At 37.5% G+C, this 115343-nt stretch carries 110 protein-coding genes, 1 other RNA gene, 1 pseudogene and 1 riboswitch (2 of these 113 only partly in view); of the genes and pseudogenes, 55 read left to right on the top strand and 57 right to left on the bottom strand.

Going from position 1 to position 115343, the window contains the following annotated elements; translation table 11 throughout:
- The 4 genes in view from AC52J8_RS07965 to AC52J8_RS07950 are tightly spaced (at most 10 nt apart) and all read left to right on the top strand, a layout consistent with a single transcriptional unit that may run on beyond the window.
- On the top strand, positions 1–1083 hold the 3' portion of the coding sequence (locus AC52J8_RS07965; RefSeq protein ID WP_086399465.1) for a cytochrome ubiquinol oxidase subunit I. The gene continues 504 nt to the left of window position 1, outside the view; 1083 of the gene's 1587 nt are visible here — the last part of the coding sequence; its start codon lies beyond the left edge, outside the window; its stop codon occupies positions 1081–1083.
- Positions 1080–2225 (top strand): cytochrome d ubiquinol oxidase subunit II, encoded by a 1146-nt coding sequence (gene cydB, locus AC52J8_RS07960; protein WP_075383910.1) that lies wholly within the window; start codon positions 1080–1082, stop codon positions 2223–2225. The genes AC52J8_RS07965 and cydB overlap by 4 nt, the downstream gene beginning before the upstream one ends.
- A 10-nt stretch (positions 2226–2235) precedes the next feature.
- Complete coding sequence (cydX, locus tag AC52J8_RS07955) at positions 2236–2337, top strand: cytochrome bd-I oxidase subunit CydX (RefSeq protein ID WP_002120988.1); 102 nt, start codon at positions 2236–2238, stop codon at positions 2335–2337.
- Positions 2338–2637 carry a cyd operon YbgE family protein gene (locus AC52J8_RS07950; protein WP_086399466.1) on the top strand — a complete coding sequence of 100 codons (300 nt, stop codon included), beginning with the start codon at positions 2338–2340 and terminating at the stop codon, positions 2635–2637. It abuts the gene before it with no gap.
- A gap of 64 nt (positions 2638–2701) precedes the next feature.
- Here AC52J8_RS07950 and AC52J8_RS07945 read toward each other — a convergent pair whose 3' ends face one another.
- From AC52J8_RS07945 to AC52J8_RS07925, 5 genes are all read right to left on the bottom strand, one after another.
- Positions 2702–3373, bottom strand: coding sequence for a YccT family protein (locus AC52J8_RS07945; RefSeq protein WP_086399467.1), 672 nt, complete (start codon positions 3371–3373; stop codon positions 2702–2704).
- 220 nt (positions 3374–3593) lie between these two features.
- A complete protein-coding gene (locus AC52J8_RS07940) occupies positions 3594–4190 on the bottom strand; it encodes a nitroreductase family protein (RefSeq protein ID WP_002121011.1) in 597 nt (198 codons plus the stop codon).
- A gap of 188 nt (positions 4191–4378) precedes the next feature.
- Positions 4379–5491: a signal recognition particle-docking protein FtsY gene (gene ftsY / locus AC52J8_RS07935; protein WP_002121114.1), complete on the bottom strand. Its 1113-nt coding sequence runs from the start codon at positions 5489–5491 to the stop codon at positions 4379–4381.
- 120 nt (positions 5492–5611) lie between these two features.
- Positions 5612–5938: a hypothetical protein gene (locus AC52J8_RS07930; protein WP_086399468.1), complete on the bottom strand. Its 327-nt coding sequence runs from the start codon at positions 5936–5938 to the stop codon at positions 5612–5614.
- 99 nt (positions 5939–6037) lie between these two features.
- A complete protein-coding gene (locus tag AC52J8_RS07925) occupies positions 6038–6397 on the bottom strand; it encodes a hypothetical protein (RefSeq protein ID WP_002120892.1) in 360 nt (119 codons plus the stop codon).
- A gap of 216 nt (positions 6398–6613) precedes the next feature.
- Between AC52J8_RS07925 and AC52J8_RS07920 the strand changes: the two genes are divergently transcribed.
- From AC52J8_RS07920 to AC52J8_RS07910, 3 genes are all read left to right on the top strand, one after another.
- Entirely contained in the window at positions 6614–6847 is a 234-nt protein-coding gene (locus AC52J8_RS07920) for an SEL1-like repeat protein (protein WP_002121063.1), read from the top strand.
- Positions 6848–7046: 199 nt separating this feature from the next.
- Positions 7047–7421, top strand: coding sequence for a DUF2750 domain-containing protein (locus AC52J8_RS07915; protein WP_005802084.1), 375 nt, complete (start codon positions 7047–7049; stop codon positions 7419–7421).
- 144 nt (positions 7422–7565) lie between these two features.
- The gene (locus AC52J8_RS07910) at positions 7566–7997 is read left to right on the top strand and encodes a CBS domain-containing protein (protein WP_032036362.1); all 432 of its coding nucleotides are present in this window, start codon (positions 7566–7568) and stop codon (positions 7995–7997) included.
- A 56-nt stretch (positions 7998–8053) separates the two neighbouring features.
- On the opposite strand, the gene AC52J8_RS07905 is transcribed toward AC52J8_RS07910, so the two are convergent.
- Positions 8054–9262, bottom strand: a complete 1209-nt coding sequence (locus AC52J8_RS07905; protein ID WP_032036363.1) for an aspartate aminotransferase family protein — start codon at positions 9260–9262, stop codon at positions 8054–8056.
- Positions 9263–9489: 227 nt separating this feature from the next.
- Between AC52J8_RS07905 and grxD the strand changes: the two genes are divergently transcribed.
- A complete protein-coding gene (gene grxD / locus AC52J8_RS07900) occupies positions 9490–9831 on the top strand; it encodes a Grx4 family monothiol glutaredoxin (RefSeq protein WP_002120913.1) in 342 nt (113 codons plus the stop codon).
- A 47-nt stretch (positions 9832–9878) separates the two neighbouring features.
- On the opposite strand, the gene AC52J8_RS07895 is transcribed toward grxD, so the two are convergent.
- Positions 9879–10202, bottom strand: a complete 324-nt coding sequence (locus AC52J8_RS07895; RefSeq protein ID WP_002121003.1) for a hypothetical protein — start codon at positions 10200–10202, stop codon at positions 9879–9881.
- Positions 10203–10445: 243 nt separating this feature from the next.
- On the opposite strand from AC52J8_RS07895, the gene AC52J8_RS07890 reads away from it, so the two are divergent.
- A complete protein-coding gene (locus AC52J8_RS07890; protein ID WP_002120927.1) occupies positions 10446–11345 on the top strand; it encodes a LysR family transcriptional regulator in 900 nt (299 codons plus the stop codon).
- A gap of 45 nt (positions 11346–11390) precedes the next feature.
- Here the strand turns inward: AC52J8_RS07890 and map are convergent, their stop codons facing one another.
- Positions 11391–12185: a type I methionyl aminopeptidase gene (gene map / locus AC52J8_RS07885; protein WP_086399469.1), complete on the bottom strand. Its 795-nt coding sequence runs from the start codon at positions 12183–12185 to the stop codon at positions 11391–11393.
- Between the two features lie 353 nt (positions 12186–12538).
- On the opposite strand from map, the gene brnQ reads away from it, so the two are divergent.
- The 3 genes from brnQ to AC52J8_RS07870 all read left to right on the top strand — a co-directional run bounded on the left by brnQ (position 12539) and on the right by AC52J8_RS07870 (position 14963).
- Positions 12539–13840, top strand: coding sequence for a branched-chain amino acid transport system II carrier protein (gene brnQ, locus AC52J8_RS07880; protein ID WP_005073945.1), 1302 nt, complete (start codon positions 12539–12541; stop codon positions 13838–13840).
- A gap of 189 nt (positions 13841–14029) precedes the next feature.
- Positions 14030–14449 (top strand): GlcG/HbpS family heme-binding protein, encoded by a 420-nt coding sequence (locus AC52J8_RS07875; RefSeq protein WP_005073943.1) that lies wholly within the window; start codon positions 14030–14032, stop codon positions 14447–14449.
- A 259-nt stretch (positions 14450–14708) separates the two neighbouring features.
- A complete protein-coding gene (locus AC52J8_RS07870; RefSeq protein WP_005073940.1) occupies positions 14709–14963 on the top strand; it encodes a hypothetical protein in 255 nt (84 codons plus the stop codon).
- Positions 14964–14988: 25 nt separating this feature from the next.
- Here AC52J8_RS07870 and AC52J8_RS07865 read toward each other — a convergent pair whose 3' ends face one another.
- On the bottom strand, positions 14989–15444 hold the full coding sequence (locus AC52J8_RS07865; protein ID WP_019767691.1) for a hypothetical protein: 456 nt from the start codon (positions 15442–15444) through the stop codon (positions 14989–14991).
- Between the two features lie 141 nt (positions 15445–15585).
- Here AC52J8_RS07865 and AC52J8_RS07860 point away from each other — a divergent pair, with 141 nt between their 5' ends.
- The 8 genes from AC52J8_RS07860 to AC52J8_RS07825 all read left to right on the top strand — a co-directional run bounded on the left by AC52J8_RS07860 (position 15586) and on the right by AC52J8_RS07825 (position 27209).
- Positions 15586–16446 carry an alpha/beta hydrolase family protein gene (locus AC52J8_RS07860; protein WP_025464285.1) on the top strand — a complete coding sequence of 287 codons (861 nt, stop codon included), beginning with the start codon at positions 15586–15588 and terminating at the stop codon, positions 16444–16446.
- 316 nt (positions 16447–16762) lie between these two features.
- Entirely contained in the window at positions 16763–19615 is a 2853-nt protein-coding gene (gene ptsP, locus AC52J8_RS07855) for a phosphoenolpyruvate--protein phosphotransferase (protein WP_496538907.1), read from the top strand.
- A 15-nt stretch (positions 19616–19630) separates the two neighbouring features.
- A complete protein-coding gene (gene pfkB, locus AC52J8_RS07850; protein ID WP_086399471.1) occupies positions 19631–20578 on the top strand; it encodes a 1-phosphofructokinase in 948 nt (315 codons plus the stop codon).
- Positions 20565–22283: a fructose-specific PTS transporter subunit EIIC gene (locus tag AC52J8_RS07845; RefSeq protein ID WP_086399472.1), complete on the top strand. Its 1719-nt coding sequence runs from the start codon at positions 20565–20567 to the stop codon at positions 22281–22283. The genes pfkB and AC52J8_RS07845 overlap by 14 nt, the downstream gene beginning before the upstream one ends.
- 790 nt (positions 22284–23073) lie before the next feature.
- Positions 23074–23538, top strand: a complete 465-nt coding sequence (locus AC52J8_RS07840) for a MarR family winged helix-turn-helix transcriptional regulator (protein WP_002121027.1) — start codon at positions 23074–23076, stop codon at positions 23536–23538.
- A gap of 194 nt (positions 23539–23732) precedes the next feature.
- On the top strand, positions 23733–23948 hold the full coding sequence (locus AC52J8_RS07835) for a hypothetical protein (RefSeq protein WP_002120955.1): 216 nt from the start codon (positions 23733–23735) through the stop codon (positions 23946–23948).
- Between the two features lie 579 nt (positions 23949–24527).
- Entirely contained in the window at positions 24528–26618 is a 2091-nt protein-coding gene (locus tag AC52J8_RS07830; protein ID WP_496538906.1) for a putative bifunctional diguanylate cyclase/phosphodiesterase, read from the top strand.
- Between the two features lie 147 nt (positions 26619–26765).
- Entirely contained in the window at positions 26766–27209 is a 444-nt protein-coding gene (locus AC52J8_RS07825) for a universal stress protein (protein ID WP_002120966.1), read from the top strand.
- A 54-nt stretch (positions 27210–27263) separates the two neighbouring features.
- Here the strand turns inward: AC52J8_RS07825 and AC52J8_RS07820 are convergent, their stop codons facing one another.
- Positions 27264–28700 (bottom strand): glucose/sorbosone family PQQ-dependent dehydrogenase, encoded by a 1437-nt coding sequence (locus tag AC52J8_RS07820; protein WP_086399474.1) that lies wholly within the window; start codon positions 28698–28700, stop codon positions 27264–27266.
- A 394-nt stretch (positions 28701–29094) separates the two neighbouring features.
- Between AC52J8_RS07820 and AC52J8_RS07815 the strand changes: the two genes are divergently transcribed.
- Positions 29095–29727: an SOS response-associated peptidase family protein gene (locus tag AC52J8_RS07815; RefSeq protein ID WP_140157907.1), complete on the top strand. Its 633-nt coding sequence runs from the start codon at positions 29095–29097 to the stop codon at positions 29725–29727.
- 223 nt (positions 29728–29950) lie between these two features.
- Positions 29951–31405, top strand: a complete 1455-nt coding sequence (locus tag AC52J8_RS07810; RefSeq protein ID WP_086399475.1) for a SulP family inorganic anion transporter — start codon at positions 29951–29953, stop codon at positions 31403–31405.
- Positions 31406–31446: 41 nt separating this feature from the next.
- On the opposite strand, the gene AC52J8_RS07805 is transcribed toward AC52J8_RS07810, so the two are convergent.
- From AC52J8_RS07805 to kynU, 5 genes are all read right to left on the bottom strand, one after another.
- The gene (locus AC52J8_RS07805) at positions 31447–32628 is read right to left on the bottom strand and encodes a S8 family peptidase (protein WP_086399476.1); all 1182 of its coding nucleotides are present in this window, start codon (positions 32626–32628) and stop codon (positions 31447–31449) included.
- A 560-nt stretch (positions 32629–33188) separates the two neighbouring features.
- The gene (locus AC52J8_RS07800; RefSeq protein ID WP_086399477.1) at positions 33189–33470 is read right to left on the bottom strand and encodes a ubiquitination-like system serine protease family protein; all 282 of its coding nucleotides are present in this window, start codon (positions 33468–33470) and stop codon (positions 33189–33191) included.
- Positions 33471–34076: 606 nt separating this feature from the next.
- Positions 34077–34823, bottom strand: a complete 747-nt coding sequence (locus tag AC52J8_RS07795; RefSeq protein WP_086399478.1) for an alpha/beta hydrolase — start codon at positions 34821–34823, stop codon at positions 34077–34079.
- A gap of 7 nt (positions 34824–34830) precedes the next feature.
- On the bottom strand, positions 34831–36237 hold the full coding sequence (locus tag AC52J8_RS07790) for an amino acid permease (protein ID WP_086399479.1): 1407 nt from the start codon (positions 36235–36237) through the stop codon (positions 34831–34833).
- A gap of 40 nt (positions 36238–36277) precedes the next feature.
- Positions 36278–37528, bottom strand: a complete 1251-nt coding sequence (gene kynU / locus AC52J8_RS07785; RefSeq protein WP_005068928.1) for a kynureninase — start codon at positions 37526–37528, stop codon at positions 36278–36280.
- A 147-nt stretch (positions 37529–37675) separates the two neighbouring features.
- Here kynU and gigD point away from each other — a divergent pair, with 147 nt between their 5' ends.
- On the top strand, positions 37676–38125 hold the full coding sequence (gene gigD, locus AC52J8_RS07780; protein ID WP_057068296.1) for an Lrp/AsnC family transcriptional regulator GigD: 450 nt from the start codon (positions 37676–37678) through the stop codon (positions 38123–38125).
- 29 nt (positions 38126–38154) lie between these two features.
- The gene (locus AC52J8_RS07775; protein WP_086399480.1) at positions 38155–38691 is read left to right on the top strand and encodes a GNAT family N-acetyltransferase; all 537 of its coding nucleotides are present in this window, start codon (positions 38155–38157) and stop codon (positions 38689–38691) included.
- Between the two features lie 37 nt (positions 38692–38728).
- Here AC52J8_RS07775 and AC52J8_RS07770 read toward each other — a convergent pair whose 3' ends face one another.
- On the bottom strand, positions 38729–39022 hold the full coding sequence (locus tag AC52J8_RS07770) for a hypothetical protein (RefSeq protein ID WP_005073911.1): 294 nt from the start codon (positions 39020–39022) through the stop codon (positions 38729–38731).
- Positions 39023–39446: 424 nt separating this feature from the next.
- Here AC52J8_RS07770 and AC52J8_RS07765 point away from each other — a divergent pair, with 424 nt between their 5' ends.
- The 4 genes from AC52J8_RS07765 to AC52J8_RS07750 all read left to right on the top strand — a co-directional run bounded on the left by AC52J8_RS07765 (position 39447) and on the right by AC52J8_RS07750 (position 42279).
- Entirely contained in the window at positions 39447–40133 is a 687-nt protein-coding gene (locus tag AC52J8_RS07765) for an HAD-IA family hydrolase (RefSeq protein WP_197738992.1), read from the top strand.
- The gene (locus AC52J8_RS07760) at positions 40117–40545 is read left to right on the top strand and encodes an RNA-binding S4 domain-containing protein (RefSeq protein ID WP_057068301.1); all 429 of its coding nucleotides are present in this window, start codon (positions 40117–40119) and stop codon (positions 40543–40545) included. The genes AC52J8_RS07765 and AC52J8_RS07760 overlap by 17 nt, the downstream gene beginning before the upstream one ends.
- Positions 40546–40690: 145 nt before the next feature.
- A complete protein-coding gene (recA, locus tag AC52J8_RS07755; RefSeq protein ID WP_002115680.1) occupies positions 40691–41737 on the top strand; it encodes a recombinase RecA in 1047 nt (348 codons plus the stop codon).
- A 59-nt stretch (positions 41738–41796) separates the two neighbouring features.
- Positions 41797–42279: a regulatory protein RecX gene (locus tag AC52J8_RS07750; RefSeq protein ID WP_005068912.1), complete on the top strand. Its 483-nt coding sequence runs from the start codon at positions 41797–41799 to the stop codon at positions 42277–42279.
- A 13-nt stretch (positions 42280–42292) separates the two neighbouring features.
- Here the strand turns inward: AC52J8_RS07750 and ffs are convergent.
- An RNA gene (gene ffs, locus AC52J8_RS07745) (signal recognition particle sRNA small type) lies at positions 42293–42389 on the bottom strand.
- Between the two features lie 314 nt (positions 42390–42703).
- Between ffs and AC52J8_RS07740 the strand changes: the two genes are divergently transcribed.
- The gene (locus AC52J8_RS07740) at positions 42704–43582 is read left to right on the top strand and encodes a YbgF trimerization domain-containing protein (RefSeq protein ID WP_496538905.1); all 879 of its coding nucleotides are present in this window, start codon (positions 42704–42706) and stop codon (positions 43580–43582) included.
- A 57-nt stretch (positions 43583–43639) separates the two neighbouring features.
- On the opposite strand, the gene lpxA is transcribed toward AC52J8_RS07740, so the two are convergent.
- The 12 genes from lpxA to rimO all read right to left on the bottom strand — a co-directional run bounded on the left by lpxA (position 43640) and on the right by rimO (position 55978).
- Positions 43640–44428: an acyl-ACP--UDP-N-acetylglucosamine O-acyltransferase gene (lpxA, locus tag AC52J8_RS07735; protein ID WP_017385998.1), complete on the bottom strand. Its 789-nt coding sequence runs from the start codon at positions 44426–44428 to the stop codon at positions 43640–43642.
- Positions 44425–44910 (bottom strand): 3-hydroxyacyl-ACP dehydratase FabZ, encoded by a 486-nt coding sequence (gene fabZ / locus AC52J8_RS07730; protein WP_002115603.1) that lies wholly within the window; start codon positions 44908–44910, stop codon positions 44425–44427. The genes lpxA and fabZ overlap by 4 nt, the downstream gene beginning before the upstream one ends.
- Before the next feature lie 6 nt (positions 44911–44916).
- The gene (lpxD, locus tag AC52J8_RS07725; RefSeq protein WP_086399482.1) at positions 44917–45987 is read right to left on the bottom strand and encodes a UDP-3-O-(3-hydroxymyristoyl)glucosamine N-acyltransferase; all 1071 of its coding nucleotides are present in this window, start codon (positions 45985–45987) and stop codon (positions 44917–44919) included.
- Between the two features lie 4 nt (positions 45988–45991).
- A complete protein-coding gene (locus AC52J8_RS07720) occupies positions 45992–46492 on the bottom strand; it encodes an OmpH/Skp family outer membrane protein (protein WP_016145644.1) in 501 nt (166 codons plus the stop codon).
- Between the two features lie 40 nt (positions 46493–46532).
- Positions 46533–49043: an outer membrane protein assembly factor BamA gene (bamA, locus tag AC52J8_RS07715; protein WP_197738991.1), complete on the bottom strand. Its 2511-nt coding sequence runs from the start codon at positions 49041–49043 to the stop codon at positions 46533–46535.
- A gap of 36 nt (positions 49044–49079) precedes the next feature.
- Positions 49080–50435 carry an RIP metalloprotease RseP gene (gene rseP, locus AC52J8_RS07710; RefSeq protein ID WP_086399484.1) on the bottom strand — a complete coding sequence of 452 codons (1356 nt, stop codon included), beginning with the start codon at positions 50433–50435 and terminating at the stop codon, positions 49080–49082.
- 1 nt (position 50436) lies between these two features.
- The gene (gene ispC / locus AC52J8_RS07705; protein ID WP_086399485.1) at positions 50437–51633 is read right to left on the bottom strand and encodes a 1-deoxy-D-xylulose-5-phosphate reductoisomerase; all 1197 of its coding nucleotides are present in this window, start codon (positions 51631–51633) and stop codon (positions 50437–50439) included.
- A complete protein-coding gene (locus AC52J8_RS07700) occupies positions 51634–52458 on the bottom strand; it encodes a phosphatidate cytidylyltransferase (protein ID WP_086399486.1) in 825 nt (274 codons plus the stop codon).
- A complete protein-coding gene (uppS, locus tag AC52J8_RS07695) occupies positions 52458–53210 on the bottom strand; it encodes a polyprenyl diphosphate synthase (protein WP_002115643.1) in 753 nt (250 codons plus the stop codon). The genes AC52J8_RS07700 and uppS overlap by 1 nt, the downstream gene beginning before the upstream one ends.
- Before the next feature lie 5 nt (positions 53211–53215).
- Complete coding sequence (gene frr, locus AC52J8_RS07690; RefSeq protein WP_002115638.1) at positions 53216–53770, bottom strand: ribosome recycling factor; 555 nt, start codon at positions 53768–53770, stop codon at positions 53216–53218.
- Between the two features lie 84 nt (positions 53771–53854).
- Complete coding sequence (pyrH, locus tag AC52J8_RS07685) at positions 53855–54583, bottom strand: UMP kinase (protein ID WP_000852257.1); 729 nt, start codon at positions 54581–54583, stop codon at positions 53855–53857.
- 51 nt (positions 54584–54634) lie between these two features.
- On the bottom strand, positions 54635–55978 hold the full coding sequence (rimO, locus tag AC52J8_RS07680) for a 30S ribosomal protein S12 methylthiotransferase RimO (protein ID WP_002115588.1): 1344 nt from the start codon (positions 55976–55978) through the stop codon (positions 54635–54637).
- A 342-nt stretch (positions 55979–56320) separates the two neighbouring features.
- Here rimO and glnL point away from each other — a divergent pair, with 342 nt between their 5' ends.
- From glnL to AC52J8_RS07655, 5 genes are all read left to right on the top strand, one after another.
- Entirely contained in the window at positions 56321–57430 is a 1110-nt protein-coding gene (gene glnL, locus AC52J8_RS07675) for a nitrogen regulation protein NR(II) (RefSeq protein ID WP_086399487.1), read from the top strand.
- Entirely contained in the window at positions 57417–58910 is a 1494-nt protein-coding gene (gene glnG / locus AC52J8_RS07670; protein ID WP_002115702.1) for a nitrogen regulation protein NR(I), read from the top strand. Before glnL ends, glnG begins: the two co-directional genes overlap by 14 nt.
- 265 nt (positions 58911–59175) lie before the next feature.
- Positions 59176–59829, top strand: a complete 654-nt coding sequence (locus AC52J8_RS07665) for a TetR/AcrR family transcriptional regulator (protein ID WP_197739003.1) — start codon at positions 59176–59178, stop codon at positions 59827–59829.
- Positions 59830–59941: 112 nt separating this feature from the next.
- Positions 59942–60859: an ornithine carbamoyltransferase gene (argF, locus tag AC52J8_RS07660; RefSeq protein WP_086399488.1), complete on the top strand. Its 918-nt coding sequence runs from the start codon at positions 59942–59944 to the stop codon at positions 60857–60859.
- 193 nt (positions 60860–61052) lie between these two features.
- Positions 61053–61577, top strand: coding sequence for a protein tyrosine phosphatase family protein (locus tag AC52J8_RS07655; RefSeq protein ID WP_086399489.1), 525 nt, complete (start codon positions 61053–61055; stop codon positions 61575–61577).
- Here the strand turns inward: AC52J8_RS07655 and ispF are convergent.
- Complete coding sequence (ispF, locus tag AC52J8_RS07650) at positions 61565–62056, bottom strand: 2-C-methyl-D-erythritol 2,4-cyclodiphosphate synthase (protein ID WP_002115651.1); 492 nt, start codon at positions 62054–62056, stop codon at positions 61565–61567. The genes AC52J8_RS07655 and ispF overlap by 13 nt on opposite strands.
- 100 nt (positions 62057–62156) lie before the next feature.
- Here ispF and AC52J8_RS07645 point away from each other — a divergent pair, with 100 nt between their 5' ends.
- Complete coding sequence (locus AC52J8_RS07645; protein ID WP_198912090.1) at positions 62157–62801, top strand: A1S_1983 family putative colistin resistance protein; 645 nt, start codon at positions 62157–62159, stop codon at positions 62799–62801.
- 44 nt (positions 62802–62845) lie between these two features.
- On the opposite strand, the gene AC52J8_RS07640 is transcribed toward AC52J8_RS07645, so the two are convergent.
- The 3 genes from AC52J8_RS07640 to AC52J8_RS07630 all read right to left on the bottom strand — a co-directional run bounded on the left by AC52J8_RS07640 (position 62846) and on the right by AC52J8_RS07630 (position 65682).
- Complete coding sequence (locus AC52J8_RS07640; RefSeq protein ID WP_086399490.1) at positions 62846–64090, bottom strand: D-amino acid dehydrogenase; 1245 nt, start codon at positions 64088–64090, stop codon at positions 62846–62848.
- Positions 64091–64266: 176 nt separating this feature from the next.
- Positions 64267–64355, bottom strand: a riboswitch (glycine riboswitch).
- 150 nt (positions 64356–64505) lie between these two features.
- On the bottom strand, positions 64506–64997 hold the full coding sequence (locus AC52J8_RS07635; protein ID WP_002115670.1) for a hypothetical protein: 492 nt from the start codon (positions 64995–64997) through the stop codon (positions 64506–64508).
- A gap of 241 nt (positions 64998–65238) precedes the next feature.
- Positions 65239–65682 carry a BLUF domain-containing protein gene (locus AC52J8_RS07630; RefSeq protein WP_032036535.1) on the bottom strand — a complete coding sequence of 148 codons (444 nt, stop codon included), beginning with the start codon at positions 65680–65682 and terminating at the stop codon, positions 65239–65241.
- A gap of 231 nt (positions 65683–65913) precedes the next feature.
- Between AC52J8_RS07630 and AC52J8_RS07625 the strand changes: the two genes are divergently transcribed.
- Entirely contained in the window at positions 65914–66177 is a 264-nt protein-coding gene (locus AC52J8_RS07625; RefSeq protein ID WP_032052537.1) for a hypothetical protein, read from the top strand.
- Here AC52J8_RS07625 and AC52J8_RS07620 read toward each other — a convergent pair.
- Complete coding sequence (locus AC52J8_RS07620; protein WP_086399491.1) at positions 66172–66873, bottom strand: alpha/beta fold hydrolase; 702 nt, start codon at positions 66871–66873, stop codon at positions 66172–66174. The two genes, AC52J8_RS07625 and AC52J8_RS07620, sit on opposite strands and share 6 nt — an antisense overlap.
- A gap of 175 nt (positions 66874–67048) precedes the next feature.
- Between AC52J8_RS07620 and AC52J8_RS07615 the strand changes: the two genes are divergently transcribed.
- Positions 67049–67342 (top strand): hypothetical protein, encoded by a 294-nt coding sequence (locus AC52J8_RS07615; RefSeq protein WP_208753282.1) that lies wholly within the window; start codon positions 67049–67051, stop codon positions 67340–67342.
- Positions 67343–67502: 160 nt separating this feature from the next.
- On the opposite strand, the gene AC52J8_RS07610 is transcribed toward AC52J8_RS07615, so the two are convergent.
- The 3 genes from AC52J8_RS07610 to galE form a co-directional block, all read right to left on the bottom strand.
- Positions 67503–67949 carry a DUF6097 family protein gene (locus AC52J8_RS07610; RefSeq protein ID WP_075383891.1) on the bottom strand — a complete coding sequence of 149 codons (447 nt, stop codon included), beginning with the start codon at positions 67947–67949 and terminating at the stop codon, positions 67503–67505.
- A gap of 357 nt (positions 67950–68306) precedes the next feature.
- Positions 68307–69701: a class II fumarate hydratase gene (gene fumC / locus AC52J8_RS07605; RefSeq protein WP_086399492.1), complete on the bottom strand. Its 1395-nt coding sequence runs from the start codon at positions 69699–69701 to the stop codon at positions 68307–68309.
- Positions 69702–69812: 111 nt separating this feature from the next.
- Positions 69813–70820 carry a UDP-glucose 4-epimerase GalE gene (gene galE, locus AC52J8_RS07600; RefSeq protein ID WP_014207002.1) on the bottom strand — a complete coding sequence of 336 codons (1008 nt, stop codon included), beginning with the start codon at positions 70818–70820 and terminating at the stop codon, positions 69813–69815.
- A 65-nt stretch (positions 70821–70885) separates the two neighbouring features.
- On the opposite strand from galE, the gene tusD reads away from it, so the two are divergent.
- Genes tusD through AC52J8_RS07580 form a run of 4 tightly spaced genes read left to right on the top strand, consistent with a single transcriptional unit; the run spans position 70886 to position 72281 of the window.
- Entirely contained in the window at positions 70886–71254 is a 369-nt protein-coding gene (gene tusD, locus AC52J8_RS07595) for a sulfurtransferase complex subunit TusD (RefSeq protein ID WP_002115623.1), read from the top strand.
- 44 nt (positions 71255–71298) lie between these two features.
- Positions 71299–71649 carry a hypothetical protein gene (locus tag AC52J8_RS07590; protein ID WP_086399493.1) on the top strand — a complete coding sequence of 117 codons (351 nt, stop codon included), beginning with the start codon at positions 71299–71301 and terminating at the stop codon, positions 71647–71649.
- A gap of 17 nt (positions 71650–71666) precedes the next feature.
- Positions 71667–71951 carry a hypothetical protein gene (locus AC52J8_RS07585; RefSeq protein WP_005068868.1) on the top strand — a complete coding sequence of 95 codons (285 nt, stop codon included), beginning with the start codon at positions 71667–71669 and terminating at the stop codon, positions 71949–71951.
- An 18-nt stretch (positions 71952–71969) separates the two neighbouring features.
- The gene (locus AC52J8_RS07580) at positions 71970–72281 is read left to right on the top strand and encodes a TusE/DsrC/DsvC family sulfur relay protein (protein WP_002115694.1); all 312 of its coding nucleotides are present in this window, start codon (positions 71970–71972) and stop codon (positions 72279–72281) included.
- 2 nt (positions 72282–72283) lie between these two features.
- On the opposite strand, the gene AC52J8_RS07575 is transcribed toward AC52J8_RS07580, so the two are convergent.
- Entirely contained in the window at positions 72284–73147 is an 864-nt protein-coding gene (locus AC52J8_RS07575; protein ID WP_197738990.1) for a DMT family transporter, read from the bottom strand.
- Between the two features lie 123 nt (positions 73148–73270).
- On the opposite strand from AC52J8_RS07575, the gene AC52J8_RS07570 reads away from it, so the two are divergent.
- Positions 73271–74662: an aminotransferase-like domain-containing protein gene (locus tag AC52J8_RS07570; RefSeq protein ID WP_086399495.1), complete on the top strand. Its 1392-nt coding sequence runs from the start codon at positions 73271–73273 to the stop codon at positions 74660–74662.
- Positions 74663–74678: 16 nt separating this feature from the next.
- Here the strand turns inward: AC52J8_RS07570 and AC52J8_RS07565 are convergent, their stop codons facing one another.
- From AC52J8_RS07565 to AC52J8_RS07510, 12 genes are all read right to left on the bottom strand, one after another.
- Positions 74679–75161: a winged helix-turn-helix transcriptional regulator gene (locus AC52J8_RS07565; protein ID WP_078224175.1), complete on the bottom strand. Its 483-nt coding sequence runs from the start codon at positions 75159–75161 to the stop codon at positions 74679–74681.
- A gap of 218 nt (positions 75162–75379) precedes the next feature.
- Entirely contained in the window at positions 75380–76615 is a 1236-nt protein-coding gene (locus tag AC52J8_RS07560) for a molybdopterin molybdotransferase MoeA (RefSeq protein ID WP_086399496.1), read from the bottom strand.
- Positions 76615–77538 (bottom strand): bifunctional molybdenum cofactor biosynthesis protein MoaC/MoaB, encoded by a 924-nt coding sequence (gene moaCB / locus AC52J8_RS07555; RefSeq protein WP_000799987.1) that lies wholly within the window; start codon positions 77536–77538, stop codon positions 76615–76617. Before moaCB ends, AC52J8_RS07560 begins: the two co-directional genes overlap by 1 nt.
- A gap of 23 nt (positions 77539–77561) precedes the next feature.
- The gene (locus AC52J8_RS07550) at positions 77562–78047 is read right to left on the bottom strand and encodes a molybdenum cofactor biosynthesis protein MoaE (RefSeq protein ID WP_086399497.1); all 486 of its coding nucleotides are present in this window, start codon (positions 78045–78047) and stop codon (positions 77562–77564) included.
- Between the two features lie 3 nt (positions 78048–78050).
- On the bottom strand, positions 78051–78305 hold the full coding sequence (locus AC52J8_RS07545) for a MoaD/ThiS family protein (RefSeq protein ID WP_086399498.1): 255 nt from the start codon (positions 78303–78305) through the stop codon (positions 78051–78053).
- On the bottom strand, positions 78306–79346 hold the full coding sequence (gene moaA / locus AC52J8_RS07540) for a GTP 3',8-cyclase MoaA (RefSeq protein ID WP_086399499.1): 1041 nt from the start codon (positions 79344–79346) through the stop codon (positions 78306–78308). It abuts the gene before it with no gap.
- 229 nt (positions 79347–79575) lie between these two features.
- On the bottom strand, positions 79576–81849 hold the full coding sequence (locus AC52J8_RS07535; protein ID WP_086399500.1) for a molybdopterin-dependent oxidoreductase: 2274 nt from the start codon (positions 81847–81849) through the stop codon (positions 79576–79578).
- A gap of 148 nt (positions 81850–81997) precedes the next feature.
- The gene (mobA, locus tag AC52J8_RS07530; protein ID WP_017385978.1) at positions 81998–82627 is read right to left on the bottom strand and encodes a molybdenum cofactor guanylyltransferase; all 630 of its coding nucleotides are present in this window, start codon (positions 82625–82627) and stop codon (positions 81998–82000) included.
- Positions 82624–85404, bottom strand: coding sequence for a nitrate reductase (locus tag AC52J8_RS07525; RefSeq protein WP_086399501.1), 2781 nt, complete (start codon positions 85402–85404; stop codon positions 82624–82626). Before AC52J8_RS07525 ends, mobA begins: the two co-directional genes overlap by 4 nt.
- An 18-nt stretch (positions 85405–85422) precedes the next feature.
- The gene (nirD, locus tag AC52J8_RS07520; RefSeq protein ID WP_032062800.1) at positions 85423–87045 is read right to left on the bottom strand and encodes a nitrite reductase small subunit NirD; all 1623 of its coding nucleotides are present in this window, start codon (positions 87043–87045) and stop codon (positions 85423–85425) included.
- Between the two features lie 12 nt (positions 87046–87057).
- Positions 87058–89604: a nitrite reductase large subunit NirB gene (gene nirB, locus AC52J8_RS07515; RefSeq protein ID WP_086399502.1), complete on the bottom strand. Its 2547-nt coding sequence runs from the start codon at positions 89602–89604 to the stop codon at positions 87058–87060.
- Between the two features lie 11 nt (positions 89605–89615).
- A complete protein-coding gene (locus AC52J8_RS07510) occupies positions 89616–89957 on the bottom strand; it encodes a hypothetical protein (RefSeq protein WP_068563115.1) in 342 nt (113 codons plus the stop codon).
- A gap of 384 nt (positions 89958–90341) precedes the next feature.
- Between AC52J8_RS07510 and AC52J8_RS07505 the strand changes: the two genes are divergently transcribed.
- Together AC52J8_RS07505 and AC52J8_RS07500 are read left to right on the top strand one after the other, a co-directional pair.
- Complete coding sequence (locus tag AC52J8_RS07505; RefSeq protein ID WP_002115726.1) at positions 90342–90932, top strand: ANTAR domain-containing response regulator; 591 nt, start codon at positions 90342–90344, stop codon at positions 90930–90932.
- Positions 90933–91955, top strand: coding sequence for an ABC transporter substrate-binding protein (locus AC52J8_RS07500; protein ID WP_086399503.1), 1023 nt, complete (start codon positions 90933–90935; stop codon positions 91953–91955).
- 5 nt (positions 91956–91960) lie between these two features.
- Here the strand turns inward: AC52J8_RS07500 and AC52J8_RS07495 are convergent.
- Positions 91961–92076 (bottom strand): annotated as a pseudogene (locus AC52J8_RS07495) (hypothetical protein).
- A gap of 507 nt (positions 92077–92583) precedes the next feature.
- On the opposite strand from AC52J8_RS07495, the gene sbnA reads away from it, so the two are divergent.
- The 11 genes from sbnA to accC all read left to right on the top strand — a co-directional run bounded on the left by sbnA (position 92584) and on the right by accC (position 108330).
- On the top strand, positions 92584–93588 hold the full coding sequence (gene sbnA, locus AC52J8_RS07490; RefSeq protein ID WP_086399504.1) for a 2,3-diaminopropionate biosynthesis protein SbnA: 1005 nt from the start codon (positions 92584–92586) through the stop codon (positions 93586–93588).
- Positions 93589–93609: 21 nt separating this feature from the next.
- Positions 93610–94623 (top strand): 2,3-diaminopropionate biosynthesis protein SbnB, encoded by a 1014-nt coding sequence (sbnB, locus tag AC52J8_RS07485; protein WP_086399505.1) that lies wholly within the window; start codon positions 93610–93612, stop codon positions 94621–94623.
- 71 nt (positions 94624–94694) lie between these two features.
- On the top strand, positions 94695–96335 hold the full coding sequence (locus AC52J8_RS07480; RefSeq protein WP_496538914.1) for an IucA/IucC family protein: 1641 nt from the start codon (positions 94695–94697) through the stop codon (positions 96333–96335).
- A gap of 3 nt (positions 96336–96338) precedes the next feature.
- A complete protein-coding gene (locus tag AC52J8_RS07475; protein ID WP_347749087.1) occupies positions 96339–97544 on the top strand; it encodes an MFS transporter in 1206 nt (401 codons plus the stop codon).
- Positions 97541–101068: an IucA/IucC family protein gene (locus AC52J8_RS07470; RefSeq protein WP_086399507.1), complete on the top strand. Its 3528-nt coding sequence runs from the start codon at positions 97541–97543 to the stop codon at positions 101066–101068. The genes AC52J8_RS07475 and AC52J8_RS07470 overlap by 4 nt, the downstream gene beginning before the upstream one ends.
- Positions 101061–101834, top strand: a complete 774-nt coding sequence (locus AC52J8_RS07465; RefSeq protein ID WP_086399508.1) for an HpcH/HpaI aldolase family protein — start codon at positions 101061–101063, stop codon at positions 101832–101834. The genes AC52J8_RS07470 and AC52J8_RS07465 overlap by 8 nt, the downstream gene beginning before the upstream one ends.
- Before the next feature lie 153 nt (positions 101835–101987).
- Positions 101988–104225 (top strand): TonB-dependent receptor, encoded by a 2238-nt coding sequence (locus tag AC52J8_RS07460; protein WP_086399509.1) that lies wholly within the window; start codon positions 101988–101990, stop codon positions 104223–104225.
- 266 nt (positions 104226–104491) lie between these two features.
- Entirely contained in the window at positions 104492–105817 is a 1326-nt protein-coding gene (locus AC52J8_RS07455) for a Y-family DNA polymerase (protein WP_086399510.1), read from the top strand.
- Positions 105818–106052: 235 nt separating this feature from the next.
- A complete protein-coding gene (gene aroQ, locus AC52J8_RS07450; RefSeq protein ID WP_017385967.1) occupies positions 106053–106508 on the top strand; it encodes a type II 3-dehydroquinate dehydratase in 456 nt (151 codons plus the stop codon).
- Between the two features lie 17 nt (positions 106509–106525).
- A complete protein-coding gene (accB, locus tag AC52J8_RS07445) occupies positions 106526–106945 on the top strand; it encodes an acetyl-CoA carboxylase biotin carboxyl carrier protein (RefSeq protein WP_000354611.1) in 420 nt (139 codons plus the stop codon).
- A gap of 17 nt (positions 106946–106962) precedes the next feature.
- Positions 106963–108330, top strand: a complete 1368-nt coding sequence (gene accC / locus AC52J8_RS07440; protein WP_002115704.1) for an acetyl-CoA carboxylase biotin carboxylase subunit — start codon at positions 106963–106965, stop codon at positions 108328–108330.
- Between the two features lie 46 nt (positions 108331–108376).
- Here accC and AC52J8_RS07435 read toward each other — a convergent pair whose 3' ends face one another.
- The 6 genes from AC52J8_RS07435 to AC52J8_RS07410 form a co-directional block, all read right to left on the bottom strand.
- Entirely contained in the window at positions 108377–108880 is a 504-nt protein-coding gene (locus tag AC52J8_RS07435) for a hypothetical protein (protein WP_002115710.1), read from the bottom strand.
- A gap of 159 nt (positions 108881–109039) precedes the next feature.
- Positions 109040–110203: an MFS transporter gene (locus AC52J8_RS07430; protein ID WP_197738989.1), complete on the bottom strand. Its 1164-nt coding sequence runs from the start codon at positions 110201–110203 to the stop codon at positions 109040–109042.
- 546 nt (positions 110204–110749) lie between these two features.
- Positions 110750–111778, bottom strand: a complete 1029-nt coding sequence (locus AC52J8_RS07425) for a Csu type fimbrial protein (protein WP_086399511.1) — start codon at positions 111776–111778, stop codon at positions 110750–110752.
- Positions 111769–114177: a fimbria/pilus outer membrane usher protein gene (locus tag AC52J8_RS07420; RefSeq protein ID WP_086399565.1), complete on the bottom strand. Its 2409-nt coding sequence runs from the start codon at positions 114175–114177 to the stop codon at positions 111769–111771. Before AC52J8_RS07420 ends, AC52J8_RS07425 begins: the two co-directional genes overlap by 10 nt.
- Before the next feature lie 40 nt (positions 114178–114217).
- Positions 114218–114925, bottom strand: coding sequence for a fimbrial biogenesis chaperone (locus AC52J8_RS07415; protein WP_032006077.1), 708 nt, complete (start codon positions 114923–114925; stop codon positions 114218–114220).
- A gap of 82 nt (positions 114926–115007) precedes the next feature.
- Positions 115008–115343 carry the 3' portion of a Csu type fimbrial protein gene (locus tag AC52J8_RS07410; protein ID WP_005068793.1) on the bottom strand. It continues 195 nt past the right edge of the window, so the window shows 336 of its 531 coding nt (coding positions 196–531); the start codon falls outside the window, past its right edge — the gene reads right to left on this strand; it ends in the stop codon at positions 115008–115010.

Genomic DNA, 115343 nt, shown 5'->3' with positions numbered 1-115343 from the left:
GAATTAGTTGATTTCGGCGCGCTTATCTTTAACCCTGTAGCTCAGGTAAAATTCGTACATACCGTTTCTGCGGGTTATGTAACTGGTGCAATTTTTGTACTTGCCATTTCAAGCTATTACTTACTTAAAAAACGTGACCTTCCTTTCGCCCGTCGCTCATTTGCAATTGCTGCCATTTTCGGTCTTGCCTCTACACTTTCAGTGATTTTGTTAGGTGATGAATCTGGCTATGAACTCGGTGATGTTCAAAAAACTAAACTCGCTGCGATCGAAGCCGAATGGGATACTCATCCTGCTCCTGCTCCGTTTACTTTGTTTGGTGTACCAAACCATGAAGAGATGCGGACAGATTACGCAGTTAAAATTCCATATGCATTAGGTTTAATTGCAACTCGTTCAACAACCAAAGAAGTTACTGGTCTTAAAGATCTAATGCAACAGCATGAAGTTCGTATTCGCAACGGTATGCTTGCCTACGCTGAACTTGAAAAATTACGTGCAGGTGATCGCTCACCAGAGTTATTAGCCTCTTTTGAAAAAAATCAAAAAGATTTAGGTTATGGCCTACTTCTTAAGAAATATGCACCCAATGTAGTTGATGCAAGCGAGCAAAATATTAAAGCTGCTGTAAAAGATACTGTTCCAAATGTTACAGCGCTATTTTTCTCTTTCCGCGCAATGGTTGCCTCAGGTTTCTTAATGCTATTACTCTTCATTTTAGCAACTTGGGCTGTAGCAAAAAGAAATGCTGAAAATAAACCTTGGCTCCTGAAATATGCATTGTTTGCTCTTCCGCTTCCTTGGATTGCTGCACAAACTGGTTGGTATGTAGCTGAAGGCGGTCGTCAACCATGGTCAATTGGTGAAATTCTACCAACCCACCTCTCTACTTCTAGTTTAAGTACTGGTGACGTATGGGGTTCGATTATTGCGCTAGCAGCGTTCTACACTGCTCTTTTGATTATTGAAATGTATTTAATGATCAAATTTGCTCGCTTAGGACCAAGCTCTCTACACACTGGCAAATATCATTTTGAAAAGCAAGAACCGAAAGCAGCTGTTAATAGGAAGGCCTTATCATGATTGAATATGAATTATTAAAAATCATTTGGTGGGTGTTAGTTGGTGTACTACTCATAGGCTTCGCACTTACCGATGGCTTTGATATGGGGTCTATGGCTCTCATGCCTTTCGTTGGAAAAACCGATAGCGAACGCCGTGCTGCAATCAATACAATTGCCCCACACTGGGATGGTAATCAGGTCTGGTTTATTACGGCAGGTGGTGCACTATTTGCTGCATGGCCAATGGTTTACTCAGTCGCTTTCTCAGGCATGTACTGGGCACTCTTGTTAGTTCTATTTGCACTTTTCCTAAGACCCGTAGGTTTCGATTATCGCTCTAAACTTGAAAATACCAAATGGCGTAACTCTTGGGACTGGGGTCTATGCATCGGTGGTGCTGTTCCAGCGCTTGTGTTTGGTGTGGCTTTCGGTAATTTGTTTTTAGGTATTCCTTTCAGTTTAGATAGCACATTACGCTCTGAATATACAGGCAGCTTTTTTGCCCTTCTTAACCCCTTTGCTCTAGTTTGCGGTGTGGTAAGTCTGTCTATGCTGTGTGCACATGGCGGTGCATGGCTCATGCTACGTACTGATGAAGCTTTAAAACAACGCTCTGCCAAAGCCACTCAAATTATGGCAATTATCTTTTTAATTTGTTTCTTTGTAATTGGAGCATGGCTGTATTTTGGGCAAGTGCCAGGTTATAGCTATGCTGTTGCTATAGATCCAAATGCTGCGCTTAACCCTTTAGCTAAAGAAGTGGTTACCAATAGCAATCCAGGTTGGATGAACAATTACAGCACCTATCCAATTACTAAAGTTGCCCCTGTTCTTGCCATATTAGGCGCAATCATTGCAATTTTTGCATCTTCAAAAGCAAAAGCAGGTCTAAGTTTTACTGGTACAAGTTTAATGATTGTAGGAGCAATTTTAACTGCTGGTTTTGCCCTATTCCCATTCCTACTTCCATCTAGTATCAATCCTAACTCTAGCTTGACGATGTGGGATGCTGTATCAAGTCACCTTACTTTAGGCGTTATGACAGTTGCTGCCTGCATTTTTGTTCCTCTTATTTTGATCTATACCAGTTGGTCTTATTACAAAATGTGGGGAGTCATCACTAACAAACATATCGAGTCAAACTCGCATAGCTTGTATTAAGGAGAAGACTATGTGGTATTTCGCATGGATCCTAGGCATTTTGATGGCATGTTTTGCGGGTGTACTCAGCGCGCTTTATATCGAACATCATCAAGATTTAGATGAGGAATAAATGATGGCAAAAGCAATGACAGCATCAAATCATCGAAAAGCTCAAGCATTTGCAATGGCCCTTTCTTTTCTGTTGGCATTGCCCCTTGCTGCAATTTTGTTGGTTTACCCTTCACTCATGCTAGATGCTAATGGGCACTACAATCATAGCCAGCTTATGCTGGTCATGATTGGTATTTCTGGTGGCTTTATTTACGGAGTGGGTTTCGTACCCAACTTCTGGTTATGGAAATGGCTATTTAGCCCGTGGGTGGCTTGGCCTCTCATACTTTTAGGCTATTACATTTGGTTCCTAACCTAAATCAAAAAGACCTCATCTGAGGTCTTTTTTCATTTCGATTAAATTAATAGGTACTAATATTAAATTAATTTGATTGTTCAGCTAACCATGCCATAAATTTTTGACGCTCAGCTTTAGAAGCTTTTTGCCAAGTTTCTACTAAACGTTGATCATTCGTTTGGGCTACACCCGTTACTGGCATAGATGTTGGAGCTGGTACAGCCACCTGAACAGAAGTAGGTTTAGCAGAGGCATACACTGCCTCAGGCTGCGATTTAGATGATTTAGTCGTAAAGTCAGTGACTTTTCCTAATAAACCCGTTGCAAACCATGGTTTTGCCTCATTGTTTGCACCAGTTTGTTGTACGATTAATTCATTATTTGCGCTGTACAAAGCCACAGTTGGTTGCTCAGCATATTTCTTTGCTTGTTCAAATTGCTTTGGTGCATCTACCATTCTGAGCTTATAAGTTTGCCCATCTTTGAGTACTGGAGTTTGAATTGTGACTATTCCAGATTTAACAATGTCATGCTCCCCGCTTAAATGTTCAAAGTATTCTTGATAGCGCACACTTAAGCTTGTTTCACCAGCATCGACTTTATAATTATTTTTAGATGAACGAAATAACCCAGAGTTGACTTCCTGACCATTCACTGCAAGGATTACAATTTCCTCTGGTGCTGTAATTGTAACTGCTGAAAATACCGAACCGCTGAGTAATAAGCCAATTGCAGCAACACCTAATCTTAAAGTCATCTGTCTCTTTCTCTGTGTTTGATAAGCTATTAAATCATGAGCAATATGCAATATGATTGTGACTATTTTATGACAAAGCAGTTATCGACTAATTTCTTGATTTATTATTTTGAAATATGCATTTGAATTTCATAAATTTTTGTTTTATGTATTCCTCCTATTCATTCTAAAAACATAAAAAAAGCACCTAAAATAGGTGCTTTTTTTAATTTCAATTAAATTAATTGAAAGTTTTGAAACGATCAGCATCATTAATAAATGCTTTTTCACCTGCTGGTGCTTCAACCGAACCAAATACTAATTGAGCACGTAATTTCCAAGTTGCAGGAACATCAAATGCTTCAGCTGCGTCTGCATCGACAATTGGGTTATAGTGCTGTAAAGATGCACCTAAACCAAGCTCTGAAAGCGCAGTCCAAGTTGCAAATTGAGCAATTGCACTTGAGTGTTCAGACCATACAGGGAAATTGTCTGCATATAGTTCGAATTGCTCTTGTAAGCTTTTAACAACAGCTTGGTCTTCATAAAATAAAACCGTACCAACACCAGCTACAAAGCTATCAATTTTTGCATTTGTACCAGCAAAAGCTTCTGCAGGAACAATTTTACGCAAAGCTTCACGAACTAAATTCCAGAATTTAGCATGAGATTCACCGTATAGTGTCACTACACGTGAAGATTGTGAGTTAAAAGCTGAAGGACTATGTTTAACTGCTTCACGGATAGTTTCTTCAATTTTAGTGCGATCTAATGCAACGTTTTTACCAATTGCATAAATTGTACGACGGTTTTTAATTTTATCTAAGAAAGTAGACATTTTGTTATTTCCTACCTATTGATTTGACCAAGGGTCGTTGTTTGGGAATGAGTACAGTGTATTAAAGTCATTTTTCATAATCAGCATTAAAAATATGACAGTTCGTTTTATTTTCGCAACAATAATAAAAGATATACATATAAAAAAGCTTCACGATTTAGTGAAGCTTTTTAGGGTTACCAATCAATTTACTTATCAGTTTCAAACAGCGCAGCAACAAAAGATTTAGCCGAGAATGGTCTTAAATCATCAATTTTTTCACCTACACCAATAAAACGAATTGGCACATGGGTGCGGCTTGCAATATTAAAGAGTACACCACCTTTAGCTGTTCCATCCAACTTGGTAATGGTAATACCCGTTAAACCTACAGCTTGATCAAACTCTTGTACTTGGTTAATCGCGTTTTGACCTGTTCCTGCATCTACCACCAACATAATTTCATGAGGTGCAGTTGCATCAATTTTCTGCATAACACGTTTAACTTTTTTGAGTTCTTCCATCAAGTTACTCTTATTATGTAAACGACCTGCCGTATCCGCAATTAATACGTCAATTCCTTTAGCACGAGCACTTTCAAAGGCATCAAAAATAACAGAAGCACTATCAGCTCCATGACCTTGCGCTACTACAGAGATATCATTACGTTCACCCCAGATCTGTAATTGCTCAGTTGCTGCGGCGCGGAATGTATCACCAGCAGCCAACATCACTTTTTTACCTTCACCTTGTAAACGTTTCGCCAACTTACCAATAGTTGTAGTTTTACCCACTCCATTTACCCCAACCATCAAAATCACATAAGGTGATTTATTAGGGTCAATATGCAATGGCTTAACACGTGGAGCCAACAAAGCAACTAACTCTTCTTGTAACGCTTTATATAAAGAGTGGGAATAGATCAAATCACCACGAGCTGTACGCTCTGTTAAATTGGTAATGATGGTTTTAGTTGCTTCAACACCAATGTCTGCAACCAATAATTGCTCTTCGACTTCTTCAAGTAACTCATCGTCAATTTCCTTTCCACCAATCAAGATATTGACCATACCATCAGCGAAATTACGACGAGTTTTGGTTAAGCCTTCTTTCATCCGGCCAAAAAAACCAGTTTTTGGTTGTTCAACCGGTGTTTCTGTAGAAGCCACTTCGTCTTTGGCTACTTCAATATTTTCTTGTGATTTAGCAGGAGATTCAACGATGGGAACATCGATAGCAGGTAAATTAGGTAATGTGACATCGTCATCACCGATCTCAGCATCTATCAAGAATTTATTTTGCATATTCGATTGTTGCTCCATGCGGATTCCTTGAAAAGCAGCGCGTTTAAAAAGATAAAGTTTAGCATAAATTCAAAATTTTGCCTGCCACAATAGTGCTCAAAAAGCTTTGGAAACCAAGATTTAGCCTGATTACCCTATTTACTGAGTATCTTCCTGAGCAAGTGCTGGATATTGTCTAATATGAGCACCTTCAAATTGATATGCATGCATTAACTTTAAATACTCTGCTCTATGAATTTCTGATTGAGCTATTAACAGCTCAGCCATATCCTGAGTTTTAGGATAAGTGGCCTGATGAGAGAGTTGTATAATTCGTTGATATTGTTCCGGAGTAATAGGCCGAAGTAATGCTAAATATGACAGCACAAAAATACAGCCAATGACAATAACCACAAATAGGTTAAAACATTGATCAACTTTTAACTCAGACTTTAATTTAAGAAAATTTTGTTTGAATATGAGCATGACCTACCTCGAATTAGTGTAGTGTAGGGTTCAATACTCATAAGCACAAGATCAAACATCCAGTAAGGCCAAGAATCGTACCTTACTGGATCATAATACTTAGCTTATTAGTGAACGAATGACGGAAAAGTATAAAATTGCTGCAATAATCACCAAGACTAAAAACATCGCAAAAATACTTAACCCTTCTTCAGCATCGGCTGGATGCAATTCGTCTTCGTCGGCAATTTTTCTCAGTTCACCATCATAAACTTGATAAAACCAGTTTTTTTGTGCAGGTTCCAAATGCCGTGCAAAGTCAAATACTCTTTTGCGCTGAGCAAGACAATAATCCCCTAAATGGATCTCTTGATGAAAGATCGCTTCATCTAATAGTTTACGATGATAATGGGCTAGTTCTATGATTTGTTCCTCTCTAGGTGGAGTATCAAAAACAAAGCCATCGATAGTATTTGTCATATTTTATTCTCCTTGTCTTTTATTCTCATATTGATTTTACTCAAAATTATTTGTGAATAATGTTTAATCATGTATCCTAATAGTGAATTAACTGGTATGCACCAATAGTTGACAAATCCATTAATTTGTAATATTAGTTTAATAATTCTAAGTTAAATTAATTTAAAGGCAGCGGCCTTTAGAAAAAGTAATCATAATTACAATAAGGAGTTTTCTATGATTCAACGTATTTCTCATCATGATTTAGAACATGTGTATGCAACTGCAGTAAACACAATTCACTCTCAAATGAATTTTCAGGATGCAGTTGCACAGTTAGAAGAAGTTGCTCGCGCTGGGCACGGTAAAGCTGCTCTGTTTTTAGCTGAATTGTATTATCAAGGTTTCCGTGTTGAACGTGACTCACTTAAAGCACAATATTGGCAAAAGTTAGCCACAATGCAAGCATAAAGAAACGTCACTTAGGTGGCGTTTTTTTACGTCTGGAAATAAGTAAAACTAGCAATTTATCTAAAGCTTTAGCCACTTTAAGTAAAGGATATGAATTTCACAGCTGGAATATTTGTTTACGATTTGATACCTGTTTAAACTGAAATGTCATCTGATTTTTTTATAATAAGCAAGACAAGTTAGAACCTTTAAATTCACAATGAAAAGTTTAAGTAATCTACAACCGGTTTCAAGAGACTTGATGATTAAGATTTATATTTTAAGAACCATGATGTATTGCGGGGTTCTTTGGGGATTATTTCATCAGGGATGGGCAATTAAATCAGATCAGGAAGACTTTATTTTTCCTTTTTGGCTTAATGGTTTGCAGGCACATCGCTACGCAAAAGAGCATTGGCCACATTACAAACCAAGAAGAATTACACCTAAAGATTTCCATGAGTCTTTACTACCAACTTTAACACGACTCAACGTTACTCCTGCTTTGTTTAATTCATCTCATAGAAAATTAAAGTTATCCACTCAGCAAATGCAACATTTCTTTTTCAAACATCCGAATTGGCAAGGAGCGTAAAATTTTCTTTAGGTTCTTAATCTCTATTAGAATGCTTTTTGAACGCTTGAATGTAAAACTTGTATTTGAATGACTATCCAGTCTTTGCATTTTTATAAAATCAAGCTAATTTAAAACAAAATGATAAAACACAGGACAGAAGAAATGACAATCGTTGCACAAGTAATCAAAAACAAAGCAGAACAAGATATTTTTACAATTTCTCCAGAAGCCACTGTCCTTGAAGCAATTAAGATTATGGCGGATAAAGGAATTGGTGCACTCGTCGTATCTGAGGGCGAAAAAGTTGTCGGAATTTTATCTGAACGTGACTACACACGAAAAGTAACGCTTATGGAACGTTCATCATATAGCACTACAGTTGCTGAAATTATGACATCTAAAGTACTTACAGTAAGCCTAAACAATACAGTTGAAGAGTGCTTGCAGCTTATGACAGATCGTCACTTACGCCACTTACCTGTATTAGACAATGAAAAACTAGTTGGTTTTATCTCTATTGGCGACTTAGTAAAAGCTGCGATGGAAGATCAGAAAAATCTCATTGAACAATTAAAACAGTACATCTCTGGTTAATTATTTCATATAAAAAAATGGGCATTTATATGCCCATTTTTTATTGATGTAAAAACTTAAAGATAGTTATTAATTAAAGCAACTAAACGCTCTAGCAAGTCATCAGCCTGTGCTTGAGTCATGTTAATTGGTGGCAATAAACGCACTACTGAACCAGCTGTAACATTAATAATAAGTTTATGTTGATCTCGAGCTATTGCAACGAGCTCAGCGCAGTCTCTAGGCAATTGAATACCAATCATCATACCAAAGCCACGTACTTGCACATCTTTATGTGCCAATTGCGCACGTAATTGATCAACAATATAACCACCAACAACTGCCGCGTTTTCTACAGCATTCTCTTTTTGGATTGTATCAATTACTGTATAAACCACACGAGAACCTAGCACTGTGCCACCATAAGTAGACCCATGGCTACCAGGCCCTAACAAGCCAACAGCTTTACCTTGGGTCATTACCGCGCCTACTGGAAAGCCATTACCAAGTCCTTTCGCAGTCGTCAAAACATCAGGCACAATGTTTGTATGCTGATAAGCAAAATACTTACCGGTACGGCCGTTACCTGTTTGAATTTCATCTAGCATCATTAGCCAGTTATGTTGATTACATATGGTGCGGACTTCTTCAAGATAGCTAAAGCCTTGAGGTGCTGTATTAATACCACCCTCACCTTGAATAGGTTCAATCAAAATCGCAACAATATCTGGGTGCTGCAAAGCAGCTTCTTGAATTGCTTCTACATCACCAAATGGCACACGAATAAAATCATTGGTTAAAGGAGCAAAACCATCTTGTACTTTTTTATTACCAGTAGCTGAAAGTGTTGCTAAAGTACGACCATGAAATGATTGCTCTGCCACAATAATCTTTGGTGAACTTATACCTTGTTGAGTACCAAATTTACGAGCAATTTTAATCGCTCCTTCATTTGACTCAGCACCACTGTTTGAAAAGAAGATCTCTTCCATTCCTGAAACTTCAGCAAGCTTCTGAGCAGCTGCCGTTTGCCAAGGAATCTCAAATAAGTTGCTAGTATGCACAAGTGTTGCAGCTTGTTCAGCAATTGCTTCTGCAATGACTGGATGCGCATGACCTAAACCACATACAGCAATACCGGTTAAAGCATCCAAATACTCTGTGCCATCTTCGGTATATAGATATGCCCCTCGGCCTCGTACAAAACTGATCGCTTGGCGACCATAAGTAGCCATTAAATGTGATGGTTGATCAGGTTGTATTGGAGCTAGGGTAATATCATTCATAACGAACTCTGTCTGTATGAGGTTTTAAGAAGGGTTTATATAAGCAAAAACTGGCCCTGATGAAAAGTCTCATCATTCATTTATCTAAAATTTCGTCCGCTTTTTGCTATCACTTCGGTTTATACAATAAAATATTGAATATTCAATGCAACTTTAAGTAATCAGGTGGTTTGCAAAGCGATGTAAACACCCCCTATAATGCTGCTAGATTAGTTGAGGATCTCTTTATGACTGAACAAGCACGTGATACTGAAGCGTTAATCCGCGATCAAATTGCGAAGCATCCCGTTTTACTTTACATGAAAGGCACTCCACAGTTTCCACAATGTGGTTTCTCTGCACGTGCTGTAGAGGCGCTCAGTCAAATTGGTCGTCCATTTGCATATGTAAATATTTTGGAAAACCCTGATATTCGTGCAACATTACCAAAAATTGCGAACTGGCCTACATTCCCGCAACTTTGGGTAAATGGCGAACTTATTGGCGGTAGCGATATCATGCTTGAAATGTTCCAAAATGGCGAATTAAAACCATTAGTTGAACAATACAGTGCAGCGCCAGAAGCGTAAATAATAAAAAAGCCAATCAATAGATTGGCTTTTTTATACTCTCAATTTTAACGATCACTTACCCCGACATAGCGAAATAAATTTTCCACACCTAAATCAGATTTTAAAATAATTAGATTTTCATAAGTTGTTGTCGTGAGAGCTTCAAAAATATTCATATTCGGATCTTCGTGCAACTCATCCACATTTTGATCCATACACTCTTCAAATCGATCAGCAATAAATTCAAACCCCAAATCCATAGCAATAAATAAAGTATGTTCACATGGCTGAATATATTGTTCTTGCGCCCAGTCAATTATTGCTTGTTTGCAAAATGGACATTCAATATTCGCAGAAGCATCGTTAAGTTCAATTAATTGATAGTGCATTAGATTTGAAAAGAATAGAAAATTGTAGTGTAAAAGAAATTAATTGAAAGTTCTAGAAAAGGCTAGAACCACTCATCAAAAAAACACACAATAAAATTACATTGTAATTACAATATAATTTCAAATTCTCAGTTAAAGGAGATATCTTAGTATATTTTTTAATTACAAAAAATTTAGTTTAAGAATTATCGTTGCAAAAATAATAATGTAAAATCATGGTTGTTGCAGAAATAGGATATTTTAATGCTCACTGATCTTGATGATTTTTATTGTTTTGCTCTCGTCGTTGAGCATGGTGGTTTTAGTGCCGCTGAGCGTGTAACGGATATACCAAAATCAAAACTAAGTCGTCGTGTATATAGCCTAGAAGAAAACTTAGGCGTTCGCCTGATTCAACGCAGCTCTCGTCATTTTGCTGTTACGGATATTGGGATGGATATTTATAGACATGCTCAAGTCATGATGAATGCTGCACAGGCTGCTCATGATTTGGTTGATCATTTAAGTATTCAACCTAGAGGTGTTGTAAAGGTTAGTGTTCCTGTTGATATTGCTCAAAATCAACTGCCTAAAATTTTGCCTGCTTTCTTAAAAAAATATCCAGAAATTCGTTTGCAACTTATGGTCAGCAATCGTCGAGTAGATGTCATTAATGAAGGAATTGATATTGCTTTACGTGTTCGCTCAAAACTAGATGATGATCCAAGTTTAGTTCTTAGACAGTTTGCACTTATTGAACAGAGTCTATTTGCAAGTCAAGCATATCTAAATGAATTTGGAGATATAAAAAATCCAGAACAACTTAGTGAGCATCGCATTTTAAGTTTGTCAGAAGAGCATCTTGATCAACAATTCCTTTTGCATGGTCCAGACAATCAGCAAAAGAAAATCAAAGTCAGCCCTATCGTAATGGGTACAAATATTCATATGTTGGCGCAATTAGCGAGTCAAAACTGTGGGATCGCTTTACTACCAGAGAGCGCAGCAGAAGATTTTCTAAAATCTGGACAGCTTGTACAAATTTTACCGGAATGGAAAGCTCCTCACGGTATATTACATGCTGTATATCCATCACGCCGAGGGTTATTACCTGCTGTACGAGTATTTATTGATTATTTGGTAGAACATCTTTCTGAGCATTAAAATGAATTTAAAAAAAGTTCGATAATTATCGAACTTTTTTTATTTTTAAATTACAGGATAGTTTCCTACACCTTCAGGCCAAGGTGTTAAGAGTTCAAAGCCAGTGTCAGTTACAGCAACCATATGTTCCCATTGCGCAGATAACGAAAGATCTTGAGTAATAACTGTCCATCCGTCATTTAATTCTTTAACCTGTGGTCTACCCGCATTAATCATCGGTTCAATCGTAAAGACCATACCTTTTTTTAATACTAAGCCTTGGCCCCGCTGTCCATAGTGTAAAACATTAGGTTGTTCATGATAAATCTTACCAATCCCATGACCACAATATTCTCGAACAATGCTATACCCTTCTCGATGAGCAACTGACTGAATAGCATAACCAATATCGCCTAGTGTAGCTCCGGGCTTAACAGCATGAATCCCAGCAACCATCGCTTCATAAGTTGTATCAACCAGTTTTTTTGCTTGCGGGTTTACATCACCCACAAAATACATGCGGCTCGTATCACCAAAATAGCCATCTTTAATAATTGCGACATCAATATTAATAATATCGCCATCTTTTAAAATCTTATTCGGTGACGGAATTCCATGGCAAACTACTTCATTTACTGATGTACATATTGTTTTAGTAAAACCATGATATCCCACATTCGCAGGAATAACTTTTAAAGTATTTACAATATAGTCATTACACAGGTTATCTAAATATTCCGTAGATACACCCGGTTTAATATATGCCCCTATCATTTCTAAAACTTGTGCAGCCAAGCGTCCAGAAATTCTTAACTTTTCCAGATCTTGTTCAGTTTTTATTGTAACAGTAGAAGCTCTCATTCAGTTTTATCCTCGTAGACACTGCTTTTTACCACGCCTACAAAAATGTAAGTTAATTTAGAATATTCTAGAACGGATATAGGATAGGCTGGAAGCATTAAATGCCCAAATATTCAACATTCATAATAGAAATTCATACTTTTATTTTTGCATAATTTCTTTAAAAAGTCAGAGGCAAAAAATGATTTCCTAATTTCTTTCAATGGTTTTTCAAATACATACCTTAACCAGTTGATATTTTTAATATCTATTAAAGGTTTTTATGCTCTGAAAAAAATCTTTTTCACATAAAATACCGCTTGATCATGATCTCTTTTGCTCTAAAATTCCTTCTTTTTTATTAATTTTAATTTATGCAACATCTTCGTACTGGAGATATTATTGCCCTAGGTTTTATGACCTTTGCTCTTTTTATTGGGGCTGGCAATATTATCTTTCCTCCCATTGTCGCTCAACAAGCCGGTGATCATGTATGGCTAGCCGCTATAGGCTTTTTGATTACTGCAGTTGGTCTACCCGTAATTACCATCATGGCACTCTCTCGTATGCAGGGTTCCATTGAAATTATTAGCTCTCCTCTCGGTCGAGTAGCAAGTCTGATTTTAACCGTTGTTTGTTATTTATCAGTAGGCCCTTTATTTGCTACTCCACGTACAGCTACTGTTTCTTATGAAATTGGTTTTTCATCTTATTTTGGAACATCAAGTAGCAGCCTTTTAATTTACAGCGCAATTTATTTTTCATTTGTAACTGTAGTTTCACTTTATCCAAACAAGTTATTGGATACTGTTGGTCATGTGCTTGCTCCGCTAAAAATTATTGCTTTAGCAATTTTAGGTATTGCAGCAGTTATGATCCCAGCGGGTTACGTCCCTGCTCCAATCAACCATTACGTTGAATCTCCAGTTTCGGAAGGTTTCGTAAATGGTTATCTCACTATGGATACTTTAGGCGCACTAGTATTCGGTATCGTAATTATTCAAGCGATTTATTCGCGTGGTGTTACCGATAAAAAATTAGTCACTAAGTATGCGATTATTGCCAGTCTTATTTCCGGTGCAGGTCTTACTTTAGTCTATTTAAGCTTATTTAAATTAGGTGTAGGTAGTCACGAAGTTGCGCCAAATGCAGCAAATGGTGCAGTAATTCTACATGCATATGTTCAACATGCTTTTGGCAATATGGGTTCATTATTCTTAACTGGCCTAATTTTTCTAGCATGTATGGTGACAGCGATTGGCTTAACTTGTGCTTGCGGTGAGTATTTTGCGCAGTTAACTAAATTGCCTTACAAACTTTTAGTATTCATTTTAGTTGGTTTCTCTTTCATTATTTCTAATCTTGGATTAACCAAACTTATTGCTGTATCAGTACCTGTTTTAAGCGCAATCTATCCCCCTGCAATTGTTGTGATTATGCTTAGCTTCTTTTGGAAATTTTGGCACAAACCCTCTTTTATTGTCGGTTCAGTAACAAGTATTGCTTTAATTTTCGGTATTATTGACGGTATTAAAGTTGCTGGTTTTGGTGATTATTTACCTGCATTTCTTCAACATTTACCTTTAAATGAACAAAACTTAGCTTGGTTGATCCCATCTTTAGTTGTTCTAGCAATTACCGTAATTATCGACAAAGTTAAATTTAAAAACATTTAATCTAGTGTCTCTTTTGAAATCGAGTTTTACCCAAACATGATTTTATATATTGAATAAAATGCTGAGTTTACCCAACCGGCATTTTATTTCCACACTACTTTCAATGACAAATCAACTATAGATATAATCAGTTTTTACTGTAAAATTACACTAAAATAATTTTTAGCTTACTAGGAAAGAAGAGCAACAATGAAAAGTAAATATTACCTAACACAAGCAGATGCAGAGTTTTTAATGGAAGAAGCTCAAAAATATGCAATTGAACACAACTTTAAAGTCAGTATTGCTATTGTTGATGAAACAAGTTCTCTTCTGATGATGAAACGTTTAGATGGTGCTTCACCTTTATCCTCACATTTATGTTTAGAAAAAGCAAAATGCTCTTCAATATCAGGTAGACCTTCAAAATTTTATGAAGAACTTCTGCAAAGTGGACGCTTAGGTTTTTTAAGTATGCCTAGTGCTCAAGGAATGTTAGAAGGTGGAAAACCCATTATTTATGACGGACAAGTTTTAGGGGCGATTGGCGTTTCTGGTGTCCAATCTTTTGAAGATGCAGAAATTGCTCAACATGCGATTGATACATTTTTAAAAAAACAAAACAGCTAACCTGAAATGATAGAAAAGAGAAATTATTACACTTTTCATTAAAATATTTTCTCTTTTCTAAAATATTAAGTATTTTATACAAAAATATTTAATATTTACTTTTTTAATACCTTAACCTTTTATAAACATAGAGTTTTTTATAAAACTGTTCAAAAAATTTTCTATTCACTATTGAATTGAATTAAAAATAGAAGTACAACATTAAACTTATTCTTGACTAAAACATTCGGTTTTAGCGCAACCACAAGGAGGGATGGAGATGTTATCATTACATTTCAACAAACAAGTCTTCATTAACACTCTGAACAGCAAAGATTCAGTTGTTTATGGAGTAACACCGCTTGCTCTTATGCTGACTTTACTGTTTCAAGGTATGATTAAAGGAAATCTGAAACCCGAATACTTTATGTATGCGATGGTTGTTTCTTTCATATTTTGTGTGTGGGCCTTTGTCGACCATAAGATGCGAAAACTAGCTAAAAGACGTCTTAGTCAACAAAACTTGAATACTTAAAAAATGGATGAGCAATCATCCATTTTTATACATCCAAAAATAAAAAAATTGTTCCGATAACTAAAATAGCTGTAGCTAATAATTCAGTCAAAATTAATCCCACCATCATTAAAGTCATCATCCATGAAGGTAAGCTAAAACGACCTAGCTTGTGAGGACGTTTGAATTGATTTGTTGTGTCCTGTAAATAGCCATGTATGATATAAACCAGAATTGAAAAACTAAAAAATAGAATATTTGCGAACACACACCATAAAGTAATATTTTCATTTAAAACAGTAAAATAGCTTAATACAGCTAAAATTAGGCTAGCAGCTGCATATAACAAACTACTTCGATGAGCGATATCCACATAATAATGAGCACGACTTAATTCTGAACGGCGTATTTGCCAATATTTCCATACCCCAGTGAGCATCCCTATCCATAAAAATATGCCACTAAACACAATTGCGAGCTGTACAGCTTTCGGTAAATCCATCTTTTTTCCAATTATTTGTTTTATTCAAATTTAATGAGCTATATAACATAAATATTGACTTTATAGTCACATTTTAACCAAGTTTCATTTCAGAACTTGTGTAAATTAAAGATATCAATAAACCAATCACTACGAAATATTATGGATAACACTTTTGAATCATTTTGGATGACCTGTAAAGATGGTTATCAACTTGCTGCACATTTTTATCCAGCTCAATCCCCAAAATCAGTAAATCCCGTGTTGATCTGTCCAGCAACAGGTATTACTAAAAACTTCTATCATTCTTTTGCTACATGGTTAAGCGAACAAGGATATGACGTATTAAGCTTTGATTTCCGTGGAATTGGAGGGTCCTTACACGGGTCTTTGAAGCAAAGTACAGCAAGTATTAATGATTGGGGAGTTCTCGACATTCCTTGTGCAATTGATACGTTATTAGAAAAAACGAAAGCAGAACAAGTTACCCTTCTTGGCCACAGTGCTGGTGGGCAGCTATTAGGAATTGTTCCTAATTTTCATAAAGTAGCAAAAGTTATCGCGGTCGCAGGTTCCACTGGCCATGTAAAAGGTCTTAAAGGTAAAACCAAGTTTTTAGCACCAGTAATGTTCAATGTCATCTTTCCAATTTCTAGTGCTTTTAAAGGTTATGGCGCTACTCAATTTATTGGAATGGGAGAAAACTTACCAAAAAAAGTCGCCCAACAGTGGCGAGAATTTTGCAGCCATCCTGGCTATGTGAAAAATGCTATAGGTAAAACAGTCCATCATGATTTTCATAGTGAAATTATCTGCCCCATTACTTCAATTTGGGCAAGTGACGATGAAATTGCAACCGAGCGTAATGTTGAAGATTTATTAAAACTTTATCCTAATGCACCCACAAAAATGTTAGAGCTAAATCCCATGAAACTTGGGCATAAATCAATTGGGCACATGCTAATGTTTAAAAAATCACATCAAAACTTATGGTCACTCCTAGAACAGGAAATCCAACACTAATCTATTGATCTTTTACTTTTGCCTCTATACCCGTAATCCGGTATAGAGGTTTTTTTTAATATTAATACCCACTTCTTTTATAAAGTTAGTTTATTAACCTAATAATTATCATAAGAAATCAAAATATATTAACCACCTATTCCTTTGTATTAAAAACAAGCATTATTTACGTAAATACGTCGATATAGCTTTAAAGTTCTGCTATCGTTATTTATACGAAGCTGTTGTTTAAAAACGGTTAAACTAACCTATTTTTAATACAAACAGCTTCTTTTTTTCTGTTTAGCTAAACCAAAGAAATTGTTCAAGGATAAGTATGCTAGCACTAGAGCCTCGACATATTCATATGAACCAACATGCTGTTGATAAAAAGCATGCATTACAGTGTCTAGTAGATATATTGGTAAAAGATGGGTTAGTTACACCTGACTACATTACAGGACTCATCAATCGCGAACAACAAAGTGCCACCTATTTAGGTCAAGGCATTGCTATTCCCCACGGTACACCCCAATCTCGCAAATTTATTCTAAAAACAGGTATCCGTTTAGCTCACTTTCCAGAAGGAATTATATGGGATGGTGAAAACAGAATTTATTTAGCTGTTGTTATTGCAGCAAAATCTGATGAACATTTACAAGTTCTACAAATATTAACTCGAGCTTTAATGCATGATGTAAGTGAACAGGTAAAAAATGCTAAACAACCTGAACAAATTATTGAAATCTTACAAGCTCAACCATTATCTTTAACTTTGCATGAAAATTTAATTCAAACTGAAATTGAATCTCAAGATATTGAAGATTTGTTTTGGTCTGCATCTCAGATTTTAAAAAAACACAATTTCGTAAAGTGCGGTTTTCTAAGTTCACTTGACCCTGATCAAGTTATTCAACTACAAGATCAAATCTGGTCTATTTCAAGCAGTAAGTTTGTTCAACAACCAGCAATCAGTATTGTAAAGCCCCGCCATGCTTTAGACCTAGGCGGACAAAAATTAAATACGCTCGTGTGTATCGCTGCCAATGAGCAATTAGATAGCCAGAGATTTAATCGACTGATTGATATTCTGTTTAATCCAGAGCAAGTTGCACAATTAGACCAAACACAAGCACCAAATGAAATTGCTAAAATCATTGGTGCAGATGTTATTCCCGATTGGCCCCACCGTTCTGTTGTACTCGCTAATGCACATGGATTACATGCTCGACCAGCAACTCATTTAGTAAACTTAACAAAAAGTTTTCAAGGTGATATCCAAGTCGCAGTAGATGAAGGCAATTTTGTTTCAGCTAAAAGTTTGACACGTCTCTTAGCTTTAGGTTGTAAACGCGGCCAAACTTTACGTTTCATTGCTGAACCAGAAACGGATGCAGTTGAAGCTTTAGATAAAGTTATTCTGGCAGTGCAACAAGGCTTAGGTGAAGAAGTTGAACCTATACAATCTTCAGACATAAAAGTAGAGCAATCTAGTGAAATCCCAAGCCATTCAAAACCACTTAGCGCAAATACAGGAATTGCTGCTTCAAGCGGTTTAGCTTTTGGCCCTGTACATGTAATTAAACCTAAGGTTTACCAATATGAACGCATGGGCTTAAGTGTCAAAGCAGAAAAAGAAAAACTTGATATTGCACTTCACGCAGTTAAAAACAATATTCACCAAGTTATTGCAAAATCTGAAGTGGCTGAAATTAAGCAAATCTTCCAAGCACATTTGGAAATGCTTGATGACCCAGATCTTATTAATGGTGTTTATCAAAAGATTAACCTAAATCTTTCTGCTCCTGCTGCTTGGCATGAGCATATTGAAGCAGCAGCCAAAGAGCAAGCAGCTTTACCAGATCGATTACTGGCTGAGCGTGCGACAGACCTACGTGATATTGGTGATCGCGTTTTGGCTCAACTCTGCGGTGAGGTCATCATCGAAGAACCTAAAGAACCTTATATATTGATTATGTATGACGTCGGACCAAGTGATGTAGCCCGCCTTAATAAAGATCGTGTAGCAGGTATTTTGACCGCCGTAGGTGGTGCAAGCGCTCATAGTGCCATTGTTGCTCGTGCTTTAGGTATCCCTGCAATTGTTGGCGCTGGTGATCAAGTACTAGATATTGAGCAAAAAAGTTCTCTTTTAATTAATGGAGATACCGGAGCTTTTATCTTAAATCCTAATGCTCAACAAATCGAACAAGCGAAACAAGAGCGAGAGCTTCAGAAAAAAATTCGTGAAGAAGCTGAACGTCATAGCCAAGAACCTGCAATTACACTGGATCAACACCAAATCGAAATTGCTGCCAATTTAGGAAAAGTTCAAGCGACCCCTCATGCAGTAGAATGTGGTGCCGAAGCAATTGGCCTACTTAGGACTGAACTTGTTTTTATGGCCCATAGTAGCGCTCCGAGTGAAGCTACCCAAGAAGCAGATTATCGCATCGTTTTAGATGCTCTTGCAGGCCGTCCCCTCGTAGTACGTACGCTAGATGTAGGTGGTGACAAACCACTCCCTTACCTTCCAATTGCTGAAGAAGAAAACCCATTTTTAGGATTGAGAGGTATTCGTTTAACGCTAAGACAGCCAGAGCTGTTGCGTCAACAACTTATTGCTCTGCTTAAAGCTGCAGATGACCGCCCTTTAAGAATTATGTTTCCAATGATTGGACGTGTAGAAGAATGGCGTGCTGCAAAAGCTATTCTTGATGAAGTTAAAGCGACATATCCATGCGCCGACTTACAAGTTGGGATCATGATTGAAGTTCCTTCTGCTGCTTTACTTGCACCTATCCTCGCGCAAGAAGTGGACTTTTTCAGTATCGGAACAAATGACTTAACTCAATATACATTAGCCATTGATCGTGGACACCCTATTCTATCGGCTGAAGCAGATGGGCTACACCCAAGTATTTTGCAATTAATTGATCAAACTGTAAAAGCTGCACATAAGTATGGCAAATGGGTTGGTATATGTGGTGAACTCGCAGCCGATCCAAAAGCTGTACCCATTCTAATGGGCTTAGGGGTGGATGAGCTTAGTATGTCACCGAATAGTATTCCTTTGGTTAAAGCCCAAATTCGTACACTTAACTACAGCCAAGCTCAAGTGCTTGCAAAGCGTGCACTTGAATGTGATAGCGCTACTGCTGTACGTCAGTTATCCGAACAAGAAATGTAAAAATTAGGAATGGTAATGGCTAAAGTTTTAACAATTACTTTAAATCCTGCAATTGATGTGACTATACAACTCAATGAGTTACAGATAGGTGAAGTAAACCGCCAAGAATCTGTAGAAATACATGCGGCAGGCAAAGGTTTAAATATTGCACAAGTTTTAAAAGATTTGGGGCATGAGGTTGTTGTTTCTGGTTTTCTAGGAGCAACAAACAGACAGATTTTCGATGACCATTTTAAAGAAGCTCAATTTCAATCTGAATTTATTTATATTGAAGGTGAAACTCGCCAAAATATAAAAATTGCTGAACATTCAGGACGTATGACGGATTTAAATGGAAAAGGTTTTTTCGTATCTGAACTAGATAAGAAGCACCTCTTCCAAAAAATTCAAATGATTTTGCCTCTGGTAGATGTGGTTGCTATTGCTGGAAGCCTTCCGCAGGGATTTAGTGTTGATGAGTTAAAACAACTTATTAAACTCATTCAAGCGCAAGGGAAAAAAGTTGCACTAGATACAAGTGGTAAAGCGTTGGTTGCTGCCATTGAATGTCAGCCATGGATGATTAAACCAAATACAGATGAGTTAGTAGAAAGTTATCAGCTTCCTGCCACAACCTATGCTGAACAAAAAAAGCTTTTTGAAAACCTAGCCAAAATTGAACATGTCGTTATTTCAATGGGTGAAGACGGTGTAAACTGGTTACATGACACTCACCCACTTCATGCCACAGCACCTAAAGTAATAGTTAAAAGTACAGTTGGTGCGGGTGACTCTCTTTTAGCAGGTATGATTCATGGCTTATTGAGTGGCTTCTCTGCTGAAGAAACATTAAAAACTGCTACAGCAATTGCAAGTCACGCTGTAACACAAGTAGGCTTTCGTATTCCTAATGCTGAAAAGCTAAACCAATTAAAAGCCCAAACAACAATCAATTCATTGAGTGAATCTGATGCCAACTGCTAAACGTTTATTATTTGTTATTAATAGTCCGCAACAGCAAGTCAATGCTTTGATTTTAGCTCGTAAGCTTGCACAAGTCGCGTCCCAACAGGGTTATCAAAATAGCATTATTTCACTTGATGAATTCGAAGTGAATGAAAGCTTTGACCAAGTTATCGTTGTTGGACAACGCCCGAAAAATCTTAATATTTTTGGTACGCACCCTTTATCTTTTATTAATATTGAAGAGATCAAAAGTGATGCTCAGTCAGCTCTTCAAACTGCTTTAGATCATTTTAAGTCTGCTCAAGACTGGCAAAATGATAATAGCTTATCAGCATCTACAGCTAAAAAATTTGTTGCGATCACTGCATGTCCTACGGGCGTTGCGCATACTTTTATGGCCGCCGAAGCTTTACAGCAAGGTGCAGAAAAACACGGTTATGATATTGAAGTAGAAACTCAAGGTTCCGTTGGTGCAAAAAATATCTTATCACCTCAAGCTATTGCTGATGCAGACATCGTTATTCTTGCGACTGACATTGAAGTTAATACAGACCGTTTTGTAGGTAAACGTGTTTATAGATGTAGTACAGGTTTTGCTCTAAAGCAAACAGGTAAAGCTTTCGCCGAGGCAATCAGTAATGCGCAAGTTTTAGAACAAGGTAAGCAACAAACATCTACAGAAAATAAAGATAAAGCCGAAAAAGTTGGCGTATATAAACATCTCTTAACAGGTGTCTCTTATATGTTACCTATGGTGGTGGCAGGAGGTCTTTTAATTGCCCTCTCTTTATGCTTTGGTCTCAATGCAGCTGAGCAAGCAGGCAGCTTACCAGCCATATTAAAACAAATCGGGGCCGCAGCATTTATGCTTATGGTTCCAATGTTATCTGGTTATATTGCCTACTCGATTGCTGATCGCCCTGGCCTCGCACCTGGTTTAATTGGAGGCTTACTCGCTTCTCAGCTACAAGCAGGTTTTCTAGGAGGTATTGTCTCTGGTTTTCTTGCAGGCTATATCGCACTTTTTATTGCAAAAAAACTCAAACTTCCTACAAGTTTAGAAGCACTTAAACCCATTTTAATTATTCCATTATTAGGTACATTATTTGTTGGCCTTATCATGTTTTATGTGGTTGGACAGCCCGTAGCGCATATTTTTGAGCTAATGAAAGATTTCTTAAACAACATGGGTACAACAAATGCCGTGTTAATGGGAATTATATTAGCAAGTATGATGTGTATTGATTTGGGTGGTCCAATCAATAAAGCAGCTTACGCTTTTACTGTTGGATTACTGACAACAAATACTTATATGCCTATGGCAGCCACGATGGCCGGTGGTATGGTCCCTGCTCTTGGTATGGCTATTGCGACTTTCATTGCTAAAAATAAATTTAGTACAGGAGAAAAGGATGCAGGAAAAGCAGCTTTTGTATTAGGTTTATGTTTTATTTCTGAAGGTGCTATTCCCTTTGCAGCTAAAGACCCTATGCGTGTTATTCCAACTTGTATTTTAGGTGGAGCTGTAACTGGCGCACTTGTTGCCTTGTTCCATTGTGAGTTAGTTACTCCTCACGGTGGTGTATTTGTTCTTTTAATTCCAAATGCAATTAATCATGCTTGGCTATACCTTGCTGCAATCGCTGCTGGGAGTGTGGTTACAGGCATAAGCTATGCTATTGTTAAGAAAAAAATAGAAGATAAAACAGCAACTATTTCATAATTAAAAAGGGAGAAAATAAATTCTCCCTTTTTAATAATCATTCATTTTATAGAACTTATATCATTTGATTTGAACAGCTCTTGCCATAATATGTGCGGGCACTTCTTCTGCGAGCATTACGGTTAGAGTTCGCTCTTTTGAGATTTAATGGATAAAATTTATTGAAATTATAATTTATAGACAAAAATACCTCTATTTCAAAAGCTTATTATTTAAAATAATGTTTAAAATTTATTAATAAAAATCAGATATTTAATATAGAAATCTAATTTTATTTTACTAAATAATAGATGTTTCATGTTAAATGTATGGTAAATTTCGCCAACATCAAAACAATACAAGTCATTGGTATATATAAATATTTTTTATTTAAATATCTTAATTTTTCATAGTTATGACTTTAGAGACAAAAACTTTCTCGTTCAATGCCACGTTCAAATCATAATTTTTTTTCTACGATGCCCTTGCAAGCAATATCGTTCAATTAACGATCAAGCAAGCTTAAATGCAATCTTACATATCCACTCAAAGAGTTTCAGGTACGGCTTTGTTAAACAGTTTTTACCTTTAATAGTCTTTGATTATAGCTGAAGAGTATTTAAAGTTCGCAAAGTTGTAGGAACGCTTTATAAAGATAAAGACAATTAAACCATGTCATTGTTAAATGAAGCTATATAACTTTTGCTCATCAAGTAAAGTCCTGCTATAACTTGCTTGATGAAACTATATTTTTCAACTATTAAAGATAGTTCACCAGGAATGCGATCCACCAAGGTATGGGGAAAAGTCAATGACAAAGAAGTATGCGCGTTTTTTACCTACAACAGAATCTTTTACTCTTGAAGATTTTCCATATTATTGGATTACTCAAGTACATGCTCAATATGTACAAAACATTGATAATGCTTTAAAAAAATATGGTTTAGATAACTCACGTCGACGCATCATGTTGGCTTTAAGCAGCAAGCCCCATGCAAGTGTTTCTGAACTCTCAGATATGATTATTTCAAAAATGTCGACTACCACAAAAATTGTTTATCGTTTGAAAGATGAAGGTTTGGTTGAAACTTACTCTTGCCAAACTGATGGTCGTATCACTCGTGTAGTACTTACAGAAAAAGGGACTGAAATGATCAACAAGATCAATGATCTTACAAGTGTAGTACTTGAGCAGTCTTTTGAAGGTATTACTCCCTTACAGCTAGAAAAAATGATGGAAAGTTTAAAATTACTTTTAAAAAACCTTTCTCGCTAAGATGAAATAAGAATCTATTTATACCCAATAGTTAAGCTCTCATTATGAGAGCTTAACTATTTTAATATCTCTACTTTAATATTGAGAGAAATGGCATCCCACATAAAATAATCAATTAACCTTCTATCTGTTGACTTGAGCTCTTAACTCCAGTAGAAATTCTCTTTCAATAACTGAATAGCAAATTTCGGAAAATGGCTAAAAGAAAATACAAAAGTGACAAATTTCAGGTACGTCGTATTAACCGTAGCTGGTGGGTACTTGAAAAAGACCTTGAATCAAACTGCTATTTAAAACATGAGCAAGTGGCAACAAAAACCTTAGCAAACAACTATGCTGATGATTATATCGAACAGTACTATATGAATCTGTACATACAACAACAGTTGAACAAGCCAGAAACTGTATAAAAAGCCATTTTGGCTTTTTTTATTTTTATAATTAAAATCTATAAAAATTATGCATAAAAAAAACCTACATCTTGGGGAAAATGTAGGCTATAAAATGCACAAAAAGGAAATATATATCCTTTTTGACAAAAAGAATTTTACGATAATACAAGCTATTATTTTATATTACTTTTGTAAATTTAATAGCAATTATTGTATTTAATTAATCTCTTTTGAGAGCTTCTTTGTTTATATGATGGATAAAATTTGATTTATTAAATTCTTTATTTTTTATCTTTACTCCTTCTGCTTTCTTAGTTTTATTTTTAATATGACAAATATATATGGATAATTATAAGCTGCTGTTTTAATAAGTTTTTTACAAAAATAAGCATAAATATTTTTTTAAAGAAAGATAAATAAAAATTAATAAATAACAAAAACATAAATTAAATCTTTAGTATATATTAGTTTTAATAACTCAATTTTAGTTCAAAAAAAATACACATAAAATTTATTATTTGCTGTTTTGCTTACTACAGAAAGATTACAATAATGGCTAATAAATAGATTAATCAACACAATCTTTCTAGGCATGTTATGACTTCAATGTCGAACAACACCCAAAAGCATTTTATTGTTGAGCAAATTCCACTCCCAACTTGGGTAAGTGATGAAAATGGCTTGATATTATATTGCAATATAGAGTGTACAGAATATTGGTTGGATACTTTTTCTCCATTGCCAGCGCAATGGCTAGATTTTATTTATCCTGCCGATTTAGATGAAGTCAAAAACAGATGGCTCGAAGCAATTCGCCTACAAAAAAGAATCGAATTAAAATGTCGACTTTTACGAGCTGGAAATCAATATAGATGGTGCAAACTATCGATTCAAGCATCTAAGTATCGCAGCTCCTCACAAACTAGCGAATGGTATGTTAGCTTTTTAGATATAGATCACGATATTCAAGAACAACAAAACTTGCAAAAGAACATTGAAATACAAAATCAGATGTTAGATATCAGTGTAGATTGCATTAAAGTTTTAAATGTAGACGGCACACTTTCTCATATGAACAAATCAGGATGCCTCGCTTTAGGTATACCTGTTGATGAAACAGAATTTGGAATGAAATGGCTCGAACTATTACCACCGCACATTCGTAAACGCGGTCGAGTCGCTTTGAAAAAAGCTCTTCAAGGTAAAGTTGCTAGATTTGCAGGAATGAGCTGTTTGCCAGATCAGGATCCTGAGTATTGGGATAATATGCTTACCCCGATTCATCGGGAAAATGGTGAAATTGGACAAATCCTTTGTGTCTCACGTAATGTTACTCAACAACATTTGGCAGAAAACCAGCTTAGGAATATGAGTGAGAGAGATGAACTGACCGGATTATATAATCGGCGTTCATTTAAATTTCAACTTAAGCGTACTCTCTCATATTCAAAAGACACTCAAACAAGTGTAGGGTTACTTTTAATTGACCTCGACCACTTTAAACATATTAACGATACTTTAGGGCATAGCGCAGGCGATCATCTATTAAAAGTTCTCTCCAAACGCTTTAGTCATTCTGTAGATGATGAAAAGTGCGTTGTCGCGCGACTAGGCGGAGACGAATTTGCGGTTATTATTAATAACCTTAATTCTGAAAATGATGTCCGAGAATTAGCAGCCATTTTACTTCAACAGTTAAATCAGCCGATTACCTATTTAGGTAATGTCTTAAATGGTGGGATGAGCATTGGCTGCGCAATTTACCCGCAAGATGCCGTAGACCAGTCAGGTTTGCTCAGTTGTGCCGATATGGCATTGCATGATTTAAAAGCGCGTGGTCGTGGTGGTATTCGCATGTATGATCCATGCATGATGCAAATGACTGAAACTGTCGCTTCTCAGCTTAATTTAGCTCGTCAGCTGATTCGCCATCATACCATCCAACCCTATTATCAACCTAAAGTAGACCTAAATACCCATCGTGTAGTGGGATTTGAAGCTTTATTAAGATGGCATACAACCTCAGCTCAAAGAGGCTACCCAGCACAAATTGCGGAAGCTTTTAAAGATTATAATTTAGCGAGTAAGATCGGTGAAACGATGCAACACCAAGTTTTACGTGATATCGCTAAATGGATAAATCTTGGTATTACCCCACTCCCTGTTTCACTAAATGCTGCACCAGTTGAGTTCTTAAGAGATAATTATGCTGAGAGACTTTTGAAAAAGGTTAATCAATTTCAAATACCGACGCATTATATTGAAGTGGAAGTCACTGAGCACATGCTAGGCGACCGAGGCTCGGAATATGTGATCCGTGCACTTAATAAATTAAAACAGCATGGGGTACGTATTGCACTTGACGACTTTGGGACTGGTTTTTCATCGCTAACCCATATTCGCGATTACCCGATTGACAGTTTAAAAGTAGATTGCAGCTTTATCCAAAAGATGCAACATGACCCATCAATCTATGCAATTGTCCAAGCAATTGGTTTACTCGCTCCAAATTTATCACTTGGGCTTATCGCCGAAGGAATTGAAACTCCAGAACAAGAAGAACTGCTTCGACAATTTGGTTATAGCATAGGCCAAGGGTTCTTATTTGAATCTGCTATAGATGCTACTCAGGTTATTTCCATACTTAAACAAAATCAGCCTTACTTAGAAAGTCATTACAATCTTTGAAAATAGGATGTTTAATAAACCTTTTAGTTTTTATTCATACTAAAAATAAACAATAATTTTTCAAAAACTGTTCATAATATAAGCATAAAGATAATAATTTCGGTGTTTCCGCACCATACATTGTCACAAGACAATAAGGAGCAATATATGAGTTATCACCATATCTTGGTTCCAGTCGATGGTTCTCCTACTTCACTTATTGCCGTTAATCATGCAACAGCAATTGCTAAGGCCTTTGGCAGTAAAGTGACTCTAGTATATGCACTTACCATAGATCCTTTCATTTCTGTAGAGTTCATCGATAGTACAGAATTAGCACAGGATTATTTTAATAAAGCTAGAGCATCGATTCAGAGCATTTTAGACCAAGCTAAAGAACAATTTAGCCAACATGGAATTTCTGTTGAAACAAAAATTGTTGAGGGTCAAACAATCCACACAGAAATTATTAAAGCAGCTAATGAGCTAAAAGCAGATTTATTAGTGATTGGCTCGCATGGGCGAAAAGGGTTTAAAAAGTTCTTCTTAGGAAGTGTGACTCAAGCCCTTTTAGGAGAAATTCATTTACCGGTATTAGTCGTAACTGAATAGTTTTCTAAAGCTAAAAAACCGATCTTTAATAGATCGGTTTTTTAATAGCCTGTATTACTTAGCCTTATAGGTGAACTTAATGAGAGATCCTGGATTTTCTAATGTATTTGTTACTGAGCCATCATCTTTTTGAACATTTCCGGCAGTGTCAGTTAATACATATAAAACGTTCCCATCTGGACTTGCAATCACATCACGATAACGGTTGTTGCTTTTAAACATTGGCACAGCGTCATCATAAGTAGTGCTATAAGTTGGATCTAACTTAATACGGAAAATAACACCGCGTTTTAAAGATGGAACCAATAATGTATTTTCCCAACCAGTAATTGCTTTTTTACCGCCCTTATAGACATAGGCAGATGACGGCGCAACTGTTGGCCAACAAATATAGATCATCTCTCCACAAGTTGGATCGTTATAGTTGTAGGTATCTTGAACGGTATATAAAGTTTTTAATGGTGGGACAAAGTTTTTACCAGTCCATTCAGATTCTTTCGTCACAGGAACCCCTGCGGCTACTTTTACTCCATTCTGAGCTAAATCCTTAATTGACTTATTGGCTGCTGCTGAATAGTTTGCATAAGCATAGCCACTATCATCTTTATAACCTGCTACATTCGGCCAACCATAGTTGCCACCTTTGACAATGAGGTTAATTTCATCGTCAGAGTTTGGGCCTTGTTCAGACTGCAACAATTTACCATTTGGAGTGAATGCTAAGCCCTGCGGATTACGATGTCCAAGTGTATAAATATGGCTAACCACCCCGTTAAAACTTGGATTATCCTTTGGAATACTTCCATCAAGATTTAAACGTAGTACTTTACCCATATAGGTGTGATAGTCTTTGCCATTCAGTTCTTGTTGAGTTGGCGTATGTTGTGCTTGATTTGGCAAGAACAAATAAGCAAGCTGGTTACGCCCTTGGTCACCAATCGTATAATAAATCTTTTGATCTGGACCAATGACAAGACGACCAGACTGATGGTCTTTCGATGATGGTAATCCCGCCAATAAATCTACTGGCTTCTCGAGCGTATCTGTTGATTTATTATAGGTATAACGACGAATAATAGTTTGGTTCGGTAATTCTTTATCTGTAGATTTCGGATTTTTAAATGTGCCTGAAATATAGATATAAGGATTATTTTTAAAGTCAGGATGGAAGGCAAAGCCTAATAAACCATTTTGCCCATCAGCATCATTGACAATCTCAGGCACCTGAAAAACTGTTTTTACACTACCCGACTCTGGATTCACTCTTAGAATCTTGCCTGTTGCTCGCTCAGTTAACCAAATTTGATTATCAGGTCCCCACAACAAAGCATGTGGCTTATTTAAATTAGACAGAATAACTTTCTTGTCAAAGTTTTCTGTTTTTGCTTTAGCAAATTGAGATGGAGTTAGAGGAACATCAGCAAATGCTGAGAGTGTAACTAGCTGAGCAGCGCCTAATAAAGCAATTTTAGCCAATAAATGTTTATTCATGTGTCCACCTTATAAATTGTCAAAATTTTCCGAGAATTTTTAAACCTCTAATAAAGGGTTTGTACGAGTTCTCTATATGATTTGTATTATGATGAATAACGAATCTATTAAAATCTAAATTTCTGAAAGGCTCTGTTGCATAAAAGTAGCTATTAAAACAGAATAAACTCTCTTTAAGATGAGCAACTTAACTATACGATTTATCTATTCTATTAATTTTATATCTGAAACTTTTTTGAAATGGCCATGAGTTAGATAAACACTTATTAACGAAGTTATTGATAGTTAAAAATTAATACTTAAAGAGACAATTCTAATTATAAAAACATACATCAGTAAAAGATAAAAGTTAGAAGCTGTAATTAAAGAAAAGCTTTATAACCAAGGATATCTTATGTGTGCAAATTTTAAACCTATTAAGAAAACACATGCCCATCAATTAGATTTATTCGAACCAACCTTTGAATATAAGATGGATATTTTCCCGAGTGATGATTGTCCACTCATTTTATCTCATCAAAATGAGCTTGAGTGGAGAAAAGCTAAATTTGGAATGCTTCCCCCTTATGCCAAAGAAATCGCATTCAAATATGCAACTTATAATGCCAGAACAGAGACAGTACAACAAAAGCGCTCTTTTAAACATGCTTGGTTAAATGACCAGTTTACGCTTATTCCTGTTGAAGCCATCTATGAACCTAAATATATTAATGGGAAAGCACATTGGTATGGTATTTTCCGTCAAGATGGCCAACCTTTTACCCTTGCTGCAATCTATGAAGAAACACTTATAGATGAACAGAAAGTTAGATCAATGTCGCTATTAACAATTAATGCTGATCATCACCCTTTCATGAAACAATTTCACAAACCTGATGATGAAAAACGCTCAGTTATTGTAATACCAGACGATCTTAGAAATGATTGGCTCAACTGCACTCATTCTGAAGCCAAAGATTTTTTCTTAGATATGCCTGCGAATGAATTTGCCTCAATGCCAAAAGCTGAAATGAAAAATTATGATTAAATCGGTTTAGTCGACTTAGGTTAGTCAGCCTTAAAAACTTATGCTATTCTTCGGGCACTTTTTAAAGCCTCAAATCTCTATACCTATGACACTTACGCCACCTTAAGTTTATTTACCCTTATCTATTGTAAATAACTTATCACTGTTTAGTGATGTGGTGTAGTCGCTTGTGTTGGTATATCACATCACTAGCCTTTTAAATTTAGAACTTAGGCTATTTCTCATGTTATCCAATGTCCGAGAACAATGGTTCTCTAATGCCCGCGCAGATATTCTTTCTGGTCTTGTGGTTGGTCTTGCTTTAATTCCAGAAGCAATTGCATTTTCAATTATTGCGGGTGTAGATCCAAAAGTTGGTTTATATGCCTCTTTTTGTATTGCCGTTATTATTTCTTTCGTAGGCGGTCGTCCAGCTATGATTTCGGCAGCTACGGGTGCCATGGCTTTGGTTATGACAACGCTCGTAAAGGAACACGGGCTTCAATACTTATTCGCTGCGACAGTATTAACTGGCGTCATACAGATTTTGGCAGGATATTTTAAACTTGCCAAACTCATGCGTTTTGTTTCCAAATCGGTGATAATTGGATTTGTTAATGCTTTAGCGATACTCATCTTTATGGCTCAATTACCAGAATTGGTAAATGTGACGTGGCATGTCTACTTACTAGTAGCAATTGGTTTAGGAATTATTTACCTTTTCCCCTATATTCCAAAAATTGGAAAGTTCTTTCCCTCGCCCCTTATTTGTATTGTAGTAGTAACATTACTCGCTATTTTTTTAGGGTTTGATGTTCGAACTGTTGGTGATATGGGTTCATTACCAGATACGTTACCTATATTTCTTATTCCGAATATTCCTTTTAATTTAGAAACAGTTCTTATTATTCTTCCATATTCTTTAGCGCTGGCTGCAGTTGGCTTACTTGAATCAATGATGACGGCAACAATCGTTGATGAAATGACAGATACATCTAGTGATAAGTTTCAAGAATGTAAGGGTCAAGGTATTGCTAATATCGCTTCAGGTTTCATGGGCGGTATGGCTGGTTGTGCCATGATTGGTCAGTCAATGATTAATGTAAAATCTGGTGGTCGTACACGTTTATCTACTTTCTGCGCGGGAATATTCTTACTTATTCTAGTTGTGTTTTTAAGTGATTGGTTAAAAGTAATCCCTATGGCTGCTCTTGTTGCTGTCATGATTATGGTATCGATCAGTACTTTTGAGTGGAGCTCTCTGACTCAATTTAAAAATAATCCTAAAAGCAGTAATGTCGTTATGATCGCTACGGTTATTGTAGTGTTTGCTACCCATAACTTAGCACTAGGTGTATTAACTGGCGTATTACTTTCAGCACTTTTCTTAGCAAATAAACTTGAAAATGATATTCGTATAGAAACTTCATTTGAAGATCAAGCTCGTCTATATGAATTAAAAGGTCAAATATTTTTTAGTTCATCTGAAAAATTTATGCAAGGTTTTAACTTTAAAGAAGATGTTAAAGAAATCATTATTGATCTCACCCATTCTCATATTTGGGATGTGACTTCAGTTGCCATGTTAGATTCAGTTGTGAATAAATTTCAAAAGAACGGTGTTAAGGTAACGGTTCGCGGTTTAAATGAAGCCAGCTCAATCATGATTGATAAATACGGTACTCATGCGAAAATCTAAAAAAGGTCCTCCGGGACCTTTTCTAATTTAAATAACTGCTTTTACTGCGCAGATTTATATAGCAACCGATTTGGGCTACCAGAAGGATTTTTTACCACATTACTACTCGCTTGATTTAACAGATTAGCTGAGATTGTCTGAGGTGTTGCAGTAGGCGTACTTTGCAACATTTCAGCCACCACACCAGCCACATGTGGAGTAGCCATTGAAGTTCCATTTAAAACTTTAGTTGCTGTATTACTCCCAATCCAAGAAGAATTGATCTGGCTTCCTGGCGCAAAAATATCAACACAACTTCCATAATTCGAATAACTAGCTCGAGTATCTGTATTATCTGTAGCAGCAACAGTAATTGCCTTACTTACTCTGGCAGGTGAAGTACTACAAGCATCTGTATTCGAGTTTCCTGCAGCCACAACCATTACATAACCATTATTAAATAAATTTTCTACTGCACTATCTAAAGATGTGTTTGCTTCACCTCCTAAAGACATATTCACTACAGCTGGCTTTTTACCATTTTTCAATATCCAATCTAGCCCCGCAATCACATTACTCGAAGCACCAGAACCATCACATCCTAAAATCCGAATAGGCACTAAGTTTACATTCTTGGCAACACCATAGGTACTACCACCAACTGTTCCCGCTACATGGGTACCATGACCATGACAGTCACTTGTTCCATTACTATCAGATATCGCGGTATAGCCACTTAATACCCGTCCAGAGAACTGTTGATGTGTAGACAATATTCCTGTATCAACAATATAAGCAGTTGTGCCTGAACCTGTTTGTAAGTACGAATAGGCTGAATCTAGAGGTAAGTTTTTTTGGTCAATACGATCTAGTCCCCAATCTGGGTTGCTTTGGGTAGTCGCATCAACTTTCATGATTGTGTCATTTTCTACTGAAACGACTTTCGGATTTTTTTTCATTGCTTCAACAAAAGCAGTACCGGCAACATCGGGTAAATAAATTGCAAATCCTTTAAGTACAGCATCATAGGTCTGTAATACCTTCCCACCATGTTGTTTAGCAATACCTTGTGCAAACTCGTTAGAAGAACCCACATCCTTATTAAGAATAACAATATATTGATTTTTAATAATTCCTTTTGCTTCAGATGAGCTTAGTACAGAATTTGTTGTAGCTGGTGCAGCATAGGTTAAATGGCTGAGCGCTATTGCTAAGAGAAAAGTCGAAACTTGGCAAAACTTCATAGAAAATCTCCATATTTTTTACTTTAGACATCATTTTTATGATCAGTACAGTCTTTATATTTAGGGATTAACATCTTTAGAAAGGAATTTTTATTATATTCTCCATATATTATGACCACGTCATGTTTTCATAAAACTTGGATTCACACAATGCTATTATCCTTTTTAAATTAAAAGTGAGAACCAATTCAAATAAATTAACACTTAAAATAGTTTAGGATAAATAATTATCTTATTTTATTTATAATTTAATTTAGGTAGGCTGTATAATGTAAAAATATATAATCATTAAAAATAATATAAATGTAGAAATAATAAGATATGTTCCAGTTGTATTAAAGCTTTTTAAAAATTTCCAGATTTCCATAAATAAAAATATAAAACAGTAAGTTATAAAAATTCTTGCAAATTTTGATATAGCCTTCAACTAAAAGAGATTTACAATTTTTTAAACTACAGATGTTCAGTATCAAATACGTAAATATATATTGCACAAATATCTTTAATCAATGAATGTAGAGTTTTTTTAAATATTCATAATTAATAAATACCAAAATCAATTATATTCTATAGTTTTTTAATTTTAGTTCTTGCAGCTCAACCTTACAACCAGCTAAATGATGCCTACAATTAACGCTATATTCGATAAAGCCATCTTTAATAAAGTAATTACAATATTCATTTATACTTATGATGGGATCAAATGTCGGTTTTTCCAAGTTATCATTAAAAAACCATTGGTTGCCGTTAGAGAAAGGATAATGTACAGGAATATAATGAAGATATCCGCAAGCAGGACACATATGTTTATACATGCCTCCTTCAAAATACTGTACTTTCATTAACACTCCTTTAAAAATAAAAAAGCCAACTCATAAGAGCTGACTAAACCATTTATTTACAGATAATATATATTATTAAATTATGTGCTATAGCCTTCTCTCTTTTATTTTTCTGTTTTTAATTTATCTAACCTATATGACAAATTCATGAAGTTCCGAGTGCAATCTCACACTTTGTTAGTTTGGTAAAATATATTTTATATAATCTATTAATTAAATGATAATTCCAGTTAAATAATGAAAAGCAAATACTAATTTGTTTCTTATTTGGCAGAGGGCTATGTGATTAACTCATATTAATCATTAAATAGATATTACCGCCATATCCAAGAACAAAATTCGATTTATCTTATTGTTTTTAAAAATCAAATAAAAAAGTCCGCATTTTGGGAAGCTACGGACTTGAAACTCAACTAAACAACAGCTAAACATTTTGCCGCTTAGTGAGAAAGCACTATCTTTTTAATCTAATTAAGTTCTATAGTCAGGTCAATAAGGATACTTAATTTTTATAAAAATTAGGTTGAGTTGTGATTTATCTCACATTTTATCTTCTAATAAGTTTAATCTGTTTTTCTTTACTCAATTACATTCTATTTCAAACACTTAAATTAAAATATTATTAAAGTAATGATTTAAAATAGAATAATGGTTAATTTTAGGAATAAGCTTGAAAGAAACAAAATCCTGATCTTGCCTTTTCTTCATTTCAAAATAATTTTGGCTTTGCCATTTCAACTCATCAAGTTCGAGTTCACCACAGAAAATTGAACATGGAGTAGTAATTCGTTTTGACTGATGAACAGGGCTGTATTTTAAGATATCTTCGCTTGAAAGATTGAGAGCATGATTTAAATGTGTACTTTGTATAGGCTCAAGATCATAAATTCCACTTAACAAAACCATCTCAGATATGAGTGGATGGCCTAATGACAAAGCAGCCAGATGCGCCCCTGCCGAATGCCCAACCAAAACTACCTCATTAGTTTTCCAGTCTTGCTCTCGAATAAAATCGAGAGCTTGATTAATTTGAGAAGCAATATCTGAAATTTTGCTTTGTGGGGCCAGATCATATTTTAAAAGAACGCACTGGACTCCTTTTGCTAGAACATACGGTACGATGAATGCAAAATCTGATTTATCACACCATTGCCAATATCCACCATGAATAAAAATAACAGTCTTTTTGGCTTGCTCTAATGGGAAAAAATCTAAAGTTGACCTTGGGTGCGTCCCATATTGGATATCTGCAATATGGGTAAATTTTTGATAGCTCAACAAGCTTGTTCTTTTAAATTCTGACAATATTTCATGTTCATTCGCTACGGTTCTAGAATTATCATATAGTCGCATAGGTCTCTCACTTCAAAGATTCTTCATGACTATTTAAAGCAAGCTTGGCTGATGAACGTTTTAAATAATAGAAAAATGTAAGAACAACAACTAATGGGACTCCAAACTGTAAAGTTGACTTGAATTCATTGGTAAACCATGTCGTGACAGTGATACTTAAAATTGCGATTAATCCCAACAGTGAAATTAACTGGCTCGCTGGAACCTTAAATTTTAACTGTTCTCCTTTTCGTGCCATATTCCTTCTAAAAAACATATGGGTAACAAAAATACTGCCCCAAGTGAACAACGCACCAAACATAGATAAAGCAATCATGATCGGGAAAGCCGAAGCTGGGTTAATCGTATAAACAATACTCGCGACTCCAATACCCACTGCTGACAATAGCAACGCGTTAATTGGTACGCCATTATGACTAATACGACCAAATAGTTTTGGTGCATCACCTGCTCGTGACAAGCTAAATAGCATACGTGTTGAGATATACAACATACTATTCATAGCTGATAAGGCCGCGACAATTACAATAAAATTTAAAATACTGTCCGCATATGGAATGCCTACAATTTTCATTACCATCACAAATGGGCTGGTCGCATCGGCTCCAATTAAAGTTGTCCATGGAACAAGTGCCACAATAAGAAATAAAGACAGTAAATAAAATAGGATTAAGCGAATTGCCGTACTTTTAAAAGCTTTCTTAACAGCTCTTTCAGGATCTTTAGCCTCACCTGCTGCAACAGCGATCATTTCAATACTTAAATAACTAAATATTGAAATGATTACTCCAATCCAGACTCCACTAAAACCATGAGGAAAAAAGCCCCCATGATCAGTTAGATTAGAGACAACCTGAGCTGTTCCTCCATGACTTTGAGTCAGAATGCCAATTGCTAAAAGAATAAATACAATAATTGCAAAGACTTTTATTGTCGAAAACCAATATTCAACCAACCCAAATGCTTTAACACTATATGCATTAACCACAAGCAAAGTCAGCGAGAAAAACGCAATCCAGACCCAAGAACCTACATGTGGAAACCATAATTTCATATAGTCAGCAACTGCTGTAATTTCTGTACCGACCGCTAATACAATACACGCCCAATAACAATAACGGACTAAAAACCCAGCAAGCGGACTTACATAATGCTCAGCATATGCCCCAAATGAGCCTGACGTAGGGTGCTGGACTGTCATCTCAGCCAAACAAGCCATAATAGCAAATGCGATTAAGCCTCCAATGGCATAACTCACAATGACGGCTGGGCCAGCAAAGCTAATTGCGAACTTGCTTCCCATGAACAGCCCTGTACCAATCGCTCCACCAATTGCAATCATTCCCATCTGTTTTGCGGATAATTTTTTATGTAAACCCGCTTCTCGATTTTGTATTTCATCAAAACTGCTCATAGGCCCTCCTAGCCATTCTTCTGCTATTAACCCTTAATGATCAGGTCACTTCACTGCGCACTAGATAACGCTCATTTTTCCATTCACTATTCAGCATAATTTGCTTAAGTTGTTGTACGGCATTCCAAATATCTTCAAATCCTAGATATAAAGGTGTAATTCCGAAACGTAATACTTCCGGCTCTCGGTAATCCCCAATTACACCACGCGCAATAAGCGCCTGAATAATTTCATAACCAAACTCATGTCTATAACTGACATGACTACCACGATATTTATGGTTTAAAGGGGTAATCAGTTCAAAACCAAACTGTGCACATTCTTGTTGAACAAGTTGAATAAACAAATCAGTTAATTTGAGTGATTTCTCACGTATTTGTTGCATATCAGCTTGTAAGAAAATATCGACACCACATTCAATTAGGCTCATAGAAATGATGGGTTGAGTTCCGCACAAGTAACGACGGATACTGTTAGCTGGTTCATAGTGCTGAGCCATATCAAAAGGTTTCTTGTGGCTCCACCAGCCTGAGAGAGGTTGCCAAAATTGATCACGATGCTTTCGATTTACCCATAACAACGCTGGAGAACCTGGGCCACCATTTAAATATTTATAAGTACAACCAATCGCAAAATCACTATTGCTCTGATTAAGATCCATAGGCACTGCACCAACCGAGTGACATAAATCCCAAATAATCAAAGCATCTTTAGCGTGAATTTGTTGATTAATAGATTCCATATCATAGAAATATCCAGTCCGATAATTCACATGAGAAAGAACAACTACCGCCACATCTTTTGCTAAAACACGAGATAAATCATCGGTGCCATCAATCAATTCAACTTGATAACCCTGATGAATCAAATCGATAAAGCCTTCAATAATATAAATATCGGTTGGAAAGGCATCTTTTTCTGCAACAATAATTTTACGTTCCGGAAATTTTTCAGCTTGAATTTTTACCGCTGCTGATAAAACTTTGAATAGATTTAGGGTCGTTGAGTCTGAAATAACCACTTCACCTTTTTCAGCACCGATAAGCTGCGCGACTTTATCTCCGAGTCTAGTCGGTAGTCCCCACCAATCGGCTTTATTCCAACTATTAATGAGGTCCTCACCCCACTCTTTTGCAATAATATGCTGAGCAACCTCTAATGATTTTTTTGGTCTTGCGCCTAGAGAATTCCCGTCTAAATAAATGATATTTTCTGGCAGTGCAAATTCATCTTTAAACTTTTTGAGTTCATCTTCCTGATCCCAATAGCAGCATTGTTCGTGAGTAATCATTTGTTATTTCACCTATTTTCAACATTTCCTTTGTATTTGAATTTTATCACGCCAATTCTTTCGATTTATTCGATAATATTTGATTAAAATTTGCTATTTTCGTATAAAATTCGAATTAAAATTAAAAAACATGGATGAAATTCGAAAATGAATGTAGATGCAATTGATCTTAAAATTTTAAAAAATTTACAAGATAACGCTCGGTTAAGTAACCAAGAACTGGCCGATCTCGTTAACCTTTCGGCTTCAGCTTGTCATCGGCGAGTTAAAATTTTAGAAAGCAATGGTGTAATTGAAAAATATCAAGCGAAAGTTAATTATGAAAAACTAGGTATAAAAATTGAGGCAATTGTCGAAATAAAGCTTGCCCAACTCACAGAAAATGATCACAACTTCTTTTTAAGTCAGATCAAAAATTTTGATGAAGTCATTAATGCATATATTATTACTGGCGAATCTAATTATGTTTTACACGTTGCGACCAAAGATTTGAGTTCTTTTTCTCATTTCGTCATTAATACCTTAAATAAAATAAAAGGTGTAGTGAGCATCAATTCCAAGATCATTTTACAGAAGATTGTGCAAAAGCCACTTTGACCCATCATTTTTAATTATAGAGCCATCTCATGATCGAAACTCAGCGTTTAATTTTAAGACAGTGGAAAGAAAGTGATGTTGAGCCTTTTATAACAATGGGCTTAGATCAACATGTTATGCAATTTTTCCCAAATCTATTAACACCCCAAGAAAGCCATAATTTAATCCAAAAAATTTCATCTCTCATTGATAAAAATGGTTGGGGCTTCTGGGCAGTAGAATTAAAAGAAACTCATCAATTTATCGGGTTTATTGGTTTACATAGCCAACCTGAACAATTTGACTTTTCTCCATGTGTGGAAATTGGGTGGCGACTTGCAAAAGACTTCTGGAAACAAGGTTATGCAACTGAAGGAGCAAAAGCGGCTTTAAACTATGGTTTTAATGTACTGAATTTAGATAAGATCGTTTCATTTACCGCTAACATAAATACACCCTCTCAAGCCGTCATGGAAAGACTTGGAATGCACAAAGTTAAAAACTTTGATCATCCCAAGGTTCCTCTCCATCACCAACTAAAAGCACATGTGTTATATGAAATTACAAGCTCTTCATTTATTTTTTGATTAAAGTCAAAATTTTAAATTATTAATAAAAATTTTCTTAATCATCGAAATCATAGCCAACAGATGTAGAGGACTCCCAATACTCATGGATTTTACTTGCGATATCATCTTTTCCCATGGTAGTGAGTACATAAAAGAGTTTAGCCTCTTTATTTTTTCTTAGTATTAAGAGGTTGTAGTAATCATACTCAGGCCCATTAAGACCTAATGTTGGCTGTGATTCACAGTGCTTTTCTGCTTTGTAATGCCATTCAAGCTTATAAGTATCAAGGCCATCAGCAGCATTGATTACAATACCGTCATTGGCTCCGCCAATAAATCCAATTTTCATTGCTTTCTCTAAATTCTTATTAGGGTTAATTTTAAATATAACTTTAAACAAGTATCCTTCAATTTATAAAATGTATGTCAATACGTATCCTATGTAAGCAAAATTAACCATAAATATAGATGGCTTTTAAGATTTCTTAATTGCAAAACTTTGACTCCCTATTTTTACTTTAAACACAGGAAAAGTTTTCTATTAAAAAGCATTTATTATTGTTTTTTGTTTTTCAAAATTACACGCTATAATTTTCAAATCATTTATCCTCCCTACCCATCACATTAATCAAAACACCTTTTGAAAGAATTAATGGGTGGAGTTTTAAATTAATTTTATATCTCGAAGTTTCTTTAATTATTGATTTTAAAAAGGATATATGGTAGATGTGTCTTAAAAATTTTGCTTTAAATGATTTTGGAGATATTTAGATATGTCTAAAATCGTAATGTTTGACATGGATGGTACGCTATTAGATCTCGCTTTTGATGATTTCATCTGGAATGAATGTCTTCCTAAGCGACATGCAGAGATACATCAACTTCCACTCGACCAGAGCCAAAAAATACTATATCAGTTTTATCAATCACATAGACATACGCTTGTTTGGTATTCATCAGCTTATTGGACCAAAACTGTAGGCGTTGATGTACTCAAATTACAGCAAGAATTTCAGACAAAAATTCAAGCTCGGTCTGGTTGTATTGAGCTTCTACAGGAACTGAAAAAGCAAGGATATAGTTGTTGGTTAGTTACAAATGCCGATCGTGCAAGCTTACGGTTAAAGCTCGATAATGTTGCAATTAAACACTTCTTTGACGTAATCGTATCGAGTGAACAAATTGGTTATGCAAAAGAAGATATTCATTTTTGGCAAGAGCTCCAAAAATTACACCCTTTTGACCCAGACGTAACCATTTTTATTGATGATACAGCTCCTGTACTAAAAACAGCTGAAAAATTTGGTATCAAGCACTTGTTTACTATCTTGCAGCCCTCAACTCTAAAGGATGTAAGAAAGCATGAAGATTTAGAATATAAAGCACTAGATCGACTTACAGAATTGCTGTCTATATTGAATCAAATTGATAGAAAGGATAATGATGTCAAAATCGCTTGAAAACGATGCTGTAGAGACCATGCGTATCGACAAATGGCTATGGGCTGCTCGTTTTTTTAAAACTCGTTCAATTGCTAAAGCAGCAATCGAAGGAGGTAAAGTACATCACAATAATGAGCGTGTAAAAGTTTCCAAAGAAATTCGTGTTGGAATGGAACTTATTATTCAACAAGGTTTTGATAAAAAAACCGTTGTCGTAAAAGCGCTTTCGAACACACGTGGTCCAGCACCGGTTGCCCAGCAACTTTATGAAGAAACAGAAGTAAGTATCGCTAGACGGGAGTTGATTGCATCCCAACGAAAATTGCATAATCTTGCTCGACCTGATCATAGACCGACTAAAAAGGATCGTAGACAGATTAATCGGTTTAAACAGGACAATGATCAACACTGGTCGTATGGTGATGAATAAAAACGTCGAGTTGTGTCGCACACACACAGACAAGACATAGAAGCTATAGAAAAAATCTGTCACTATTAGCCCTGTGAAACAAGTTGAGATTCAATGCATCCACTTGGGTTAAACGTGATGAACTTAGAGTATTGAGGTTTTTGAGATGGATGAGAATAAAAGCAAAGCATTACAAGCCGCGCTAAGTCAAATTGAGAAGCAATTTGGCAAAAATACGGTGATGCGTCTCGGTGATAACACTGTTCAAGCAGTTGAAGCTGTATCTACAGGTTCTTTGACTTTAGATATTGCATTGGGGATTGGCGGTTTACCGAAAGGTCGTATCGTTGAGATTTATGGTCCAGAATCTTCTGGTAAAACCACAATGACTCTCCAAGCGATTGCACAATGTCAAAAAGCTGGTGGTACTTGTGCATTTATCGATGCAGAACACGCATTAGATCCACAATATGCACGTAAGCTGGGCGTGGACATTGATAATCTACTTGTATCGCAACCTGATAACGGTGAACAAGCACTCGAGATTGCAGACATGCTAGTTCGCTCTGGTGCAATTGATTTAATCGTTGTCGACTCAGTTGCTGCTCTTACTCCTAAAGCAGAAATTGAAGGCGAAATGGGTGACTCTCACATGGGCTTACAAGCTCGCTTAATGAGTCAGGCATTACGTAAAATTACGGGTAACGCTAAACGCTCGAACTGTATGGTTATTTTCATTAACCAGATCCGTATGAAAATTGGTGTAATGTTTGGTAGCCCTGAGACTACGACTGGTGGTAACGCATTGAAGTTCTATGCTTCTGTACGTTTAGATATCCGCCGTATTGGTCAGGTCAAAGAAGGTGATGAAATCATCGGCTCTGAAACTCGAGTTAAAGTTGTTAAAAACAAAATGGCTCCTCCTTTTAAAGAAGCTATTTTCCAAATCCTATACGGTAAAGGTACAAACCAGCTTGGCGAACTTGTAGATTTAGCTGTACAACAAGATATCGTGCAAAAAGCAGGCGCTTGGTATTCATATCAAGGCAATAAAATTGGCCAAGGTAAAAACAATGTTATCCGCCACTTTGAAGAAAATCCTCAAATGGCTGGAGAAATTGAAAAGATTATCCGTGAACAACTGCTAACTACGGGTACTAATGGTGCTGTACAAGTGGAAGATGAAGAAGAAGATCTTCTATTAGAGTCTTAATTACCGCTTATAAGTCTTAAAACGCCCTTCGGGGCGTTTTTTACAAGGAAATATTAAATATGTTCAAAAGAACAGAAGAACAGCCCCAACAACGCGCTTTGCTAACAGGTCAACGTTTGCGCTCATATGCTTTTGCATTATTGACTCGTCGAGATTATTCGAAAGCAGAACTTATCGAGAAATTGAATCGTTATGCACAAAACCCTGAAGAGGTTAAGCAACTTGTTGAAGAGTTATCTGAGCAAAATTATCAAAGTGACCAACGCGTTGCAGAACTAACATTGGCTAGCCAAATTCGTAAAGGCAAAGGGCCAAAACGCATCAAACAAGCTTTAAAAACTAAACAAATCGAAAATGATTTAATTGCAGATGAAATTCATAACATTGATTGGGTGGAACAGGCTTATCAACTTAAAGTGAAAAAGTTTGGTGAAGAAGTAGAAAAAGATCCTAAACTTAAAGCAAAACAGATGAGGTTTTTACAATATAGAGGATTTGATTTAGATGTAATTATGAAGGCAATCCAACGGAGATCGGATTAGAAAATGGTGGCAACCCCACTAGCAAAACTTCGGCACATCATAGATCTGCTACCGTTGCTACCTTCCGGTCCTGGCGGGGTTCACAGAGTACAATTGCGAAGCCACCAGCGGGGCTACCATTGCAAAACAGAGTATAGAGATTTTTAAAAGAGTTGCAAGCCTTCTTCTCAATTTTAAGCGAGTTTATGTTTCAATTGATTAATTCATCGTCAAAAACATATAAATTCCTAGAATCTCTTATCTTATATTCTTTCTTGATACTTATTTTGAATAAAATATGCTTGAAGATTGTAAACTATTCTTGCATTTATATTGTTAGCTGTTTTAATTGCAATGATCAATTAAAACCTTAGATAGCTAATGTGAATAGTTTACATATTCCCTTCTCAAGTTAGCTTTTACATAAAATTATGGACCTATACTCATGCGATTGATGAAGCATTCTTTATTATTTATTGCCTTAATGGGCACTACTTCTCTCTATGCCAATATTCCAATTGAATCGCGCGGTTTAAGTCAAAGTGGTGGTAGTTCAACTAACACTTCATCGAATAACGCTTCAGTCCCTAGTAATTTAAATTGGGAATTGATGCAAAAAAACCAACAATTAGAAAATGATATACGCACCTTACGCGGACAATTAGAAGAACAATCCAATGATATTGAACAACTGAAAAAAGATTTATCTAATCGCTATACTGATTTAGACCAGCGTTTGGAATTACTAAATCAAAAAGTAGATCCAGAAAGTGCAGCACCAGACAATACAGCAAATAGTGATGCTACAGCTACCGGAAGCTCAGAAGCTCCTCCTACCGACAATAAAGCAGCTAGTAGTACTACTACAACTGCTGCAAGTCAAGTTACTTCCCCCTCACAAACGCAAGTAACACAACCAGCTTCATCGCCTGCTACGCAAAATCAATCGAACCCTGTAGAACTTGAAAAAGCAGCTTATACTGTCGCTTTAGATGCCTACAAACAAGGTGGAGCGAAAAAAGCGATTGCTCCAATGCAAAACTTTATCAAAAATCATCCTAATAGCGTTTATACAGGGAATGCCTATTTTTGGTTAGCCGAGTTTAATTTAGCAACTGATCCGGTAAATTATAATGAAGCTAAAAAGAACTATAATGTAGTCGCTACGCAATACCCAAATTCTAGTAAAGCTCCTCGCGCGCTTTATCAACTCTACAGTATTGCCAAAGATGTTGATAAAAACACTGTAACAGCAAACCAATATAAAGCTAAAATCTTAAGTCAGTATCCAAAATCTGAAGAAGCCAAATTTTTTAATAAATAAAAGTTTAAAAAAAAAAAGACACCGCAGATTGCGGTGTCTTTTTTTGAATATCTCGGCTTAACGCACAATACCACGTTCTGACTGCTCAACAGAGTCAATTAATAATTGAGCTTCTGGAACATTTGGCAGAATATCATTTTTAATCTGCTCAACAGCTTGAACAGAAGTCAGGCCTGATTTAAAAATCAATTTATAAGCTTCTCTAAGACCTTGAATTGTATCCTTAGACCAACCCTTTCGGCGCATACCTTCTATATTAATACCAAACGCATGTGCTGGATTACCAGATGCCATAACATAAGCTGGCACATCTTTTAAAATTAAAGATGCTCCACCAACCATACTGTAAGAATCGATTTTACAGAATTGATGAATTCCTGAATTACCACCAATAATGACATGATCACCAATATGTACGTGTCCAGCAACACCAACATTATTTGCGAAAATATTATGATCACCAACAATACAGTCATGTGCAATATGCGTATTAACCATCAATAAGTTATGACTACCTATTTTAGTTAAAGCATTATCTTGTACAGTTCCTCTATGTAAACTGCAATGCTCACGAATTAAATTATGATCTCCAATCTCTAACCAAGTTTCTTCACCTTGATATTTCAAGTCTTGGCAAACTTCACCAACACTTGCAAACTGGAAAATCTCATTATTTTGACCAATTTTGGTAAAACCACCAACTACAACATGTGAATGTAATTTAGTACCAGCGCCAATCGTCACATTTGGACCAATAATACAATAAGGTCCTATCTGGACATCCGGGGCAATCACTGCAGATGGATCAATAATGGCCGTAGAATGAATTAAATCGTGATTGCTCATGCCTGCTCTGTTTTTTGGTGTGAAATCATAATTTCAGCGGTTGTTGCTACAATACCGTCAACGGTAGCCGTACAGTTATATTTGTAGATACCGCGTTTTTGCATTACTAATTCAGATTTTAATACAAGTTGGTCGCCAGCAACTACTTGTTTTTTAAATCTTACCTTTTCTGCACCAGCAAAGAGGAATAAAGAACCTGGTTTTGGCGTCTCATTGTTCATAATAAAACCTAGAACGCCCGAAACTTGAGCTAATGCTTCTACAATTAGAACACCCGGCATAATTGGATATTCTGGAAAATGTCCTTGTAGGAACTCTTCATTGATAGAAACATTTTTATAACCAACAATACTATTGTCAGTAACTTCAGTCACACGATCAACCAATAAGAAAGGATAACGATGCGGCAAATATTGACGAATCGTTTGAATCTGCATTGGTAATTCAGGGATGGCAAATTTAGGTGTAGTTGACTCGGTCATAATATTCTATTTACGCAAATTAAAAGTTGATTCAAGAGACTCTATTTGAGCTTGTATATGATCAAGTCGTTTAGTGATTTGGGTCAATGGCACATCTGCTAATTGTCGCAAGCGTACAATTGTCTTTTTCCAATGACTATTTTCAAATAATCCAATTCCTGAAGAATAGGTACCAGCTTCAGAAATATTTTTTGTGACCATTGACATTCCAGTTAAAGTCACATTATCAGTGATTGAAAGGTGACCAGACACACCGCAAGCTCCTGCAAGAATACAGTTTTTGCCAATTTTAGTGCTTCCAGCAATTCCACATTTAGCAGCAATAGCTGTATTGGAACCAATATGAACGTTATGTGCGATTTGCACAAGATTATCAATAATTACCCCATCTTCCAAAATCGTATTATCTAGTGCCCCTCGATCAATACTACAATTTGATCCAATACGGACATCATTACCAATAATAACTGAACCTAATTGTGCAATACGATGCCATTTACCTTGATATGGTGCAAAGCCAAAGCCTTCACTACCAATTACAGTACTTGCATGAACTCGAACACGATCAAGTAATTTAGAACCGCCAGTAATGGTGACATGAGAATCGATAAAACAATCCTTTCCAATTTCCACATTATCATCCAGACGACTATGAGACTGAATAATCGTGTTCTCTCCTACTACACAATTTTCACCAATTACAACGTAATGGCCAATATATGCTTTTTCAGAAATAATTGCAGAAGGATGAATTTGAGCAGTACTTTCAATACCTATTGATGTAATCTTTTTATCAAAAGCATGGGTAAGGATGGCAAAAGCTAAATATGGATTATCAACAATAATAAAATTTTGTTTATCAGTAAGCTGTTCTTTAATAGAGCTTGTAACAATGTACGCACCCGCCCGGCTAGCCTTTGCTTGATCAATATACTTTTCACCATTTACGAAAGTAATATGAGAAGATTCAGCATTTTCTAAACTTGCTAAGTTTATAAATTGAAGACTACCCGCACCAACTAACTCACCATTCACTAGGTGAGCTAGTTCATCTAAACGATAATGTTGCACTTTCATTAATTTATTTCATTGAATTAACCTTTTGTATCATTTTATCAGTTAAATCATATTTAGCGTCATAGGCAACGGTCGAATTTTTATTCAAAATGAAGTCAAGATTATTTTCTTTTCGTAATTGTTCAGCTGCTTGTTTCACACGAGTCTCAAAAGTTGAGTTCATTCCTTGCAAACTAGTTTGAACTTTAGACTGCAAACCTTGTTGAGTTGAATTAAATTCATTTAATTTTGACTGATATTGAGTCTGAAGCTTCTTAATATCATCTTCTTTCATTTTTTGCCCTTGGGTTTGGGCTTGACGTTGAAGACCTTCTAACTCTTTACCCAACTGCTCAAGACGAGTAGTTGTTGGCTTAACAGATTGATTTAAACTTGCATTTTGTTGTTTTAAATAAGTACTACTTTCAACAACTTTAGCAAGATCAATAACACCATAACCAGCTGCATTCGTCATAGCAGAAACTGTAAGGCCTAATCCTAACATTAATATATTTAATTTTTTCATCTTAATTTGTGTCCTTATTGCATGTTTAGTCAAGTCGTACTTAGAAAGTACGACCGATTTCAAACTGAATCTCTTTAGTTTCGTCACCAGGCTTGTCATTTAACGGGAATGCATAGCTAAGAGATAATGGTCCAATCATAGTGATCCATGTGAAGCCTACACCTACGCTATAACGCATATTGCCTAAATCAAAACCGTAGTTATCTTCACAGTATTTTTTAGCATCTGCTATTTGCTGCCCATTCATAATCATAGAATAAGAGCCAACATCACATTTAGTATCAAATACTTGACCACCTTCAGCAAAAAGAACTGGTCGTACTTGGCGAGTCCAATCTCCTTTGAATGGCAATGGTAAAGCAAGCTCTGTACCAAACTGAACTAAAGCATTACCACCAACTTCTTCTGGAGAAGAGTCATTTTTACCTTCTTCTTGTAAATTCACGCTTGAATATTTCGGGCCCAAGGTACTGTTGTCATAACCACGAACAGACCCATAACCACCCGCATAGAAGTTTTTATAGAATGGCAAATCATTACCATAGCCAAGCTTACCATAACCACGTAATACAAAGCCTGAATTACCGATTGGTAAGAATGCTTGTGTATCATAAGTTACTTTTTGGTAATCGACATCACTACCCGGTAAACCAATTTCAAGCCCTACTCGATGAGACATACCTGAAGTTGGGAAAATTGGACGGTTTAGTGTGTTATATGACCAACCTAAATTCAAATTATAAGTAAAGAACTCACCCTCAAACGCACTTCCATAAGGCTCAGAAGTTTTGCCATCTGGACACTTATACAATCCTGTTGTTGGATCTTTCTCAAGGTCAACGAGGCAGTAAGTACTTGTTGAAGTGGTTTTTCCACCATTTGCCTTTAAATAGTCACGGACATAGGTAGAGACATAAGGACCAGTCGTTACTTTAGTATTATCAATACCTAAAGAAGCACTTAGGCTTTGGTTTTCATCAATTGGATAACCAAAACTTAAACTACCACCAAAACTATCGGTAACATAGTTATTAACGTTATAGTCATCATTTAGCTTTGTTTTACGATAGTAAACATTATAACCGCGGCTTACCCCATCAATAGTGAAGTAAGGGTCGGTAACGCTTAAGTTATAGTAGTCTTGAGTTTCAGAACGAGATAAATCGATCGAAACACGATTACCTGTTCCCATAAAGTTAGTTTGACTCAAACCTGCTTGGAATGTGATACCACCACTTTGTGAGTAACCTACCGCTAATGTTGTAGTTCCCGAGTGTTGCTCTTCAACATTTACGTTTAAATCCACCTGATCTGGTGAATTTGGAATACGAGCCGGTTTAATATCAACTGTTTTGAAGAATCCGGTACGCTCTAAACGAACCTTGGACAAATCAATTTTTTCATTACTCGCTAAAGCGCCTTCCATTTGACGCATTTCACGACGCAATACTTCATCAGCAGTTTTACTATTACCTGTAAAGTTAATACGTCGTACGGTTACTTGCTGACCTGGGTTTACATAATAGTTTAAGTCAACAACACCCGTTTCATTATTAATTTGCGGAACGACATTTACATCTGCAAAGTAATAACCTGCATTACCATATTTACGCAATAACAATTGCTTAACAGCATTTACCTTTTCTTGAGAATAGGTATCGCCATCTTTATAAATTTTTAAAGCTTGCAGTTCTTCAGGTTTATAAAGTGCGTCACCTAAAAACTTGGTTTGACCGAATTTGAACTGACTGCCTTCTTCTACAGCAACTTCAATAAAGATATTCTTTTTATCTTCACTGATATTAAGCTGAGAGTTATTGATATGAAAATTGATATAACCTTTATTCAGATACATGGCACGCAAAGCTTCAAGGCTCGCTGCCATTTTCTCTCTAGCATAACGGTCGTTACGGGTTACAACAGAAGCCCAGCCACTTTCTTTAACTGCGAAAGCTTGTTTAATTTCGCTGTCTTTAAAAACAGTGTTACCAATAATATTGATATTAAAAACTTTAGCAGCCGTACCTTCATTAAAATTTAATTTAAGTTCAACACGATTATTTGGACGAGCTATCGTATCAACAGTTACATCAGCATCATAACGGCCTTGCTGAGTATATTGCTGCTCTAATTCAGTTTCAATTGTTTGTAAAGCTGACTTCTTAAAAACTTCGCCTTCAGCAATGCCCATTTTTTTAAGGCCTTGCTCTAAAGCCTCTTTAGGAATAAGTTTATTACCCTTAAATTCAAGCTTTGAAATAATTGGGCGCTCTACCACATTAAAAACTAAAGTATCGTTATCTCTTGATGCTTTAATATCGTCAAAAAGTCCAGTGGCATACAATGTTCGAATTGCTTCTGCGATCATCGGTTCATTAACGCGATCGCCACTGTTGATTGGCAACATGGTAGAAACATTTGCAGGAGTAAGACGGACCAAACCATCTATACGAATATCTCGAACAACGAAATCATCAGCTGCATATGCTTGTTGTACCGCTGCCATAGCGCTAACAAGTGCCAAAGGCATTAAAAAATGTGTGTGCCGCATGCCAGTTTTTCCAGTAAGTTATAAATCCATATACGTTTACAAACGCATAAAATCGTTAAATAAAGCTAAAAGCATCATACTACCGAGCAGTACCATACCAATTTTTAGACCAAACATTTGTATTTGTTCAGAAACAGGCTTCCCACGAATAGCTTCAATAATGTAATAAACGAGGTGTCCACCATCAAGCATTGGAATTGGCAATAAATTTAAAATTCCAAGACTTACACTCATTAAAGCCATAAATGAGATAAAAGTCTGCCATCCCATTTCTGCACTTTGTCCCGCTACTTTCGCGATTGTAATTGGTCCAGAAAGATTCTCTAAGCCAATTAAACCCTTAACCATTTTTACTATCGAACTCAATATCATGCTAGAGATTTGGCCAGTCTTATCTAGCGACATCTGGAAAGCTTGTAATGGAGTATATTGTATTGTTTGCTTATATTCGTCAGGAATTGTAATTTTTCCTGCATCGCTTTTTACGCCTAAAACCCCACTCACTTGCCCCATATTGTCACGCTTTCCTTGGGGCATAACTTGCAAATGAACGAGCTGACCATTACGTAACACATCAATACCAAGTAATTTTTCTGGTGAATGTTGCACAACTTCCACAACATCAAACCAGTCTTTCATTACTTGACCATTAATTGAAACAATACGATCACCGACTTTCATTCCTTGACGAATTGCTGCCCCATCTGCAGTCAACTCAGTTACAACAGCGGGAATAACGGGACGATAAGGTAAAAAACCCAATACATCTAAAGCTGATTCATTTTGATTTTTTAAAAAATCTTTAATTGGTAAAACAATATTTTTTTCAGTACCTGCACGATCTACATCGATATTCAAGTTACCAGTTTCACCTACACGATCAATCAAAGCAAAGTTAAGTTTTTCCCAAGTTTGGGTTTCCTTTCCGTCAACAGCAATAATCTTGTCGCCTACTTGTAGTTGAGCTGTTGCTGCTGGCGAGTTGGGTATAACTTTACCTACTCTTGTATTTAGTTGTTCCTGTGCTGGTAAAAATAAAATCCAAAAAAGTAAAACAGCAAAAATCAAGTTAATTAAAGGTCCAGCCGCAACAATTGCTATACGCTTCCATGGTTTTTGACGGTTAAATGCATAAGGTAAATCTTGCTCTGCAACATTACCTTCGCGCTCATCGAGCATTTTTACATAACCACCTAAAGGCAAAGCTGAAAGTTGGTACTTAATTCCAGATTTTTTTGATGTCCACTTAAGTAATGTCGGACCAAAACCAATAGAATAAACTAGAATCTTAACACCAAGTTTTCGTGCCACCCAATAATGACCGAACTCATGAATTGCAATCAATGGACCGAGCAAGAGAGCTGCTGCTGCAATCATAAATAATGCGCTCATTTCAGCCTCCTATACTTGATATATACTGCTGTGCTACATGTCGTGCTACTTCATCTTTATTCAAAATAGACTCGATATTATCAGCAACTGAGTTTTCCAATTTTTGCAAAGTATGCTCTACCACTTGTGGGATATTTGTAAATCCAATCTGTTCCTTTAAAAATGCAGCAACGGCAACCTCATTTGCAGCATTTAAAATAGTAGGTGCCAGCCCTCCCGCACGCATTGCCTGACGGGCTAAATCAAGTGCTGGAAATTTCTGAATATCCGGTGCTTGAAAATTAAGCTGAGAATATTCAAATAAATCTAAAGCAGGAACATTAGTCTGTAAACGCTCTGGCCATGCTAATGCATGGGCAATCGGTGTACACATGTCTGGATTACCCATTTGAGCCAATGTTGAACCGTCAACATATTGCACCATAGAATGAATAATACTTTGTGGATGAACAACAACTGTAACAAAATGTTCAGATATTGAAAACAAATGACATGCCTCGATCAACTCTAACCCTTTATTCATAAGAGTAGCTGAGTCAACTGAGATTTTCTGTCCCATAGACCAATTGGGATGCTTACAGGCCTGTGCAGGAGTAACTTTTTCTAATTGTTCTAACGAATGGTTTAAAAATGGTCCACCTGAAGCGGTCAATAAAATTCTTGATACACCCTGTTGCGGTTGTCCACTTCTTTCAGCCTCTAAATAATTATGAGGTAATGATTGAAAAATAGCGTTGTGTTCTGAATCTACCGGTAATAATAATGCCTGATGATCACGTACTGCTTGCATCATGATTTCACCAGACATGACCAAAGCTTCTTTATTAGCAAGCAATACGCGTTTACCAGCTTTTACAGCCGCTAATGTTGGTAATAAACCAGCTGCTCCAACAATTGCAGCCATAACTACATCAACATCTGGATGAGATGCGATACTTACTAGCCCTTCCTGATCAGTCAAAATTTCAATATCTTGTAATTCATTCTTTACAAATAAAACTGCTAATTCGTCAACTTTTTGCTTTGGAACAACTACAACTTTTGGTTGAAATTGTTTACATATATCAACCAATTCAAAAATTCGACTATGAGCTGAAATTGCAAATACTGAATACTTATCAGGATGTTGATTTAAAATTTTTAAGGTACTTTGCCCAATGGAACCGGTTACACCCAATATGCAAACAGATTGTGTCATTTATAAATCTACACCAATAAGTTTTAATATATACATTCCCGTTGCAAAGATCGGGGCTGCAGCAAGTAAAGAATCAATACGATCTAAAACACCACCATGACCAGGTAGTACACGTCCAGAATCTTTAATACCAGCACGGCGTTTAATCATCGACTCAAATAAATCACCTAAAACTGAACCGAATACTGTAATCAGTGACAATATAAGAAACAGAATTTGCTGAATTAAAGTTAAATTTAAATACTGATATTGCACAACCAACATTACCAGTATGGTCGTGATAACACCACCATACAAGCCTTCTACCGATTTGTTCGGACTTACTGTTGGTGCTAGTTTTCTTTTACCAAATTTACGGCCAACAAAGTAAGCACCACTATCTGCACCCCACACGAGCAAGAACAAATACATTAACCACCATGGTGAACTTTGCCAAACAACAAAAATTGAAGTTACCGCGGCACAAACTAAAATAATGCCAATTACATATAGAGTAACGTTATACCACCCATCAAATTCAGGAAAAGATTTGACCCAATAAACGCTTACAAGCCAAGTCAAAATTGAAGCTGACCACAACAGTAATGCAATATCATGGAAAAATAGAGCAACGCCCGAAACGAATGCAACAAGCAGACCGTAGCACCAAGCTTTTGGCTTTACAGCATTTACAGTTTCATGGGGCATTAATTTATACCATTCATACCCCGCAACCCCTGCTGCTACAATCATAAGAACCAACATTGGATAATGTGATTGCGTAGCAAACATACAGCCTAAAACAACTGCGACAAGTACCAATGCGGTAACAATCCGCTCTAACATTATAAGTTCTCTATTTTCTCTTGCTGAATTTGTTCAGATGTTTTGCCAAAACGACGTTCACGCCCTGAAAAAACATTCAATGCATGATCGAATTCTTGTACTGTAAATTCTGGCCATAAAGTATCAGTAAAATACAGCTCCGCATATGCTGCTTGCCATAACAAGAAATTAGATATGCGATAATCTCCACCTGTACGGATCAATAAGTCCACAGCTGGCAGATCGTTTAGACTGACATATTTTTCGAACAAATCAACATTTATTTGATCAGCACCAAATTCACCACGGGAAACCGCTTCAGCAACTTGTTTTGCTGCATTTGCAATATCCCACATCCCACCATAGCTCACAGCAATAGTTAAGGTCATAGTGTTATGGTGTGCTGTCTGTTGCTCTGCATCTTCCATTAAGGCAACTAGGTGTGACGGTAATCTGGAACGATCACCGATGAAACGCAAAGCAATATTAAATTTCTTCATGCGAGGTATTTGCTCATGAATAGTTTCTTCAAGAAGCTTCATAAGCAGATCGACTTCAAATTGTGGTCGATTCCAGTTTTCGCTTGAAAATGCAAACACCGTTAAAGCACGAATACCTGTTTTTTTACAATGTTCAACGATAGGATCAAGAACATTTTTACCCTCTCGATGTCCATCACCTTTTTGCATTTGATTTTTTTTTGCAAAGCGGTTGTTGCCATCCATGATGATGGCAACATGCTTAGGAAGATGATACTCTTCTGAATCGGTCATAAAATTTAGACCTTCATCAATTCTGCTTCTTTCGCTGCAAGACGCTTGTCTACTTCTGCAACATATTTGTCAGTAATTTTCTGGATATCATCACCTGCACGGCGCTCATCATCTTCAGAGATTTCTTTCTCTTTTAATAATGCTTTGATATCACCTAATACATCACGACGAATGTTACGAATTGCAACTTTTGCATTTTCAGCTTCGCTACGCGCAATTTTTTGCATATCACGACGTGTTTCTTCAGTTAATGCAGGTAAAGGTACACGAATTGCATCCGCAGTAATCGGGTTTAAACCAAGATCACTCTCACGAATTGCCTTATCAATAGCTGAAACCATTGTACGTTCAAATGGCTGAACAAGAAGTGTACGAGAATCTTCAACCCCAACGTTTGCCACTTGATTTAAAGGCACATCAGAACCGTAGTAAGGAACCATTACCCCATTTAAGATTGATGGGTGTGCACGGCCGGTACGAACTTTAGCAAACCCTAGTTCTAAAGACTCAAGAGTTTTCAACATACGCTGTTCGCTGTCTTTTTTCAGATCGTTAATCATATGATCTACCTTACTTATTTATTCAAGGATGTTTTAACAAATTTAATTTAGCGCTAGTATAAAGAGCTTTCGTCAACACGTACATTATTTAGTAACGCGTGTACCTTCTTTTTCGCCCATGACTACTGACAATAGCGCGCCTGATTTATTCATATCAAAAACTTGTAATGGCACATTATGGTCACGACATAAACAAATAGCTGTCAAATCCATAACACCAAGTTTTTCGTCTAATACTTGATCAAAGGTTAAATGATCATATTTAACTGCATCTTCGTATTTACTTGGATCTTTATTATATACGCCATCTACTTTGGTCGCTTTTAGAATTAAATTTGCTTCAATTTCAATTCCGCGTAAGCAAGCTGCCGTATCAGTCGTAAAGAATGGATTTCCTGTACCAGCAACAAAAACACAAACTTCACCTTGACTCAAGTGACGAATCGCATCACGACTTGAATAAGACTCCACTACTGTACCAATTGGTAATGCAGACATAAGGCGAGTTCTGATATTACGGCGAACTAATGCATCACGCATAGCCAAACCATTCATTACAGTTGCAAGCATACCCATTTGATCGCCTGTTACACGACCAACCAAGCCATCCTTTTGCAACTGACTACCACGATACAAGTTACCGCCACCAACAACGATACCCACTTGCACACCCAAGCCAACTAAGTGAGCAATTGAAAGGGACATTTGATCAAGGACTTGAGCATCAATACCCATGTCTTTGTTACCTGATAATGCTTCACCAGATAGTTTTAATAAAATGCGTGAATAACGGGGGCTAATTGTTTCCGCCATGAGTTTGCTCCAAAACCTCTTAAACTGAATGCTTTTTTGAATCGTTATCGATTAAACCGACTTAATTTTAATTAACTTTGCAAATAAGTCGTATTCATCCGCATCGGTGATTTCGACTTCCAACATATCGCCTGGTTGAATAGTGCTCTTATCGATATCTTCTACAAAGACATTACCGTCAATTTCCGGAGCATCGGCATAAGAACGTGCAACAGCAACAGGATATTCATCTTCCAAACTATCGACTAATACAGTCATCGTTTGACCAATACGTTTTTGCAACTTAGCAGCAGAAATTTGTTGCTGCACTTGCATAAAGCGCTCGTAACGCTCTTGCTTAATTTCTTCAGGCACATGATCGGGTAAATCATTTGCCGTAGCGCCTTCTACTGGTGAGTAGGTAAAGCAGCCAACACGATCAAGTTCAGCTTCAACTAACCAATCGAGCAATATTTGAAAATCTTCTTCAGTTTCGCCTGGGAAACCCACTACAAATGTAGAGCGAATCACAAGATCTGGGCATTTTTCACGCCACAATTTAATTTTTTCGAGTGTATTTTCACTGTGAGCCGGACGCTTCATTAACTTAAGAATACGCGGGCTTGCATGTTGGAATGGAATATCAAGATATGGCAGAATTTTACCTTGTGCCATTAAGTCAATAACCGCATCAACATGTGGGTATGGATAAACATAATGTAAGCGCACCCAGATACCAAGTTGGCCTAGTGCTTCACACATATCAAAGAATTTTGTTTTAACAGGCTGGCCATTCCAGAAATCAAGTTTGTACTTGGTATCTACACCATAAGCTGATGTATCTTGGGAAATAACCAAGATTTCTTTAACACCTGCTCTTTTAAGCGCAGCGGCTTCTTCCAGTACACTTCCAACTGGACGCGATACTAGATCGCCACGCATACTTGGGATAATACAGAAGGTACAACGGTGGTTACATCCTTCAGATATTTTTAAATAGGCATAATGTTTTGGTGTTAAGCGAATTCCTTGTTCAGGAACCAAATCAACAAACGGGTTGTGTTTAGGTGGTGCTGGGACATATTCATGTACAGCTTCCATTACATCTTGATAAGCTGCTGCACCAGTAACCTTTAAAACATTTGGATGCATTTGACGAATTTTGTCTTCGTCTTTACCTAAGCATCCAGTAACGATTACTCGACCATTTTCACTCATGGCCTCGCCAATTGCATCTAGCGACTCTTGTACCGCAGATTCGATAAAACCACAGGTATTAACAACAACTAAATCAGCACCATCATAATCTGATGCAACTTGATAACCTTCAGTCTTTAACTGAGTTAAAATTCGTTCAGAATCTACCAATGCCTTAGGACAACCTAAAGAAACAAAACCGACTTTGGGGGTCTTCATGAATCTGCGCTCCACTTGAATGCGCGTATTGTATGTCTTTTCTTGTCTCAAGCATAGGTGGAAAGCCTACTCTTTGTGTAATGCACCAAAATACGACCAACATTTGCACCAAAACTCACCTTTGCACCAAGTTGGATCATGTTATTATCTATATTCAAGCCATCAGTTTTGATCAACCGATATAAAGACCGATTTCAGCGCGTTTTTAAATACTTTAAAACTTTAAAATAACCCATAAACAAAGTTGGCGTATATTTTGCATCGTTCATGTTCTATAACGGTGAAAATCCGATAACCAATGAAGATGCCATTGCGCTATTTTAAGACAGGAACGATTCGCTAATGGATCAACACAACCCTATCGACTATCGCCTATTGGTAGACAATTTAACTACTGCGATTTTACTCATCGATAGTAATTTGAATATCTTTTATTTAAATTCAGCATGCGAAGCACTTTTCGACATTAGCTTGCTGCGTGCTTCTGGACAACCGGTTCTGAACTTACTTCATGCACCTGACGATACCTTTAATACTCATGAAGCTTTACTCAACACTTTAAAAACAGGACAGCCGTATACACGCCGAGAGGCAGTAATCAATGTGAATTTTAAAGACTTACATGTTGATTATACAGTTTCACAATTAAATGCCGGTAAGAGTTATCACCCTCTTCTCCTCATAGAGCTAAATCCAATTGATCGTATGTTGAAAATTTCTAAAGAAGAAAATCTAGTTCAACAACATCAAGTAGCAAGACAGCTTGTAAGAGGTGTGGCACATGAAATTAAAAACCCGCTTGCTGGCATACGAGGTGCAACTCAATTACTCGCTCGCAGCCTGAATGATGAAAGTTATGCAGAATTTACAGATGTTATTATTAATGAAGTAGATCGTTTAACTAACTTGGCAGATACCATGTTAGGTTCAAGACAACTACCAAGTTATGAAAACGTAAATGTTCATGAACCTTTAGAACGTGTACGTTCTTTAATTGCAAATCAGACTAAAAAGAAAATTAAGATCACGCGTGATTACGATTTATCTCTGCCAGATGTAAAGGCTGATCGCGATCAGTTGATTCAAGTTATGCTGAATATTAGTGTAAATGCTATTCAGGCCATGACTGAAAACAAATCATTTTTTAAAGACCAAGAGCCGGAATTACTTTTACGTACCCGCATTCAACGTCTGGTTACCATTAATGGTGTGCTCAACCGCTCGACTGTACGGGTAGACATTGAAGACAATGGACCTGGTATTCCTGAAAGTATTTTAGAGTCGGTATTCTATCCATTGGTTACTGGACGAGCAAAAGGCACAGGGCTTGGCCTGAGTATTGCACAGAATATTATGCATCAACATAACGGAATGATTGAATGCCAATCTGTTCCTGGAAAAACAATTTTTAGCTTATATTTACCTTGGGAGTCAGACCGTGTCGCGAAATAAAATATGGGTTATTGATGATGATCGCGCCATGCGATGGGTATTGGAAAAGACTTTTAAAGAAGAAGGATTTGACGTTACCAATTTTGAAGAAGCTCAAACTGCGCTTGAACGTTTGCACCATGATGCTCCCGATGTCATCTTAACTGACATCCGCATGCCTGGAATTGATGGTTTAACTTTTTTATCTAAAGTCAAAAACACTCATCCAGATTTACCTGTCATTATTATGACAGCACATTCTGACTTAGAGTCTGCTGTATCAAGCTATCAAACAGGTGCATTTGAATATTTACCAAAGCCTTTTGATATTGATGAAGCTTTAGCTTTAGTCAATCGCGCGATCCTGCATATTAATAAACTACAACAGCAAGAAGCTACAAAAACAGCCTCACCTCTTCAATCAACAGAAATTATTGGTGAATCTCCGGCAATGCAGGAGGTTTTCCGTGCTATCGGCCGTTTATCGCAATCTCATATTACTGTTTTAATTAATGGTGAATCGGGTACGGGTAAAGAATTAGTTGCTCATGCTTTACACAAGCACTCCCCACGCCGTGCCAAGCCTTTTATTGCTTTAAATATGGCTGCGATACCAAAAGACTTGATTGAAACCGAGTTATTTGGTCATGAAAAAGGCGCTTTCACGGGTGCAAACACCCAACATCAAGGCCGCTTTGAACAAGCAAATGGCGGAACACTATTCCTTGATGAAATTGGGGACATGCCCTTTGAAACACAAACTCGACTACTGCGCGTACTCGCTGATGGTGAGTTCTATCGTGTAGGTGGGCACATTCCAGTTAAAGTTGATGTTCGAATCGTGGCAGCAACACATCAGGATTTAGAAAAGCTAGTAAATGAAGGTCGCTTCCGTGAAGACTTATATCACCGCTTAAATGTGATTCGTATTCACATTCCTAAGCTTGCCCACCGTAGTGAAGATATTCCAATGCTTGCGCAGCATTTCCTTGCGCGTGCAGGTAAAGAGCTTGGCGTAAGTCCAAAAATTCTACGCACTGAAACAACGGACTACATGCAACAGTTACCATGGCCGGGTAACGTACGACAACTTGAGAATACTTGCCGCTGGCTAACTGTAATGATTACTGGCCGCGAAGTTTATCCAGAAGATTTACCTTCTGAACTCAAACAAGTTCCATTGCAAAAGAATAGTGATTCTAGTCAACCGGCACCTTCTTTTGAGCGTATTTCTCTACATCACTGGGATGAACTACTAAATCAATGGGCTATTCAAAAGCTTAAAAATGGTGAAATGAAAATTTTAGATATTGCCACACCAATGTTTGAACGCACGTTAATTAATGCTGCTTTACAACAAACACGTGGACGCAAACGTCATGCAGCAGAATTATTGGGTTGGGGCCGCAATACCTTAACACGCAAGTTAAAAGAACTTGGAATGGATTCTGCAGATGATGACGAAGAAGATGAGCACAAGGTTACTCAAACTGAAGCCTAGAAATCTCATTATTTAACTTCAGAGCGGTTAAGTCATTCTTAGCCGCTTTATTTTTAAATCAGATTTTTCTTAAAATATAATGTAAACACAAGGTTACATCATCAAATCCTTCTACAACCAACTCTAAGCTTATATTTTGTATTAGTTTATTTTTTGAATTAGCCACTTACTGTTCAGCATATGATCTAAAAAAATGGTTATGGCCATCACTAAAGATAGTTTTGCTATACTAGATAAGCAAAGTCAGTTGTTGTTATTAAATTTTATGCATGATTCAGTCCTGGATTCACATCACCTTGCATGTGAGAAGCCTCAAACACGCCGCGGTATTGAACGTCGTTTAGCTCTATTGTTAAGCGCGACCGAGCTGTTCCTAGAGAAAGGATATGATGCCGTATCTCTCGATGATATTGTTAATCATGCTGGTGGCTCCAAGGCTTCTATTTATAAATATTTTGGCAATAAGGAAGGACTTTTTACTGCTATTTGTGATCATAAACGTGAAATGTTTTTTAAAGATATTTGCATTCCATTCCAACCTGAGAAAAGCACTTTAAGAGAATATCTGATTCAAACACTTAATCGTGTATATGTTCATATTATTCAGCCCGAACATGTTGCATTTTTAAGACTTATTATTGAACAGACCGAATGTAACACTGTCCTCATACAATACTTATATGACAAATGGGTACATAATTTACAAAATACACTTACTCAAGCATTAGAGTTTGCGGATAAATCAGGCGAAATTACCTGTAATTCTCCGTATTATTCTTCACTCATGTATTTTGGGATTTTACGAGATATTGAATGGCGAATGATTATGGGAATGCCACTTCCACCCAATGAGAAAGAAGTTATTGATTATATTAATTATTGTGTAGATATTTTCTTAAAAGGCCATCATAAAGTCTAATTCTTTTGCATTTTAAAATGCTTATAGTATAGTAGACTTCTTTTTTCCCACATCCACCCAGCCAACAACAGATAATTGTTATATTTCAAAACAATTATTATGGAGTAGCTACATGGCTCTAAGACATTTCCTGACTTTACGTGATCTATCCACTCTAGAACTTAATCGCATTTTAGAACGCGCAAGCGAACTTAAAAAAATGCAACATGACAATAAGGTCTACCAGCCTTTTGTTGGTAAAGTATTGGGAATGATTTTTGAGAAATCAAGTACGCGTACACGTATCTCTTTTGAAGCAGGTATTAACCAATTTGGCGGTAGTGCGATTTTTTTATCGCCTCGTGACACACAATTAGGCCGTGGTGAACCAATCGAAGATTCTGCACGTGTAATTTCAAGTATGCTTGATATTGTGATGATTCGTACTTTTGGTCATGACATTGTTGAACGTTTTGCATCTTATTCAAAAGTTCCTGTAATTAACGGCCTAACTGATGATCATCATCCATGCCAGTTACTTGCTGACTTACAAACTTATATTGAACATCGCGGCAGCATTGAAGGCAAAACCGTTGCTTGGATTGGTGATGGCAATAATATGTGTAATTCATATATTGAAGCTGCACACATGATGGGTTTCAAACTCAAAATTGCATCGCCAAAAGGATATGAACCTAAACCTGAATTTTTAGCCGAGTTTGGTCATTGCGTTGAGCTTTATGATAATGCGGAAGATGCAGCAGTAAATGCTGACCTTATTGTGACTGATGTATGGGCAAGCATGGGCCAAGAAGAAGAGCAAAAACTTCGTGAAAAAGCATTTGCTGATTTTCAGGTTAACGAAAAATTAATGAGCCTTGCTCACCCAGATTGTTTATTCATGCACTGCTTACCTGCTCATCGCGGCGAAGAAATTTCTGAAACCATGCTCGATTATAAAAATGCAGTCGTATGGGATGAAGCAGAAAACCGTCTCCATGCTCAAAAAGCTTTAGTCGAATTTTTATTGAATGAAAATCTAAAAGCTTAAGTATTTACATAGGAAACAGCATCTTTATGATGCTGTTTTTTTTATTTTATAAGACTTGTACTTTTCCAGTTAATTATTTTTAAAATTTTGATAACGTTGTCGAATATATAAGCAGGCTGTATTTCAACTATTCTCTAGAATCGTGTATAACATTCTACACAATAAGCTAAGCCTACTCTTGTAGAGTGCGATCATGACAACCCTTGAACAATCATTATCTCAAATTCCCGCATTTTCGATTATTCATGAACATTTATTTAGCTCGGCCCAGCCTTCTGCTGAACAACTAAAATTGATTAAAGAGTTTGGTTGTAGCACAGTCATTAACCTTGCTTTAACTAATGCTTCAAATCATCTTGAGAATGAAGACCGTATTTGTTTAGACCTTGGTTTAAATTATATTCATATTCCAATTGATTGGGAGATGCCTTCTGCTGAGCAGTGCTTATTAGTTATAGATTTGATTGATCATTTAGTGCAAAATGAAATTGTTTGGATACATTGCGCCAAAAATAAACGCGTAAGTTGCCTTATGTATGTTTATAGACAGTTTTATATGAATATGGATATGCCTGCATCTCAGGATTTATTACACGAAATTTGGGAACCTAATGAGACTTGGACTGGTCTCATTCATAGTATTACCTTACAGCTACAAGGCCGTAAGGCAACTCTCGAACTTCAGCAGTCTTTGCAACAGGCCGATCACTTAGTGTGATGAGAGACTAAAACAGTCGCCGTAGCCAAAATACCCTCTTGACGACCGGTAAACCCAAGTTTTTCGGTTGTCGTTGCTTTAATACTAATTTGATTAATATCTACATTTAGAACATCAGCAATGCTTTGACGCATTTCAAGATTATGCTTAGCTAATTTTGGACGCTCGCAAGCCACCGTAATATCGGCATTATTTAACTGATAACCACGGTCTAAGATTAATTGATAAACATGCTTTAACAATACTCGGCTATCTGCGCCTTTGTATTCTGGGTCAGTATCAGGAAAATGTTGTCCAATATCACCAAGTGCTAAAGCACCTAATAAAGCATCACATAGCGCATGAAGTACCACGTCACCATCAGAATGCGCTTTCAAACCATGTGTATGTGGAATTTGAATACCCGCCAATGTAACGAAGTTCCCCTCTTCAAAGGCGTGTACATCCATTCCTTGTCCAATACGAATCTGAGCAACCATATAAATTATTACCTTCCATAAAAACTTAAGAAATCTTGTATTCAGCCGTTCTGTTTCGCTATAGTACATCTAGCAAAGTAGACTGAAAGTATAAGCGATCATGCTGTCTAATACTGATATGAATCAATTGAAAAGATTAAGTTTTGTCGTGACACTGAGCTGTTTATGTTCACCTCTTGTCTTTGCAGAAACAATAGACTGCTCCAATACTGGAGCTGAGCTTAAAATCTGTTCAAAAACATTTAGTGAATCGAGAAAGCAACTCAATAATAAATATCTTTCTGCATATTTAGTTACTGATGCCCCCCTACAGCTCTTACAGGATACACAAAAGTTATGGTCTAAACATACTCAGCAATGCAAGAGTAATACATGCATTCAACAACAGTTTGATTTACGTACTGATGACTTAAATTTTTATGCTTCACTTAAGCAAACGCTTAGCCAGCATTATCTTAAGTTTGAAAATGGACATATAGCAGCTCAGCCTGTACACATTCAAGTCCATCAGCTCGCGAAAGATAAAATTAAGATTGAAGGGATAGCATACCGCAATCCAAATAACCGCAAAGAAACTCAAACGATTTCATTGATGGCCTATAGTTCACCTGAACAAAAAAGTGAGATTTTAGACAATGAGCACAACTGTAAATATCAGTTTAATTTTCAAAAAGCTTTGCTTAATGTGAAAACTCAGCAAAAAGGCTGTGAACGTTTTAGCGGAATCTACCGCCTATATGATTAACGCTTAAAATAAAAGCCAGTGCTTGAACACTGGCTTTTTACTTTCTACGCTGGATATTTTTGAGCAATATCCTGACCGACTAAAACTGCGGTTGCCGCAGACAAAGTCCAACCTAAATGCCCATGCCCTGTATTATAAAAAACACGAGGTTGTTTAGATTGCTTAACAACAGGCAGCATATTCGGCATCATTGGTCTTAACCCTGCCCAAGGCACCACATGCTCAGTTGAAATATCAAAGTTACGATTAACCCAATTCACTAATGGTTGAATACGATCAGCCCGTATGTCGCGGTTATAGCCATTAAACTCAGCAGTCCCTGCCACACGCAGTCGATCTTTACCTAAACGAGAAGTCACAATTTTTGCACTTTCATCTAGTAAACTCACCCAAGGAGCATTCTTTACACTGTGCTCATCTTTTAATTGCACGGTAATTGAATAACCTTTTACTGGATACACATTTACTCGCTCACCAATCATATCGGCAAGTTGATAACTCCCCACACCACCACAAACAACAAGTACATCACCTTCAAGCTGAATGTTATCGGACTCAACCAGATATGGATGCTCAGCACTTGGCTGACAAGTTACGACTACTTTGTCTGCGCTGCACTTAATATCCATAACTTCTAGGCCAAACTTATATTGAACACCATATTGTTTAGTCTTCTCAGCCAAAGAAGTTGAATATTTATGAATATCACCCGTCGCATCACTTGGTGTGTAATAGCCACCGAAATAGTCACCCGTCAAAGATGGTTCTATTGTTTTCATTTCATCAGGTGAAACCGAATAGCGTTCCAATGTACCTTTGTTCAATACGTTATTAACTTGTTTAGCAATCTCGTAGTCAGCCTTACTGTGATACATATGGAGGATTCCACGTTTCTCCAAATCAAACTCAAGCTGCTCTTTTTCAGCAACTTCAAACAAACGCTTACGAGCGAGCAATGCCAAACGGACCGTCTCAATCGTATTCGCTTCATAGTTTTTAATATGTGATAGAAATTCAACTAGCCAACTATACTTATGCAAACTAAATGAAGGGTTCAACAATAGAGGAGCATCTTTTTGTCTCATCCATTTAAAGCCTTTAATGACGGTGGCTTTTTGGTTCCATACTTCGGCGTTACAAGCCGATAATTGCCCTCCATTGGCAAATGATGTTTCCATTGCAGGATATAAATGTCGATCAATCACTGTGACTTGATAACCTAGTTGCGATAATTCATAAGCAGAGGTAACCCCTGTAATTCCCGCACCTATCACAATAACACGTGGCATAACAGACTCCTCAGAAATGCAAGAACATTTCATCAGTACAGCCCATCTGTCATTGGTACCTGAGAGTTTCGACCCCAACGTTACCTTTTAACGTTTAGATCTTCCCCTTCGGTGAGTTTATAATTTATAAGTTATTGTTTTCCATTCTTATAAATCTAAGCTTCTCTCCAGATTTTTTAATTATTACAGTCCTTTTGCCTGAGAGTTTCCGGGCTTGTTGCTCCTTCGGCGGGTTCTTAAAGAACCTCTCTCCCGCAATAATTTTGTATTTATATAAGCAATGTATCTGCCACATTGAAAAAAACGCATTCTTTTCTTGTAAACTTTTGTATAAGCAATCTTAAAATTATAAAGCACTGATTTAATTATAAAATAAAAAAGGTGAATTTTTATAAATTCACCTTTTACACTTAAATTAGAGTTTACCGTTAAGCACTTGGTCTGAAACCGTACCCTTCCATTGCTCACGCAAGGTTGGTAAGTAGAATTTCTCACCAATAGTGACCAGTTCAGCATCAATCAATGCATGAACTTCGTGCATAAAAATATAATCCAAAGCAACCAAAGAAAGCTGATGATTTTTTTGCGCTGTTTTCTTACGTTTTACCTGTGCTTGTTTCACTAACTCATTTGCAAAGTTTTTATCTTTATAAGCAGTAATTGCATTTAAACGAAGCTCAATAACACCCCATCCCGCTAATAGCTTTTTAAAAACTTCAAAATCTTTTGAGGTTGATTCCCACGTTACGTTTTCTAGATCATTATCTTCAGGTAAAACTGGTAATAATAAATCCGCTGTACTTGGGAAAATCTTTTTAAGATTTAACAGAAACTTAACCGGCTGATCACTAGGATAATCATTAAATTGCACATGTTGTTGGGTATCTGTCAAATAAATAGAGAGCATTCAAAAATCCTTAACTAAGCAGCTGTTTTTAATAATTTTATCTCTAACTTTGCGAAATACATGCAAAACAGAAAACAATATAAAAACAGGACAAGGTGGGCATTTTAACAATTATGACGGCTTATTCAACGCCAATTCGCCATTAATTAGTGAAAGTTTCAGTCTCTGTGATAAAAAGCTCTCCGAAGAGAGCTTAACTTTAAATAGAACATCAAAAATCCGTTGTAATTCTTGGTTTCGATTAACCTTGATATTGATCAACTTTATAATTTGGTTGATCTACAAGCAATTCAATAAAAGACGGTATAGATGTAGTGTTAAGCAGATAAGGATTAAACTCATCAACATGATGATGATGAAAGAACTCTTTTATTTTCGTGTTAATGGGAGCAAATTTCATACTCCAATGTTTAAATAGCCGTTGTTCGGATGGTTCTGAAAAGATGATTTCACAGTTCTGGTGTCTCGAATCTTTCAAAATTAATTTATAAAATAGCGATTCGACCTGTTCTTTCTCACCTTCTAAATACTGCAAGAAGTATCCATTACCATAGTAAAGCACTCCTGTAATATCATTATGTGAATTGAATTTGACAGCTTCTGTGAGAATATCAATTAAATCTTGTTTTATTTGACTATGTTCACTATTGGTTTTACTTGCATACATAAAGCCTATTAAACTCATAGCGATACTCGAAGATAGATTTCAATGTGCATTGTGGCATCTACACCCTGTTCTTACAATGTAAGCTATTTAAAACCTTGTATTTCAAAAGTAAAGATTATTTTCTTTTTGAAAATGACAAACTTTAACAACCGGAAATCTTTTGTAAATTAATGCCAACCTAACAAGTTAATTAGACACTATTAATTTTAGTACAATTGAAAATTATCTTTAATGTATGGATGTCTTCTAATGGAGAATCATGAAATTATTCTTCAAGACGAACATCATAAACAGTTTAAGATTATTAAAGTTCAAGATGTTCGTTTTGATAAGAATACCCTTAACAATAGCTACCAATGGTTATGGATATTTGATCATAGTTCAGAGTTTTTTCCATTTGAGTTATGGGATCAGCTTGATCATGCAACTATTCATCAAAAGATCAAACTCGACAATCAAGTTTTCCGGATTATAAAGATTCTGACGAAGAAAACGAAAGTTAGGCCCTCATGAAAGATAAGTACTTAACCAAGTTAAAATCACTGAAACCAATGCTTTCGGCTGTTCAATCGGAATCATATGACCAGTATTATTAATTATCTCAAGCTTTGCATGGGGTAACTGATCTAATAATTCTATAGCTTCTTCCTTAGAGCGCAGCTGGTCCTCTGTACCAGAAATAATTAAAGTTGGGCATGTGATCTTACTCATATCATAAGAACTTCTATCTAACATAGATTGTTTAACGAACTCTTCATAACCTAGAGTCCTGCCCATCTCTTGGATTCTTTTTACAAGAGTACGATTCTGCACATTTGATGGATGAAGTGTTTTTTCAATCGATATTGAGCTTAGTCCATGAAAAGTTTTCCCAGAGTTAAGTTTAATTGCCGTTAACTTTTGATTTTTCAGCTCTTCTGTATCTGAGCGTAGTGAAGAAGCTATTAAAATAAGTGCCTTAACTTTTTCAGGAAATTGCTCCACTATAGATCTAGCGATATATCCTCCAAGTGAGAATCCAATCAGTACAAAGCTTTGTGGCGCATGTTCAACAATATTTTGAGCAATTTCCCTTATGGTTCGCCCTTGTTTTAAAGTAGCTCGAGATATATTCCACTCTTTAGGCATTTCATCTATGAGTTCATTCCAGAGAGATTCATCAAGCATATAACCAGGAATTAAAACAACTGAAATTGGCTCTTGATTCATAAGTTTTTTAATACCTTACTTGTAAATTATAACTAACAGCATTTTATGCTAATAAAAAATCTATAATTAGAATATTGAAGTAAAAAATAAAATCACTATATAAATTAAACGGAAATAACGGTGGAAGCACGCCAGACTAAAACATTCCCTTTTTATGCTTGAGAAGGAGGTACATATGAAAGTTAGAGCATCACGTACGTATTCCGCTTCAGCAAATAATTATTTTATTTCTAAGGAATATGATTGTACTGTTATACCTGTAAAAGGAATGTGTTTTGTAGACTCTGGTTTAACTGAAAGTGGAGTGATTGAACCAGTAGAGATTATTGAAGTGACTATAGAACCAGAATCTAACTCGTATCATGTTCTTTTAGCACGCGATATACATGAGTACGAAAAAGAAGAGCTAAAAAAGAAGTTTGAAGCTATGAAATCTCATGGTTGGGAATACATAGACGGCTTACTTTGATATTTTCAAATTTTAAGATACAAGCTAAATCCCCCCAAAAGAGCCCTCCTTTGAGGGCTTTTATATAAATATTAGCGCGTACACTTTTATTAATGATTTATCTGTACAAACAGATAACCGAGTGCACAGCATATTGTATGCTTAAAGATTTTAAATATATTTAGCTAAGAAGTTTATTCACATTCTTTTCAATTAATTTTTTGCTGTGGTTATTAAGTATATAAAAGTATCCAATCAATCCAAAGAATATGACTGCATAAATTATGACAATCCATATATATTTAAATATGTTATCGAATAACATATGATTTATGACATCTACATCAATATTGATACCAAAGTTATGTACATATCGACTTAAGAATAATGCAATACAATAAATCAATATTGGAACCGCAAGAACTCCTGTCCATATATTAATTTTATTTTTCTTAACTTCTAGTTTTTCAAAATCATCTTCTCCAAAATATTTTTCAACTTCAATAACTTGCTTATTCAAATCATCTTTTAATGATATAGGTAATCTGTTGTCTTTAATATGATATTGAATGTTTTTCAAGATTTCTGCACTTTCTAGTGCTTCACCTAAAATTGTTAAATTTCCCATAGAAAAACCAGAATATAATCAGTAAAACTATGGATTTTAAGGTAAATTTTGTGATTAAAAGCACTTTTTAACACAAAAGTAATAAATTGAGCTGAATTACAAAACATTCAAAAGAAATACGAGAAGCCGAAAATGTTCCAAAGATTACTAAACATAGCTTCCTCTCACTATATTTCTCAATTTTTTAAACACTATGAGAACGACTGAACTTTTATCCTGAACCATAAGATTATCAAAAGCCAAGTTTTCATAGGACTTAAGTATTCGAATTATTAAAATAAAAAGGCACTTTCGAAATAGCTCCAAAGTGCCTTTCTATTGATTGAGATTCTAAAAATATCTTTATTTTTAGATAGATTACTTACTATTTGGTGAAACCATCTTTTCAGGTTTAACTACTTCGTCAAATTGTTCCGCTGTAACCAAACCAAGCTCAACAGCGACCTGCTTCAACGTTTTATTTTCTTTATAAGCAGTCTTTGCAACTTTTGCAGAATTTTCATAGCCGATTACTGGATTTAAAGCTGTAACTAGCATCAGAGAATTATGCAAGAAGTGATCAATCTTATCGCGATTAGGCTCAATTCCCACCGCGCAGTGATCATTAAAGCTATTACATGCATCACCAAGTAACTGAATAGATTGCAATAAGTTATAAGTAATCACTGGCATAAAGACGTTTAATTCGAAGTTACCTGAAGCACCTGCTACGTTAATGGTCGTATCATTTCCAAGCACTTGCGCAACAACCATGGTCATTGCTTCACTTTGTGTTGGGTTTACTTTCCCAGGCATAATGCTTGAACCAGGCTCATTTTCTGGAATACGGATTTCACCAAAACCACAACGAGGTCCACTTGCCAGCCAACGAATATCATTCGCGATTTTGTTTAAGCTTACAGCCAAAGTTTTTAATGCACCTGATGCAAAAACAGCGGCGTCCCGTCCTGCTAGTGCTTCAAATTTATTAGGTGCGGTTACAAAAGGTAAACCTGTGAGTAATGCAAGCTGAGCTGCTGCTTTTACTGCATAGTCAGGATGTGCATTTAATCCTGTACCTACCGCTGTGCCACCTAATGGCAACTCATATAAACCACTCAAAGCTTGTTGTAGTCGAACCAATCCATGCTCAAGCTGTGATACATAGCCACTAAATTCTTGACCTAAGGTTAATGGAGTAGCATCTTGCAAATGGGTACGGCCAATTTTGACAATATCCTGAAACTCATCTGACTTTCTTTGCAAAGTCGCTTTAAGTTGCTCTAGAGCAGGGATGAGTAATTCGTTAATTTGTAAACTTGCTGCCACGTGAATGGCGGTTGGAAATGAGTCGTTTGTTGATTGAGCACGATTGACATGATCGTTTGGATGTACTGGCTTTTGAGTACCTAACGCCTGACCTAACTTTTGGTTTGCAATATTGGCAATCACTTCATTACAGTTCATGTTACTTTGCGTACCAGAACCTGTCTGCCAAACGACTAAAGGAAACTGTGAATCCCATTTACCATCAATTACTTCTTGAGCCGCGTCCACAATATATTGACTCAAATCTTGTGGTAATTGCTCAAGTTCAGCGTTAGTTATTGCAGCAGCCTTTTTTACCAAACCCATTGCTCGAATCATGGCACGGGGTAATCGTTCTTGCCCGATTTTAAAGTTCTGTAAGCTGCGTTGAGTCTGTGCTCCCCACAATGCTTCATTTGGAACTTCAATCTCACCCATAGTGTCATGTTCAATTCGTGTTTGCATAGAAACCTCGGTTATCTCAATAAAGAACTCACGGGCTGAAGCAAGTGTTTGCTCTGGCTAGTTAATTTTGAATATCGTACTCAAGCATACCAGCATTGTAAATAAGAATCATTATCTTCCATTTAAAGTATTTTGATAGAAGCGCCATTCATCTTCGATCATTTGTTTTAATGGGCGCTTCGGTGTCCATTGCAATAAGGTTTTTGCTTTCTCAATATTAGCACCAACTTGATCTAACTCGACATGTTTATAAATTGCTGATTGTGTAGGAACTTCAGCTTTAGTAACTTGTGAAATTTCATCGAGTAATTGACGAATTGAATGAACTTGGTCATGTGCAATATTAAATGCTTCACAACAATGCGTTTGTTCACGCAGCCAATGTAAGCTCGCAATGACGGCTTCACATAAATCTAAAACATGTAAAAAACTACGTTCAGTCGTATGATCTGACGTTTCAGCTTGATCTTGTAATTCAATTAAATCACGCTGCATTGCTGCGACTTGCATCGCAAGCGGAACAATATTTTTAGGAAGCTGAGCGACATACTCTCCGAGTACCCCATGTTCAAATGCACCCACAATATTAGACAATCGTAGAATCGCAATTTTCCACTCATGGTCAATTTTATAAGTATCACGGATAATTTCTTCAATCATCTGTTGAGACTTAATGTAGGGATTAGGATAAGCATAATTAAATTCTTCTGTTTCACTCAATTGCAAGCCAGATTTCCCATAAGCTGCAAGGCTAGACAGATGAATAAAGTGACGAACACCCGTACGTTGCATGGCACGAAGCAAGCTCATGATACAACTAACATTATCATTATAATATTCAAGAGGTTTAAGGTTAGATTCTTCAATTGATTTGAATCCAGCAGTATGAATAACTGCATCAATTGAATATTGCTCAAACACCTTATTCAGCGCTGGTGTATTGCGTACATCAAGTTTGACAAATGGAACGTACATACCAGAAATAAACTCTAGCCGTTCCAAAGTTTGCAAGGTTGAATTAGCCAAATTATCGACGATTACCACCTCTTGCCCTTGAGCCATTAGACTCAACGCAATGTGTGAACCGATAAAGCCTAAACCACCTGTCACTAAAATCATTGTATACTTACCTTTCTCTTAATGTATCTACGCCCATTTAGACGTATGACCATAGTGAATTCTCAATGAGTACATTACTACTAATTACCTCTGCTCCTACTTCCATTCATGCTTGGCATGCGTTAGGACTTGCTCAGGCACTCAAAAGTAAAAATGAAGACTTCCGTGTATTCTTTTACCAAGATGGCGTGCAGGTTGCTAATGATTTTCAATGGGTTCCTGACGACCAGCGTAATTTAACGCATGAATGGCAAAAGCTTGCGATTCGTCTTCCTGTTTGTGTGAGTGCTGCCCTCGCTCGTGGTATTACAGATGCAGAAAATGCCAGTCGTCATCACCTTACTCATCACAACCTTGCCAAAGACTTTGAACTTGTCGGGTTAGGTGAACTTGCTGATGCAGTACAGTCAGCATCTCGTCTTATTCAATTTTAAGTTACTTTGTTTGCTTAGATTGTTGCTTTTAAAAGGTATATTGTGTGAAATCTGTACTCGTCATTTTAAGCCAAGCCAATTTAACCAGTCTTCAAATCAATGAAAGCCTTTCTGCTACTATGGTTTTAGCAACCTTTGGCTCACCAGTCAAAGTATTATTGAAAGATGCAGCTCTTAGTCTTTTGCAAAATGATTTAAGCTTTAATCAGTTTCGTCAGGCTTTCAAAGTGGCCTCAAATATGGTCGAAAGTTTTGAGTTCTATGACTTGAGCCCTATTCTGATTGAATGTAAAAATCAGCAGCATCCTCTTGTACAAAAAACCGAACAAGAAATTGAATTCGTTCAGTTGAATGCTGAGTTTATTCAATCTTTTGATCATGTTCTATATTGGTAGATTAAGGTGTAAGTTTAATGAATCCGTCAACACTTTATCTTGTGCAATCTTCTTACCATTCTACGCCGAAAATTATTGATGAATTACGCAATCTTTTTCAGGTAGGTGACCAAATTGTTTTTATGGGTGATGCAACTGCACACCTTTCTGCTGAAATGATTCAACCATTTGAATCTGTTTCATGTTTAAGCATCGAAAAAGATTTAATCGATACGGATACTTTAGCTCAGGTGAAGGTATTAGATTATGATCAATTTGCTGATCTGGTTTTAACGTTTAATCGCTGTATTTCTCTTAAATAATATATTTAGGCTGGTTTCATGAATTTAGAATTAGACCAAGATGGTCATTTGGTTGATTACACAATCTGGAATCCTGAAGTTGCGCAAGAACTTGCCAAATCGCTTGATCTTGAACTCACCGATTGGCATTTTGAAGTTTTAGCGGCTGTACGTCAGTTTTATCAGCAGTTTGGACACTCTCCAGCAACTCGTCCTCTCATTAAATTTTTAATGAAAACGGTCAGTCCAGAGATTAATAATGCGGTTTTACAGCAACAATTTAATACTGGTTTAGTGGCGCGTCATTTAAGTCGTTTAGCTGGAATCCCTAAACCAGCAAATTGTTTATAAAATTAAGTAAATTTTTTAGCAGCAGCGACGCATAAAATCGTTGCTGCTGTAACCACCAACATTGACCAACTTACTTGTTCGTGTAACAAGACCGCAGCAATACCTAATCCCATTAAAGGTTGTAAAAGTTGTAGTTGACTAATCGCAGCAATTCCTCCTTGCGCAAGCCCTTTGTACCAAAAGAAGAAACCAATCAGCATACTAAATAAAGACACATAAATAAGACCTACTAAAGCTGATGTAGATATGTTCTGAAATGAAGCTGGCATATAGAAAATAGTCAGAAATAGCATAAAAGGTAGTGAAAAAATAAGCGCCCAACAAATGACCTGCCATCCACCAATTTTTTTTGAAAGTACACCGCCTTCTGCATAGCCAAAGCCACAAAAAATGATCGCCATCAACATATAAAAGTCCCCTATCCCAAGTGAGGTATCACCAGAAATCAAAAACATATAAGCGAAGACAACCGCACTCCCTAAGACTGCAAATATCCAGAAAAATTGATTAGGTTTTTCGCCACCTCTCAACACAGCAAATATTGCCGTTGCAAGCGGCAAAAGACTAACAAATACAATTGAATGGGCTGCATTCATGTATTGGAGGGCAAGCGCTGTAAATAGAGGAAAACCTATCACCACGCCTAAAGAGACGATGGCAAGAGGCCACCAATCTTGCTTGGCTGGTTTCTTTTGTTTTAAAACCAAAATAAGAATAAGACCTAAAATACCTGCAATTGCCGCACGTGCCGCAGTTAGAAAACCCGGTTCGAACCCCATTACGGCTACGCGTGTTGCTGGTAGTGATCCCGCAAAAATAGCCACGCCAATAAAACCATTCACCCAGCCATTCATAAACCTATTCATAATTTTCTCCGTCACTATACGAAGAATTTAAGCTGTGCTAAGGTGAATAAACCAGATACAAAGCAGTACAATTCAAAAGAACTGTAATGCATTAATAACCAGTACAGTTCGGATTGTAAGCCAGTGAAACAGAACAAAACCAAAATTGAAATTGTCATTTCAGAGATTGAGCAACAAATAAAAAATCGGTCTTTAATGCCTGGAGCACGCTTACCATCTGTACGCAAATTAGCGAATGATCTTGGCTTTTCGGTTTCAACCGTCGTAGAAGCCTATGAAAGATTAATTGCTCTAGGCAAAATCGAATCAAGAACTGGGTCTGGTTTTTATATTGTTGGTCCGCTTGCCCCTCTTTCTTTAAGCGAATTAGGTCCCAAATTAGATCGCTCAGTCGATCCATTATGGATTTCACGCCAATCTTTGGAGGCGAAAGCAGATGTTTTTAAACCAGGCTGCGGTTGGTTACCCGATGACTGGATGCCATTAGACAGTATCCGTAAAGCATTAAGGTCGGCCGCAAGAAGCCCAGATGATTGTTTGATGGGTTATTCAACGCCATTAGGATTACCAGCTCTACGTGATTTACTGGCAAGACGCGCTCAAGCAAAAGGTATCAATGCAAATCTTAATCAGGTACTTTTAACAGACTCAGGAACACAAGCGATTGATTTGGTTTGCCGATTTTTACTAAAGCCTGATGATGTCGTTCTCATTGATGATCCTTGTTATTTTAACTTTCATGCATTACTTAAGGTTCACCAAGTCAATGTTATTGGTGTTCCCTACACACCAACAGGTCCTGACTTAGAGGCATTTAAAGAAGCAATTGAAACTTATAATCCACGTCTTTATATCACCAACTCAGGAATTCATAATCCAACTGGCGCAGTACTTTCTCTTTCTACGGCGCATCAATTATTAAAACTTATTGAACAATCAAATTTGATTGTTGTTGAGGATGATATTTTCTCAGACTTTGAATATAGCCCTGCTCCTCGGCTTGCTGCTTTGGATAATCTTTCTCGTGTAATCTTTATTGGAAGTTTTTCTAAAACGTTATCAGCATCTATTCGTTGTGGCTATATTATTGCTAAACCAGAATGGATTGATCAGCTCACCGACCTGAAAATTGCCACAAGCTTTTCTCACAATGGTGTATCAGCTGAAGTTTTATTAAGTGCTTTAACAGATGGTTCTTATCGTAAACATATAGAATTATTAAAGGTCCGTTTAGCAAAAGCAATGCACGATACCATTACTCAGTTAGAACCTTTGGGTATAAAACCATGGATTAAGCCTCAAGCGGGAATTTTTGTTTGGTGTCATTTGCCAAAGGGAATTGAAGCTTCAGAAATTGCAAAATATTGTATTAATCATCAGGTTATTCTTGCACCAGGAAACGCGTTTAGCCAAGCTTCCAATGCTGGTCAATTCATACGCTTTAATGTAACACAGTCAAATCATGACCACATTTATAAGACTCTAGCTGATGCGATTCAACAAGAGTCTTCGTAATTTATAGAGAGGAAAATTAAGCTTGTTTCTGTTTTTGCTGCATATATGCAAAATAACCCGGCCCAGCTGAAACCTGAACTTGTTTTGCATGTAAAGGTTCACGGCAAACCGAACATACCATGACTGGTTCAAATTTATGACCACAAGTTTTATGACGATATTCTAAAGGTTTGCCTAAACCTTGATCCATCCATTTATCTGCCCAATTCGCCATAGACAAAATAATTGGATAAAGTTCAAAACCTTTATCAGTCAATTTATATTCAAAGCGTTCCTGACGATCAAAATAAGGAACTTTGACTAAAATTTCATATTCAACCAAACGCTTTAAACGATCCGAAAGGACATGACGAGTGACACCTAATGACTTTTGAAAATCGTCAAAACGGCGTATTCCCATAAAAGCATTACGTAATATTAGCATCGTCCATCGATCGCCAATCACTGATAGCATACGAGCAACCGAACAAGGTTGATCACCGATGTCGTCCCATTTCATCTTTATGCGTTCCTCGATATTTCCTAGCCTAATGGCCCTATTGTTTTATACCCTAAACCACTTAGCACGATTTATGCAAGATTCATTATTAAAATAACTTCTTATCAAGCTTATGAACGAATTTCCATTATAAAAAATTAAAAAGTTATTATTTAAAATTGCTTAATAAATATAACTCACTCAGTTATATAGTGAGTTATATTTATCATTACTTGTTATTAATTTGAAATAAATACGCCCTTCAATATATAACCCGCTTCCAATTTTGCACTTGCCGGAATTCGGACCAGACAATTGGCTTGCATTAAATTACTCAGCATGTGCGATTGCTGTTTTGCCAAACTTTTAACTTTAAGTTGTCCCTTGTCAAAATAGGCATGCATTCTTAGAAAACGCTCGCGTGCATCTTCTTTTAAATCGTGATCTAAAATTGCACTAAACCACACTGGCCCAGCTTGGTTTCCCTGCAAAGTGTCGAGCAATGCTTTACCGTAAACCTGCATAGACACATAGACCGCAGCAGGATTACCGGGCAACCCCAGTAAATAACAGTGGTGATCTGATTCTGGATGAAAATATTCACCAAAAAAGAGTGGCTTACCTGGCTTTTGTTTTACTTTCCAAAAGATCTGTTCAAAACCAACTTCAAAAGCACATGGCCGAACAAAGTCATAATCACCTACAGAGACTCCACCTGTGGTTATGATGACATCATGGGTATCTTTTAATTGGTCGAAATATTGTGTGACCTGTGCTGCCTCATCTGCCACATGAATGAGTTCAATATCTAAACCATAATCTTCAAACCAAGCTTTTAGTAATGGGCCATTTGCATCAAAGATTTTACCTTCAGCTAGATCTTCTGCTTTTTCGGCAACTTCATCACCCGTGATCAAAACAGCTACTTTCGGCGCACGGTAAACGTCAACCGTTTGTACACCCGCCATACTTAAGGCAGCCAAACTTCCAATATTCAAAAATTGTCCAACTTGCGCAAGTAACTGCCCTTGCTGGATTTCTTCGCCAGTAAAACGAATATCAGCTTGAGGGCGAATATGTTCAGTTAACGAAATTTCTTGAGGCGAAACAACCGATACGATTTCTTGCCTCGCTACATGCGTTGTCCCTTCAGGAATTTTGCCGCCCGTAAATATACGAATTGCTTGACCTTCACTCAAAATGTCATGACTTTCGCTTCCAGCACGAATCTCACCAGTAATCTGAAACTTTTGATTATTTAAATCTTCGGCATGACAACAAAGTGCATAGCCATCCACAGCACTTTGAGAAAAGCTTGGTAGGTTAATTTCTGAATAAATTTCTTTAGCAAGACACCTACTTAGGCTATTTTGAAGAGGTTGCTGAATTGAACCTAATTTTTTAGGTCGGTTACTAATCAGCTCAATTGCTTCATCTACGCTAATCAATCCATGTTCTGCACCACAACCAGTCATTACTCATAGCCTCCCGGATGTGGTAGATCACGGCAAACATCAAAAATATGGACTAAGGCAGGTAAAATAGCAGCCATTGATTCGCTTGCTCCACCACGGCTTCCCGGTAAAGTCACCACTAAAGAACGATCAATAAATCCAGCTACTCCACGCGACATTGCAGCGTATGGCGTGCGTTTTTGTCCAAATGAACGAGCAGCTTCCATTAAGCCATCTAGCTTTCGTTCTAAAAGTGGTTCTAGCGTATCAACCGTAATGTCACGCTTACCAATTCCTGTTCCACCAACCGTCATAATGCAAGCATATGATTTGCTCAACTCAAGCACTAAGTTTTTTAAAGTATCCGCTTCATCTGGCAAAATTTGGTAATGAATTGGATCGAATCCTGCCTCTGTTAAAGTTTCAACCACAGATTTTCCGGCAGTATCGGGCTTTCTACCCGCTGCTACGGTGTCTGACAACACAATAACCGCAGCCGAAACAGGCTGACGAAGAACTCGCTTAAAGTGTGATTTACCGCCTTTTTTCTTAAGCAATTTACATTGGTCCATCCAGAGTTCTTCTGGTTCACAATGTGGTTTTAACATATCGTAAATGGTTAAACCTGCGAGACTGGCAGCCGTTAAGGCCTCCATCTCTACGCCAGTTGGACCAATGGTTTCAACTACGGCAACGATCTTTACAAAATCATGTTCTAGTTCATATTCAACATCTGCCCGGTAAATCGGCAGTGGATGACACAAAGGAATCAGCTCATCAGTACGTTTTGCTGCCAAAATTCCTGCAACACGTGCAGTTTTTAATGCATCACCTTTTTCCGTATTCCCTTGTCTTAATAATTCAATACAGTGCGGTGGTGCATATAAAATAGCTTGTGCTTCAGCAACACGATAACTTTCCGGCTTCATTCCTACGTTTTTCATTATTTATCCTAGTCTTGCTTATTTCAGTGTGAGTGTTCATGGCCGGCATGATGGTGATGCTTGTGTTCGTGCGGTGCATCCTTACGAATACAGCAGCCCTCTACATAATGACTCGTGCCATCTGTAAAGAACTCTTCTTTAAAAACAGGCACTTCATGTTTTACCCGCTCAACCGCTTCTTCGCATGCTTGAAAAGCTTCACGGCGGTGGGCTGCATAAGCAATTGCAATAATGGCTGTTTCACCCACATCTAGATATCCAATCCGATGAACCACTCGCACATAAGATAGCTGATACTTTTTCTCAATTTCCAGTTCAATTTCACGTATCATTTTTTCAGAAAGCGGTTTATATGAGGTATATTTCAAAGCCTTAACCGCTTTACCTTCATGGTGATTACGAACTGTACCCATAAAAATATCAATTCCACCGCATTCAGGAAATAATTCAATAGGATCAAAAATATCTAGGCTTAAAACCTGCTCTTGAATACGTGCAAAATCTCGCATGACTCATCCTCCTGCAACTGGTGATAATAAAACCAAAGTACACGGTTCACTTAAGGCAGATTGTCTTGTTATGACATTATCGCCAATAGCGCATGCACATTTTTCCATGGCCTGTGTGCATTCCGGATGTAAAGTCACAATTTGATCTAAGATATCTTTCACTAAAATATTGGTAGGACAAACGATCGAAAGATTTTGGGGAAGCAATTTTTCAATTGCACCGAATGATTCGATTTTAATTTGGATAGATTGCTGCATTTATCCCCCAAGCATATGCATGCTGATTTTACGGGCTTGTTGATGTTGTAAGGCATGAAAACCTTTAGCTTTATGCCAGATATATGGATGGACCAAATTCTTTAAATTTTGGATATACATATCGTATTCTGGTGTACGTTGTTTACTTACCAGCGTTTGAAGCTGTGACTTAATATTTAAACCCTGCAGCGCAAAGAGACAGTTATAAAGTTCACCTTGTGCCGTTAGTCGTATACGGTCACATTGATGGCAAAATGAGTGAGTAATGGTAGAAATGATGCCTAGCGCGTAGCTATTGTTAAGTAAATATTGGCGTGCTGGCTCATGTTGCTGCTCAATCACTTGTACTGAATAATGTGGTTGCAACGCCTTTAAAATTTCGGCTTCACTCACCACATCTTTATTTGACCAAAGTGCATCACCATCAAGTGGCATGAATTCAATAAAACGTAGCGGAATATGATTGGCGATAGACCATTTCACCATAGGTAGGATTTGATCGTCATTTTTATTTTTCATTAACACGCAGTTAATTTTAAAAGGTAACCCTGCATCTTTTGCAGCTTGAATACCCTCAAGAACTGGTTCTAACTTTTTCTTAGTGAGCTCTTTAAATTGAATCGGATCTAGGCTATCTAAACTAATATTTAAATCATCTAGACCAACATCTTTTAATTGCTGAGCGTATTTTGCAAGATAATGTCCATTAGTGGTCATTGAAATACGCTTTAAACCTAATGCTTTTAAAGCTTGTAAATCGCGAATGAAATGAACAATACCTTGACGCATTAATGGTTCACCACCCGTAATACGGATGCTTTCAATACCTTGTTGCACCATAAAACTGCAAAACTGAAAGAGCGCCTCAAAACTAAGCAAATCTTGTTTATTTAGCCATTCAGGATGTTCAGGCATGCAATACACACACTTAAAATTACAGCGATCAGTTACTGAAATACGTAACTTTCGCTTGATACGCCCATATTGATCTTGCAAAAGCATTGGCGCAGTTTCAGAGTGATATTGTTTCATTATTTGCACTCATATCGAGAACAGTTCAAATATTGCAAGCACTCATTAAGAGCAATTAAACTTTTAAAATTGCGCCTTAGTAGTGCTTTGATCTTTATTGCAAAATTTGTTCCAATTCTATTTATCATCCATAACTTTTTGGGTTGTATTTGAAATTTCGGCCGTACCGTTTTAGCTCAAACTTTAAAGCTTTACAAAATCAGTGCGGCGTCAACCTTTTATATACCCTACTTTATTTCTAGCACTTTTCTAAACGGATGGGTACATATTTATGGTACGGTGTTTTAGATAAAGGGTCACAATGCTCACCAGAAATGAGCATGTTTAATTGTGGTCCAATTGGTTCCCCACCTTGAAAGCGCATGCCATAACCATGTGGAAGCGAAACAACTCCTTTTCGCATTCCCTCATCAAAATCTACAGTAACCTGAATTTCTCCATGTTGTGAGATACATTTAATTTGATCACCCATAGCTACATTTAAGGCCTCTGCATCTTCAGGATGAATTCGTAAAGCTCCTTCAGCATCTACTTTTCGCCAAGCTGGATCACGGTAAATTTGATTGGCGTTATAGCTACGTCGCTCACCTGATAAAAGTATGAATGGAAATTCTTCAACATTAACCTGATGATTTTTTAAATTTGCCAGCTCAGCTAACATCTCTGGAATAGCAAGACGTATTTTCTTATCTTTATAAGCAACCAGTTTCCAGATTTCGTCATATTCATGTTGCGATAACACTACGCCTGAACGTTGCTTTAAAATTTGTTCAAATAAACGAACACCTAAAGTTAAAGGGTTACCTTTGTAACCTGCACGGCGCACTGCTTTGGTGTGTAAGACAGCATATTGAATCGATAGTGGCAATAAAAAAGCAACTGAACCAGCTGATTTTTCTAAGTGTTTACCTAAAGTGCGATAGAGAATTGAGGCTGCAAAAGGAATGTATTTTTTATTTCGTGCAAAAGTAAGCCCCAATGCCGATAGGTAAGGTAAATAGGCTGTTTTTTTCGAGTCGACTGAAGCTATTTTTTCTAAAATTGGAAAGCGTTTTGGAATCACCTGCATAGCTTCAAGTAATCGTGTATAAATTTCTGCCTCTGGCAAAGTATTCGTTTGAGCGGCCAATACAGGATGCCTGAGGTGAAAACCATTTTTAGGAAACTCAAGATTAAAGCCAGTAAATTCCCATTTTTCAAACTGGGTATGCGCTGGCAAAATGTAGTCCGCAAGCCTAGCGGTTTCCGTCATGGCAACATCCACCACAACCAACAAATCTAATGCTTTAAATGCTTCCTCATAAGCTGGTGTATCAGGATAAGTTAATAACGGGTTACAACTATCTACAAACACAGCACGAATTCGCTTTTCCCCTGCTTTTAAAATTTCATCGGGTAAAATATTAGGCGGGAAGAACCCAGAAATGGGGAACATTTTATGGTAAACACTACGTCGATATTTAGGCTTTCTTTCATCTGTATCGCTTAAGATTGGAATAAACATAGTATGCAGATTATTGGCACCTTGCTTTCCAAAGTTTCCAGTCAGTAAGTACAGTAGTTTTTCTAAATATCCGTTTAATGTAGTATTTAAAGTATGTTGAATGCCTAAATCAATACGTATACAGCCTTTTTTCGCCTTGGCAAAATCTCGAACGACTTGGTAAATCAAATCGACTGGAACATCAGCTTTAGCAATATAGTCTTCAATTGGAACTCGACTAAATGCTGTTTTTACGTCTTCAAAACCGTGCGTATGCTGCTCAATAAATGCTTCGTCATAAAGCTTTTCTTTAATAATGATCGCAATCATGGCTGACATTAAAAAAGCATCTGTCCCTGGTTTTAATTGCACATGGATATCTGCTTGTTTGGCTGTTTCGGTAACACGCGGGTCAAACACCACCATAGTTCGGTTCGGATCTTTCTTAATATGTTTTAGCGTGTCTCGGGCGTTGGGAATGCCATGGGCCTGAAAAGGATTTGTTCCAATGAAAAGTACATAGTCGGCATGTTCAACATCTTCTGTGGTATGGCAAGCCTGACTACCGAACAAACGACCATTCAGCCAGAAATCACCCGTTTTTTCTTGGGCAAGTGAGTTGTATGCATAATAACTTTTCATGGCCAGCAAAAGTTGTCGACCATACGCTGCACCTAAATGATTGCCTTGTCCACCGCCCCCAACCGAAGCAAAAGCAGTCCCACCAAAATCATCTCTAATCTGCACTAATCGATCAGCAATTTCTTGTATGGCTACGTCCCAGCTCACTTCTTGAAATGATCCATCAGGTTGACGTTTTAAAGGTGTGGTCAAACGGTCTGCGTGTTGCTGGTAATGCTGTAATCTGGCAGCTTTTTGGCAAATGTAACCTTGAGAAAAAGGATGTTCGGGATCACCTTTAATTTTGACAAACTGGTTATCTTTAATTTCGACACTTAAACCGCAGTTTCTAGAACATAAGATACATGCGGTCACATCTGTTTTACTTTGCTGAGCTGCGTCCATCATTTTTCTGGCTCCGTTTATTTTTATACATCTAGCTAGAATTAAAATAACAAGTTCCAAAATAGAACTTATATATTAGATAGTCAAGAACGCATCATTTTAAATTTGTTTATAACATCACTTTAGTTTGTAAATTGATAGAATCTAATGTTTAACTCGCGGTAAATATCTCTTTAAAAGCATTGATTTGTTTATATTGTTGGAGCTCATCCAAAGAGTTAATGCTATGAAAAAATAAATTTTGTTTTTGAAATACGGCGACTTGTGCATGTAAAAGCTTAAAGCACTCTTTTAAACTTAATCGTTGTTTATCAATTTGCGCTGTTATCGTAAGCAGGCTTTCACGCTTTAATAAGCAAAATGGGTATAAAGCATCCCCATTAATTGAAACATAGGCTGCCTGAGCTTGTTTATTTTTGCGTAGTGCGCTGTGTAATTTCGCAACGACTTGCGTAGGTATATACGTCACATCACAGGGAATACACAAAACATAATCTGCTTTTACATGTGACCATGCGCTTTTCATGCCCATAAGTGGGCCGAAAAAACCAGAAGCATCATCTTGAAAACACTTAATATCAGGCACAATACTTTGATAAATCGAATAATCACGATGACTATTTACCCAAATTTCAGATACAGATGACTTTAGTTTTTGATGAATTTTGAGTAGTTGCGTATCGCCATCAAATTGTTGCAATAGCTTATTTAAACCATTCATACGGCGGGCTTGTCCACCCGCCAAAATGACCAGATCAGTTACGGGATATCCCTTATTCACACTTCCACCTCTTGTTGGCAAGCTTTAATCAAGCCACGAATCTCAGGTAAACATGAACCACAGTTCCCACCTGCTTTTAAACATGCAGTAACCTGTTTTTCATGGGTAATGTTTTGTGTTTTTATCACGTCGATAATTTTATTCTTACCTACTTTAAAACAACTACACACTAAGGGCCCATCATTATTAGTAGCCGACATTGGCATACCCGCTAGTAAAGCTTTTCGGTGCAAGGCGCTCAAACGTTCTCGTTTAAACAGACTCGCTACCCAATCACGGTCTGGCAATAAATCTGGCGGTGCAATATATAGACTTGCAATTACAATGCCATCTTTCAAAATAACGCTATGGCTCAGTTGTGAAGAGATATCTTCTATGCTTAACCATTCAAAGGTTTCATCGGCAAATGGTAAAAAGCTTTTCAGATTCTTTTGAGTATCGTGAAAAGTTTGGCGGTCTGCAAGTTCATAACGGTTGGTTTTAACCATTTTGACCTTGGTCCACCACGCACAGTGATGTAGCGATTCTTGAATATGCGAATCGTATCCTTCACGAATATAGAGCACGCCCTGCCAAGTGGTATAGAACGGCTGAATGATTACAGGCGTATGTTTGAACTCAGGTTCACCTGAAATTGCATCAACTTCTGGATTAACGACTTTACCAATGCGGGCGTCGGATGCAACCTGTTCAGTCCAGTGAATCGGTGCAAAAATTTGACCACGACGTACACCCGATGAGAAGGTCACACGTAGTACACAACTGCCCCATTTCGAGCGAACTTCGAGCAAACCTTGGTCACGTACACCAAACTTCAATGCATCACTCGGATGAATTTCACAGAATGGTTCAGCACGGTGACTGGTTAAATTTGGTGACAAACCAGTACGAGTCATGGTGTGCCATTGATCACGAATACGACCTGTGTTCAAAATGAGCGGATAATCTTCTGAAACTGCATGTACTGGATCAATGGCAACCGTCGGAATCAATTTTGCCTTGGCATTTTTATGACTAAACTGGCCCTTGCCAAACAGTTGTTGAACGGCTTTAACATCTTGGTTTTTATCCCATACTGGCCATTGCACTGGTTGCAGAGCATCGTACTCAGCATTACTTAGGTTCATTAAACCTTTCAAGTTGAAATAACGAAAGTTATTACTCTCTTCTCGCACATCCATGTCTGCATTGTCTTGTGCAGATAACGCCGCATGCTCATTAAAGATCTCACTTGCACTCGTATAGTCAAAACCTTTAAAGCCCAATTTCTTCGCAACTTGACTCACCGACCACCAGTCTGCTTTTGCTTCACCCGGCGCAGGCAAGAACGCACGTTGACGTGAAATACGGCGCTCAGAGTTAGTAACGGTTCCATCTTTTTCGCCCCAACCTAAAGCTGGAAGCAAAATATCAGCATAAGCCGTCGTATCGGTATCGGCACAGATATCTGACACAACGACCAATTCGCATTTCTCTAATGCACGTTTCACCTGATCGGCATCTGGCAAACTCACCACTGGATTAGTTGCCATAATCCAGATGGCTTTAATTTTTCCAGCTTCAACAGCACGGAACAAATCAACTGCTTTTAAGCCAGCTTGAGTTGCAATGAATGGGCTGTCCCAAAAAGTTTGCACTACTTTTTGATGTAAAGGGTTATCTAAGTCCATGTGTGCAGCGAGCATATTGGCTAAGCCACCCACTTCTCGGCCACCCATCGCATTGGGCTGACCTGTCATCGAAAATGGTGCCGCACCCGGTTTACCAATTTTGCCTGTTAGTAAATGACAATTAATAATACTGTTGGCCTTATTTACACCCTGACTTGATTGATTCACACCCATTGAAAATAGCGTGATTACTTTTTCAGTCTGTGCAAATTTTTCAAAAAACTGCTGTAATTTATCGAGTGCAATACCTGTACGCTTTGCCACATATTCAATATCGGCTTCTGGCTGACTACTTGCCAAAACTTCTTGCAAACCTTCGGTATAAGCATCAACAAAAGCCTGATCGGCATGACCATTTTGATATAGATATTGGAATAGACCGTTGAACAATGCGACATCTTGGCCAGGTAAAATCGGTAAATGTAAATCCGCTTGTTCACAGGTACTGGTAAAACGTGGGTCAATTACCACCACAAACATATCTGGATTTTGGCTTTTAGCCTGCATAATCCGCTGATACAGCACAGGATGGCACCATGCGGTATTGGAACCAACCAAAACCACCATATCTGCATGTTCAAAATCTTCATAACTTGCAGGCACAATATCTTCACCGAAACTCCGTTTGTGACCTGCCACCGCAGATGACATGCAAAGGCGTGAGTTGGTATCAATATTTGCAGTACCCAAATAGCCTTTTACAAACTTATTCACCACATAATAGTCTTCAGTCAAAAGCTGACCTGAAACATAAAATGCAATGCTGTCACGACCATATTGATCGATACAAGATTGGAATTTATCGGCAATTTTATTAATGGCGGCATCCCATGTCGTTACCACCCGATCAGCTTTGCGCCCCATCATTGGTTGTAAAACACGTGTTTCTAACCCCAAAGTATCCGCAAGACGGCTACCTTTAATACATAAGCGTCCAAAGTTGGAAGGATGCTCGGCATCCCCCTCAACTTGCACCACAGGTCCTTGAGGTTTTTGTTGGACGTTTACGCTAACACCACAGCCCACCCCACAATATGGACATGTTGTTTTAGTGATTTTTGCAACATGGTCGGAGCTATCGATTTCAACGTTTGGAATACTATTCATAACTGCTCCTTTGCCTATTTAGCCTGCATTTTTTAATGCAAAATCTCGACCAAATAGCAGTTTATTTCTAAATGAAGAAACAGGTGTTTGGTCTGCAATTAACTCTGCATACCACATGCCATCTTCAGTATCACCGAACAGTACTGCACCGATTACCCGATCGCTTTGAATGATAATACGCTTATAAATCTGGCGTTTTTCATCGTTCAGTATAATGTCTTCATAATCATCTTTCGGCTCAAAATTGCCCGCAGAGAATACATCGACACCACTGACTTTTAACTGAGTCGGCACAGTGGGTGCTTTAAAAGTTAAGCTGCCGTGTTCAGCCAGATGGGTCGCGCAAATAAAAGCTTGCCCCCACAGTGGTTCAACCAAACCGAAAGTTTGACCACGGTGTTCAATACACTCACCCACCGCATAAATACTTGGGTCAAATGTTTGCATGGTGTCATTCACCAATACACCACGATTACAACGTAAACCAGCACTTTGTGCCAAAGCAATATTTGGACGAATGCCCACAGCAAATACCACAAGGTCAGCATCTAAGACCGTGCCATCTTTCAAACGGATTTGTTTGACATGACCATTTTCATCACCAATTAACGCCTCTGTATTGGCTTCGGTAATAATATGAATGCCTTTTTGCTCAATGCTATGACGAAGTAATTGACTCGCACGTCCATCAAGTTGACGTTCCATAATACGGTCCATCAAATGCAATACTGTGACATTCATACCGCGTTGTTTTAAACCATACGCCGCTTCTAAACCGAGTAAACCGCCACCAATCACCACTGCATTGGTTTTTGAATCGCAGTATTCAATCATGGTGTTGACGTCATAAATATCGCGGAAAGTTAACACGCCCTTTAAGTCAACACCTTGAACTGGTGGAATAAATGGTGCCGAGCCTGTTGCCAGAATTAAACGATCATAATCAACTGTCCGACCTTTTTCGGTGTAAACCACTTTACGTGGGCGATCAATTTTTACGGCTTTATCACCGGCAATAAATTTAATGCCTTTATCGTCATACCACTTTGGTGGATGCAACATAATGTCTTCAATGGTTTTTTCACCCGATAAAACCGGAGACAACATAATACGGTTATAGTTCCCCCATGGTTCTTCACCAATCACCGTAACTTCATAACGATCTGGCGCCATATCAAGTAAATCTTCCAGACAACGCATCCCTGCCAAACCATTCCCGATCAGCACCAGTTTAAGTTTGTCTTGTGATACACCTGTATTGGTAATATAAGTTTTTTGCGGCACCGCGTTGACCCAGACACGGCCATCAACAATTTTGCTCGGATAAACTGCCAATTTTTGGTCTTTATCTTCTAAACAACGGCCCGTTGCCAAACTAAAATGTTGTTTATAGATTGGCGATGCAACGACGCGTTCGCCTTGTAAATCTCCAATAATGCCGCGGCTCATCACATTCGCTTGGCTAAACGGATCTTTATTACTCAGCACGTAAACACGTTTTTCATGTCCTACACGGAAGATTGCTACAGCTTGGCCCCCCACTAGTGCACCCGCACCAGTATTTGGGGTTAAATCATCGAGTGCACAAACGTCAATCCATTGATCATCAGGAAGCATATTTTTGTCTTGTACAATATTCATATAATTTCTCCTTTATGCTTCAACCATTGGAATGCGGTCTTCTGAACGTTCAGCTTCGGTTAATGGACGGATTTGACCACGTTCAGTTGTAAATTGAATGTGTGGATCGGCCTGTTCATTTGCTCCTGCATTGATATACGTTTGGAAGCGTTTACGAACTTCAGGATTTTCCACCGCAGTACGCCATTCGTCTTGATATGTGCCAATGATGTGTTCCATACGGCGTTCAAGCTCGGCAGCCAAACCAAGTGAATCATCCACAACTACAGATTTAAGGTAATCTAGGCCACCTTCCATGTTGTCGCGCCATACACTGGTACGTTGTAAACGGTCTGCTGTTTGGATGTAGAACATATAGAAACGGTCGATGTAACGGATGAGCGTTGCTTTATCAAGGTCAGATGCAAGTAATTCAGCATGACGTGGTTTCATACCACCGTTACCACAGACATAAAGGTTCCAACCTTTTTCGGTCGCGATAATACCAACGTCTTTACCTTGCGCTTCTGCACACTCACGAGTACAGCCAGACACTGCCATTTTTAATTTATGTGGTGAACGTAAACCTTTGTAGCGGTTTTCAAGCTCAATCGCTAAACCAACTGAGTTGTCTACCCCGTAACGGCACCATGTGCTACCTACACAAGATTTCACGGTACGCAATGATTTACCGTAAGCATGACCAGACTCGAAACCAGCAGCATTTAACTCTTCCCAAATGAATGGAAGTTCATGAACTTGAGCACCAAACATGTCAACGCGTTGACCGCCAGTAATTTTGGTGTACAGGTTATATTTCTTTGCAATTTGACCAATCGCGATTAAACCATCTGGAGTCACCTCACCACCTGCCATACGCGGTACAACCGAGTAAGAACCGTCTTTTTGGATGTTACCCAAATAGTAGTCATTACTGTCTTGTAAGCCTGCATGACTTGGCTCAAGTACGAAATCGTTCCAGCAAGATGCCAGAATATTTGCGGCAGCAGGTTTACAGATATCGCACCCTAGACCATGACCATGTTGATGAATCAAATCATCGAATGTCTTAATTTCATTGACACGAACCAAGTGATACAACTCTTGACGCGAGTACGGGAAGTGTTCGCAAATGTGGTTATTTACAGTCACACCTTGACGTTGCAACTCTGACTTCAACACTTGTGTCACTAATGGGGCACAGCCACCACATGCTGTTGCTGCTTTGGTGCATTTCTTTAATGCACCTAAAGAGGTCGAACCATCGCTAATTGCTTGGCAGATGTCTGCTTTTGATACGTTGTTACATGAACAAATGGTCGCGCTGTCTGGAAGTAAATCTACACCGCTACCACCAGACTTACCTGCTGATTGTTCAAAGCCAGGCATAATCAAGCTTTCAGGAACTTCAGGTAAAGCCAGACCGTTTAACATCATTTGTAAAAGGTCGTTGTACTCTTTCGCATCGCCCACCAAAACCGCACCCAGCAATTTGGTTTTATCTGCATTTACAACTATCTTTTTATAAACCAGTGCATGCTCATCTGCATAGAAATAGCTTAATGCACCCGGAGTCATGGCATGCGCATCACCTACAGAAGCAACGTCTACACCCATCAACTTTAACTTGGTACTCATGTCTGCACCGGCGAAGCAATTACACTCTTCATCTAAAATGTGTTTTGCTGCAATACGCGCCATGTCATAGCCCGGTGCAACCAAACCATAAATTTTATTTTGCCAAAGCGCACATTCACCAATGGCATAAATATTGTTATCTGAAGTTTGGCAATAATCATTAATGACGATACCGCCACGCTCACCAATCGCCAGACCACTGTTACGCGCAAGTTCATCACGTGGACGGATCCCCGCAGAGAATAAAATGACATCTGCTTCAAGCTCGCTACCATCTGCAAATTTCATTACATGAGTTGTGCTGTCACCGCATTCAATAGATTGAGTCGCTTTTTGTGTATGAACTTTTACACCAAGGTCTTCGATTTTACGGCGTAAAACTTTACCGCCTAGATCATCAATTTGAACTGCCATTAAACGTGGCGCAAACTCAACAACGTGTGTTTCTAGATCTAAATCACGTAAAGCTTTTGCGGCTTCAAGTCCAAGTAAACCACCACCAATCACTACACCTGTTTTTGCATTAAGACTCGCTGCACGAATCGCGTCTAAGTCTTCAATCGTACGGTAAACAAAGCAGTTTTCACGATCATTACCCGGAATTGGTGGAACGAATGCATACGAACCAGTTGCCAACACCAATTTGTCATAGCTGATGACATCACCATGATTAGTGGTGACTGTTTGTGCAACTGTATCAATTGCATTTGCTTTGGTATTTAGACGTAAGTCAATGCCATGAGCATCGGCAAAATCAAAACGTGCTAAAGATAAATCTTTTGCTGATTTCCCAGAGAAATATTCTGTCAAATGTACACGGTCATACGCGATACGAGGTTCTTCCGCGAGAATCGTGATTTCCAGTTCATCATCTGCTTTTTCTAAAATGGCTTCGATGAATTTGTGGCCCACCATACCATGACCAATCATTACCAATTTCATAGTGTTTCTCCTCAAATCACGTTGCTTTTAAGCTGCGTTATTGTGTTCTCAAATAGACATTGTTTTTTTGCCTTGTGTTCTACCGAGAAGCAAATCAATCTCACAAAGCATGTAGCTGCTTGGAATCCATTTTTCCCACTCGTTAATGACACCCAATGCACAGCAAAGTCATAAAAAGAAATAAAAAAAGCGAGCCCCCTCATAGAGAAGGCTCGCATCGCTGGAACTGAAAAATTAGATAATTCAGATGTAACTTTTTTATGCAATAAAAATAAAGACATGGCCTTCACTCCGACTGAACGTAAATTCTTTGTGTGCACAGTTGCACTCACAAATTCGATCAGAACGGACATCGTTGGCCGTCTTTAAAACTTATGGTCGTCTTCGACCTGTAATTAAGTAAGCATTTTGCATGCCAATCCTTATATAAATTTAATTTAAAAATTTTTTATTTTTAATTTCATATAGATATAATTTCGCCAGCTATCTTATAAAAATAATGTCTTATTCTATTTGCCCCATCGCGGTACACTTAAATGGTTAAGATAAAAATATGTCTTGCCACAAAATGAATCGTATTTTTGCACCAAGACTGACCACATTAATTCTTTAGCTCGCTGAAATGCCACTTAAACTGGATTTTTTGTTTAGTTTTGGATGGCACTAATCTTGCTTAAAACCTGATAACAAAAAACGCGTCGAATTGGCGCATTTTCTTAGCCTGATTTTCTGAACTTATGCCAAAACTCAAAATAGCCCTTATTGATGATGATCATGCGCGAGCAGACTATATAAGAAAAAGTCTGCTTGAAAATGATTTTGAAGTGGTCGCTTGCCTTACTTTGGACCATTTAAACATTTTTCGTCTCGAGCATTTACAAGCCGATGTGATCTTGCTCGATATGGATCATCCTCATCGTGACATTATTGAAAGTTGTGTGAGTAGCTATGACCTACCGACTGTCCTGTTCACTAAAAATTCAGATAAAGACACCATCAAACAAGCCATTGATGCGGGAGTAACGGCTTATATCGTAGATGGCATAGACCCTGCCCGTTTACATACCATTTTAGAAATCTCGATTGAGCAATATAAAAAGCACAAAAAACTCGAAGGTGATTTAAAAGAGGCTCAAACCAAACTGGCTGACCGTAAAGATGTTGAAAAGGCCAAAGTGTTACTCATGCAACTCCACGGGCTGCCTGAAGATACAGCTTTCCAACTTCTTAGAAAAAATGCCATGAGTCACCGTATAACGATTGGAGAAATGGCACGGCGGTTACTTGATGCCCAAAAATTACTCAACAATCAACTAAAGGATGAATAAATGAGCACATTAGAAAAGACTCAATTACAACTCGGCTATATTCCTTTGCTTGATTGTCTTGCATTGCTTTGGGCAAAACAAAGAGGCTTCTTTGAGGAAGTCGGTTTAGATGTCACTTTAGTTAAAGAAGCATCTTGGGCAAGTCTTCGAGACCGTCTTGCTTTTGGTCTATTAGATGCAGCGCATTGCTTATCTGCAATGTTACCTGCGGCGGCTGTCGGCACAGATCAAATTGGCACGCCACTGCAAACATCACTGGTTTTAAGTGAAAACCGTGCTTTCATTAGCTTAAGTCAAAAACTTACTCATCAACTTGCAATTCAAAAAAATGATACGGCCCAAGTAACAGCGCAAAAAGTGGCAAGCTATCTTGAACAAGGTCACTCCATTTCTTTAGCGCATGTATTTAAGCATTCTATTCACCATTATTGTTTAAGAGAGTGGCTCGCTTTAGCAAACCCTGAACTTGCTCAATCTATCCAGCTCAAAACATTACCGCCACCTTATATGGTTGAAGCATTAGACAAACATGTGATTGATGGTTTTTGTGTAGGAGAACCTTGGAATACTCAAGGCGAGCTTCTGGGTTTAAGTAAAATGATTTGCTCAAGTCAAAACATTATTCCTCGTGTGGCTGATAAGGTTTTAGCCGTAACTCAAGAATGGGCTGAACAGCATCCACAAACACTAGTTGCACTCACCACGGCAATTATGAAAGCCCAACAAGAATTGAGTGAGTTAGACGATTTTGCTCCAATTTTAAAATTATTAGTCGAGTTTGGAATTGTGCGCTTCCATTGTTCAGAAGAAGTACATGTCGACAAATACTATATGATTCAGGATATTGTTCGTCATTTAGTAAAAGAAAGTGCACTTCCAAAAGTAGAAGACTTTTATTGGCTGCTCGAGCAAATGCAAAAATGGGATGAACTTCAACTCGACCAAGCACAAATCACAAGCTTGGGTGCTCAATGCATTAATCTTGAGGCTTATGAACAAGCTAAACATCGCTATCGTTCATAACTTTTCTACTCATCAAATCGCCATAAAAAAAGCTGTCTTTTATGACAAAGACAGCTTGAAAGACCCATAAGACAAAATGCGAAACACGCATTCCTATATTTTCTAGGCTCAACTGATCCATTGAAAATATAGCGCTTATGGAAATGATCATATCTATCTAAGCGTATCATTTTCAGACATTTTCATATCAATAACTGCCACTTGATCAATTTCAGTTCATTATTCAAAGCATCTTAAGTCAGTCTTTAAATACTTATCTTTTCTTTAAGCCTTAAATCTACCCATGCTCACTACAGAATAGTGATGCACCAATTAGGTGGGTGAGGTCATAAATTTCATTTTATTTCTTCAAAATAATTTCTCGCATCTGTCTTAATTAAATTAATTTTTTTAGCTCTAAAGTAATTTATTGCCTATGTCATTATATTTAAAAAGATTTATTTATTAATTTTTTTGTAAAACTTAAATATTACGATTCAAATAATTAGATAAAAATAATTAGTGAAAAATCCTCTAAGTCCCTCCTGTTTTGAGTTACAAACCGCAACAATCATGGCACAAATGGTAATAATAATTAAATTAATAATCATTATCATTCACACCACATAAAAACCTGAGAAGATCTACCATGATCCATGAAAATATTCTCGACTGCATAGGTAAAACGCCACTACTACAATTATCAAGGCTATTCACGCATCAATCGATCTCAGTGATTGCGAAAATGGAATTGTTAAACCCAGGAGGAAGTATTAAAGACCGTCCGGCATTATTCATGCTACAGGAAGGCCTGAAATCTGGAGTGATTAATAAAGATAGTCATATTGTTGAAAGTTCATCAGGGAACTTAGCGATTGCGCTTGCAATGGCTTGCAAAATATATGGATTAAAATTTACTGCCGTTATTGACCCGAAAATTGCCTCAGCAAACTTACAAATGTTGAAGCTCTACAAGGCCAATATCGAAATGGTCTCTGAAAAAGATCAAAACGGCGGTTATTTAAAAACCAGAATTGACACTGTAAAACGACTCTGCCAACAGCTTCCAAATGCTGTTTGGATTAATCAGTATGCAAACCCAAATAACTGGAAAAGCCATTATTTTGGAGAAGCAGAAGAAATCCTAAATCAAATTGATCGCAAGATTGATTACCTCGTGATTGGGGCAAGTACCTCTGGCACGATTATGGGCGTGTCTCGTCGCCTTAAAGAAAGATTTCCAGAATTAAAAGTGATCGCAGTCGATATCGTCGGCTCTGTGTTGTTCGGTGGCACATCTGGTCCACGCGAAATTCCTGGGATTGGTGCAAGTACAGTCCCACCGCTACTCTCCCCCGATGAAATTGATGATGTCATTTATGTAGATGACTATGAATCGGCACTCGGTTGCAGAGAACTTCTTGAACACGAAGGAATCTTTGCAGGCGGTTCAAGTGGCTCATCAATTTCAGCCATCAAAAAACTGATTCCAACCATTCCTGATGGATCGTGCGTTTTAACGTTGCTGCCCGATCGCGGCGATCGTTATCTCGATCTTGTTTATGAAGATGACTGGTTCGAAATGATCAAGAAGCGTCATTTCAATCGAAACTTACGACGCCAAGAAAACCTTACTTTACAAAATGTTGTTTAACCTTCTCCTTAGGAAATATTCATGAGCAATTTGGCTACCCTTCGCTACTTAAGTCAATCAGATTTATTAAATCTTGGCGCAAATCATAGTAATTCCTTTATTGAAGCGATTACTGAAGGTTTAACCCTGCATGCAAATAAACAGTTTGTTCAACCTTTAAAACCTTATCTTCGCTGGCAAGGTGCAGACCATATTGCCGACCGTATTATTGCAATGCCTTGTTATTTAGGCGGTAACGACCCGATTGCCGGAATCAAATGGATTGGTTCAAGACAACATAACCCTAAAAAATTCAATATTCCGCGTGCCAGCGCACTGATTGTTTTAAATGACTCAGAAACAAATTATCCAGTTGCGGTGATGGAAGGCAGCCTCATCAGTGCCATGCGAACTGCGGCAATTACTGGTGTCTCGATTAAATATCTAGCAAAAAAAGACTTTTCAGACATTACCGTGATTGGCTGCGGTCCAATTGCTCAAATGCAGATTAAAACTGTACTTGAACAATATGCTCAGGTGAAAAAAATCCATTTATTTGATGTGAACCCTGAAGCGGCTGACAAACTCAAAGCATTGTTCTTATCAGAATATACGAATTTAGAAATTGAAATTCATGACAGTGCTAAGTCTGCTATTCAACAAGCCGATGTCCTCATTACCTGCACAGTTTCAGATAAACCTTACATTCCATTTGAGTGGCTTAAAAAAGGCTGCTTTGTTTCAAACATTTCAATTATGGATATCGAGCCTGAAGTCTTCTTAAAAGTTGACAAAGTGATTGTAGATGACTGGGACCAATCAAACCGAGAAAAGAAAGTCATCAATGTACTGGTTGAAGATGGCTTATTCAGCCGTGAAAAACTACATGCTGAACTTGGCGACATCATTATTGGTCATAAAAACGGCCGCGAACACGAAGATGAAATCATTTTGCTCAACCCAATGGGCATGGCGATTGATGACATTGTCTGCGCTAAATGGTTCTTCAATGCTGCACAAGAACAAAACGTTGGTACGGTTCTACCGCTTTTATAAGAATAGGAATAACTAAAATGTTAGATCGGATTTACACAGCACAACTACAAAAAACGATAGATGCACTCTACATGGAGAATTATGGAGATTTTAAAGATTATATTTCCTATAAAAAGCCTTATCTGGCAATTACTCTCAATGATGAGTTGGAACTCTATTTCAGCTGTTTAAAAGTAGATGGTGTAAATCCTTTCTATGTTACCCAACCCGAAGTTTTGCTTCATAACCTATTGAGCAATACAACTTCTAAAATTTCTATTTCTGAAGTTTTTAACTATTTAACCCAAGCAACTTGGTGGCCATCTCCACACCATCAAAAAGCGATTGATTATTGGCTCGACAACTTAGTAACGGCTGAAAAAATTCCTCAAATTTTACAGTCAGCCCTTTCATTTTCTTCACCTTTGATTACTAGTGAATTGCTATCGCTGGTAGCTGATCGTCCATTTCATCCATTCGCTCACTCAAAAGGTGAACTTGCACCACTCACAACTCAAAAAGAAATTGAGGTGTACTGGTGGGCATTTAAGAAAGATGACGTGATTAATAATATGGCGTCGATTCCTCACAAAGAGCTTCTGTTATCAGAAGCTGAGGATAGTCTTATTGCTGACAAAATGGCTCAGCTTTCAGATGATTACTTAGCCCTGCCGTTGTTAGAGACGCAACATCGCTATTTAAAGTTTGAAGAAAATAAGTATGAAGGTATTGACCTAAACCATGTCACCACAATTGGTTTACCGACTTCTTCTTTAAGAACTCTTATTCACAACACAAACCCGACTCTGCATTTAAAACTTTCAACCAATGCCAAAACATTAGGTGCAATCCGCTCCATGCCAGGTCGTTATTTAATGAATGGTCATACGGCTTATGATTTTTTAAATGACGTCATTAATGAAACTGCTTTATTAAAAAATCGTCTCTTTTTAAGTAATGAAACGCATTGGTGGGTGCTAGGTAAACAAGAGCCGATTGTAAAAAATTTAGGGGTGATTGGCTGCCAAGTCAGACATTTACCCGACTTTTGCCAAGATAAAAACGTTACACCAATCACCATGTCAGCTTTAAGCTGTACGTATGTCGACCCTTGGGAAACTTTAGGCGTTGAAGGTGACAAATGGTCATTACTAAAAGACTTAAGTGTTCATTTTATTCAAACATTCTTAACGCTTTGGGCGAAAGGCATCATGCCTGAATGCCACGGGCAAAACACCATGGTGTGTTATGAAAATAATAAGTTTAAATGCTTTATTTTACGTGACCACGATACCTTAAGAATATGTACCACAGCCATTGAAGAAAGTGGTTTTACACCTCCGGTTTATACCATCAATACCAGCACACCAAACAATCTTATCTTTACTAAAAATGAAGACTTATTTAATTACTTCATTACCCTAGGGATTCAAATTAACCTCTACCCGATTGCTTTAGCTACCTTGAAATATACGGATCGAACGGAAAACGATTTCTGGGAGATGGTTCAAGACATTATTCAAAATTTTGTAGAAACCCAACCTATTTCAGAACAAACAAAATCGCAAATTCAAACTTATCTTTTTGACAATAAGACTTGGCCGTTCAAACAGCTACTTACGCCTTTACTTGCGCAAGAAAGCGACTCAACGGGCATGCCAAGTAAAATCGGAAGTACGCCAAACCCTTATCACAGCTTATCTGTTTCTAGCTATGAGATCATGGACATCTAAATCATGCGCTCATCTCGCCTAGATCATTTCATTATTTTGCTCTGTCAGTTTTTTTCCACTTTCGGGCTCATGGTGCTGATTCCAATCATGCCGCTCTATATGGAAAAACTGACTGCGCATATGAGTGCTCCCACTATCTGGGCAGGTTTGGCACTCGCAGCTCCAGCTATTGGCAGCTTATTTACAGCACCAATTGTGGGTCATCTATCCGACACATTCGGCCATAAAAAAGCCTTGTTACTTTCTCTGGCTGGTTTCTGTATTTCAATACTGCTCATGGCGAGCGCCCAGCATTTATACCTGTTTATTTTCGCGCGAATTTTACTGGGTTTTTGCGGTCTTTCCGTGATTTTAAATGCCTATATTTCATATCTTTCTAATGAACAACAACGTGGTGCCGCTTTTGGGCAACTACAAAGTAGTGTTGCGCTAGCTTGCCTATGTGGTCCCGTGCTCGGCGGGATATTTATGGATCAATGGCGGGTTGAAGTATTACTCAACGCGACAGCATTTGTTGTGATGACCTTAATTTTGATTGCGTCATTTGTATTAACCAATCCCGTTAAAACCGAGGCGCCAAAAACCAAAGAGAAATCTAAGCTTCCAGCTTTCTTTGATAGAACAATTTTTTCATGGTTAAGCGCTGGCATTTTGGTTCAAGCCGGTGGCTTTGGTTTGGTGTCTTGCTTTGTTTTATACATTAGTGAAATAAGCCAAAGCACTCATTCATCGTTATCTGCTGCGAGTTTAACGGGAACCATTCATGCGCTTTCATGGGGAGCAGCCTTTATTGCTGCAACCTATTGGGGAAAACGAAATGATGATAAAGGAGATTCTTTTAATAACTTCATTTACGCATCTTTAATTTGCGGTATCACGATTTTCGCATTGATCTGGGTTTCTAATCTCTGGCTGATTCTTGTATTACGACTCATACAAGGCTTTTGCTTTGCTGCCCTTATTCCTTCGATCTTGCACACAATTTCTCTAAAAGCCGGCGCTCAAAGCCAAGGAAAAGTGATTGGTATTTCTAACAGTGCCTTTGTCTTAGGACAACTTATTGGCCCAATCACGATCACGCTCACCTACTCATTTTTCAATATTACTGCTGCATTAATCTGCACCTCACTATTTTTTATCGGTGCGGGATTAGTGGTGATTTTGAACAGATTCTTAATGGATACAATTTTAGAAGAGGCACAAGAATGAACTCAATTATTACAACCGATGCATGGTCTTATAAACTTTTTGAACAGTACCTGAATACTTTCTTTCGTGAACTCAAAGTAAATCTTGAAAAGCACATTATCCCAGCTCAAGATTCGCCTTTATTCACCCTATATGTGGAGCAACCAGACACTCTGTATTTTGCTTATACGTTTAATACATCTAACACGACTGTTTATGGCGCAGTTCAGCATCTATCCACCACTGGCTACCATAGATATCAACGTGGTTTTGTTCTGCAAAATTTAAGCGACAATACATTTGACTCACTCACCGATCCTAAAAATTTAGTGAGGCTGATTACAGATGAACTGAATAGCTTATTTAAAGATAAAAACCAAAATAAGAACCTGTACTCAGATATTGCCAATAGTATCGAAAATACAAAATTCTTTTTAGAAAATAAGCCATCTCAAACAGCATCTAAAGTAGTTAGTGGTTTTCAGGCTACTGAACAAGGCATGTTATATGGGCACCCTTTTCATGTGACTTCTAAAGCCAATTTAGGTTTTTCTAAAGAAGACATGAAAAAGTATAGCCCTGAGTTAGGCGCAAGTTTCCAACTTCATTACTTTGCAATTCATTCTTCTTTAATCCAAAAGCTTGTAAGTGAAGAACAGCCTTCTCACCGTATTGAAGATGAAGTTGTAGAAACTGCAAAAGAGCGTTTGCAAGAAAACTTAGCAAATTACGAGCTAATGCCAACCCATCCGTGGCAAGCCAACTTCTTACGTCAACATCCATCTTTGAAGAAACATTTAGACAGCCAAGACGTGATCTATCTGGGAGCTTTAGGTCAAACCGTATGGCCGACCTCATCCGTTCGTACAGTATGGTTGCCTCAATCGAATCTATTCTTAAAGCTATCAATTGATGTACGAATTACCAGTTTCATTCGTAATAACCCAATGGATGAGATGGAACGCGCGATTGATGCGAGCAAAATTATTATTAATCACAAGATTAATGAGCAATATCCAGACCTTGCGATTCTGCCGGAGTTAGAGGCAAAAACAGTCAAAATTCCAGAGCTTGAAAGTTCATTTGGCATTCTTTATAGAGCTGGGCTCACGCCAGAGGTATTAGAAAACACCCGAATGCTGGGCGGCTTGGTTGAAGAAAATGAAAACTATGAAATCCCGCTTTTAAGCTTTATTCAGCAAGCGGCACCCAACCAAAATCTACAATCGAAAGACGCGAAAGACTTCATTACTTTCTGGTGGAAACAGTACGTTAAAGTTTCACTCATTCCATTAATTGAGTTGTTTGCAAATAAAGGCATTAGCGTAGAAGCGCACATGCAAAACAGTTTAATGGAATTTAAAAACGGCTATCCACATCGCCTTATTCTTCGAGATATGGAAGGCATTAGCATTGTTCCAGAAATGATAGAAGACGACTCATCTATTTCTGAAGATAGTACCGTTTGGTTCTCTCAGAAAGATGCGTGGACCTTTTTAAAATATTACCTTGTGATCAATCACATTGCTCATCTCATCAGTGCAATTGCACGAGTTACGGTAATAGAAGAATCTGAACTTTGGCAAGCCACACGCCTTACGCTCACGCAAGAAAATTTTAGCGCCAAAGGCGAGAAATACCGCGACTTATTAATTAATTCACTCACATTACCAATCAAGGCAAATATGTTAAATACGCTCTACCACAGTGGTGGCAACCCAATCTGGATTGAAGTTGAAAACCCTATTTATAAATATCGCGGCGCAGAAGCGCTTTGCCCTCTTCAACCAACACAACAAACCAATTATAAAACCCTCGCGGAAAATCGCGTGATGGGCCAATTATTAGAAGCACTCATTTTTGAAAATACTTTTAAATACGAGTTTTCTAAAGGTCAGATCAAGTTTTATATTTCCGATACCGTTTTTTATACTTGCGCGGCCAAACGACATTTTAGTTTTAAACGAATTAAGTTAGATCCTTCAAGCTTAGTCCGTTCTGATATTACTTTAGATGCTGAAACTCGTCCTAGCTTAAAAACGCTACTTGCCGATTTAAAAAATATTATTGAAGCTGACCCAGTTAAATGGCAAAACTTTAATGATGAACTCAATTTAACTTACGTTAAGCATGCGCAAACTTTGAGCCAAGCCCCTGCTCAACCTTTAAGAACCTTGCCTTATTTAGAACAAGAAGCACGGATTACCAATGCACATTTATATCACCCAAGTTTTAAGTCTCGTATCGGCTTCGATTTAAAAGAAAATAAAAAATACGCACCAGAGCTTTCTGAAGGTTTTACGGTTCAATGGGTGGCAACTCATAACAGTTTATGCAAACTGGTTTTAAGTGAAACCATTAACTTAGAGCAGCTTTATAAACAGCATTTTTCAGAAAAAGATCTACAAGCCATTAACGATCAATTGAAAGAGCAAAATATAGATTTTAAAGATTATATCCTCACCCCAATTCACCCGTGGCAGTGGGATAAAATTATTGAATTATATTATCAAGATGCAATCAGCAACCAACTGATCATCGCGTTAGATATTGAAGGTCCGACTTATTTACCGCAGCAGTCGATTCGAACCTTATCAAATATTAGCGACATCTCAGCGCTTTCTCTTAAATTGGCAATGAACTTGGTCAATACTTCTACCTCTCGTGTATTGGCACCGCATACCGTTCAAAATGCGGCAAAAATGAGTGACTGGCTTTATAACATTGTTGAACAAGACCATATTTTAGAAAAACAGCGTAAGCCTGTTATTTTAAGAGAGATTGGTGGTCTTTCGGTTAACCAACAGATTGCCCTTCCTGTTCAATACGGCGCTTTGGCTTGCATTTGGCGCGAAAGTATTTACAGCTACTTAAAAGAAGGCGAATCAGCAACGCCTGTAACGGGTCTAATGCAAGTTGATACGGACCAAAAACCACTAATCGATGAGTGGATCCAAGAGTATGGTATTGAGTTCTGGTTAGAAAAATTACTCAGCAATGCTTATTTACCAATCATGCATATTTTGTGGTGTCACGGCCTCGCTTTAGAGTCACATGCACAAAACATGGTACTAATTCATAAAAATGGCTTACCCGTTAAAGCGGCTTTGAAAGATTTCCATGATGGAATTCGTTTTAGTCGTCATCTTTTACGTGAGCCGAGCCTTTTACCCAACTTACAAGATGCGCCAAAAGAGCACGCCAAGATTAACCCGAACTCGTTCTTGGAAACCCACTCTCCAAATGAGTTAAGAGACTTTACTCAAGATGCGCTTTGGTTTGTAAATCTGGCTGAGTTAGCGATTTTCTTAAATGAACATTATGACTTCGATGAAATCAAATTCTGGACCATGCTAAGAACCATCATTAATCAACACAAAGAAGCTCACCCAGAGTTTGCCGAGCGATATGAATTGTTTAACTTTACAGATGACACCATCGATATTGAACAGCTCGCAAGCCGCCGTTTCCTTCCGGAAATTCGCTTAAGAGTACAAACCACACCAAACCCGCTCAGCCTTATTAAGGAAATTGAATATGAATAAGCATTCGATTTCTTTTAAGAAACGAATAGCAAATGGCGAGACGCTCTACGGAATCTTTTGTTCCGTAGCTTCTCCAATTAATATCGAGCAAATGGCACTTGCGGGCTACAACTTTATTATTATCGACTTGGAACATACTTTATTTAGTACGTCTCAAGCCGAGACCATGATTTTAGCTGCTAGAGCCATGAGTCTTGATGTCTTTGTGAGGGTGCCGTTAAACGCCAACCATTTAGTTCTACCTCTGCTCGATGCAGGGGTAACGGGTATTGTTTTTCCGCGTATAGAAAATGCTCAGCAAGCACAAGAAGCCGTGAACTATTGTCACTATATGCCTCTTGGGCAAAGAGGTCTCAACTCGACAAGGTTAAATCGATATGGCATGGATGATTTAGCTAGTTTTGTTCAATACGCAGCAAACGAAACGGTTGTCGTTGCCATGATTGAAAGCTTGGAAGGACTAGAACAACTAGATGAAATATTAAAAGTTGAAGGTATTGATATTATTCTAGAAGGTGCTGCCGACCTTTCTCAATCTATGGGAATGCCATGGCAATCTAGCCATCCAAAAGTGAAAGAAAAAGTTCAAGAGATGTATGCTAAGACTAAAAATAGTCAAAAGCATTTCTGTGCTATTCCCCGACAACCTGAAGATATTGCGGCATGGAAACAACAATCCGTTCAGCTTTTTGTACTCGGTGATGACCGCAGCATTATTCGCCGTGCTCATCAAAATCATTTGAATTCTTATAAAGAAATCTCATAAATTTTCAGTTGTGTAGAGCGATGAGTGCACCTTCCTCTACACAACAATTAATAAAAATAAATTTTATTATTTTTTGTCCAACAACGATATTGTGAATTACAATCATTCTCACTTATAATTCGACAAATTTAAAATCACTCTCAGGGCGAGACAATGGGAAATAAGATAAAAAGTCACAAACTTTTTACGAGGAAGTCTGAAGTAAAAAATATCATTCCACTCCTTTCACTTGGTGGGGCCATTATTCTTTCCAATTCAGCTTTTGCTGCTTCACCTGCTGAAACTACAGAAACAGAAAAGAAACCCGAAGCTCTCCCGACAATTACAATTACTGCTTCACGTGCAGATGAACTCTCTACCTCTGCCAAACAAGTCACCAAGCTAGATGAAAAACAAATTGAACTTTTAAGAAATGGTTCATCTGGAAGTATTGCGACTGTTTTAGCAAAAGCCGTACCGGGCCTATCAGACTCGAGCCGAACCATTACCGATTATGGTCAAACTTTACGTGGTCGTAATGCTCTCATCTTGGTCGATGGCGTTCCAATGAACCTCACACGTGACACATCACGCGGACTTTCAGCAATTGACCCTGAAAGTATTGCCAACATTGAAGTGATTCGAGGCAGTAACGCAATTTATGGTGGCGGCGCGGCAGGCGGTATTATTTCAATTACCACAAAAGCTGCGGGTGGCGAACCTACAGCAAAAACAGTCGTTGGGCTCCAAACGCCTTTAACAAATTTTCGTTCTAATGCTTTAAGTGGCGATATTCACCAATATTTCACAGGCAGCTTTAATGCTTTTGACTATGCGCTCGACTTTGGTTATCAGCGTATTGGTAGCCCGTACGATGCAAGTGGTGACCGTGTTGCACCAGAACCAAGTCAGGGCGATTTATATGATTCTGATGGCTATAGTATCGGTGGTAAACTTGGTTATCATATTGATGACAACCAATACCTACAATTCGCTGCAAACTATTATAATGCCGAGCAAGACTCAGATTATGCATCTGACCCAAGTGTGAAAAATGCTCCTGCTGGGACTGTACCAGCGAAAGCAATTAAAGGCTTAAAGCTCAAAGACCAAAATAAAAACGAAAACCAGATCTACAATTTAACTTATAACCATAAAGACTTTTTTGGTAATAAGGTTGATGCACAAATTTATTATCGCGACTTCTTTACACGTTTTTCACCATTTGATGCACGAAAAAATGCAAATCGTGGAGGACAAGTAGATCAGATCTATCAAGAAAATAATGTACTCGGTAGCCGCTTAACTGTTACTACACCACTTGAGTTTTTAGGTGACACCTCACTGGTTTGGGGTGGTGACTTTAGCCGCGAAAAAAGCGAAATGCCTTTAGATATTTTCGATCAAAAAATTTATGATCAATCTGGTGGCTTAGAGTTTGTAAAAATTGGCAAACTTATTTATTTACCTGAACTCACTACGCAAAGTATGGGTGGTTTTATACAGTTAAAACACCGCTTTAATGACCAATGGTCAGCAGAAGCTGGTACGCGTTATGAAGACAGCTATGCCCAAATTGATAGCTTTGTTCCTTTATCACAATTAGGTAAGCCCAACCCTTACACCGTTGAGGGGGGGAAAGTGAAAGCTGATGCATGGTTGTACAATGCTAACGTGACTTTCTCTCCAAATGACCAACACTCGATTTATGCATCTTTTAACCAAGGTTTCCAATTACCTGATGTTGGTTTGATTATTCGTAATGCTGGTGAAGGTTTTAACCTTGGTTCGTCATTCTTAGAACCCGTAAAAGTAGATAACTACGAGTTAGGCTGGAAAGGAAACTTCAATAACTTCTCTTCAAGTTTAGCGGTCTTCCACTCCACTTCCGACCTAGGTGCTGTGCAATCGTTCAACAATGGTTTAGTACTCGCTAGAACCAAAGAAAAAGTCACTGGTGTTGAAGCAACTTTTGATTATCTTGACGATGCCAATGTTTGGGGAACTGGTGGTAGTGTTACGTGGATGAAAGGTCGTGAAAAGCCGCAAAACGGTGCTGAACAAGACATGACAGGCTTCCGTATTCCACCATTAAAAGTCACAGGTTATATTTCTTATAGCCCAACGGAAACATGGACGAACCGCCTGCAAGCTACTTACTTCGGTTCAGAAGATTACCGCTTAAATGGCAAAAATAGTTTTGGTCGCTATGATGTAAAATCTTATACAACAGCAGATTTAATCAGTAGCTTTGCGCTTAACAAAAAAGACACTGTGACGATTGGTTTAGAGAACATGTTTAACCGCAAGTATTATCCTCTATATAGCCAATTATTACGAACTAGCGATAACACTAGCCATTTAGTAGCAAATGGTGCAACGCTTAAAGTTTCTTATAGCCATAAGTGGTAATCAAAAACTGACATTGAATGTGTCACAAAAAGGAGATCAATGCGATCTCCTTTTTTATTAAAAATATTAATTCCTTATCTATTTTTTCCATTATTAACCTGAGGTAAACCCACAGAACCACCCTAGCATTCTGCTAAAAATTTTGTTAACTTGATTTTGTTACATATTCAAGATGCAACTTTTTCATCCAACACCCCTCATCGCTGTGTTTATGAAAACAATATCAATATGTAGTTTTACCAATATTTTTCATGGGGCAAATCATAATGGAAATCTCACACCGCGAAATTTACGCCCTCGTAGACATTAATAATTGTTATGTGAGTTGTGAGCGACTATTTAATCCCAAACTTATTGGTCTACCAGTCGTAGTACTTTCTAATAACGACGGATGTGTTGTATCACGTAGTGAAGAAGCAAAAAATATGGGTATCAAAATGGGTATTCCATGGTATCAGATCGAACAAGAAGCTCTTCAAGCAGGTGTACACGTCTATTCAAGCAACTACACTTTATATGCTGAAATGTCACGTCGCTTTTTTTCAGTTCTTGGTGAGTTTTTCTCGCCCGATGATTTAGAAGCTTATTCTATAGATGAATGTTTTATTCGCCTTACCCCTTACCTTCAATCTCTAGATATTCATTCTTATTGTGTCAAAGTCGTAGAAACCTTAGAAGAATGGTTAAGCTTACCCTGTTGTATTGGCATCGGATATTCAAAAACTCAAGCAAAATTGGCCAATCACTATGCTAAAAAAATTAGAAGCTTTAATAGAATTTGTAATTTCACGACCTTAGATCCTTTGCTTCTTGAAGACCTCATGCAACACACTTCAGTCAAAGAAGTCTGGGGAATTGGCTATCAATTAGTCAAACAATTACGGAGTTATGAGATTTATTCATGCTTAGACTTAACTTTTGCCAATGAGCATCATTTAGCAAAAGCTTTTTCTGTGGTTATGGCACGTACCATTCGTGAGCTAAAAGGCCAATCCTGTATTCAACTCGACGATCCTGCAATTGTCACCAAACGAATTTTAGCATCACGCAGTTTTGCTCAAGCTTTGTCCAGCATTGAGATTATTAAACAAGCGCTTATTTTTCATCTTAACCGGGCACATCGCCGTTTAATGAAACAAGAACAGCTCTGTGCCTGCGTTCAAGTCTTGCTTTATGAAAAAATAGATAAACCACCTTATAAAAAAGCATCTTCTCAAGCGATAGGTTTAAATTATGCAACAGATGATTTATGCATATTAACAAAAGCAGCCATGCAGCAAATAGATGTTTTATATAAAGAAAATAAAAAATATATAAAGATTGGAGTTTTATTTTGTGGTTTGCATCCTCGTCAACATCATATTGATGATTTATGGCAACCTCTTGAGTTGATTCAGCAAAGACAACAATTGATGCAAACGCTCAGCACAGTTCGTAACCGATTCGGCAGTCACTATTTACAAGTCGGCTATCATTCCCGTAATCCATCTTGGCACATGAAACAATGTCACCGTTCAAAAAATTATCTAACTCGATGGAATGAGCTATTAGGGATTGGAGAGAACTCTATAGCCGTTACACAAAATACATGAACTGTTTTTGTCAATTCAGTTTAAAATAAGCTCCATTAAATTACTTGAAATTTTGTCATTTTTTAACATTGCTAAATCATCGCAAAATTTACAATATATAAGCCGAATTTGGTATACCCTTTCTGCGACGATGAAAACAAATTATAAAAAAATTGTAGAAACATATGCCATAATAAGCAAACTTTGCAGACATCTTGCAAAGAATATTTGCAACTTTAGAGCTGGAGCAATCTGAATGAGTTCGACCATTTTGGTGATTCATGGACCGAATTTGAATTTGCTGGGAAAACGCGAACCAGAAGTATATGGTCATCTTACCTTAGATGATATTAACCAACAACTTATTAGCCAAGCTCAACAAGCTTCACTCACATTAGATACTTTTCAAAGCAACTGGGAAGGTGCCATTGTTGATCGTATTCATCAGGCACAAACTGAAGGCGTAAAACTTATTATTATCAACCCTGCAGCCCTCACCCATACATCTGTTGCTCTACGTGATGCCCTACTTGGCGTTGCGATTCCATTCATTGAAGTTCATTTGTCTAATGTCCATGCAAGAGAGGCATTCAGACATCATTCTTATTTATCTGATAAAGCAATTGGCGTGATTTGTGGTTTAGGTGCAAAAGGCTATCGTTTTGCACTCGATTACGCTATTGAAAAAATTCAACCATCTAACCCAAACTAGTTTAGGAATAGTCGCCCATGGATATCCGCAAAATTAAGAAACTCATCGATTTAATGATTGAGTCTGACTTGCAAGCGATCGAAGTTAAAGAAGGTGATCAATCAATCGCTTTAACTCGTCGCAATCCTGTCGTTGCTGCGGCTGGTGTAGCACTTCCGGCTGCTCCTGTTGCAGAAGCACCAGTTGCAAAAACACCACGTGGAGCAGTTGAAACTTCTCCAATGGTTGGCGTGTTCTACGCTGCTCCAAGCCCAGGTGAAGCACCATTTGTTAAAGTAGGTCAAACAGTATCTGCTGGTGAAACTTTGGGTATTATTGAAGCAATGAAAATCATGAACCCAATTGAAGCAACTCAAAGTGGCGTGATTGAAGAAATTTTAGTGAAAAATGGTGAAGTTATCCAATTCGGTCAACCTTTATTCCGTTATCGCGCGTAATTACCCCGGGGACGTCTATGTTGCAAAAAGTTTTAATTGCAAACCGTGGTGAAATCGCTTTACGTATTACCCGGGCTTGTAAAACATTAGGAATCAAGACTGTTGGTATCTATTCAGATGCCGATAAGGATTTGATGCATTTACGTTTTGTTGATGAAGCAGTATGTATTGGTCCGGGCGCAAGTAGTGATAGCTATTTAAATATCCCGGCAATTATTACTGCTGCAGAAATTACCGGTGCTGATGCTATTCACCCGGGTTATGGTTTCCTTTCAGAAAATGCTGAGTTTGCTGAAATTGTAGAAAGTTCAGGCTTTACTTTTATTGGTCCACGTCCAGAACATATCCGCCTTATGGGGAATAAAGTTTCTGCGATTGTTGCCATGAAAAAAGCTGGCGTACCTACTGTACCAGGTTGTGACCATGCAGTAACCATCCACAATGCATTGGCAGAAGCAAAAGAAATCGGTTTCCCGCTTATTGTTAAAGCCGCTTCCGGTGGTGGTGGACGTGGTATGCGTATTGTTGAGCGTGTAGATACACTACTTGAATCAGTTCAAGCAGCACAGCGCGATGCAGAAATGTGGTTCGGTGATGATACTGTTTACATGGAACGCTTCTTACAAAAACCTCGCCATGTCGAAGTTCAAGTTCTTGGTGATGGTAATGGTCATGCAATCCATTTATATGACCGTGACTGTTCATTACAACGTCGCCATCAAAAAGTACTAGAAGAAGCACCTGCACCAAACCTACCAGAACAAGCTCGAGCTGATATTTTAGAGGCTTGTGTTCATGCTTGTCAGTTAATGCAATATCGTGGTGCTGGTACGTTTGAATTCTTATTTGAAGACGGTGAATTCTTCTTCATTGAAATGAATACTCGTGTTCAGGTAGAGCACCCTGTAACTGAAATGGTTACTGGTGTCGATATTATTGAACAACAGTTACGTATTGCTGGTGGCCTAGGACTAGAGCTTCAACAAGAAGATATCAAAGTTCAAGGACATGCAATTGAATGCCGTATCAATGCAGAAGATCCAACAACATTCTTACCTTCACCAGGTAAAATTGAAAGTTTCTATGCACCAGGCGGCGCTGGTATTCGTTTAGATTCTCATATCTACCCAGAATACAGCATTCCACCTTACTATGACTCTATGATTGCTAAATTGATTTCTCATGGTAAAGACCGTGAAACTTCAATTGCACGTATGCGTCAAGCATTAGATGAAATGATCCTTACGGGAATTAAAACAAATATTCCTTTACATAAAGATCTTATTTTGCAAGATAAGAGCTTCTGCTCTCAAGCAATGGATATCCATTACCTTGAAAAACACTTGTTAAAGCAAGTGGAAGAAAAGAAAGCTGAAACTGCATAATAAAAAAAGCCTCTTATTTTTAAGAGGCTTTTTTATATCTACCATTTTATGGTAATACACGACGTAAAGTGGCAAAGCACTGCTCACCTTTAGCTGTTGAACAGAAATTGATGGTATGGTCGTTTTTCCATTGTACAAAATATTGTGAGACATCACCTGTTTGGTCTTGCTTCTGACCAGAACAATCTACTTTATTATTATCAAATTTAATTTGCATCACTAAAGCGGCTAGCTGTTCTTTAGGATCATCAGATGGTTGATATTCATAAATACCATAAGACCATTCCTGACCGCTTTTAATCACTACATCGTTACTACTACGAAAGTTATAATATTCTACACATTTCTTATTATTTGGAATCTCCATTCCCCATAATCCCATAATTTCAGGACGCGTAACAATACGTATAGCGTTAGGATTACTTGCAGTCCGAACAGGTTGTTCGGCTGGCTGTTGAGTAGCTGTTTCTGCCACAGCTAAACCAGAACAAGCCCACAATAATCCAATAATATAAATATTTTTCATAGATTTATTAATCATTAAACGCATGAACTTAAGTTAGCATATTTTTTTAGAAAATCATTGCTCCATAACCATATAAAAACAATATTTTTTAACTGTAACGTGCGACTATAGCTCATCAAGCAATTTTTATATTTATTTGCTTTTTTCAATACAAAGTTATTAAAGTTTTATCTCACCTCAAACTTATGTGGAAGAGTCGATTTGTTTGGGAAGCCACATTACAAAACCTAGGCCTAATAGCACTACCGCACTTGCACACATAAAGATGACTTCACCAGAAAGAATTTTCCAGAAGTGCCCAGCTAAAACACTACCAAAGGCTACCCCTAATCCCCACATCGTGCTGTAAAGTGCTTGTCCGCGGCCCTGTTGCCCCGCTGAGAAGTTTTGAAAAATTACTCGCATCGCAATTAAGTGAAATAAACCAAAACTAAAAGCGTGCAAACACTGCGCAAAAATTTGAACAACAAAATAATGTGAAAATATTGCAACCATCATCCAACGTATGCTCGTCAATATTAAGCAAACAATTACCAAAATACGCCATGAGAAATGTTGAAAAACTTTTGCAGCAATTGAAAACATAAAAATTTCAGCAAAAACGCCCATGGCCCATAAAAATCCAATTTCAGTCGTACTGAAATTCAAAGATTTCAGAAAATTACTATAGAAACTATAAAAAGGCGCATGTGAGAAAAGTAGAATAAATTCAATTGCAAAAAATGCAGCCACTGTTGGGCGCTTAAGGACAGGAAGTAAAGGTTCTAAATATTTTTGGGAAGTAGGCGCGCTATCAGGTTCGCGGATTGTGAAAGACCAAATAAACGCTAGAGACGCGATAATTAATAGTAAAATTGGGAGCATTGAAATATGTACTATTTCTAAAATAGTTCCAATAGTGAATACCCCAACAATAAACCCAACCGATCCCCACTTACGAATTTTGCCGTAAAGTTTAGCTTTTTGATCACCCAACCAAAATAAAGTGACTCCCTCAAATTGAGCTAAAATCGCATTTTGAAAGAAACTAAAAATAAGCATAAGCAAAGCAACTGATTGAAAAGTATTTGGCACTATAAAAATAGCCAACCATATACATGACTCCATCCAAGTTGCTATCCGAACAAGCAACATCCGCCTACCAGATTTATCAGCAATCCACCCCCAAACTAAAGGCGCAAAAAAACGAGTTACAATCGCAATTGATGATAAAACACCAATTTCTTGATAATTAAACCCTTGATCTTGAAGATATAAATTCCAATAAGGCATGAATGTACCCACAATGGAATAGTAGAAAAAGTAGAATCCACCGAGTCGAGTTTGGATAGTAAGTGGTTGAAACAATTTATAAACCTTTGTATTTTCATGAGATTAAAATTCGGGATAGCTGTCACGCATGTAGCCATTTGTCTTTAGTACTACTAAGCATCCACAAATTTCGATTCGTAGATTCACCGAATAAAATACAATTAAACATATCAGAGCATCTCAGCCTTTCAATTTTAACACTTTGTTTTCCAATACAAATCATTAAATTATTGAGAATCGACTTATCTCTATAAGTATTTTTTATTGATAAGAAAGAATAAATAAAGAAAAGAGAACTGTAATTTAATTTGTACAATCTGTTAACTTGTGTAAAAATACATTTAATATTCATAAGGTATATATTTATCAGATGTTTTTTCTTATTTTTTTAATTTGTCTTTTTCTGTTTTTACTCATCTTGAAACAACATTACCGCTAACCACTTATCGCCCCTACTTTAAAAACCTAGCTGCTTCTTTTAAATTAGAACAATTAAACACCAAATTTATAGACCACTTTTTAAATGCTAAGTGTTCAACTCAAATCCTAAAAATATACTCAACATAAAATTCCAATAAATTCTTAATAAGTTACTGTAACAACTATCGCATCTGAGTAATTACCCGGAGCTGTTGAAATAGTGGTACCTTGCGGAATTTTTCCATAGACATTTGTACCCTGAGAATTGCCCGAACCTGTTTTAGAAACACCTCCAGAACCTCCAACTGCGCTTACACCACCAGTAGTATCCCATACCGCGCTATAATTCGAGTTCTGATATAACTGATACGGGATGTATTGACCACTACCATTTGTCATCTGCCTAAAGCCACCAGCAATACGGTTATTCCCATCCCCCAAATAAATACTATATGGCAGTCCATTATTACAGGTCGTATTTACCACTCCTTGAGCTGTATAATCACGAGTAGTCTTACCAATATCATTAATATTTCCAAAATCGACATTTGATGTTGAATCTATTTGACACAAACTTGGCACAACATAATTAGCAGTTATAGTGGTATTACCCGAGTCCCAACCTCCACCACTATCGCCCTCACACACAGTGCTAGAGCTTGCTTGCATGTCCCAAAATAGCTGAACCGTACCAGTATAAGTTCCTTTAGGGTATGCCATGAGCGACCCTGTACGAGCTGGTACTTTTATATTTACAGAGTAACTAATAACATTATTTGAAGCGACTGTTCTTACTGGACCATACCAGATATTCGAATTTTGATTAGTGGTAGAAGACCCTGCTCCACCTACAGTTGCTGTGACGGTGTAAGGTAATGAAACATTATTATTACTACTCGTTGTTCCAGTAAAGACGGTTTTCATACACATATAACCTGAAATTTCTGGTGTTGTACGTCCCCCATAACAACGTATTGTTCCCGTGTATGTCAGAACTGCATTATTGTTAATTGTTGCGGCAGTATATGTGTATGTACCAGAAGTTGTCCCTGTAACTGTGCAACTTGCATGGGCAGAGTTAAAAAATGTAAAGATTAGGCATAACAGACTCATTCCCAAAAAATATTTCAGGATAAATGAAAGACCTTTAAAAGTTGTCGGCTGGTTAAAGCTAGCAATATTTATCGACATACATAAGGTCCCAATTTTTTAGTTGAGTACTGATTACTGTTATAAGTGAAGTCAACTTGGCAGGAGCCATGATCTAGAAGATCGATTTCAAGTTTGTTTTGCTTTAATAGGTTTGGAATAAACACTTCACCGTCGTACCCAACCATCCCATCTTGCTGACCATTAATTCGAACGGTATAACCCGGCATTAACGGTGAATTTTTTTGATCAACCAGTTTCACCAACCCTGAAATAACCTGATGAGCACCGAAGTCGACCAAAGTTCCTTGACGGTAACCCACAAACGCTGTCTGATTCGTAGAGCTAACTTCCCACTCTAAAGGTAAATATGATGGGTCTAGGTAGACATGATGAGACATGTAGGGTCTTAAATTTGCAATTAAGAATCGGCCAGACTTATCGGTCGCACCTAAATTAACACCACCATTTATAATTTGGCTTTGTGGCCCAGCATTGGTTACGACCGCATAGCCGTCTCCAATTTCATTGGCCGCAAAGATACGTCCCGCTGCCGCAACCAATGATCCCGTCGCCGAAACTGCAACCTGATCATTATCCCCAAATCGGTTATAGCGTCCCGTCAGGTAAGCTGCTCGTGCTCGGTAAGAGGCATAAATCGAGGCATTGTTTTCTTTTGCATCCTGATCTCGCTCAACATAACCACCCCAGCCAAATGAACCAATTTGCGGTTCTGACAAACCGAATATTTCTTGGCGATACCGTAGGCTACCGCTGTCACTAGATACACTCGTGATCGCATTCACTTTACTGGACGGTGTATATCTCAGCGCAAAGTAAACTCCATAATCCTTGTGGTTTTCATAATCTTTATACGCTGATGCATAAAAACCCCAGTTCTTGTCCAGACTTCCACTTAAATTGGTAGACAGTAATTTATAGGAGTTGTCACTATATTTGATCTGGTTATAGCCCAGATAAACCCCATAGCCTGCATAAAAGTTATAGTTAATCCCTGCCCTGAAAATCTCATCTGCCAGTGCGCTGTAGTTCAGGTAGTTCTGTGACTCGGCATTGATCTGGTTATCTTTTAAATATCTCACTTGAGATACACGGGCAAGGTCAAAATAGTTATCAAATACTTTGCGGTAACTGGTGTTAAATGAAATGTTCTTACTAATGCGTCCTTCTAAACCGATTAGAGCAGAATAACCGTTTTCATCTTTATACTGGCTCGCTGCGATGTCAGCATTCATCACCCCAATCCCCAAAACATTCTTGGCAAATCCTGTGCCGAGATTCGACAGGCCATCTGTTGAAGCCTCTGCACCGCCGCTTAAGGTCAGTGAGTTGCTGTAGCCGTATCGAATCGCACCTGAGGCAAAGGTGGCATCGTCATAATCATTTGAATACAACCCATAGTTGTAGCGTGGAACCCCCACATCTACTGAAAACTCATTAATGCCTTTTGCCAGAATCTTGGAGGAAAAATAGTACGGCTTTTTGGTAATGCTCTGCTGTCCCGTTGCATCGGTGGTCACAAGGGTGACTTCATTTCCTGAAATAAACGGGAGTTGTTTAATATCAAATGGACCAGATGGGACTAACCCTGAATAAATCTTTTGCTGGTTGACGTATAAGTCTAGGGTTGAAGGCAGTGCTGCCGAGCCGGAAAATTGCGGGAGTGCCGAGGTGACAATATCCCCGCGTTGACTATAAGCACTCGACCACTGAAAACCGGCAAGACGGACACTGCTCCCCCAGTCTGGGCTATTAGAAATAAAGTCGCCTAGGGTATATATCCTGATCTTTTCAGGGTCGACATATTGCCACTTACTTTCCAGTCGTACCCACTTTTCATGGCTATAACTATTTTCATTACTACCGTTATATAAAACGCCTGATGAAAAGTTACCAATTGCACTGTTAAAAATACCCTCTGCCGTACCTGAGAAAACGTTCTCGTCATTGGTCATAGTCTGATACAGACTGTAGTTCAGAATGGCTGCATTTAAGGGTTTCATCTTTAGCAAATTCGGGCTAGTGACCTGCTGGCCATTTAAGTCAACTGAGTAACCCGTTAACATGTTCGACGGAACTTTTAAGTTTAGAGACTGCTCATTTTCGAGATATTTAAACTGGATTCCGTTTAGATCATTAATATATACCCACTGGTTATCTGGGATATGTTCATCCATTTTTACTCTTAAAGCTTTTAAATCACGAGAGCGGATATATAGTTTTCTATCTTGATCCTGCCGTACCGATATTAAATCTTTAGAAATATTTGAGTTAATCGAAATATTTAAAAATAGCTGGATATATCCCTGATCAGAACCAAATGCCTGATGAGCAGAATTCGGAACTTCCGGAATACTTGGTAAGACAGCATTGGTACTATCTTGTAATGATTCAGCAGCGGCATGAATCGGCAAGTACATAACACATAAGGCACTTACGATATATTTCATATGTGCCTCTTTAAAGAGATGTTTGCTTACCGTTAATATTTAATGAAATATTATATTTATGATCTGCTTGAAATTTAAAATCAGGACTGATATTAAAGTTTCTCGATTTCCCGGCAAGAATATAACCATTCACGGTGTTTACTTTAATGGGATAGCTTTTATTTTCTGTTGTATCGACAAGTATTAAGTTATTTAAAAGCGCATGTCGATTACCGACATTACTTATGGTGAGATAAGCGTTATTTTGTTCTTGTTGTATTGACCAATTCAGTTTAGTAATCGCATCTTTATTTACTACAAATACAGGTAATGACGAACGTAATAGTACGTTAACCCCTTGATCAGCTTTACGACTATCAATCGGTTTTGGTAACTCATCAATAATAATACGATAAGTTTTTTCACCAGAAACAGGTTCTGGGTTAATTCTAACTACACGTAAGTTATAAGAGTCACTAGGTTGTAGTTTTAAAAATGGTGGACTAATTACAATCTCATCCGTAGGGACTAATTGATCTTGCCCAGCATTTTGTCTCCATTCAAATACACGCACCTGCAAATCAGCACTTTCATTTGACTGGTTATATAAACTAATGGAAGATGCAGCCTGATCACTCAATATTTCAACACTAACAGGTGAAAGGCGGATTGATGCTGCATTTAGCATACTAGGCAAAAATAATAATAAACTTGTCACAACAAAGATATTTTTTTTCATGATTTGCCCAGAACTACTTTTCTCAAATTGAGCTAGCTCCTTTAAAAAGAGCTAGCGATGACGCAATAAAACTTATTAAAAATTAATAAGTCACTGTTACAGTCACAGTGTCAACATAGCTACCTGCACTTGGTAAAGTTGAGCCAGCAGGAATACGACCATAGACGTTAACTGTTTGTGCTGCACCAGTACCAGTACCGCTATATGCAGTTGTTGCAATACCAATTGCTGTTGCACGGTTAGTATCTGAGAAAAGGTTGTAAGGAATGTATTCGTTGCTAGCCGCCCCACCAATCATACGACGTTGTGTCGATTGAGCATTTTTCCCTGCGTCAAAAGCCAAAGTCCATGGCACAGTGTTGTTACATAACACTTTAATTGCAGTACCACCTGTTGTTGTGGTGTCTGCATCTACGTT

The organism is Acinetobacter sp. S-1, assembly GCF_059579785.1.
The sequence above is the reverse complement of the archived record's forward strand: the minus strand, read 5'-3'. Positions and strand labels throughout refer to the sequence as shown.

Bases quoted from the DNA above. Each gene is read 5' to 3' on its own strand.
- cydB (WP_075383910.1), top strand. From the start codon at position 1,080: ATGATTGAATATGAATTATTAAAAATCATTTGGTGGGTGTTAGTTGGT.
- cydX (WP_002120988.1), top strand. From the start codon at position 2,236: ATGTGGTATTTCGCATGGATCCTAGGCATTTTGATGGCATGTTTTGCG.
- AC52J8_RS07950 (WP_086399466.1), top strand. From the start codon at position 2,338: ATGATGGCAAAAGCAATGACAGCATCAAATCATCGAAAAGCTCAAGCA.
- AC52J8_RS07945 (WP_086399467.1), bottom strand. From the start codon at position 3,373: ATGACTTTAAGATTAGGTGTTGCTGCAATTGGCTTATTACTCAGCGGT.
- AC52J8_RS07940 (WP_002121011.1), bottom strand. From the start codon at position 4,190: ATGTCTACTTTCTTAGATAAAATTAAAAACCGTCGTACAATTTATGCA.
- ftsY (WP_002121114.1), bottom strand. From the start codon at position 5,491: ATGGAGCAACAATCGAATATGCAAAATAAATTCTTGATAGATGCTGAG.
- AC52J8_RS07930 (WP_086399468.1), bottom strand. From the start codon at position 5,938: ATGCTCATATTCAAACAAAATTTTCTTAAATTAAAGTCTGAGTTAAAA.
- AC52J8_RS07925 (WP_002120892.1), bottom strand. From the start codon at position 6,397: ATGACAAATACTATCGATGGCTTTGTTTTTGATACTCCACCTAGAGAG.
- AC52J8_RS07920 (WP_002121063.1), top strand. From the start codon at position 6,614: ATGATTCAACGTATTTCTCATCATGATTTAGAACATGTGTATGCAACT.
- AC52J8_RS07915 (WP_005802084.1), top strand. From the start codon at position 7,047: ATGAAAAGTTTAAGTAATCTACAACCGGTTTCAAGAGACTTGATGATT.
- AC52J8_RS07910 (WP_032036362.1), top strand. From the start codon at position 7,566: ATGACAATCGTTGCACAAGTAATCAAAAACAAAGCAGAACAAGATATT.
- AC52J8_RS07905 (WP_032036363.1), bottom strand. From the start codon at position 9,262: ATGAATGATATTACCCTAGCTCCAATACAACCTGATCAACCATCACAT.
- grxD (WP_002120913.1), top strand. From the start codon at position 9,490: ATGACTGAACAAGCACGTGATACTGAAGCGTTAATCCGCGATCAAATT.
- AC52J8_RS07895 (WP_002121003.1), bottom strand. From the start codon at position 10,202: ATGCACTATCAATTAATTGAACTTAACGATGCTTCTGCGAATATTGAA.
- AC52J8_RS07890 (WP_002120927.1), top strand. From the start codon at position 10,446: ATGCTCACTGATCTTGATGATTTTTATTGTTTTGCTCTCGTCGTTGAG.
- map (WP_086399469.1), bottom strand. From the start codon at position 12,185: ATGAGAGCTTCTACTGTTACAATAAAAACTGAACAAGATCTGGAAAAG.
- brnQ (WP_005073945.1), top strand. From the start codon at position 12,539: ATGCAACATCTTCGTACTGGAGATATTATTGCCCTAGGTTTTATGACC.
- AC52J8_RS07875 (WP_005073943.1), top strand. From the start codon at position 14,030: ATGAAAAGTAAATATTACCTAACACAAGCAGATGCAGAGTTTTTAATG.
- AC52J8_RS07870 (WP_005073940.1), top strand. From the start codon at position 14,709: ATGTTATCATTACATTTCAACAAACAAGTCTTCATTAACACTCTGAAC.
- AC52J8_RS07865 (WP_019767691.1), bottom strand. From the start codon at position 15,444: ATGGATTTACCGAAAGCTGTACAGCTCGCAATTGTGTTTAGTGGCATA.
- AC52J8_RS07860 (WP_025464285.1), top strand. From the start codon at position 15,586: ATGGATAACACTTTTGAATCATTTTGGATGACCTGTAAAGATGGTTAT.
- ptsP (WP_496538907.1), top strand. From the start codon at position 16,763: ATGCTAGCACTAGAGCCTCGACATATTCATATGAACCAACATGCTGTT.
- pfkB (WP_086399471.1), top strand. From the start codon at position 19,631: ATGGCTAAAGTTTTAACAATTACTTTAAATCCTGCAATTGATGTGACT.
- AC52J8_RS07845 (WP_086399472.1), top strand. From the start codon at position 20,565: ATGCCAACTGCTAAACGTTTATTATTTGTTATTAATAGTCCGCAACAG.
- AC52J8_RS07840 (WP_002121027.1), top strand. From the start codon at position 23,074: ATGACAAAGAAGTATGCGCGTTTTTTACCTACAACAGAATCTTTTACT.
- AC52J8_RS07835 (WP_002120955.1), top strand. From the start codon at position 23,733: ATGGCTAAAAGAAAATACAAAAGTGACAAATTTCAGGTACGTCGTATT.
- AC52J8_RS07830 (WP_496538906.1), top strand. From the start codon at position 24,528: ATGACTTCAATGTCGAACAACACCCAAAAGCATTTTATTGTTGAGCAA.
- AC52J8_RS07825 (WP_002120966.1), top strand. From the start codon at position 26,766: ATGAGTTATCACCATATCTTGGTTCCAGTCGATGGTTCTCCTACTTCA.
- AC52J8_RS07820 (WP_086399474.1), bottom strand. From the start codon at position 28,700: ATGAATAAACATTTATTGGCTAAAATTGCTTTATTAGGCGCTGCTCAG.
- AC52J8_RS07815 (WP_140157907.1), top strand. From the start codon at position 29,095: ATGTGTGCAAATTTTAAACCTATTAAGAAAACACATGCCCATCAATTA.
- AC52J8_RS07810 (WP_086399475.1), top strand. From the start codon at position 29,951: ATGTTATCCAATGTCCGAGAACAATGGTTCTCTAATGCCCGCGCAGAT.
- AC52J8_RS07805 (WP_086399476.1), bottom strand. From the start codon at position 32,628: ATGAAGTTTTGCCAAGTTTCGACTTTTCTCTTAGCAATAGCGCTCAGC.
- AC52J8_RS07800 (WP_086399477.1), bottom strand. From the start codon at position 33,470: ATGAAAGTACAGTATTTTGAAGGAGGCATGTATAAACATATGTGTCCT.
- AC52J8_RS07795 (WP_086399478.1), bottom strand. From the start codon at position 34,823: ATGCGACTATATGATAATTCTAGAACCGTAGCGAATGAACATGAAATA.
- AC52J8_RS07790 (WP_086399479.1), bottom strand. From the start codon at position 36,237: ATGAGCAGTTTTGATGAAATACAAAATCGAGAAGCGGGTTTACATAAA.
- kynU (WP_005068928.1), bottom strand. From the start codon at position 37,528: ATGATTACTCACGAACAATGCTGCTATTGGGATCAGGAAGATGAACTC.
- gigD (WP_057068296.1), top strand. From the start codon at position 37,676: ATGAATGTAGATGCAATTGATCTTAAAATTTTAAAAAATTTACAAGAT.
- AC52J8_RS07775 (WP_086399480.1), top strand. From the start codon at position 38,155: ATGATCGAAACTCAGCGTTTAATTTTAAGACAGTGGAAAGAAAGTGAT.
- AC52J8_RS07770 (WP_005073911.1), bottom strand. From the start codon at position 39,022: ATGAAAATTGGATTTATTGGCGGAGCCAATGACGGTATTGTAATCAAT.
- AC52J8_RS07765 (WP_197738992.1), top strand. From the start codon at position 39,447: ATGTCTAAAATCGTAATGTTTGACATGGATGGTACGCTATTAGATCTC.
- AC52J8_RS07760 (WP_057068301.1), top strand. From the start codon at position 40,117: ATGTCAAAATCGCTTGAAAACGATGCTGTAGAGACCATGCGTATCGAC.
- recA (WP_002115680.1), top strand. From the start codon at position 40,691: ATGGATGAGAATAAAAGCAAAGCATTACAAGCCGCGCTAAGTCAAATT.
- AC52J8_RS07750 (WP_005068912.1), top strand. From the start codon at position 41,797: ATGTTCAAAAGAACAGAAGAACAGCCCCAACAACGCGCTTTGCTAACA.
- AC52J8_RS07740 (WP_496538905.1), top strand. From the start codon at position 42,704: ATGCGATTGATGAAGCATTCTTTATTATTTATTGCCTTAATGGGCACT.
- lpxA (WP_017385998.1), bottom strand. From the start codon at position 44,428: ATGAGCAATCACGATTTAATTCATTCTACGGCCATTATTGATCCATCT.
- fabZ (WP_002115603.1), bottom strand. From the start codon at position 44,910: ATGACCGAGTCAACTACACCTAAATTTGCCATCCCTGAATTACCAATG.
- lpxD (WP_086399482.1), bottom strand. From the start codon at position 45,987: ATGAAAGTGCAACATTATCGTTTAGATGAACTAGCTCACCTAGTGAAT.
- AC52J8_RS07720 (WP_016145644.1), bottom strand. From the start codon at position 46,492: ATGAAAAAATTAAATATATTAATGTTAGGATTAGGCCTTACAGTTTCT.
- bamA (WP_197738991.1), bottom strand. From the start codon at position 49,043: ATGCGGCACACACATTTTTTAATGCCTTTGGCACTTGTTAGCGCTATG.
- rseP (WP_086399484.1), bottom strand. From the start codon at position 50,435: ATGAGCGCATTATTTATGATTGCAGCAGCAGCTCTCTTGCTCGGTCCA.
- ispC (WP_086399485.1), bottom strand. From the start codon at position 51,633: ATGACACAATCTGTTTGCATATTGGGTGTAACCGGTTCCATTGGGCAA.
- AC52J8_RS07700 (WP_086399486.1), bottom strand. From the start codon at position 52,458: ATGTTAGAGCGGATTGTTACCGCATTGGTACTTGTCGCAGTTGTTTTA.
- uppS (WP_002115643.1), bottom strand. From the start codon at position 53,210: ATGACCGATTCAGAAGAGTATCATCTTCCTAAGCATGTTGCCATCATC.
- frr (WP_002115638.1), bottom strand. From the start codon at position 53,770: ATGATTAACGATCTGAAAAAAGACAGCGAACAGCGTATGTTGAAAACT.
- pyrH (WP_000852257.1), bottom strand. From the start codon at position 54,583: ATGGCGGAAACAATTAGCCCCCGTTATTCACGCATTTTATTAAAACTA.
- rimO (WP_002115588.1), bottom strand. From the start codon at position 55,978: ATGAAGACCCCCAAAGTCGGTTTTGTTTCTTTAGGTTGTCCTAAGGCA.
- glnL (WP_086399487.1), top strand. From the start codon at position 56,321: ATGGATCAACACAACCCTATCGACTATCGCCTATTGGTAGACAATTTA.
- AC52J8_RS07665 (WP_197739003.1), top strand. From the start codon at position 59,176: ATGCATGATTCAGTCCTGGATTCACATCACCTTGCATGTGAGAAGCCT.
- argF (WP_086399488.1), top strand. From the start codon at position 59,942: ATGGCTCTAAGACATTTCCTGACTTTACGTGATCTATCCACTCTAGAA.
- AC52J8_RS07655 (WP_086399489.1), top strand. From the start codon at position 61,053: ATGACAACCCTTGAACAATCATTATCTCAAATTCCCGCATTTTCGATT.
- ispF (WP_002115651.1), bottom strand. From the start codon at position 62,056: ATGGTTGCTCAGATTCGTATTGGACAAGGAATGGATGTACACGCCTTT.
- AC52J8_RS07645 (WP_198912090.1), top strand. From the start codon at position 62,157: ATGCTGTCTAATACTGATATGAATCAATTGAAAAGATTAAGTTTTGTC.
- AC52J8_RS07640 (WP_086399490.1), bottom strand. From the start codon at position 64,090: ATGCCACGTGTTATTGTGATAGGTGCGGGAATTACAGGGGTTACCTCT.
- AC52J8_RS07635 (WP_002115670.1), bottom strand. From the start codon at position 64,997: ATGCTCTCTATTTATTTGACAGATACCCAACAACATGTGCAATTTAAT.
- AC52J8_RS07630 (WP_032036535.1), bottom strand. From the start codon at position 65,682: ATGAGTTTAATAGGCTTTATGTATGCAAGTAAAACCAATAGTGAACAT.
- AC52J8_RS07625 (WP_032052537.1), top strand. From the start codon at position 65,914: ATGGAGAATCATGAAATTATTCTTCAAGACGAACATCATAAACAGTTT.
- AC52J8_RS07620 (WP_086399491.1), bottom strand. From the start codon at position 66,873: ATGAATCAAGAGCCAATTTCAGTTGTTTTAATTCCTGGTTATATGCTT.
- AC52J8_RS07615 (WP_208753282.1), top strand. From the start codon at position 67,049: ATGAAAGTTAGAGCATCACGTACGTATTCCGCTTCAGCAAATAATTAT.
- AC52J8_RS07610 (WP_075383891.1), bottom strand. From the start codon at position 67,949: ATGGGAAATTTAACAATTTTAGGTGAAGCACTAGAAAGTGCAGAAATC.
- fumC (WP_086399492.1), bottom strand. From the start codon at position 69,701: ATGCAAACACGAATTGAACATGACACTATGGGTGAGATTGAAGTTCCA.
- galE (WP_014207002.1), bottom strand. From the start codon at position 70,820: ATGATTTTAGTGACAGGTGGTTTAGGCTTTATCGGTTCACACATTGCG.
- tusD (WP_002115623.1), top strand. From the start codon at position 70,886: ATGAGTACATTACTACTAATTACCTCTGCTCCTACTTCCATTCATGCT.
- AC52J8_RS07585 (WP_005068868.1), top strand. From the start codon at position 71,667: ATGAATCCGTCAACACTTTATCTTGTGCAATCTTCTTACCATTCTACG.
- AC52J8_RS07580 (WP_002115694.1), top strand. From the start codon at position 71,970: ATGAATTTAGAATTAGACCAAGATGGTCATTTGGTTGATTACACAATC.
- AC52J8_RS07575 (WP_197738990.1), bottom strand. From the start codon at position 73,147: ATGAATAGGTTTATGAATGGCTGGGTGAATGGTTTTATTGGCGTGGCT.
- AC52J8_RS07565 (WP_078224175.1), bottom strand. From the start codon at position 75,161: ATGAAATGGGACGACATCGGTGATCAACCTTGTTCGGTTGCTCGTATG.
- AC52J8_RS07560 (WP_086399496.1), bottom strand. From the start codon at position 76,615: ATGACTGGTTGTGGTGCAGAACATGGATTGATTAGCGTAGATGAAGCA.
- moaCB (WP_000799987.1), bottom strand. From the start codon at position 77,538: ATGAAAAACGTAGGAATGAAGCCGGAAAGTTATCGTGTTGCTGAAGCA.
- AC52J8_RS07550 (WP_086399497.1), bottom strand. From the start codon at position 78,047: ATGCGAGATTTTGCACGTATTCAAGAGCAGGTTTTAAGCCTAGATATT.
- AC52J8_RS07545 (WP_086399498.1), bottom strand. From the start codon at position 78,305: ATGCAGCAATCTATCCAAATTAAAATCGAATCATTCGGTGCAATTGAA.
- AC52J8_RS07535 (WP_086399500.1), bottom strand. From the start codon at position 81,849: ATGATGGACGCAGCTCAGCAAAGTAAAACAGATGTGACCGCATGTATC.
- AC52J8_RS07525 (WP_086399501.1), bottom strand. From the start codon at position 85,404: ATGAATAGTATTCCAAACGTTGAAATCGATAGCTCCGACCATGTTGCA.
- nirD (WP_032062800.1), bottom strand. From the start codon at position 87,045: ATGAATATTGTACAAGACAAAAATATGCTTCCTGATGATCAATGGATT.
- nirB (WP_086399502.1), bottom strand. From the start codon at position 89,604: ATGAAATTGGTAATGATTGGTCATGGTATGGTGGGCCACAAATTCATC.
- AC52J8_RS07510 (WP_068563115.1), bottom strand. From the start codon at position 89,957: ATGTCCGTTCTGATCGAATTTGTGAGTGCAACTGTGCACACAAAGAAT.
- AC52J8_RS07505 (WP_002115726.1), top strand. From the start codon at position 90,342: ATGCCAAAACTCAAAATAGCCCTTATTGATGATGATCATGCGCGAGCA.
- AC52J8_RS07500 (WP_086399503.1), top strand. From the start codon at position 90,933: ATGAGCACATTAGAAAAGACTCAATTACAACTCGGCTATATTCCTTTG.
- sbnA (WP_086399504.1), top strand. From the start codon at position 92,584: ATGATCCATGAAAATATTCTCGACTGCATAGGTAAAACGCCACTACTA.
- sbnB (WP_086399505.1), top strand. From the start codon at position 93,610: ATGAGCAATTTGGCTACCCTTCGCTACTTAAGTCAATCAGATTTATTA.
- AC52J8_RS07480 (WP_496538914.1), top strand. From the start codon at position 94,695: ATGGAGAATTATGGAGATTTTAAAGATTATATTTCCTATAAAAAGCCT.
- AC52J8_RS07475 (WP_347749087.1), top strand. From the start codon at position 96,339: ATGCGCTCATCTCGCCTAGATCATTTCATTATTTTGCTCTGTCAGTTT.
- AC52J8_RS07470 (WP_086399507.1), top strand. From the start codon at position 97,541: ATGAACTCAATTATTACAACCGATGCATGGTCTTATAAACTTTTTGAA.
- AC52J8_RS07465 (WP_086399508.1), top strand. From the start codon at position 101,061: ATGAATAAGCATTCGATTTCTTTTAAGAAACGAATAGCAAATGGCGAG.
- AC52J8_RS07460 (WP_086399509.1), top strand. From the start codon at position 101,988: ATGGGAAATAAGATAAAAAGTCACAAACTTTTTACGAGGAAGTCTGAA.
- AC52J8_RS07455 (WP_086399510.1), top strand. From the start codon at position 104,492: ATGGAAATCTCACACCGCGAAATTTACGCCCTCGTAGACATTAATAAT.
- aroQ (WP_017385967.1), top strand. From the start codon at position 106,053: ATGAGTTCGACCATTTTGGTGATTCATGGACCGAATTTGAATTTGCTG.
- accB (WP_000354611.1), top strand. From the start codon at position 106,526: ATGGATATCCGCAAAATTAAGAAACTCATCGATTTAATGATTGAGTCT.
- accC (WP_002115704.1), top strand. From the start codon at position 106,963: ATGTTGCAAAAAGTTTTAATTGCAAACCGTGGTGAAATCGCTTTACGT.
- AC52J8_RS07435 (WP_002115710.1), bottom strand. From the start codon at position 108,880: ATGCGTTTAATGATTAATAAATCTATGAAAAATATTTATATTATTGGA.
- AC52J8_RS07425 (WP_086399511.1), bottom strand. From the start codon at position 111,778: ATGTCGATAAATATTGCTAGCTTTAACCAGCCGACAACTTTTAAAGGT.
- AC52J8_RS07420 (WP_086399565.1), bottom strand. From the start codon at position 114,177: ATGTACTTGCCGATTCATGCCGCTGCTGAATCATTACAAGATAGTACC.
- AC52J8_RS07415 (WP_032006077.1), bottom strand. From the start codon at position 114,925: ATGAAAAAAAATATCTTTGTTGTGACAAGTTTATTATTATTTTTGCCT.